A 115,343-nucleotide genomic window follows, 5' to 3' on the forward strand; every position below is an offset into this window, starting at 1 on the left:
TTGCCTTTTTCCACCTCTGATACAAGGGCTAATTTAAAGCCTAAATTATAATCGCGTTGGGTACGTTTTACTCTTTTGGTTTCTTTGTTTTTCATAATAAGTCGATTTTGTGTCAACTTATTTCAGGACGTGACAATAAAATTAAAAAAGCTTTTGAGTCATTTCAAAAGCTTTTTTATTGACTGCTATTATAGACTGTATTTTAAAGAAACAATTAAATTTCGTCCTGGAGCTGCAATTCCAGAAGAATACGTTTTATAACGTTGGTCTGTTATGTTTTCTAAACTTGTAGTTAATAGCATAGCATCGCTAATTTGAACTTGCGTTCTTAAATTTAGTGTGTACCAAGATGGCGAATAGGGATTCCCATTTTTATCTAAAGCGTAAATATAATCTTTGCCTCTTTCTGATTCTGCTAATTGATTGAACGCTAACTCGTTATTGTAATTTGCAAACAAATCGAGTTTAAATGCATTTTTATCCCAAACAAAATGAGTACTTCCAAAATTAGGAGAGACATGCCTTACAGGAACCTCAATATTATTTTTTTCTTCTGTTCCTCCAAGAATATTGTATTGCGATGTGAGTTTAAAATAATTTGATAATTGTAATTCTGCACCAATTTCAAAACCATAAATCCACTCTTTTGATGCATTTTGGATAGACTGCACATTGCTTAACTCTCCAGCATAAAATATTTCGGTTTCGCCATTTATATTTCCATCTTTTCTTACAAGCGCATTGTCTAAATAGGTGTAATAAGTCGCCATATCTAAAGTTAAAGCTTTAGAGACTTTTAACCTTAACCCTAATTCTCCTCCATACGCATACTCTGGTTTTAAATTTTGATTTGGAACAACTACTGATCCTGGTTCCGAATCAAAAACCTTACCTATATCGTCTATATTTGGTGCTCTAAATGCTGAAGAAAGGTTAAGACGCCATTGAATTTTGTTATTTGGTATCCAATTAAAACCTGCAGTTCCTGTTAATGCTCCAGAATTACTTTTTGCAGACTGAAATGGAAGGTTTAAAAACGTATTATTTTCTGTAAAATCTGCCTTATACGATACATTATTATATCGTAAACCCGATTGGAAAACAAATTTAGGATTAGGTTTGTATTTTAAGCTTGCATAAAGTGCTGCAGATTGCCACTGCGAGTTATTTGGATAGCGTGTTACTGTTTTTTCTGTTTGCCCTGTTTCTATATTTTCTATTTTAGCTTTTGAAAACACAGAATTAAACACATATTCTAAGCCATAAAATAATTTAGTTTTAGTATTTAAATCTTTTTCAAAATCGAGATTAAAAGAATAAGCGTTTACTTGTTCTTTTTTAATTGACCTTTCAACATCTTGGAAGTCACGATCAATTCGGCTTTCGTTAAAATTTTGGAAGGCAATATTTGTTTTTATTTTATCGTACAGATTTGAATTACTGCTTAATTTTGTGGCTCCAAAATTAACCATAAACCAACGTTGTGGCCCATAATACCACTCTGCAGAACGTAGTGTATTATCTCTATAGCGCGTTAATCTATCGTACCTTGGATTGTCTGAGGTTGTGGTGTAATATACCCCTAAATTTAAATCTAAATTTTCGGCCGCTTTATAGCTTGCTTTTTGCATTAGATTTAATTGGTTGTATCCTGTGTGCCTTTGTATTTTAGGGTTGTTATTATTTACAACCTGATCTTGTCCATTCACTGTATTCACAAATTCTGGTCTTAAATATGCTTCTGGACCGTGTGTTCCCATCCTTAAATCATCGAACGATGTATAACTAGCTTGTGTTAAGAAAGCCCATTTTTTTAATCCTAAATTTAAAGAAATATGCCCTGTGTTTTCATTACTTGCAGTGGCATATCGTCCTACTAAACTTGTATTAGTTATTAAAGAATCTGTTTTAGAGAACTGCGGTGTTTTGGTGTAAAAACTCATAACGCCTCCAATGGCATCGCTACCATAAATTACAGATCCTGCTCCTAAAATAACTTCTGTTTTACTTACAGAAAATGGGTCTATAGAGATTACATTTTGAAGATTTCCGCCTCTAAATATGGCATTATTCATTCTAACACCATCTATAGTTATTAAAAGTCTATTTGTTGAGAACCCTCTTATCATTGGACTTCCTCCACTTAATTGACTTTTTTGAATAAAGACTTGCCCTGTGTTTTCTAATAAATCTGCACTTGTTTGCGGATTAGAAAATGTGATGTTTTTTGCGTTTAAACTAACTATTTTTCTGGGAATATCATTTTTGTTTTCCTTAAACTTTGATGCAGAGATCACAATTTCTTCTAGTCCTTGTGCTGTGCGTTCTAACTTTAAGACTTTAGCTAATAGTGCTTTCTTTTTAACTTTACGCTTGTAACTAAGATGTTGAAAAATAAGTGTTTCGTTCTCTGAAAACACGTTTAAATTTACTAAACCATCAAAATCTGTAATTTCACTTTTATCTTTATTTTTATTAAAGATTGCAACTCCAGGAATTGGCTCATTTGTAGTGCTATTAATTACTTTTAATTGTTGCGCATGGAGGTTTACAATAACGGATACAAATAAAAAAACTACACAAAACTGCTTCATTTTAAGAATTAAATACTTGATTAAATATTTGTAATGATTTGGGTTTTTTAAAACTTCCCAAATGTAATTCAAAATAAAGCAATATTAAAGTTAACATGGCTTGTCTTTGTTTTGAATTTATTTTTATTTCATTTAAAACCGCAAAATTTGTGCCTAATAACAATTTTAAGAGTGTTAAATTTTCGCCTGAAATAGAATATTTATTTGAAGGTTTAACTTCAAACTTACCCTCTTGTAAATTAAAATACTTAAGGTCTATATTTAAAGTGTCTGGATTAATACCCAAATATTTAGTTAAGTTTATTAAAAATAATAAATGAAAATTGGCATAGTCCTCACTATTATCCAACCATTGTAATGCATTTTCTATATACTCGTATAATAATGTATTAGCCTCCTCTTCTTGTAATGTAGTCGCTAAAATTTCAGATAAAAAAATTACTATTGAACTTTTATATACATTGGTGTGAAGGCTGCTATAAAAGGTGTCTAATTTAACTTCTGTTATGCTATGAAGTGAGCTGTTAGATTTAAAATTATAATCTAATTGTAATTGCGAAAGCAATTGAAAATAAGCAGTTTTACTAGCGCGTTTACGACTTTTTAAAATACCTCTTAAAATAAAACTGACTATGCCTTGTTGCTTAGTGTAACATCTAACAATTAAGTCGCTATCTCTATATTTTAGCTTAGATAATACAATGGCTTTTGTAGAAATAAACATTATCTCACAACCATTACTTTTAACACTTTAGTTTCAAGAGTTTCTAAATCTGAAAGCATCACTAAATACACTCCTGTTGCTACTTCTCTTCCTGATAAATTTTTGCCATTCCAAAGTGCTGTTCCACCATCAATTTCTAAATTATATCCTTTAAATCTTGAATTTGTATTGGTTTCTGCCTCTGCAACTAGATTACCTTCGATGTCTGTTATTTTTATGTTTAGATTTTCAGAAATATCTCGTATTTTAATTTTTTCTTCGGCTATATTAAAATTTGGTCGCACTGGGTTTGGAAATACATAGGCATTATTTAGTGTTTCCTGAGGTTTTGAACCGTCAGATTTATAGGCTAATAATCCCTTATCTGTTGCCATATAAACTAAACCATTAACATTATCTATAGATACATCCAAAACATTGTTAGATGGTAAAGGGGAGTTGTCTTTAGTAAAATGAAGTATGGTTTCTTGTCCATCAGAAGATAAATAATACACACCAGTATCTAAAGTTGCAATCCATTTGTTATTAGAGCCATCTACTTCTATATCTGTTATAAATTGCTGGAAGAGGAGTTCTTTTGGTGTACCATCTTCAACTATTATAATTTCATCAACTTCTTGATTGTCTGTCATAAATGCGTTAGCATTATAAATTATTCTAAGCCCTTTACCAGTTCCAACCCAAATTTGACCAGAATTATCTACAGCAATTGAGCGTACAGAAGGCGATGGTAAATTATTATCTTCACCAACAAGGTTTTTAAAAATAGGATTACCATTATTTTCATTAAAGCCTATTACACCATATTGATGGCTGCCTATAAAGAAATTACCTTGCTCATCTTGTTCTATATCTCCAAACCCTAAATTACTTGTGGGAGAACCTATAATTTCCCCAAGGCTAAACGATTGCCATTGTTCATTCTCGTATTTATTTATTGAGGTATCGACACGAGAATTCATAACCCAAAGTGATCCATTAGAATCATATGTTGAAGCATGCGTAAATAAATTTGGTCCTGTAAATGGGATTATAGTACTATTATCACCATTAAATAAAGTTATTGCTTGATTATCATTGATTTCTACAAGTCCTCTTCTAGATGAGCTAATGAAAGCTTGCGCATTATTAACCGGATTAATCGAAATATATGACAATGACCAAGGATTAGTTGTTGTTAATGTTAAGGAGTCGTAAGGGATGTTATTCCAAGATTCATTAAAATAATGACTAATTCCTGCTTTTCTAAACCCTGTATTTGGATTGAAAGAGATGGAATGCCCTCCATGAGTTAAATAAATATCTGATGAAGTAGCTTCTATTTTAAAAATAAAATTTTTTAATGGTCCTGAAGGGTAAATTTCTTCATAATCTGTAGGATTATCAAAAGTTGATTTTAAAATTCCATAACCAGGTTTTCCAATATTGTCTATTGCATTTGTACCTATAAACAACTCATTGTTTTCATTTATAGTTGCAGATGAAAATCTTGTATTATCGTAAACCTCGTTTTCGGTAGCATAAGCTAATTCTGCAAAAAACTCATCGTAAACAAACACTTCGCTTCTTGTTGTTACAATTAATTTATTATTTACTGCTCTTAGATCTAAAGGAGTGTCTAGGTATATTATTAGTGTAATTAAACTATCGTTAGAAATATCATAAAGTCTTTTATTACTCCTAGTTGCATACAGTACATCGTTTAAAGATTCTATTTGTAGCCAATTACCATTAAATACAGTTTCCCATTCTTGGTAATCTATTAGATTAGTATTACTTAATAGTCCTTTTCGAACACCTGTTGGTGAAGCAGTATATATATAATCTCCAAAAATAGTTGTTTGATTGATTACAATTTGAGTTCCATTTGAACCAATATAATAAGTGTCTCCAAATTCTAAGTTTTGTAAATCATATACAGAAACTCCAAAGTCGGTTGCTATATATGCTAAACCATTATGTATATTAAAATGATTTATTGACTTATTATTAGGTGGAATTATAGTTTTTTCTAGTATATCTACAACAGAGATTATACTCTGGTTAATTTCGTCATAAATTTGAATGAGTCCATTTTCAAAACCTATAAGTACTAGATTTTCGGTTTCTACATATTTTATTGTAGAAATAGTTTCTCCAGAAAGTCCATTAATTGATGATAGTTTATCTATTTCTTTAGTCTCAAAATCATAAACAAAAACAGAGTTTTCGGCAGAAGCATAAAGTTTTGTTGCTCCTTTAGAAACATCAGATATTTCTAAATAAGAAAAATGTCCTATCCAACTTTCTGTGTAATCTTGTGCTTTAGAAACTAGACTTATTCCTAAAAGAATTATAACTATAATTTTAACTTTCATGTTTTCAAATATAAGTTATAACGCAATTTATCACTAATTAATATTTTAAAACTAAAAAGAAATGAAGTTTATTTTAAACCACTCCTTGTGCTAACATAGCATCTGCTACTTTAACAAAGCCTGCAACATTTGCACCTTTCACATAGTCTATAGTTCCATCGTCTTGTTTGCCATATTCTACGCAAGACTCATGGATATCATTCATTATTTGTTTTAATTTTTCATCAACTTCTTCTCTTGTCCAATTATAACGTAACGAATTTTGACTCATTTCTAATCCAGAAGTTGCAACACCTCCTGCATTAGAGGCTTTACCTGGAGCAAATAATACTTTTGCATTTTGCAATACCTCAATAGCTTCTGGTGTTGTTGGCATGTTTGCGCCTTCTGCAACAGCAATAACATTATTATTTACTAACATCTTAGCTTCGGCTTCATTTAATTCGTTTTGTGTGGCACAAGGCATTGCGACATCGCAATTAACACTCCAAGGTCTTTCGCCTTTAAAGTATTTAGCTGAAGAATATGTATCTACATACTCACTAATTCTTCCTCTATTTACGTTTTTAATTTCCATTATGTGTGCTAATTTTTCAGCATCAATTCCATTTTCATCATATATATATCCTGAAGAATCAGACATTGTTACCACTTTTGCTCCTAGTTCGGTAGCTTTTTCGCAAGCATATTGAGCTACATTTCCTGAACCAGATATTACAACTGTTTTGCCTTCAAGTGAATCGTTTTTAGTTGCCAGCATGTTTTTTGCAAAATAAACACAACCATATCCTGTAGCTTCTGGACGTATTAAGGATCCTCCGTAAGACAAGCCTTTTCCTGTTAATACACCTGTAAACTCATTTCGTAACTTTTTATATTGACCAAACATATAGCCTATTTCCCTACCTCCAACACCAATATCTCCTGCAGGAACATCTGTGTTTGCGCCAATATGACGAAACAGTTCACTCATAAAAGCTTGGCAAAATCGCATAACCTCTGTATCACTTTTACCTTTTGGGTTAAAATCACTACCTCCTTTACCTCCTCCCATTGGAAGTGTTGTAAGCGAATTTTTAAATACTTGCTCAAAACCTAAAAACTTAAGAATACTTAAGTTTACCGAAGGATGGAAACGCAAACCTCCTTTATAAGGTCCTATAGCTGAGTTAAACTCTACTCTAAATGCTCTATTTACTTGTGTATTACCATTATCATCTATCCAAGGCACTCTAAAGATAATTGTGCGTTCTGGCTCCACCATACGTTCTAACAACATTTTTCCTTGATACTTAGGATTTTCTTCTATGAAAGGAATTACAGTTTCTGCAACTTCATGCACAGCTTGCAAAAATTCTGGTTCGTGACTATTAGTTTTTTTAACTAGCTCTAAAAAAGATTCTATTTTGTTTTTCATTTACACAAATATTAATAATACTCTTAAAATATAGCTACAAATATACATTTTCTTTAAAAATTACTGCTCTTTTTTTTTAAATTCGCAGTCTATTAAATATAAAAAAAACATCGAACTCTTTTAAACTTTATGCATTTAGTCTGTAATATTTGTTTGTTTATCGAGTTTTTATATATTTGCTAGAATATAAGCCTCTTAAAAATACACCATATCATGCTTAACATGAAGAATTTAGTTGCTGTACTCCTATTTTGCTTAGCCTCAAACACTGCTTTTTCGCAGTTAGGTTTTTCGCATGAAGTAGGTATTATTGCTGGACCTGTATCCTTTAGATCGGATTTTGGTGAGCGTTTTGATTTTGATACTAATATTGGCAATACTGGAATTGGGATTGGGTTAGTGCATTATATAAATTTTGCTTATCGTGCCGATTGTAACTGCTACAGTACAGACAATTATTTTAATGATCATTTTAAATTAAGAACAGAATTATCTTGGAATAAAACAAACTTAAAGCATTATGGTAAATGGGTAGAGGATAGCCGAAACACTCCAAATGCCAATAAATTAAGAGCACACGAAGGTGTTGCAAATAATTTTGATATTGGTATGCAAATTGAATATTTTCCTTTAAGTATTCGTCAATTTCAAGCTTACACAGGAGGTTGGGCTCCTTTTATAAGTGCTGGTGTGCATTATGTGTCTTTTAATCCTAAAGCAAGTACAAATTATTTTGATCCAAATACTGGGCTTATTGATGGAAATATAGAAAATGCTAATAATTTTTATTCGCGTTGGGAGCCAGGATCTATTGATGTTGAAGGCGGAACTACATGGTCTGTAGTTGCTAGTGTTGGTACACGTTATAAAATAAGTCCGCTATCTGATTTGATGGTAGATTTAAGATGGCAAACCTATTTTAACAATAAAATTGATGGTTTAGATCACCAATTATCTTCAAACAAATTTAACGATTGGTTAGTATGGCTAAACTTTGGTTATATTTATTATTTAGATTAAAACTTAAAAATAATATATAGAAAAAGCTCAAGTTAACACTTGAGCTTTTTCAGTTTATAAACACTAAAACTATTATCCAATTGCTTGTTTTAAATCTGCAATTAAATCGTCTATATCTTCAATACCAACGCTTAGTCTAATTAAAGAATCTACAACACCTGTTTTTTCGCGTTCTTCTTTTGGAATGCTGGCGTGCGTCATACTTGCTGGATGTCCTGCGAGCGACTCTACTCCACCTAAAGATTCTGCTAGAGTAAACACTTTCATGTTTTCGACTAGTTTAATAGCTTCACTATAATTATTTCCTTTTGTTGTAAAAGAGACCATACCTCCAAAATCTTTCATTTGTGCTTTTGCAATGTTATGGTTTGGATGGTTTGTAAAACCTGGCCAATATACATTTTCAATTTTTGGGTGTGACGCTAAATATTCAGCGACAGCTTTACCGTTCTCACAATGGCGTTGCATCCTAACGTGTAATGTTTTAATACCTCTTAATGCTAAAAAAGAGTCTTGTGGACCACAAATTGCTCCACTTGCATTTTGTATAAAATACAATCTCTCTGCAAGTTTTTTGTCCCTAACAATAAGTGCTCCCATTACCAAATCGCTATGGCCTCCAATATATTTTGTTGCAGAATGCATTACAATATCTGCACCTAAATCTAGTGGTTGCTGCAAATAAGGCGTTGCAAAGGTATTATCTACAGCTAATAAAACATTGTGTGTTTTTGCAATTGCTGCAGTAGCTTTAAGGTCTATGATATTTAGCATTGGGTTTGTTGGTGTTTCTACCCAAATAAGTTTTGTGTTTTTATTTATGTACGCTTCTATATTTGCAGCATCTTGCATACCAATAAAATGAAATGTTATCCCAAAATCTTCGAAAATCTTAGTAAACAACCTGTAAGTTCCACCATATAAATCGCTTGTAGAAATCACTTCGTCTCCAGATTTTAATAACTTCATTATTGCATCTATAGCTGCTAAACCAGACCCAAATGCCATTCCAAAATTCCCGTTTTCTATACTTGCAAAAGCGTTTTCTAATGCATGTCTGGTGGGATTATGGCTTCTGGAATACTCATATCCTTTGTGTTCTCCAGGTGTGGTTTGTGCATAGGTAGAAGTTTGGTAAATAGGTGGCATTACTGCACCATAGGCTGCGTCATTTTTTTGTCCACCATGTATTGTTTTGGTATTAAATTTCATATTCATTTTGTTTACAACAAAAATAGCTTTTAATTCGTTGTATTAAAATGCAAATCATACCTTTAGTCCATGTGTAACAGTTTTTCCTTTTCTAAATTAGGTCGTTTATTTCTTATTATTTTATTTGTTTCTAACCTGTCTTGTAAGCAAGACGTGGTTTTAAACTTTTCTGAAACTGCTTTTTTAGAAGAGCAGGAAACAGTGGTAGAAATTAACATTCCAAAAGCTGAAAGTAAAACCGAAGCTGCAAAAAACATCAATAATACATTAACTCAATTTGCTTGTAAGGCACTGCATATAGATTCTGCTAAAGAACCAAAAGAAACCTTAGAAGAAAGTATTGCTGCTTTTAATGCTTCTTTTTTAGAATTTAAAGATTTACTCGATCCGGAATTTCCAGAAAATTTCCCAAAATGGGAAGCTTTAATTGATGGTGAATTAACTTTTAAAAATGAAAACATTGTAAGTATTGCCATGAACTCTAGCATAAATACTGGCTCTGCAAATAGCCCGTTAACTCTAAAATTTTTTAATTTTAATCAGAAAACTGGTGTGCAATTAAAAACGGAAGATTTAGTAACAAATCTTAATGATTTTAAGGGTTTAGTAAAAAAATATTATGATAAAGAAGTAGCAACCACAGTAAATGATACCTCTAAATTTAACTATGGAACCAATTTTGAACTTCCTGAAACCATAGGTTTTAGTGAAGATGGCGTAATTATTTTTTACTACAATTTTAATTTAGGACAATCGCAAAACGATGTTATGGAGTTTACAATACCTTACGAAGTTGCAGACAACTACCTTAACTTTTAAAGGGCGTTTTTTAGTGCTAAAATATAACCTAAGTGAATCCCTTCATGAAAGTTATTAAATGCAATAGCTTCATCTACATTTGTTAACGTACTTTTTGTTGTTACTGTGTATTCATGGTACGTTTGGAATACTCTATTGTTGTAATCTTCCTTAGTTTTTTCGATTGTAGAAAATAGTAATTGTCGTATTTGATCTACTTCGGCTTGTGTAACATCGCTTTCGGTTTTAGTCCCTTTTTTGTACTTATCTATTAACTCTTCATCTAAAAGCATAGGCAAACCAGACAACTTATAAACCAATAATTGTTGGGTAACAACTGTATGCGCAACATTCCAAAATATATTGTTTTTAAAACCATCTGGCACTTTATTAAGTTGCTCTAATGAGAAATTATCTAAAAAACTTTCTAATAATTTTCGGTTTTTAATAGTGGTGTCAAAAGCAAAATCCATAGTCTATATTTTTGTTTAAAAATAAGACTTTTAGGGTAAAAAGAATTTACTTTGCATTAATTAATTTGCATTGCAATAAACTGTGAGTTTAACTATGAAAAAAGTTTACTACTTAAAAACATGTACGACATGTATGAGGATTATTAAAGAATTAAATCTGCCTTCAGATTTTATTTTACAAGATATAAAATCCGAACCTATTACTGTTGAGCAGGTTGAGGACATGCAAAAGCGTTCTGGTAGCTACGAAGCCTTATTTAGTAAACGTGCTAGATTGTACAAAGAAAAAGGGTTAAAAGATATTGCTTTAACCGAAACAGATTTTAAAAATTACATTTTAGAACATTATACATTTTTAAGTCGCCCAGTAATTATTAGTGGTAATTCTATTTTTATAGGAAACTCCAAAAAAACAGTTGAAGCCACCAAACAATTTTTGAATGAATAGTAGGAACTTTGCTTTATTTGCATTGTTTTTAGTGCAACTCCTTTATGGTATAAACTACACATTTGCTAAGTTTATTATGAACGAAGGTTATGTAAAACCCTTTGGGCTAGTTATTTTACGAGTTTTAGGTGCTACAATTTTATTCTGGATTTTAGGCACCTTTATGCCTAAAGAAAAAATTGACAGAAAAGACTATAAAACATTTTTTCTTGCAGCTGTTTTTGGTGTAGCAACCAACATGTTGTTGTTTTTAAAAGGTTTGGAGCTTACAACACCAATACACGCTTCTGTTATTGTTACTATAACACCAATTATAATATTAATTTTTTCGTCTTTATTTTTAAAAGAACGTGTTACTGCAATAAAAGCATTGGGTATTTTTTTAGGGTTTTCAGGTGCTGTTTTACTCACTGTTTACGGCAAATCTTCTCGCCCAGGAGACAACATTTTATTGGGTAACTTAATGATTTTAATTAATGCTATTTCTTATAGTGTATATATAATTATTATTAAAAAATTAACCTCAAAATACCATCCTTTTACATTTATAAAATGGTTGTTTTTGTTTGGCTTAATAATGGTAATACCTTTTGGTTATAATGATGTTCAAGAAATTGAGTGGCATACTTTTTCGCCTTACGTTTATTTTTCTGTTGCATTTGTAGTTGTAGGTGCAACTTTTGGAACATACCTGCTTAATCCATTAGCCTTGAGAAAATTAAAAGCTTCAACCGTTGGTACTTTTATTTATTTACAACCAATGATAGCAGGCATTTTTGCCATAGTTGTAGGCGCAGACTCTATAAACATTGTTAAAGTTTTAGCTATGTTGCTAATTTTTTCTGGTGTGTTTTTAGTGACTAAAAAACCAAAGTTAAATTAAAGACTTAAATGTTTTGGAGCTCTTCCATGTGCACGAGTATCTTCTTTTGTTAACACTTTATAGCTTTCAGATTTTGGAAACTTTTCGGCTAAAGCCATTAAAGCTTCAGGCAATGCTGTTAATTTTCTGGTTTCTAAATCTATCCAAGCACCAAAAATCTCACAAAATGCTAAATTTTGACCTTTATGGTTGTAAAAATTATGATCAAATTTAAAAAACATTCCATCCTCACTCAAACCAGAAACTTCTAATCCAACAGTAATAGGTTGTCCTAAAAAAGCTTCTTTAAAATAATGTACATGCTCATAAAAAACAACAGGACCAATACCTGCTTTAGACAATTCCATTAACGAAAAACCGTATTCCTGCAAAAAACCAGTTCGTGTATGGCTCATAAAATTTATATAAGCTGAATTCGCTAAGTGCCTGTTTGCATCAATATCACTCCAACGTATTTCAAATTCTTTTGTGTACATAGTGTTTTTTTAAGTTTTCAAAATTACAATATTATTATAGGCTTGCATAATACACTTTAGAGTTTTCTATGGCTTTTGTTTTGCTTACCTTTGTTTTTCTTATATAAAATGTATGATTTATTCAATGACAGGTTATGGTAAGTCTGTTTTACAGCTACCAACAAAAAAAATTACAATAGAGCTAAAGTCGCTTAATAGCAAAAATTTAGATCTTAATGCTAGAATGCCTTCTATTTACAGAGAAAAGGAGCTGGATTTAAGAAAACTAATTGCTAAACACCTGCAACGTGGTAAAATAGATTTTTCGATTTATGTAGAAACTACAGCAGATGACACCTCAACTCAAATAAACACTCCAGTAGTTAAACAATACATAAAGCAACTTAAAGCTGTTGTGGATGGTGACGATACAGAGCTGTTAAAAATGGCTGTGCGTTTTCCAGATGCATTAAATACAGTGAGAGAAGAGATTGATGACAGCGAGTGGCAACACATCGAAACTACAATTAACGAAACTATAGAACATATTTCTAATTATAGATTAGACGAAGGTAAAGTACTAGAAGCCGATTTTATAAAACGAATTAGTACTATAAGCGAGTTATTAGAGCAAGTTATTGCAATGGATCCTGAGCGTGTAGAAGGTGTAAGAGAACGTTTGCTTAAAGGTGTAGAAGAGCTAAGAGAAAAATACGACGAAAACCGGTTTGAACAAGAACTTGTATATTATATTGAAAAATTTGATATTACTGAAGAAAAAGTGCGTTTAAAAAACCATTTAGACTATTTTCTTACTGCCTTAAAATCTGAAGATTCCAACGGAAAAAAATTGGGGTTTATTGGCCAAGAAATGGGAAGAGAAATAAACACAATAGGCTCTAAAAGTAATTTTGCTCCAATGCAAAAGCTAGTGGTACAAATGAAGGATGAGCTAGAGAAAATAAAGGAACAATTATTGAATGTGCTTTAAAAACTAAAATATTGAGTAAAAACAACACTAAAACAGGAGGAAAACTAATCGTGTTTTCGGCACCTTCAGGATCTGGCAAAACTACTATTGTTAGGCATTTGCTAAGCAAAGAAAGCTTAAACTTAGAGTTTTCTATTTCGGCAACCTCTAGAGAAAAACGAGGTACAGAAGTACATGCAGAGGATTATTACTTTTTATCTCTAAAAGAATTTAAACAACATATTAAAGATGATAATTTTTTAGAATGGGAAGAAGTTTATAGAGATAATTTTTATGGCACTTTAAAAACTGAAATTGAACGCATTTGGGCCTTAGGTAAAAATGTAATTTTTGATATAGATGTATCTGGTGGCTTACGCATAAAACGTAAATTTCCTGAGAAAACGTTAGCCGTGTTTGTAAAGCCTCCAAGTATAGATGAGTTAAAAATTAGACTAAAAAATAGAAAGACTGAAAGTGACGATAAAATAAATATGCGAGTTGCTAAAGCAAGTGCAGAGCTTGCTACTGCTCCTTTATTTGATGTTGTAATTGAAAACGATAATTTAGAAAAAGCCTTAATTGAAGCCGAAACTATAGTAGGTAATTTTATAAATAAAAAATAATTATTATGAACATTGGGTTATATTTTGGCTCCTTTAATCCTATTCATATTGGACATTTAATTATTGCCAACCACATGGTTGAACATAGTGATATGGACCAAATTTGGTTTGTAGTTACTCCTCACAACCCTTTTAAAAAGAAGAGTACTTTACTAGATAATTACCAACGTTTAGAAATGGTATATCTTGCCACAAAAGACTACACAAAATTAAAAGAAAGTGATATTGAGTTTAAATTACCACAACCTAATTATACTATAAATACACTCACTTATTTACAAGAAAAATATCCAAAACACACGTTCTCTTTAATTATGGGAGAAGACAACCTTAAAGGGTTTCATAAATGGAAAAATTACGAACTTATTTTAGAGCATCATACTATTTACACGTACCCTCGTATTTCTGAAGGTGCTGTAGATTCTCAATTTACTAACCATAAAAAAATTCACAAGGTAGATGCTCCAATTATGGAAATCTCTTCCACGTTTATAAGAAAAGGGATTAAAGCAGGAAAAAATATAAAACCATTATTACCAGAACCTGTTTGGCACTATTTAGATACTATGAATTTTTATAAATAATAATAATGGAAGCTATTGAGCAACTATTTGGTTTTTTTGGTGGTAAGCGGTTATTGCTAAATTTAATCTTGCTTATAATTAGCTTTATTATTATAGCTTCTTACTTAAAACCGAAATGGCTTCGCATTTTTCTTTCCTTAACATTTAGTGTGTTTACTACACTACAACTTACCTCATTATATATTGTAAAATCCTTTGTGGATTATAGCTTTATTATTCATTTTAATACACGAGATGTTTCAGCAATGTTAGGTCTCTTTAAAAACAAAATTTTCTTTTTTGTACTTGTTTTAGTGCTTTTATTTCTGTTGTTTTTCTATGCAAAACAGCTTGTTCTAAAAGTGATAAAAATTATCCCTTTTATTAAGTCTAGTAAATCTACTTCAACTTTAAAAATATTAAAAGTTGTTGTTTTACTACTCGCTTTGTTTGTAATGAGCTCAAAGCATGGTGTAATCCAAAAAAGTTATCAGCTAGCATCGAGTTTAAAAGTGGACAATAAACCTTTTAAAGAGCAATTAAAAACTTTAGGGATGGCAGATTATGTGTTGCCAGAACATATTGAGGTTTCAGGAACCGGAAAAAATGTAATTATAATATCTCTAGAATCTTTTGAAAAAGGTTATTTAAGCGATAAATATGCTGAGTTAACCCCTTATTTACGTTCGTTAAAAACTAATGAGAGTTGGCATTATTTTAACATGAATCAAAATGAAGGTAGCCAATGGACAAGCGGCTCCATGTACACCTATTTAACAGGATTCCCTGCTTATTTTGGCACAATGCATAATACTATTTTTCAGTCTAGCTACCACTCTAATATTACTGGTATTACTCATGTTTTAAACAAACAGAATTATAAAACCACTTACATTGGAGATAATGCAGAAGTGTCTGGCACAAAAGACATGTTGTATGCTTTAAAAGTAAATAATATTATAGATAGAAATAGTATAAACCAAGCCACACAGGATAAGGACCTTTTTGAAATCGCAAAAAAAGAAGTGCTAATAAATACTAAAAAAAAACAACCGTTTGCCTTATTCATTTCTACGCTAAGCACACATTTTCCAGATGGCATTTACGATAAACGAATGGAGGAGGTTATTACTCCCAAAAACTCTGATATTGAGTTTATGGCTGCTGCCACAGATTATATGATTAAGGATTTTATTGGTTACTTAAAATCTATTAATGCATTAAAAAATACTGTAGTCTATATTTTTCCAGATCACTTAAAAATGGGAGATGCTAAATTGTTTGAAAACACAGGAGATAGAGGTTTATATGTACTAACCAATGCGAAACAAAACACCATTAGTTACCCAAAAGACCAAACAATTTACCAAATAGACTTGCCAAAATTAATTTTAGAAGGTGCAGAAATTAAACACAATGTGACTTTTTTAACCCATTATATTTCTGGTGATAAAAATGAGTTTATAAAAAACCATATAAGTGAATTAACCGCTTTAAATGTTACTGGATTTTCTAGAAGTGAATTAAAACCTTATATAATACCTAAAATATCTAAGGAGTTTGAAGCTTACAAAACAGATACATTACGCTATATTGCTCATGCTGGCGGAAAAATAGACGACCATATTTACACCAACTCACTTGAGGCTTTAGATTTAAATTACGCTAAAGGGTTTCGCCTCTTCGAATTAGATATTATTAAAACAAGCGATAATAAATTTGTAGCTGCGCACTATTGGGAAGATTGGCAAAAGATGTCTGGTTACACCAAAACTGTTCCTGTTTCCCATCAAGAATTTATGAGTTATAAACTTTACAATACTTACACGCCTTTGGATATGAAAGCTATTAACCAATGGTTTGCAACCCATACAGATGCTATTTTAGTTACAGATAAAATTAATGAACCTAAAGCTTTTGCTCAACATTTTATTGCTCCAAAACGTTTAATTATGGAACTTTTTACTTGGGAAGCTGTTGTAGAAGCCAAAGAAAACAACATAACAGCTATGCCTTCTCAAAGGGTTTTATTTAATATTGAAGACAATAAAATAGAAACTTTAAAAAAACATAATATTAAACATATTGCATTATCCAGAAATATAATTGCTTCTAATATTGATCTTTTAAAAGCTTTAAAACGGAATGACATTAAAGTTTATGCTTACAATGTTAACGAGTATATAGATAGAGACGAAATGTATGTTGTAAAACATGAAATGGATTACATCTATGGTATTTACGCAGATGATTGGGAATTTTAGTGTTCAAAACTAAAAAAAAACGCCAACCTTTTCAGGTTGGCGTTTTTAATCTAATTATTATGTATGTTTAGTCTAAAGCAGGAATACGTAATACTTGACCTGGATAAATTTTATCAGGATGTTCTAACATTGGTTTATTAGCTTCAAAAATTACAGGATATTTCATTGCATTTCCATAGTAAGTTTTAGCAATTTTACCTAACGTGTCTCCACTAGCTACTGTATGAAATTGAGCTTCTGGCTCTTTGTTTTCAACAGTCATTTGATCGTCAACAGTTGCAATACCATTAGAGTTTCCTACTACTAATATTACTTTCTCTCTTGTAGCTTGGTCGTATGCCATACCAGAAATGGTTGCCGCATCGTCGTCTATAAATATGTTTAAGCCTTCAACTTGTAAGTCTAAGTCTCTAACTGTGTTTTCTAATCTACGCGCAACTAATGCTTCTTCTTTTAACTCTTCTGCATTTGCTGCAGCAGCTTTTTCAGCAGCCTCTTCCTCAGTAGTTTTACCTATTCCGAAAATTTTTGCGCCTGCATTTTTAATAAATGAAAATAATCCCATAATTGTTTTTTGTTTTTAAGTGTTATTAATTATTGTAAAGTTAAAAAAATAGTTCCTAACTCCAACTAATGTTAACAACTCTTATGCCAAAATTTTAACAGTTTGTAAAATTAAAAAAAGCTGCTTAAAGAGGTCTCCTTAAGCAGCTTTAAACTAACTAATTAACTAATTCAAAAAAAATTATCTTGTACTTGATCTTGCATTATCCTTCTTCTTGGTATATTGCTTACGTTTTTTTTCTGAAGAGGATTTAGATTTATCTATACTTGTTCCGTTTTTTAAGTATTGGATGTAGCCTCTACCTTTAAATTCGTAAACAGTACCAGAATCTGTATGTAGTAACTCTACCGTTTGATCATTAATCACATTTAATTCAAAAAACTCATTATCAAAATAATCGTAATCTAACGTTAATGTTTTTGTATAAAGGTTACCAGAAACATTACCAATACTATAATCTCCTGTAAAATCCCAAAATATGTTGTTTGGATTTGTACCTTGTAAATCTTGTGAGCTTCTAAAAGTAGAATCATTTCCTCCAGCTAAAAACTGTAAATAGTTTTCGTTATCAAACTCATTTAATGCTCCAAAATTACTAGTGTATGTTTTCTCCCAAGCTTCATATTCTTGCATAAAATAGTGGATGTTATCATAGAAAACATAGTCGTAATCAAAATTTGAACGTTGGTAACCTTCTAAAAAATACGACGTGTCATTAAATGGATTGTATAATTCAATGGTGTTATAATCTACTTGGTACACATCAAAGCTATCAAAGCCATCAATATCGTGGTCAATATCTAAAATCATATCATAAGCATCATAATAACCAATTGGAACACCAAAACCATTCCCTTGGCTACCAATACCTACCAAATTGTTATTTGCATAGAGTACACCATTTTTAAAAGATACTGTAAACGCAATTTGTAAAAAATAGGTTTCGCCATAACCCACAGTTTGGTTAATATCTACATACCATAACTCATGCGAATTAAGTAATTGATGCAATGAAATTGCAGGTGTTGGATCTGCGTAATCATCTACTATAACCTCTGTGTAACACGATGTAAAAAGTGTTGTCGCTAGTGCGAAAATCGAAAGTAATTTAATTGTTTTCATAATCTGTAGTTTTAATTGATGATACTACACCTTTTTCAAAAGCTATGCCAAAATATATAATTAGCTGATAATCAGTAGTTATATAAGATTGAAATTTTACGTATTTTTGATATATAATAAAGTTAGAGCATTATTTTAAATTAAAATTTATACATAATAATATAACATGCTGTATATAAAGTAATTTACAGTTAAAGACTAAACTATTAAAATGAGTAATAAATTAAAATATGCAGTTTTTGGAAGTGGAAGTTGGGCAACTGCAATTGTAAAAATGTTATGCGAAAACTTAGATGAAGTAGGTTGGTATATGCGCAGTATTTATACTAAAGAACATCTTTTAAAGGAGCAACATAATCCTAGTTATTTAAGTTCGGTAGAGTTTCATTTAGAGCAACTAAAACTAAGCAATGATATTAACGAGATGGCAGACTATGCAGACGTGTTAATCTTTGTAATCCCTTCTGCGTTTATCCATTCCGAATTAGAGAAACTCACTACAGATATCACTCAAAAAACAATAGTCTCTGCAGTAAAGGGTATTATTCCAGAAACAGGTTTATTAGTTGGCGAGCATTTTACAGACCATTATAATATTCCTTTTGAAAATATTGGAGTAATTGCTGGTCCTTGCCATGCCGAAGAGGTTGCACTAGAACGTCTATCCTACCTTACTATTTCGTGCGCAGACCCAATTAAAGCGCAATATATTGCAGATGCACTCTCTAGCAATTACATAAAAACTAAAATTAGCGACGATGTAATTGGAACAGAATATGCAGTAATGCTTAAAAATATTTATGCTATTGCAGCAGGAATAGCACATGGATTAGGCTATGGAGACAACTTCCAAAGTGTGCTAATGAGCAATGCAATTAGAGAAATGAAACGTTTTATTAAAAAAATGCATAAAATGAAACGTAATATTAACAACTCTGCCTATTTAGGCGATTTGTTAGTAACAGGCTATTCTGTTTTTTCCAGAAACAGAATGTTTGGAAACATGATTGGTAAAGGCTACACCGTAAAATCTGCACAAATGGAAATGAATATGGTTGCAGAAGGCTATTATGCTACAAAAAGTGCGCATTTATTAAACGAAAAAAACAAAAAGAAGACTAATTTACCTATAATTGAAGCCGTTTACGCTATTTTATACGAAGGCAAAGACCCAAAAAAAACCTTTAATAAATTAACAGATAAGTTGGATTAATTCGGTTTGTAACTATTTTAAATATAGAAATATTAATACAATGAAACATCTATTAATTATAACATTAATTCTATCTAGTATTATTATTTCGCCTGTATTTGCACAACAAAATAGCTTTGTAATAGACTATTTAGAGCGACTGGAAAATTCTAAAAAATACTTAATTGTTGTTGCTGAAGCTATGCCAGAAAAAAAATACGGCTTTAAAGCTACTCCTGAATCACTTTCCTTTGCCGAAAATTTAATGCATATTGGTTATGCTATAGATTGGCATAGTCAATCATTATTAGGTGAACGAGAATCTAGAGATTGGAAAACAGATACTATTTTTAAGGTTAACGACAAATCTAAAAAAGAAATGATTGCAATATTAAATAACACTTTTGATGAAGCCATAAAACTCATTAAAAAATTTGATGTGAAGCAATTAGATGATGAGATAGATTATTTTGGTCTAATCAGATCAAAACGACAAATTTTCTTGTTGCTATCAGACCACATTACACACCACAGAGGACAAATGCTTGTTTATATGCGATTAAATAATCTTATTCCTCCTAGATACGTTTTATATCAATAGTTAAAACAAATTGAATTTATCGTAATTTATAGTGTTATTTTACTTTACCAAAACACCTTTAACATCCATTAAAGGAATAGATTGTAACGCCTTTAAATTAATAGTATTTTTTCTAAACGTATAGGTTTTGTCAAACATGGTATTGCCTTCAAAAAAAGACACTTTAAATTGGTTGGTTAAAGCAAATAACTCTTCTTGGATTAACTCTATTTTAGCATAACTTTTTTTAGGAAGCTTATCTAATTTTTTTCTAAAAATAGAAGTCATTTTATCTTCAGAAAAACCACTAATAACAATAAGTACCATTTCTAAATCAACGTCTTTATCGTTAATTATATAAGCTTTCCAATCTTGTGTTTTATAAATGTCGTTGTACTCGTTTACAACAGCTAGATAAACACCTTCAACTTTAGGGATTTTAATATCTTTTTTCACAAAAATAACTATTTTCTTTTCCACAAACGCGGAAAACTTTTAATCGAACCTTTAGTTTATACAATGAGATTCTTCGCTATACTCTGAATGACATTTTTGAAATTATTTATTAGCTTTTTTATTAAGGAGACACCTTTTTTTTGCAAGAATTACAGCGCACTCTTAAACTGCTCTAAAAAGCGCACATCGTTTTCACTTAATAATCTAATATCGCCAATTTGATGCAATAACATAGCTATACGATCTATACCAACACCAAAAGCAAAACCAGAATAGGTTTTAGAATCTATACCACAATTTTCTAACACATTTGGATCTACCATACCACAGCCTCCAATTTCTAACCAGCCAGTTCCTTTTGTAATTTTATAATCGGTTTCGGTCTCTAAACCCCAAAATACATCAATCTCTGCGCTAGGTTCTGTAAATGGAAAATAAGATGGTCGTAATCTAATTTTAGACTTCCCAAATAATTCTGTTGTAAAATATTGCAAAGTTTGTTTTAAGTCTGCAAAACTTACATCTGTATCTATATACAATCCTTCTACTTGATGGAAAAAGCAATGTGAACGTGCAGATATTGCTTCGTTTCTATACACTCTTCCAGGCGAAATTGTACGTATTGGCGGTTTGTTATTTTCCATATAACGCACTTGTACAGAACTTGTGTGTGTACGTAATAATATATCTGGATTGGTTTGTATAAAAAACGTGTCCTGCATATCGCGAGCAGGATGATATTCTGGTAAATTTAATGCTGTAAAATTATGCCAATCGTCTTCAATTTCTGGTCCTTCACTAACATTAAAACCTATACGCGAAAAAATATCTATAATCTGGTTTTTTACTATAGAGATTGGGTGTCTTGCTCCAATTTGAATGGGTTCTCCAGGTCGTGATAAATCGCCAGCTAGTCCTTGAACATCTTCGTTGTTTTCTAACTCTTCTTTTAGAGCATTTACTTTGTCTTCAGCAGTTTTTTTAAGCGCATTAATTACCTGACCAAATTCTTTTTTCTGGTCGTTTGCCACATTTTTAAACTCTTTAAAGTAATCGTTTAGCAATCCTTTTTTACCTAAATATTTAATTCGGAAGGCTTCAACTTCATCCTTAGATTGTGCCTTAAAGCTTTCTGCTTCTGCTATAAGTTCTTTTATCTTATCGATCATAATATGCTCTAAATTGGTGGCAAATTTAGTAATTTCTATTTTATATATTCTGTTTCAACAAAGTAATTTACAATGGCTTCTTTCATTAAAACGCTTTGTTCGCCTGCTTTTAAGTGCGGCAATTCTTCTTTAATTGTGTAATGCGGCCAGCCATCCTCATCTACAAATTCAAATTCATAATATCCATAAGGTGTAAGTAATTTACAAATAGCAATATGCATTAAATCTAGCTTATGGTCTTTTTTAAATTTACGGTCCAATTGTCCTAATTCCTGTACTCCAATAAGGTAGATTATAGCATCCAAATCTAAGGTGTCTCCATCTGCAAATTGATCGGACAGTTTTTGGACTACTAATTCCCAACGTTGTTTTAATTCTTGGTCTCTAGACATGTATTTGTTAAAAGTATAAAGTTTGAAAGTTGCAAAGTTAGGTTATATTTGTTGAAATTTTAATGTTATGGCTGTTATTGATATTGTTTTAGGTGCTTTACTCCTTTTTGGACTTGTTCGTGGTTTTATGAAAGGTCTTTTTGTAGAAGTTGCCTCTCTTGTTGCTTTAATTGCTGGTGTTTATGGTGCTATCCATTTTAGTTATTTTGTTGCCGACTTATTACAAACCAGAACAGATTGGGATGAAAAAACTATAAATATTACTGCTTTTGCCATTACCTTTATAATTATAATTTTAGTAATTTCTCTTGCAGGAAAGGCATTAACCAAATTAGCAGATTTTGCAGCTTTAGGCATTTTAAATAAGCTTTTAGGTGGTGTTTTTGGCGCATTAAAAATAGGTTTAATACTTAGTGTGTTACTTATAGTATTTAATAAAATGAACACCACTATTACGTTTGTGGACGAGGAGCACATAAAAGATTCTATTTTATATGAGCCTGTAAAATCTCTTGCTCCTATGATTTTTCCTGATATTATTAAGGCTGCAACACCAGAAGATTTTTTAAATGAAGAAAAACAAGAAACTGAAACATAAAAAAAGGCTGTCTCTAAAGACAACCCTTTTTTAAACTATAGTTTTATTGTTTAAAGCATTTCTACTTTTCCTGTGTGTAAATTATACACACCTCCTACAATTTTAATATCGCCAGCGTCTTCCATTTCTTTTAAAATCGGACTTTTCTCGCGAATACGCTCCATGGTTAGCTTTACGTTATTTTCTACTGTTTTAGCTACAAATGCTTTGTTAGAAGAATCTAAATTTCCATCAACCTCATCTGCGCTTTGTTTTACAGCAGGTAATATATTATCTAACATTGCAGTAATATTTCCTAGCTCTACACCATCGCAAGCAGCTTTTACAGCTCCACAAGCTTCATGACCTAACACAAAAATTAATTTACTGCCAGCTACTTTACAAGAGTATTCTAAACTTCCTAAAATATCTACATTCTCAAAATTTCCTGCTACGCGAGATACAAAAACATCTCCTATTGTTTGGTCAAATATTAGCTCTACAGGAACTCTAGAATCTATACATGAAAGCACAACTGCTTTTGGGTGTTGTCCATCTTTAGTTTGCGAAACCAGTGCTTTAGCATCAAATGTATTAAGCTCGTCTTTAACAAAACGATTGTTTCCTTCTATAAAATCTTGTAACACAGATGATGGTGTTAATTTTTCTTGAACATCTTTAGATATTGCTTTATCTCTATGTGGCATAATTTTTATTTTTTTAGTTAATAATTATTTAAATAGTGTCTTTTACATTTTCTTTAATCCATTTTGTACATTCTTTAAAATTGGAAAAAATGTGTTCTTCTGGAATAAAATCTGGAATAATATCAATACGTTCCATCATGTATCGTGGTTGTTTTAAAAGGTTTACAAACAACACATCAATGTTTTTGCTTTTTAAATCTTGTAACATGTCTTCCATGGCATATAAACCAGATTGGTCCATATATTGCATTCTCCCTAAACGCATAATTACGTACTGAGCAGTTTCTGGTATTTGTAGGGTTAAAGCTTGAAAATCACTAGTTGAACCAAAAAATAACGGTCCTTTTAAGTGTTTTATAAAAACTTCTTCTTTAAGATTTGCTGGGAAATCGCCTTCGTCTGCCCAAGCTTCTTCTTTTAAAGACTTAACGTCTGAACGCTCGGCTGTTAAATCGCCTATTTTTTTCATAAACATTAAAGACGCAATAACTAAACCAATTCCAACAGCATAAACTAAGTTCCAGAAAGTAGATAATAATAATACTATAAACATTATTAATACTTCCGAGCTTAATTTTAATGGACCAAGTTTTATATCCTTTGGTAAGCTTGGTATTGCTTTTAATCCTTTATAATCCATAACTCCAATACCAACAGTGATTAAAATACCAGCTAATACTGCAGCTGGAATTTTAGAAGCAATTGGTCCTAATCCTAAAAGAATAATAAACAATAATATACCTGCAATCATACCAGATAGTTTTGTTTTACCACCAGAAGTAATATTAACAACTGTTCTAATTGTTGCTCCTGCTCCAGGAATACCACCAAAAACGGCTGCAATACTATTACCAATTCCTTGTCCTACTAATTCTTTATTAGGCTTATGTTTGGTTTTTGTCATATTATCTGCAACTACACTAGTAAGTAGAGAATCGATAGCTCCCAATAAAGCTAATGTTAAAGCTGTAAAAATATATGGCGTAATTGCGCTTAAGGTAAAACCTGTAAATATTTCTAAGTTAGGAATTGGTAAACCGCTTGGTATTTCTTGGATTGCTCTATAGTCTAACCCAAATCCAACTGCAATACCAGACATTACCAATAAAGCGACTAAAGTACTAGGTACAGCTTTAGTAATGCGTTTAAAACCATAAATTATAAAGATGGTTCCTAACGCTAAAATAAGTTCTAACCAATTTATGTTTTGGAATGCTCTTGGAAATGCCTTTATAGCACCTAAAGCACCAGATGTTTCTTTAGCTGCAAGAGTTTGCGACTCTTTTAAAATATCTGCTTGCGAGATTTTATTAGCTCTAGAAATGGTTTCTTTAAAATCTTCTAAAACTAGAATACCTTCTCCAGCTTCATCTTTTAAAATATTTTCTAGGATTACTTCTTCTGCTACAGGTTTAAACTTATTTACAAATTCCATATCTTCTTTAGGATAATAGCCTAAAGCAGGTAAAACCTGAGTTAATAAGATTATTACACCAATTGCAGTCATAAACCCAGAAACCACAGGATAAGGTATATAACGAATGTACTTTCCTAGTCCTATTGCACCTAAACCAATTTGCATTAATCCTGCTAATAAAAACACGGTTAATATTACTGGTAAGGCTTTATCTACATCACCATCATTAGAGGCAATAATACCTGCAATAATAATCATAGAAACAGCAGTCATTGGAGCGGTTGGTCCAGAAATTTGCGTGTTAGTTCCTCCAAAAAGTGCTGCGAAGAAACTTATAAAAATGGCTCCATAGAGTCCTGCAGTTGGACCTAATCCAGAAGATACTCCAAAGGCTAATGCCAAAGGTAAGGCGACTATACCAGCAGTGATACCACCAAATGCGTCTCCTTTAATATTTGAAAATAAGTTTTTCATACTCTATAACGTTTAGGTTTTGTTTTAATTAGTAATTGTTTTTCTTTTAAAATTTTTATAGCCAATCTACTTTGCCATTATCCATATCGTAAATAGCTCCTTTAATTTTAATTTCTCCATTGTCTTCCATTTCTTTTAAAATTGGACTATTTAATCTAATTTGTGCTAAAGTATTTTTAACATTACTCTCGCATGCCATGTGAACAAATTCTTTGTTTTTTGCATTTCTTTCCCCTTCATATACAACACTTTCTACAGCAGGTCTTATTTTTTGAAGCATTGGCGTAATATTACCTAATTTTACATTATCCACTGCTGCTTTTACTGCTCCACAATGTTCATGGCCTAAAACTAATATTAGTTTAGAACCAGAAACTTTACAAGCAAATTCCATACTGCCAAGTATGTCTTCGTTTACAAAATTACCTGCAACACGAGCAACAAAAAGATCACCAATTCCTCTGTCAAAAACATCCTCTACTGGTACTCTACTATCTACACAAGATAATACAATAGCTTTTGGATATTGAGATAGTGTACTATTTCTTACTTGTTTAGAGTGATCTCTGGCAGTTAAATCATTATTCATAAATCTAGTGTTGCCTTCTTTAAGCGCATTAATTACACTATCTGGTGTTAAGGCATCTTGCTCTTCTTTTGTTAAAACCTCTTCAACTAGTCCTTTTGTAACTACATCTTCTGCAGTGTTTGACTTAGTAGTGGTGTTTGTTTCTGCTGTATTTTTAGCATTTTGATTGCAGGCCATAACGCTTACAATCATAATTACTATTCCTATATTTTTTATTAAGTTATTCATTGTTGTTATTTTTTAAAAATTCACAAATGCTATAATGTTTATTTGATCGCGTCCTGAGTTTTCAAAAAACTGGTTCATATAACCTAATTCTAATTTTAAATTATCCGAAAATTTATAGCCTAGTCCACCATAAACTCTATTTCTGTCAAAGACAGAAGATTCGGTATTTAAAAATATCTCGTTATATGCAGATAAATATAATGGGTTATTACCATCTTCTTTATATTGTAATGGAACATTAAAACTTAAAAAATAACGGAATCGCATTCTAAAGTCATCTTCAACAAAACGTTGTTCAAAACGGTAACGATGACTTAAACCTACTTTACCAATTTTTTGTTTCGATGTAAATTGTTGAAAAATTCTATGTTCGTTTACAGAAAATTTTTGATCTGAGTCTCCTATATAGTTTTCAGATAATATGTAACCATAACCTAACAATACGTTATTTTTTTGGTTATTAAAAGTGTAGCCCAATCCTGTGCGTAACAACAATTGTTCTAAATCTCCAACAGCATCATAATTTCGGTATTGTACTTCGTTATGGATATTCCATTTTTTGTTAAGTTTCTTATTACCTATATATATAAGCCAGTTCCCTAAATTACTATCTTGTGCAATAGTGGATTTTGGCATTAAAAACGCAAAAATTAATATAAAAATTGTTAGGCCTTTAAAAGCGATTTTACTCATTATAAATAATCATTTTCCTTATTGATAAGTCATCAATAATTAATTTTAATACTTTTTAATTTTGGACGCTAATCCTGTGTTTAAAATTAGGAAAGGAATTCTGGAGGTGGAAAGATTATATTTAAATGCGGTTTTGAATATTTTTTATAATAATATTCGAAATGAATTTTGTTTTCGAAAACTAAGATACCATCGCTGTCTTTGGTGTTTTCAAAATACATTAGCTCCACAGATTTATTTTCTTCCTCAGTAATACTATAAAAAACAGAAACATCTACAGTGTCATCTACTGTAAGTATTATTGATGGCGCAATAATGGTAGCCATAAATAATACAGTAAAAAAGATAGAAATGTTTTTTTTAAGCATGCGCTAAGGTTTGTTAGAATTACAAATATAGAACTAATGAAGCATATAATTGTTAAAGATATTTTAAAAATTATTCAACACTTTTATATCTGCACTTTCTATCCAACCTGTTTTGCCATCGGATAATTTAATTTTTCGCCAGTTATTTACGGAGTCTAATACATTAACTTTAGTGCCTTCGTGAAGAATAAAGGCTTCTTCGCTACGATTATTTGGTTCGTTTTTAATTTTTGTTTCTTGCGCAAAAACTATGGCAGGGTTTTTTTTATTAAATAAACTATAGCTTTTAAAAGCAAATGCTAATGTAATACATGCTAAAATTAAAGTCGTTGCACTGCCCACAAAAGCTAAGCGTTTTTTAGAGGTTTTGGACGCAAAATAATAGAGGATTATAAGTGTCACAAAGGCAAACATAAATGCTATAGCAAGCTTTGACCAACTGTCAAAAGTTAAGCGATTTGTGGTTTGATTTAAAAATTTTGATAAGCCAATTTCCGGAACAGTTTCTATTGCATCTACTGTCATGTTTTTAGCAAACACTAGGTTATTTTTAATCTCTTTATCGTTTGGTTTTAATAATAATGCTTTTTCGTAATAATAAATACTTGGCGCAATATTATTGAGTTTATAATGTGCGTTTGCTAAGTTAAAATAAACCTCTGCAGAGTGTTCGTCTGTTTCTAATATAGATTCGTATTTTTTTATGGCTTGGTCGTAATCGCCATTATTATATAAAATATTGCCTTGCTCAAAAAGGGTGTTATTTTGCGCAAAAAGAAATGTACTTATAAGCATAATTGCTAAATATAAAATACACTTAACTATGGTATGTATTACTCCCATAATTTATTTTATTTGTTTATCTATTAAGTTAATAGTTTGCGCAGATTTATCATAATCTTGCTGCATAGTTACATTTGTTATTGGTGTATATCTGGCCAATTCGCAATGTTCCATAATACCATTAAATGTATTAACAACATCTTTATCTACTTCCCTTTCTAGTAATAATACTTCTATTTTATCTTTACTTAAATCGCTAGTTTCTATATTTAGTTTTCCTTTTAAATAATTGTGTAATGCTTTTTCTAAAGCAATATAAAAGGCTTCTTTTTGACCTAAAGCGCGTTTAGCTTCTGTTAAATATTTTTTGGCTAGTTTGTCTGCTTTTCTAATTCTATTTCCTTCAAAATCGGCATCGCGTTCTTCCTTTTTTCTTCTAAAAACAACAGCTAAAGGAATGGCTATTAGAGGTAATATTAAACTGCTCCAAAAGAGTTTAGATTTAAAGAAGTATGATTTCTTTTTAGGAACGAATTTGGTTTGCGTTTTTATAAAGGCGAATTGATCGTTACTTAAAACTACCTTTTGTTTTCCGCTTGTTGAAGCTATATTCTCATCTGAAGTTATAGCGTTTACAGGTCCATTTAAAACTGTAATAGTTTGCTCTTGCGATTGGATTTCTTTATACGTTTCTGTTTTTAAATCGAAGTATGAAAATGAAATATTTGGTATTGGATATTTTCCTTTAAATTGAGGTACAATTGTATAAGTATTGGATACACGACCTTGCATACCTGCTAAATTTACACGTACATTTTCGTTATGTTCTGGTTCATAGACCTCTAATGAGCTAGATAATTTAATTTCTGGCAACTTAAATAATCTTAAGTTTCCTTTACCTGAAACTTCTACTTTTAGTTGAAGCGACTCGTTGGCATCTAATTCGTTTTTTGAAGTTGCAATATTAAAATCAAATTCTCCAACTGCTCCTGTAAAATTTTCTGGCTTACCTTCTTCTGGTAAAGATTTTACTTTAATTTTTCGGCTTCCAGCAGATATTGTTTTGTGAACAGGTTTTAAAATTCGTCCTCCAAAAATATCGCGTCTATTTGTTGGCACATCTACAGTAACATCGAGGCTTAAAGGCTCTAAAGTTAGTGTTCCTGTTTTTTGAGGATATAATACCGTTTTACGCAATACTACATAGCGATAGTCTTCGCCTTTATACTTACCGTTTTCTGTTTTTAATCCTTTAATTTCTATGTTTTGATTCCAAAAATCATTGTACGCAGGTTTGTTTACTTCTTTCCAATTACTTACTCGTGTTCTTGGTCCTACGTAAAGTTTGTAAACTACTGTAATGGCTTCGTTTAAATATGGATTTGTTTTAGAGATTTCTGCTACTAAATGTATTTTTTCTGTAGCAGCATCTTCTAAGCGACTTTGCGCGTCAGATGCTTTTACAGGTTTTGTAACCTGAATTGCGATTGGTTTTGTTGAGTAAGTTTGTCCTTCAATTTCTATAGAGGCAGATTTAATTGTAAATTTCCCTTGTTTTTGTGGTGCTAAAAAATAGCTGTATGTTTTTGAAAATGTGCGTTTTCCATAGGCATAAGAATTGCTTACAGAAGTGTTTGGACCACCAACTACAGTAAAGTTTGAAAAATCTGGAGCTTTAAAATTGTCTCCGTCTTTATTCATTTGAAAATCTATACGCAAACGCTCATTTTGACCTAATACTTGTTTACTTACTTTAGCTTCAAATTCTACTTGCGCAAAGGTTGACGTTACTGTAAACAGCAGTAAAAATAATGATATGTGTTTTACTAATTTCATTATAAATTACCAGTCTTTATCGGTTTGTAATTTTACGCCTTTTGCTTTTTGCGCATTAACTTTTTCTTGTACTTTTTGTTCTTGGTTTTCCATGTCTTCCAGCAAGTTTTTTATTTGTTGAGGCGACATTTGACCTGGTTGCGGTTTTGGTTGCTGTGGTTGTTTTTTTTCGTCTTCGCCTTGCTTACCATCTTCCTTTTTATCGTCTTTAGGCTTGCCTTCTTCATCTTTTTCGTCTTCACCTTCGTTTTTATCGTTTTCGTCTTGCTCGTCTTTGTTATCCTGATCTTCTTTTTGGTCCTCGTTCTTTTGGTCGTCTTTATTTTCTTCCTTTTTCTCTTCTTCGTCGCTATTTTCGTCTTCGTCCTTGTTGTTTTTATTCTCTTCTTCTTGCTTTTTTGCACATTCTTTTGCTATGGCAAAGTTATAGCGAGTTTCTTCGTCTTGCGGATTGTTTCTGAGTGCATTTTTATAAGCTTCTACTGCTTCTTTACACTTTTTATTTTCCATTAATATATTTCCAATATTATGGTATGCTTTGTGTTTTTCTAATTTATCTGTGGCGTTTTTTGCTGCTTGCTCGTGTCTGTATAATGCTTCTTCAAAATTACCTTTTTTAAAATAAGAATGCCCTAAATTGTAAGCTCCTGCTACTGTTGTTGGCTGCTTAGAAATGGCTTTTCTGTACTCTACTTCTGCTAAAGCAAAATCGTCTGAAGAGGCTAAATCATTTGCTTCTGCTATATAATTATTCGCTTTTTTTGTAGCCAATAGCGCTTTCTTTTCTTTATCTTCTTGAGAAAAAGAATGGCTAATGGTAAGTGATAATATTAGTAATAATAGGTATTTCATTTGGGTTTTTTGAACTCATAAATATATTAAACTACTCGTGTTTAATTAGTTAAGAGTTTATTAAAGTTTTAAAGGTTTTCGTTAAATAAATTTAATTTTTTAAGCCATGCTGTTTTTCTGTCTAACAAGAAAATATCTATTATTAAGAAGAAGATAGCAAAGGCTAAAAACCATTGAAATTGATCTTTAAAATCGGCAAATTGTTTGGCCTCAAATTCTTTTTTATCCATTGTATTTAAAATCTCTGAAATGGTCTCTACAACGTCGTTAGTGTTTTTTCCGTTTATATATGCTCCATTGGCTTCATCTGCTATAGCTTTTAAAGTGGTTTCGTCTAAACGCGTAATTACAGTTTCTCCATTTTTATCTTTTTTATGGTTTAAAAACAAACCATTTCTTTTTATTGGGATTGGACCTCCTTTTGTATCTCCAACTCCAATAGTAAAAATCCTTATGCCTTGTTCGCTAGCTTCTTGTGCAACACGAGTGGCTACTTCGCTATGGTCTTCTCCATCGGAAATTATTACGAGTACACGATTGGTTTGCTCATCGTCATCATAATACGTTTTTGCTAATTCTATAGCTTCGTTAATTGCTGTTCCTTGTGAAGACAGCATATCTGTATTCATGTTTTTTAAGAACAGTTTTGCTGCTCCATAGTCTGTGGGAATTGGTAACTGCGGAAAGGCCTTGCCTGCATAAGCAATGATACCAACACGATCGCTACCTAAATTATTAATAATTTGTGTGACTAACTGCTTAGATTTTTCTAATCGGTTTGGCGCAATGTCTTCGGCAAGCATACTTTTAGAAACATCTATTGCAAAAACAATATCTACACCTTCTCGCTTTACCGTTTCTAGTTTTGTACCTACTTTTGGATTAACTAACGCAATTGCCAAACTCCCAAAAGCTAAGCATAACACCACAACTTTTAACAGTGACTTAAAGAGTGAACGGTTAGGACTTAAACGTTTTAAAATACGTTGATTAGCAAATTTATTTTGAGTGTTTCTTTTCCATAATTGAACAATTAGAAAGAACAACAACAACGCTGGTATAACTAGCAATGCCCAAAACCATATTTTTTCTTCTAATTGAAAAAGATTCATTTTTAATTTAATTTTTTAAAAGGTTTCGACTGTGCTCAACCTTAAATTTTGTTTTTAATTATATAAAACTTCTAAAAATTGTATTGCGTAATAAAAATTCTAACAAAAGTAACAAACCTGCTAAAATGGCTAATGGCCTGTACTTTTCTTGGTAAGTTGTGTATTTTATTTCGTCTATTTCTGTTTTTTCTAGCTTGTTAATCTCGTCGTAAATTTCGGCTAACTTCTTATTGTTGGTTGCTCTAAAATACTTTCCTCCTGTAACCTCAGCAATTTCTTTTAAAAGAGTTTCGTCTATTTCTACCTGTACTCTTGCATATTGGAATGAGCCATTGGGTTTTCTGGCAACAGGAGATAATGCCATACCGTTTGTACCTAAACCTATAGTGTAGGTTTTTATACCAAATTCTACAGCCAATTCACTAGCTATACTTGGGTTTATAGACCCAGAATTATTTACTCCATCTGTAAGTAAAATAATGACTTTACTTTTTGCTTTACTGTCTTTTAATCTATTTACAGAATTTGCTAATCCCATTCCAATGGCAGTTCCACCTTCTATAACAGTATTGTATTTTATATCTTCTAAAGCTCGAAGCACAATAGATTTATCGCTTGTTATTGGTGTTTTAGTGTAGCTTTCTCCTGCATATTCTACTAAACCAATACGATCGTTTGGTCGTCCTTTTATAAATTGGGCTGCTACTTTTTTAAGAGCTTCTAGCCTATTAGGACGTAAATCTTTTGCTAACATACTTGCAGAAACATCAATTGCCATAACAATATCAATCCCTTTTGTAGTTTTTGTTTTAGTAGATACGTCTGATGTTCGTGGTCTTGCTAATGCTGTTATTAGTGCTGCTAAAGCCAATAAGCGCAATACAAATAAGCCATGTTTTAATTTTGGCAACCAAGAATTGGTAGTTTTAAATCCTTTTAAACTCGAAATTTTTAATGCTGCTGTCTGTTGCTTATTTTTTAACACATACCAAAGCACAGCCAATGGAAGTAATAATAACAACCAGAAAAACTCTTTATTTAAAAATTCTATGCCTTGAAACATTATTTTATTTATTTTCCTTTATTAGGTTTGGTTACACCTGGTAACTTTTCGACTAACTCTACGCTATCTAAAACTTTGTTTACAATCTCATTGGAATAAGTGTCATCATCGTCCCAAATTATAGTTAGCGTTTGCACTACAGTGCCTCCATAGTTATAGACTAAGCCTTTTTCAAAATCTGTACTAAAAAACAGTGTTGTGTATTGTACTTTTCTATTATTGTTTGGGTCTGACGCTGTTCCATAAATTTTTAATCCTTCGGCTTCATTAGGAGTTACAAATTTTTCTTTTTGTACAATAACGTTTTTAAAGCCTAAACTATCTATTGCACTTAGCGAAAACTCTTCAGGATTTAAATCTTTAAATTTTAAACTTAAAGGTGCTACTTTTTGATCTAATTGAATGGATAAACCTGTTTTTTCTGTATTGTATAAAAAACGAGTGGCATTTAAACTGTCTCCATGCATTTTGGAAAGTGCTTCGAACTTTTTGTCTAGCTTAATTTCTGTTCGCTTTAAAATTTCTGGAGTAGATATAATCATTGGTGGATAACCATAGCTACTCGTGTACCAATCTTTTTCTAAAAGCTGCTTTGTTTGGTGACCAATAAGTGTGTCGTTTACATGTTTAAAACCGTATTTAAGTCCAAAGCCTGAATACGTTGTAAGTAACAATAGTGCAACTGCAGCAATGGTTAACTTTACTTTTCTGCTTTTCTTTTTGCGTTCTTGCTCTTCTTTATAGTTTTTATCTAACAGTTTCTCTTCTTCTGTTGGTTCTGGTAAAGCTTGTTTTACTTGGTCTATTTCTAAATCTATAGTTTTTCTGTCTAATTTAGCTAATTCCACATCTGGAGCAGACTTGGCAAATTTTACTAAATCGGCACGTTTTAGAATGCTTTCTATTTTATTTATGTCGTCTTTGTTAATGTCAATCAGGTTGCCTTCGGACAAAAGATTAAGCCTAGTAATTAGCTCGTCTGTTGTGCTTTCTAAGGCACGATCGTAAACCTTTTCGTCTAGATATTTTCTAATAATAAAGGTTAATTCTGAGTAGTAATCTTTTAAGGCTTCATTTTCTAAGTAGTTGCTTTCGTCTAATTTTTGAAGCGCTAATTTTGCACGATCGTAAGGTGGTAAAAGGGCTATTTGTTGTTCTTCTGTTAGTGGTTTTTTACGCCAAATAAACCAATACAATACAAATGCCATAACGGCTAGTGCAGTGAGCATTCCTAATATTAGCCAAAAACGGTTGCTATAACTTTTGTTAACTTTTATTATTGGTTTTATGTCGTACAAACCTTGCTTAGTAGTGTCCACTACTATATTTTGAACTTCTACGTTTATTGAGTCTGAAGCCAAAACTCTACCTCCAATTATTATTTTTTGTTTTGGAATGGTATAGCTTCCTGAATCAAATTGAGTTAAGCCATATTTTTTTATAAGCTTATATTTTGCATCTTTTTTAGTCGTGTCTATTTTATAAGACTCTATCATTTCTAAAGGCAAAAATGTTTGTCCTTCAGGAAAAATAACAAGATTAGTGGTATCTGTTTCTACCTGAATTTGATAGGTAATTTGGGATCCTATTTTTATTGAAGTAGAATCTACAGTTGTTGATATGTCTTGTGCAAATGAAACCTTAGAAAACAGAATTAAAAACACAAACAATACAAAATGCCTTGTTTGCTTTATTATAAAATTTGTGTTTTTTATTTCTTTGTTTTTCATATTAAAAATTGGTCTCAACTGCGCTCGACCAGACACTGTTTTTTTATTATTATCGTCTTTTAAAATAGCCTAAAAGCTTTTTTACATAACTCTCATCTACTCTACAATCTATGGTTCCTGCACCAGATTTTGTAAAGGTGTTTTTAAAATACTCCACCTTATCGTTATAAAATTTACTGTAGTTGTGACGCACTTTTTTAGACATTGTATTTACTAACATTAACTCTCCTGTTTCTTCGTCTTGCATTTGTACCATACCAATGTTTGGCATGTGTTCTTCGTGCTTATCGTACACTCTAATGCCTGTAATATCGTGCTTGCTTGCTGCTATTTTAAGTGTTTGTTTATAATCGTCTGCAATAAAATCTGAAAGCACAAAAACAATAGCTTTCTTTTTCATTACGTTGGATAGAAACTTAAAAGCTTCAGCTATATTGGTGTTTTTACTTTTGGGTTTAAATTCTATTAATTCTCTAATAATTCTTAAAACATGAGAACGTCCTTTTTTTGGAGGAATGTACAATTCTACTTCATCAGAAAATAAAATTAATCCTATTTTATCGTTATTCTGCGTTGCCGAAAAAGCTAAAGTTGCTGCAATTTCGGTAACAATTTCATTTTTAAATTGCTCTTCGGTTCCAAATAATTCTGAGCCCGAAATATCCACCATCAACATCATTGTGAGTTCGCGTTCTTCTTCAAAAACTTTTATATATGGCTCGTTGTAACGTGCTGTGACGTTCCAATCTATATTACGAACATCGTCGCCATATTGGTATTGCCTAACCTCACTAAAAGTCATACCACGACCTTTAAAGGTCGAGTGGTATTCGCCTCCAAATATATGATCAGACAAACGACGCGTCTTAATCTCTATTTTTCGTACTTTTTTTAGTAATTCTTTGGTATCCATTTTTTGATTTACGATTGTAGATTTTTGATTTACGATATTAATACACAAGAAAATCGTAAATTGTAATTCGTCATTCTAAAATCCTATGGTACTTCAATTTCGTTTACAATCTTGTTAATAATATCTTCTGATGTGATGTTTTCGGCCTCAGCTTCGTAAGTAATTCCAATTCTGTGACGTAAAACATCGTGTACAATTGCTCGTACATCTTCTGGTATTACATAACCTCTTCGCTTTATAAACGCATAGCATTTTGCAGCTGTTGCTAAATTAATACTTCCACGAGGTGACGCTCCAAAAGAGATTAGTGGTTGTAAATCTGCTAGTTTATATTTTTCTGGATAACGTGTTGCGAAAATAATATCGAGTATATATTTTTCGATTTTCTCGTCCATATACACTTCTCTAACTGCGTCTTGTGCTCTTTTTATTTGCTCAACAGAAACAACAGGATTTACTGTATCCCAAGCGCCTTTAAGATTTGCTCTCATTATTAATTGCTCTTCGGCAATTTTTGGATAATCAATAACTGTTTTTAACATAAAACGATCGACTTGAGCTTCTGGTAATGGGTAAGTTCCTTCCTGTTCTACAGGGTTTTGCGTTGCCATTACTAAAAAGGGGTTGTCTAGCCTAAAGGTTTCGTCTCCAATAGTGACTTGCTTTTCCTGCATGGCTTCTAATAAAGCCGACTGCACTTTTGCTGGTGCTCTGTTAATCTCATCTGCCAATACAAAATTTGCGAAAATTGGACCTTTTTTAATTTTAAAGTCGTTTTCCTTCATATTATAAATCAACGTTCCTGTAACATCTGCAGGTAATAAGTCTGGCGTAAATTGGATTCTGCTAAAACTACCAGATACTGCTTGAGATAGCGTGTTAATAGCTAATGTTTTTGCTAATCCAGGAACTCCTTCTAATAAAATATGACCTTGACCCAATAACCCAATAAGTAAGCGCTCTACCATGTGTTTTTGACCAACAATTACCTTATTCATTTCAAAGGTTAGTAAATCTACAAAAGCACTTTCTTTTTCAATTTTCTCGTTAATCGACTTAATATCAATTGTACCAGTATCTTCCATTATATCTTAAATTTTAAATAACTTTTTATGTTATTCTAATTAGGATGTGCAAATTGTTAATTTTTTTAATGTAATCCTGTTAATAATTGGTTAAAAGTTGAAGTAAACAAACCAGTTAAGCTAGTATTACTTTAGTATTTTTAAGTTTTAAAAATATAAAAATGCACAATAGCACTTATTCTAAAATAATATCTGGAGTTATGACTTGGGGAAGTTGGGGAAAGCAACTCTCTAAAAATGAAATGATTACACTCATAAACCATTGCATAAACGAAGGAGTAACCACGTTTGATCATGCAGATATTTATGGCGCTTACACTACAGAGGCTGAGTTTGGTAACGCTTTCGCGGAAAGCAGCCTGAAACGTGAGCAGATAGAACTTATAAGCAAATGCGGAATTCAATACGTATGTGAAAACCGAAACAATAGTATTAAACACTATAATTATAGTAAAGAGTATATTATTTGGTCTGTTGAAGAATCTCTGAAACATCTTAAAACAGACTATTTAGATTTGTTATTGCTACATAGACCAAGCCCTTTAATGCAACCTCATGAAATTGCAGATGCTGTTACTAAACTTCAAACACAAGGTAAAATAAAAGCGTTTGGAGTTTCTAATTTTACAGCGTCGCAGTTGGAGTTAATCTCTAAATTTATTCCTGTTTCAGTAAATCAAATAGAGTTTTCTTTAACACAACACCAAGCAATGCATGATGGCACGTTGGATGCTATGATGACTAATGTTATACAACCAATGGCATGGTCGCCTTTAGGTAGCGTGTTTAAGTTAGATAATGAGCAAACCAGACGCATCCATAAACAACTTGGTGGCTTAATGGATAAGTACAATGCTACAGAAGATCAACTCTTATTAGCGTGGCTGTTAAAACATCCTGCTAAAATTAAACCAGTAATTGGTACCACAAATGCAACAAGAATAGCAAACGCAGTTAAAGCTTTAGATATAACTTTAGATTTAGAAGATTGGTTTAAAATATTAGTGGCTTGCCAAGGTCATAAAGTACCTTAATAGTGAATAGTGAAAAGTGAAAAGTGAAAAGTGAAAAGTGAAAAGTGAAAATAAAATATGCAAAAGCAAATAGCAGTACTTTAAAAATTTATTTTCTCACTTAAAAGATATATTAGATGACAAATAAAACAGCTTTAATTACAGGAGCAACAAGTGGTATTGGAAGAGCAACTGCTAATGAGTTTGCAAAACATGGTATTAAACTCATTCTCTGTGGTAGGCGACAAGAACGTTTAAATACTATTAAAAAAGAATTGAGTAAACACACTCAAGTTGAGACTTTAAATTTTGATGTTAGACAAAAAGAGAATGTATTTAAAGCAATAGCGTCCTTGCCTAAAAATTTTAAAAATATTGATATTTTAATAAATAATGCTGGTAATGCACATGGTTTAGATCCAATACAAACAGGGAACATGGACGATTGGGATGCAATATTAGACATAAATGTTAAGGGATTATTGTATGTAAGTAAAGCTATAATTCCGCAAATGACGGAAAAACAATCTGGACACATCATTAATATAGGGTCTTCGGCTGGGAAAGAAGTGTACCCAAAAGGAAATATATATTGCGCGAGTAAACATGCTGTTTTAGCTTTAACAGAAGGTATGCGTATCGACCTCAACCCTTTTGGTATTAAAGTGAGTGCTGTAAATCCTGGTTTAGTAGAGACCGAATTTTCTCAAGTTCGATTTAAAGGCGATCCTATTGCAGATAAAGCGTATAAAGGCTATAAAGCATTACAGCCAGAGGATGTTGCAGAGGTTATTTACTTTGCCATCTCAAGACCAAAACATGTAAATATTGCAGATGTTTTAATGTTCTGTACTGCACAAGCGAGTAGTACTATTGTTAAAAAGGAAATTTAAACTACACCTAAAATGAATTATGCCTTCGCAGGAATACAACTATGATTAATAAACGTCTTTTAATTAAAAACTTATTAGCTCACAACGATGAGAACAGTTTTTATGACAAAAAACGAAAGATTGATATTAGCCATAAAGAAGGAAAGGCTAAATTTTTAAAGCACGTTTGTGCACTATCCAATAGCAATCCTAAAAATAATTCCTATATAGTAATTGGTGTAGAAGATGAGGACAACAAAATTATTGGTGTCGATTTTTTTGACGATTCTAAAATTCAAAACCTTATAAATGCGTATCTCACCAATCCACCAATTGTGCAATACGAGAACATTCCGTTTCCGCATTTGCAAGACGACAAAGTGGTTGGTTTAGTGACTATACGTGCCATAGACGGTTTAACCTCTCTAAGAAAAAATATTTGGAAATATTATGGAGGTGCAGTGTTTTTTAGAGATGGTAGTATAAGTATGCCTAAAAATTTTAAAAGTGAAATTAAAGATGTGAATTCTAAAATTGTTGAAGCCATTGAGAGTCATTCCCACAATAATATTGAGCACACGCTCGATGGTGTTTTCGATTTCATGAATAATCGCAAAGACTATAACCCACAATACAAAGTATTTAAGGAATATTTTGTGGTATGTTGGTCTGGACAAAAAAAAGTGGTTAAAAACGAGGTGTTTTTTTCGCGTGTGGATATAGAACTTATTAATGAGCAGGTACGCTTATTTTATTCTAATTTAGATGAAGTATCCATTTCATATACTACTGAAGAATTTAAGATTATTGAATATGTTAATTTAGGATTACAAAACAGTTTTAAATATTATCCTTTAGAGGAAACTATTATTTATTTTAATGACAATGCAACGTATATTATAGAAACCAATTTGCTATTTGAGCCTCCTCAATTTGACAAGAAAATATTGCATCATATTTTTAATAATAATAACGTGCTTTTAGAAAAACTAAAAAAAAATATTGCACTCTCTGATACTGAACTTTTAGATTTAAGAAATCTACCTGTAACCTATTTAATTTGTTACCTCAATGGGTTTGAGCATGCACTAAGTAAGTTAGAAAACGCTAAACCGTATTTAAAATCATTGAGTAGTGAAATTTATAAATTATACAAAGACGCTATGCGTATTTTACGAAAAGTTAAATACAGTTAATGTTTTAATTACTAATTATACATTATTTAGTACCAACCATACAATTAGACTATTAAGATTGCTTTTTATTTGTGATATTCGTAATGCTATTAATCAATCCATTGCCTTGTTTCTTCCAATATATTTTGGCACTGAAACAAGGATACATTAAAAAACCGCTTTTTGTAAAAAAAGCGGTTTTTTTATTGTTAGATACATCCTAAAATGTAAAGCTTTAAATAAAATCTAAAGTTTTGAAATTTTTATCTAAAATCTTTTCATCATTTACATTTAGCCATTTCTTTAATACTGTAGCATAAATCGTTCTAAAATCTATTTCATATTTTAAATCTCCATTGTTATCTAAATTATTAAGTGATGGTAAGTTATTATAAAACCCTTGTTTTTTTAATTTATTTCCTACAATAAACACTTGGTTTGCTGTGCCGTGATCAGTACCATTACTATGATTTTGTTTAACACGTCTTCCAAATTCAGAAAATGTTAATATTAAAGTATCATTAAACGTATTGTTACGTTTTAAATCTTGCACAAATGCTTTTATACTGTCGGCATAGTTTGCTAGTAAGCGTTCTTGTGTGTTTAATTGAGAAGCGTGTGTGTCGAAGCCTGATAAAGTGGTATATATTACTTTAGTCTCTAATCTAGAGTTTATAAACTGAGCAGCAGTTCTTAATTGATTTGCTAAGGTGTTTTTAGGATAATTATCTGAAGCTTTTATGGTATTCGATGTTTCATAAATATATTTTGCCGAAGAATTGGCATCAATCATCGTTTGGTACAAATACCCTAAATTATGTTCATTTAAATGTTGACTGGTTTGATAAGACAAAATAGTTTTAAAATCTGACTCTTGAAGTGAACGATATAGCTGTTCTGCATTTTTGGTTGCAATCCCATTTTTTATTTCTCCTCTTAAAGCTAAGGTTAAATTATCATCGATTTGAATTGCAGAATGAGCTTTACTTCCATAGTTATCAATATACCTTCCTATCCAACCAGAATTAACATGTTTATCTAAACTAGCAGTATGCCAAATATCCCTAGATCTAAAATGAGAACGACTTGGATTTGGATAACCTACATTATTAATAATTGCTAATTCTCCACTATCATATAATCCTTTTAGAGGCAATAAGCTTTTATGAAAACCTACTTCATCATTAATTTTTATTAACTTATTTTTTTTTAAAGCTATTTTTGGACGTAAGTTGTAATATATATCATTATTGTATGGAACAATAGTGTTTAACCCATCATTGCCTCCATTAAGATGTATAATAACTAATCGCTTATACCCTAAATTAGAAATTTCAACGTCTTCAAATGCTCGTAAAAAGCTAGGCACAAATGCTAAGCTACTTGCTAAAACTGTATTTTTTACAAATTCTCTTCTTTTCATATTAACACATTTGATATTCTGGTAAAGACATTAATTTAACTAGATTTTTTTTCTTTGGTCGTCTCCCAAAAGTTGAAATATAGCGTTCTATACCTGGATTAATTTCGCATAATATAAGAGTGTCTTTAAGCTCATTTAAAGTCACTTTTTTTACATTTTTTCTGTAGGCTCGCCAGTTAATACTAACATCCAATTTTTCTTGAAATTTGTTTTTTACAGATACTATTCTAACATTTTTAGCTTTTAAACTACCTCTTGTTTGAAAGGTATAGGTTTCTTTCTCCAAAATCATAGAAGGTAATTTAATTCTTATCATTAAACTATTTGTAGTTATCCAGCTTTTTCCACCTTCCCAACCAGCAACATTAGGAGGATCTAATAAAATTTGATCTAATAATGTTTGCACTCTAAATAATTCCTTATCATTTCTAAATCGGATAGGAACTATCTTATTTATTCCTATTAACAAATCTATAGGTGATTTTATTTTAGTACCAATATTGTTGCTCTCGTAAAACCAAGTTGAAGAGAATACATGTCGCATTAAGTTTTCAATATTATAATCTTTAAAAAAAACATTCGTCATTTCTTCTAAATGCTTAGAATTAACATTTTTATTTACAAAATACTCATAAATTTTTCTGCAAATATGATTGGCACATTGCTTTTGACTTAAAATAATATCTATAATTTTATCTCCATCAAAATCTCCTTTTTCTCCTAAAAAAGTTTTCTCGCCAAAATCGTGTGCGCCTTTGTTAAACACAAAACCACCATTATGGTTATGTTTATATCCCGTAAATGATCTCGCACATTCTTTAATATCTTTTTCGGTATAGTTACCTTCTCCTAAAGTGAAAAGCTCTAAAAGTTCTCTACTAAAATTTTCATTTGGACTTTGTTTTTTGTTTTGATTTAAATTTAAATATTTAATCATTGAAGCTTGTTTAGTAACTTCTTTTGTTAAAACCCTAAAATCGCCAAGCGCATATTTTCTTAAAGTATTATTGTAATTGCTTATATATGCTGTTACTTTGTCTCTAACCACAAAATGATTAGCCCAAAATAAAGTCATACGCTCTCTCAAATCAGAATTTGTTGTATTTAATCTTTCAAACCATTTTAAACTATACTTATTAGTGGTTTCTCTATTTAATTTATTGTAAGCAATTCTTCGATCCTTATTATCTTTAAGATAGTTGTAAGTGTAAATATTAAATGGAGATAAGTCTATGGTTAAAGGTTCTATGTTTTTAGAATTCAAAAATAATTCATCAATTATTTGATCTTTACTTTTTAATGAGTGTTGTTTAACCTCCTTTGGGTTTAACCCAAAACCTGCTCTCCAGTATAAATGCTGAATATGTTTTGTCGTCATTTTTTGATTTGTCTGTTTAATTCTAAATTACAAAAATCTTTCCAAAAGTGAATTTAAGCTTATAATATAAAGTTAAAAAACCGTTTCTTTTAAAGGAAACGGTTTTTTATAGAATAAGATTGTAATTTACTTTCCACCATCTAAAGCATCTTGCCAATCTTTTAATTTTTGCCATTCGCCTTCGTAAGCCATTTTAGCTTGTTCTGGCCAAGTGCCTGGTTTATGGATTTTAAATCTTTCGCCTCCAGAGTCTAAAACCTTTTGGCATTTGTCTTGAGAACATTCAGACAGTGCTTTCCAGGTTTTTACATCGTGATTATGAAATAATTCTTGGATTTTTGGACCAATACCTTCTACAATGGTTAAATCGTCTTTTTTAATTTTTTTACCAAAAACAGCTTTGGCTGCCTCTGCATTAAATGCAAGTAATGAAGCTGAAGCACTTGCTGCAACAGGAGCTGCAAAAGAAGACGCTATACCAGAAGCTCCAGCATTACCACTGTTTCCGCTATTTTTAGTTTTACTTGCTTTACAAGCGTCTAAATCTGACTCTAGCTTAGAGATTCTTGTTTTATAAACATCTATACTAGAATTATTGTCGTTACTATTTTCTCCTCCAAGGAGTTTACCTAATAAGTAGCCTAAAATTGCACTTATAAGTCCTACTAATAATGGGATTAATATACACCAATTCATAATTTATTTTTGTTTAGTTAATGGTTATTTCTACTCGTCTATTATTTGCGCGACCTTGCTCTGTATTATTGCTATCTATTGGTTGGTCTGGCCCTTTAGATGTTGATTGTATTTTAGATTCTGGTATAGCATTATTAACTAAATAGCTTTTAACAAAATCTGCTCTACCTTGTCCTAATTTTATGTTAGAAGCTCTATTTCCCGTATTGTCTGTGTGGCCAATAACTTTAATTTTTGCGTTTTCTGCTTTATCTACATACCTCGAAAGATTAGCCACTTTAACACGCTGTTCTGGTGTTAATTTTAAACTTGTTGCCGCTGTGTCGAAATACAATATTATTGGATTGGCTTTAATATCGTCTCGCAAAGCTTTTAGAGCATCTTCATTACTTGTGTCTCCTTCTTTTAGTGCTGAAATTTTATAATTTAAAGGCCCATAAAAAATGGTGTCTGCGTCAGGTACTAAATTATCATTAAGTTCACCAAATGTATTCATTGCTTTAGAGGACATTCCTTTAGAAACAAAATAATTTTTTACCGCATTTGCTCTTGCTAAACCTAAATTTGGATAGGCTGTAGTATTCTCTTCGTTACTCGTATAATATCCTGTGATATCTATTATTTTATTAGGATTATCTTTAAAATAATTGGACAATCGTACTATTTCGCCTTCTAAACCTGAAGATATTGGTTTTAAAATATTAAAATTAGAGGCTTTAAAATTAAAGTGTTCGTTAGCATTAAATGCTAAATTACTGTCTGGATCTATGACAGAAAATTTTGTTGTGGTTGCTGATTTTACTTCAGGTGTTGCAACAACTTCTTCTGTAACTTTGGTATTGCTTTTTACGTCGTTTTTACAATTACAACATAAATAATAATACAAAATAGTGCCTAAGATAATTGTTAGCAAAATACCTAAAAGATAAGCGGTTTTTTTGCTCATTATAAAACTGTTTTAAGTTAGTGACCTTCAAGTTATTAAATTTTTGACAGAATTTTAACACTTATATAATTAATTTAGTAATAATTTTATTTATAATCGATTAAAGTGTTTAAAAACACGTTAAAAGTTTGAAAACAAAAAAAGCCACATCTCTCGATGTGGCTTTTTAGAAATATAATTATTCTTTTCTATAAATCGAACTTAATACCTTGAGCTAAAGGTAATTCGTCTGAGTAGTTTACTGTGTTTGTTTGACGTCTCATATAAATTTTCCAAGCATCAGAGCCAGACTCACGTCCACCACCTGTTTCTTTTTCACCTCCAAATGCGCCACCAATTTCGGCTCCAGAAGTTCCAATATTTACATTGGCAATTCCGCAATCAGATCCTGCAAACGATAGGAATTTTTCTGCTTCTTTCATTTCGTTAGTCATAATTGCAGACGATAAGCCTTGAGCAACTCCGTTTTGATAATCAATAGCGTTTTCAACGTCTCCAGAGTATTTCATTAAGTATAAAATTGGAGCAAATGTTTCTGTTTGTACTATATCAAAACTATTTTTCGCTTCAATTATAGCTGGCTTAACGTAGCATCCAGACTCGTAGCCTTCACCTTCTAAAACACCACCTTCTACTAGAACGTTTCCGCCTTCCGCTTTTGCTTTTTTAATAGCCTCTAAATACGTATTTACAGACTCTTTGTCTATCAATGGTCCTATATGGTTTTTCTCGTCTAAAGGATTTCCAATAGTTAATTGCTTGTAAGCACTAACAATGGCATCTCTTACTTTATCGTAAACCGATTCGTGTATAATAAGTCTTCTAGTAGATGTGCAACGTTGTCCACAAGTTCCAACAGCACCAAATACTGCACCAGGAACTACAACTTTTAAATCTGCAGTTGGTGTAATAATAATCGCGTTATTTCCACCTAATTCTAATAACGATTTTCCAAAACGCTCTGCAACTGTTTTACCAACTATACGTCCCATTCTTGTAGAACCTGTTGCAGATATTAATGGTATTCTATGGTCTGTTGTCATCATTTCTCCTACTTTGTAGTCTCCATTAATGATACAAGAAATGCCTTCTGGCAAATTATTTTCTTTTAAAACCTCAGCAATTATATTCTGGCAAGCAACCGAACAAAGTGGTGCTTTTTCAGAAGCTTTCCAAACACAAGTATCTCCACAAACCCAAGCTAAAGCGGTATTCCAAGCCCAAACAGCCACTGGAAAGTTAAATGCAGAAATAATACCAACTACTCCTAGTGGATGCCATTGTTCTCTCATTACGTGTCCTGGTCGTTCAGAAGGAATTGTTTGCCCATTTAAAGAACGTGATAAACCAACTGCAAAATCACAGATGTCAATCATTTCTTGAACTTCTCCATAACCTTCTTGCAAAGATTTTCCCATTTCGTAAGACACTAATTTTCCTAAAGGCTCTTTTAATTCTCTTAATTTATTACCAAATTGGCGTACAATTTCTCCTCTTTGTGGCGCAGGCATTGCTCTAAAACTTATAAATGCAGAAGTTGCTGCTTCCATAACCTTCTCATAATCTGCTTTTGTAGTTGTTGTAACTTTTCCAATTAAAGATCCATCTGTAGGTGAGTATGAAGAGATTGTTTCTCCACTCCCAAAATTGTTAGATCCTGTAGAAGTACCATCGTTTACTTCTTTTATTCCTAATTTTTTTAAGGCTTCTTTTATCCCGAAATCAGTTGAAACTGCCATAGTATATCTTTATATTTTAAGAATTATTAAATTTTGATGCGAATATACTAATAAATCTACGTTTTAAGTAACCTAACTTGTTAAGTTATACTGTAATTAATATCAAAAGTCAACATCACCAAAAAGAGGTGATGTTGACTTTAAAATAATTGCTATTAATTATATTATTGTTTTATTATCTTTTTAGTAAAATATTGTTTGCCTTCTACAAAAGCTTTCATAAAATAAATACCATTTGGAAGTTCTCGAATATCTATTTTCTCTACATCTCCAATTTCAGTTATTACGAGTTTACCAGTAACATCAAATATATAGGCTTTAGTGACCACTAAAGGGCCTTCAATTGTAATAACATCTGAAGTTGGATTTGGATATACTGAAATTAAGGATTGATTAAGCATTGGAGTGCTTAAAGTAGGACTTGTAGCGTCACTAGTCCAATCGTCAAAAAATACAGTCCCAAGGTCTTTACCCACTAATAATCTTACTTCAACAGATTTTGTTTCTCCTGTAATATCATTATCTGTAATTGTAAAACTATAAGGTTGGTATGCTGTTGTTGTAGTGAAGTTTCCTGAGTTAAAGGTTGAGTTTCCTCCATTTTCATAAAGTACTTTAACTTGTATTCTAAAACGAAATTGAGAGGTTGTTGAAGCAGATTTTTTTGCATGTGTTGTTACTGTTATATCTCCACCATCAAAATCATCGTAATATGCGGTATTATTTACCTTCACTTTACCAAAACCTCCATTGCCTTCTATAGTATTAATAGTAACTTTTATTCCAGTATCTCCATTTCTTGCTTCTGTTTCGGAATCTTCAATAGTTGCAGCATAATTAGGAGAAACATCTAAAAACCAATCCAAATCATACCAACATTCGTGATCTGCATTATAAATAAATTTATTTGTTGTCCCATTTGGTTCTGCACACCCAAAACTAGGTTGGATATTAGAGCCAGTAACAGTATTCATATTTGTATATAAATTAGTATTCTCTTGGATTTGTCCAGAGTTAGTAACTCTATGGTTTATGCCTGCATTACTTCTGTAAGAAAATAATTCGTTTCTTAATTCTAATACTTTAGCAGGATTTGAAGCCGCTAAATCTGTTGTCTCACCAGGATCTGTAACCACGTTATACAATTCAAACACATTATTGTATTTAAATTCTAATAATTTAAAATCTCCTTTTCTAACACCAGCCATACTTACATTGGCTGTTCCTGAACTAGCAAAATTAAAATCCCAAATTAAAGGAGTTGATCTTGTGTAGTTAGCATCTCCTCCATTTGCTGTAGTTAAAAGTAATTCTTCAAAACTTTCTCCATCTAAATGTTGTGTTGGCATTAATGGTGCATTTCCCATTTCTAAAATAGTTGGAAAAAAATCTGTGCCAATTACTGGTGTATCTACAATTAGTGGTGTATTTGCGGCAGGATTATTTCTGTAGTCTGGTCCGTAAACTATTAAAGGCAACCTAACTCCTCCTTCAAATAACCATGTTTTTCCTCCTCTAAATGGTCTATTTGAAGTTGGCAATTCTCTATTGCCTCCAATTTCTGTAGTGGATAATCCTCCATTATCAGACGTTAAAATAATAATAGTATTATCTGCAATACCGCTAGCTGTTAGTTGCGTGCGAATGGCACCTAAACTTTCATCTATACTTTTAATCATAGAGGCATACGTTGCGTTATTTTGATGCAATCTGGTTTTGGCAGTTAAATCGTTTTCAAATTCTGGTCCAGTGTAAGTAATATCATTGTCAATTTTAGATTGAAAATATGCCACATCTGCAGCAGACTCAGTTTCTAATGGTGTATGTACTCCATAATGAGATACCATTGCTAAAAAAGGCATAGTCTGTGTTGGAGTTGCATGTGTACTTATAAAATTATTGGTTAATTCGGTAATTCTATCTGTTAAATAATCTCCGTTAGATCCACCTGCACTAATAGCAGGCATTTCGTTTGCATAAGGATGATAGTAAGTATCTGGAGCACCAATATCACTACCTCCTAAATTAGTATTAAACCCAAAACTATCTGGATAATGTTGCGGATCGTGACCTAAATGCCACTTACCAATAAAAAAAGTTTCGTAACCTTTATCCTTTAAAGCTTGTGCCCAAGTAGTTTCAGCATACCCATTTGGGTTATCTGCTGCAGGTTCATTTCCTAAATAAATACCTCCTGAAACAGATGGTCTAGATTCAAACTTACCTGTCATTATAGACGTTCTAGAGGCTGCACATCTTGGAGCAGCTTCATAAGCATGTGTAAACATTACACCATCACTAGCCATAGCATTTATATTTGGAGTTTCGTATAAACCTTGCGTTCGCTCCTAGTAAATCGTTATAAATTTCTAAATCGTAATAGCCTAAATCATCAACAATAAAAAAAATAATATTAGGATCTGTAGCTGTATTGGCTTGAGACCATACAGAATTAGTAAGTAAAACAGTACTAAGTACAAAAAGTAGTTTTGAGAATTTCATTACAAAAGTTTTATTTCCCTAAATAGAGTAAAAATTGAATTAAAATCAAAATTTATGCAGTAAATACGACGCTAAGCGATATAATTTCGATAATTTTTAAACTATTTCATATTCATAATCCTTCAAAAATTTTATTTATGTAATTTTATTCCAATATAAAAATCCAACTTATGAAGTTTCCGTTTTCAATATTCGTTATAGCTTTTCTATTTTATAATTGTGGAGAACTTGTTCCAAATCCAGATAAACATCCTGATAATATTACAAGAGAAAATCCTAACCCAAAAAATACTTCTAAACAAGTCAATGAATTTGCTATTGTTATTCATGGTGGAGCAGGTACTATTTTGAAGAAAAATATGACTGCGGAAAGAGAAGCCGAATACAAAGCGAAATTAGAAGAAGCAATACGAATTGGCCACACTATTTTAGAAAATGGAGGAAGCAGTCTTGATGCAGTTGAAAAAACGATTAACATTTTAGAAGATTCTCCATTATTTAACGCAGGAAAAGGTTCGGTATTTACAAATGCAGAAACCAATGAGTTAGACGCTTCCATTATGGATGGAAAGACTTTAAATGCAGGAGCTTCTGCAGGTACTAAAACAGTTAAAAACCCAATTAACTTAGCTCGAGCAATTATGGAAAACTCTCCACATGTTATGATGGCAGGAGAAGGTGCTGAAACTTTTGCCAAAGAGCAAAACTTAGAGATTGTTTCTCCAGATTATTTTTATACAGAAAACAGAATGAACACCTTAAAACGCGTTATTAAAAGCGAACAGAAAAAAAACACTAATAGTAAATCCGCAGTTTACAATGCAGATATAAAAGACAGTAAATTTGGAACTGTTGGCTGTGTTGCATTAGACAAAAACGGAAACTTAGCTGCTGGAACCTCAACTGGTGGAATGACCAATAAACGCTATGGTCGTGTTGGAGATGTGCCAATAATTGGTGCAGGAAATTATGCAAACAATGCTACTTGCGCAGTTTCAGGTACAGGTTGGGGAGAATTTTTTATTCGTGCAACCGTTGCTCACGATATTTCTGCTTTAATGGAATATAAAGGATTAACACTACAGGCTGCAGCAAATGAAGTGATACAGAAAAAAGTACCTAACCTTGGTGGAAATGGTGGTATTATTGCTGTCGATAAATATGGGAATATGGTGATGGATTTTAATACTGCAGGAATGTATAGAGCCACTATGAATGCAAATGGCGATCTCTATATTGGTATTTATGGCCAATAAATTAACGAATACTAGACAACCTTCAACGAATACTAAAACAGACATTAAACTATAAAGCTATCTCTTAATTTTACCGAGATAACCAATAAAATCTATATTTATGAAAGCTAAGTCTCTACTCCTTTTAACACTCGTATTTACTCTCGTTTTTTCTTGTAAAAAGAAAGTTACCGAAACCGATAACCTCTTTCAGTTTAGGGATTATATTAGCTACACAACAAGTAGTGTTATTTCTGTTAACGATCCTATTCGTGTTAATTTAGCGCACAATGTCGAAGGTTGGGAAATCGATAAAGAGTTGTCTCAAGATATTATAAAAATTAAACCTCACGTTTCTGGTCGTGTTGTTGCAAGTAACAAACATGCCTTTACATTTATTCCAGACGAACCCTTACAACCAGACACAGAATATGCAGTAACAGTAAAATTAGGTGATTTCTATAAAGATATACCAGCAGGATTCGAAGACTATACCTTTCAGTTTAAAACCATAACTCCTAATTTTAATGTAACTACTAAAAATTTACAATCCTACACTAAGGAATGGCAGTTTTTGTTAGGTGAAATAAAATCTGCAGATAACATAAGCTTAGAACACGCAAAACAATTAATAGAAGCGTCTCAAAATGGAAAAAAATTAGCCATTGAATGGGAAGAAATAAAAACACCTAGACGCTTTTTCGAATTTAAAATAGATAGTATTAATCGTAAAATTGAAGACAGCGAAATCTTAGTAAAATGGAACGGAAAAGCAATAAAAGCAGATAATTCTGGAGAAAATACCATTGCTATTCCTGGTAAAAACAATTTTACAATTGTTAGTGTAGATGTAATTCAAACACCAGAACAATATTTATCTATAAATTTTTCAGATCCACTAAAAAAACAACAAAATTTCGATGGTTTAGTTACTGTACAAAGTGCTAAAAATCCAAAATTTGTAGTCGATGGCAATGTGCTAAAAGCCTATCCTGAATCTAAAATTACAGGTAATATGCTAGTTGATGTGTTTCAAGGGATTCAAAACACAGAAGGTTATAAACTAAAAAAAGCATTTTCCGAAACTATTGCTTTCGAAGATGTTAAACCACAAGTTCGTTTAGTGAGTAGTGGTGTGATTCTTCCAAATTCGCAAGAATTAAAATTTAATTTTGAAGCTGTAAATCTTAAAGCTGTAGATGTTCGTGTTATTAAAATTTTCGAAGATAATATCCTTCAGTTCTTACAAGACAATGAGTTGCAAGGTGGTAATAGAAACCAAATTCGCCAAGTTGGTCGTCGTATTGCAAAAAAGACCATTAATTTAATGGATAGTGAGATTGAAAACACAGGAAAATGGAAGTCTTATGCAATCGATTTATCCAAGTTATTTAAAGCCGATCAAGGCGCTATCTATCGCGTAGAATTAAGCTATAAAAAAGACTATTCGCTTTATAATTGTGAGGTCAATCAAAACGTTACAAACTCGGAGAATAATGATGAGTATTATGAAGATGAGTATTACGAAGACGATTATTACTACGACGATTATAACGAAAGTACAACCGAAGATGAAAACCTTCGTGAAGAAGAATATTGGGATAATTTAACTTATAGCTATCGTAATAATTACTACAATTGGAGAGACCGAAATAACCCTTGTAAAGAGGCTTATTATAACGACGATAAAATTATTTCGCAAAACTTACTAGCTTCAAATCTTGGAGTAATTGCTAAAAAAGGCGCAGGAAATAATTACTATTTCGCAGTTACCAATATTTTAAATACTAATGTAGAAGCCAATGCAAAAATTGTGTTGTATAATTATCAGCAACAAGAAATTTTAAGCACACGAACAGATACAGAAGGCTTAGTGACTTTAAAAGCTAATAAACACGCTTCGTTTGCAATAGTTTCTAAAGGCACTAACAAAACCTACATTAAATTAAGAGATGGTAATTCACTATCACTAAGTAAGTTTGATGTGTCTGGAAACCGATTACAACGTGGTCTCAAAGGTTACATTTATGGCGAACGTGGAGTGTGGAGACCTGGAGATTCTTTATTCTTAACTTTTATGTTAAACGATAAGGGGAATCCGTTACCTAAAGGCCATCCTGTTAAAATGGAAATTACAGATCCTAATGGAAAATTAGCCTATAAAAACGTTACTACAAATCATGTTAATAACGTTTATACATTTACTGTTCCAACATCTCAAGAGAGTAAAACAGGAAATTGGAGTGCCAAAGTAAGCGTAGGTGGAGCAACGTTTTATAAAGGATTAAAAATTGAAACCGTTAAACCCAACCGTTTAAAAATTAAGGTTGATTTTAATGAAGACGTCCTTTCTGGAGCAGAGGCTTTAAATGGGACAATTAACGTAAATTGGTTACATGGAGCACCTGCAAAAAATGTAAAAACTGAAATTAAAGCGAAATTTAGTAACTCCTATTCTAGCTTTAAAAATTACAAAGATTATGTGTTTAGAGATCCATCACGATCATTTTCTGGCGACGAATTAACTGTTTTTGAAGGCAATGTAAATGAAGAAGGCGTTGCTAAATTAACCAATAAATTAAACGTTGGTACAAATGCGCCAGGCATGTTAAACGTACAATTTTTAGTACGTGCATTCGAAAATGGTGGTGATTTTTCAATGGATGCGTTTAGCAAACAATATGCGCCTTACGAGTCTTTTGTAGGTTTAAAATCGCCTAAAGGAAAAGCCTATGGATCGTTTTTTACAGACGAAGATCAGAAATTCGATATCGTAATTGTCGATGCACAAGGAAAGCCAATAAAACGAGAAGGCTTAGAACTTAAAGTATATAAAGTAGAATGGCGTTGGTGGTGGAACTCGTCTTACGACAACCTTTCTAAATACACCTCTGGAACGTTTCATAAGCCTTATAAAAACAGTAAAATAAACACCAATGCCAAAGGCGAAGCAAGTTTTACTCTTAACATTCCTGAAGAAGAAAATGGTCGATATTTAATTAGAGTCTTTGACCCAAAAAGTGGTCATGCCTCTGGTCGCACAGCTTATTTTTACAAAAACTGGTGGAAAATGCAACCTAAAGGCGATAAAGAAGCTGCTAAAATGTTGGTGTTCGCAGCAGATAAAGACAACTATAATGTTGGCGAAACAGCTAAAATATCTTTCCCTTCTGGGACCGAAGGTCGCGCGTTGATAAGCATAGAAAATGGTACAGAAGTACTACAACACAAATGGGTAAAAACACAACAAGGCGAAACAAAAGTAGAAATTCCAATTACTGCAGATATGGCTCCAAATGTGTTTGTTAATATTTCATTATTACAACCTCATGCTTCAACTGCAAACGATTTACCACTGCGATTATATGGCGTTATTCCTATAATGGTTGAAGATCCAAACTCAAAATTAGAACCTGAAATTAAAATGCCTTCAGTTTTAAAACCAGAAGAAACCTTTTCTGTAATTGTTTCAGAAAAAAACAACAAGAAAATGACCTACACCATTGCGATGGTCGAAGAAGGCTTATTGGACTTAACACGTTTTAAAACACCAAATGCTTGGGACGCCTTTTACCAACGCGAAGCTTTAGGTGTAAAAACTTGGGATGTTTTTGACCATGTTATTGGAGCATATTCTGGTAGTATAGACCAAGTTTTTGCCATTGGTGGAGATGGAAGTGCTGCAGATGGTAAAAATAAAAAAGCCAACAGATTTAAACCTGTAGTTCGGTTTTTAGGTCCATTTACTTTAAATCCTGGAGACAATAAAGCACACGAAATTAAAATGCCAAATTACGTTGGTTCAGTAAGAACAATGGTTGTGGCTAGTAATGAAAAAACGGAAGCCTACGGAAGTACAGACAAAACTGTACAGGTTAAAAAACCATTAATGGTATTGGCAACACTACCAAGAAAACTAAGTCCTGGCGAAAAAGTGACGCTTCCTGTTACTGTTTTTGCAATGGAACCTAAAGTGAAAAACGTAAACATTAGCTTAAAACTAAGCAATGGAATTACCGTTGTTGGTGACCAATCTAAAACATTAAGTTTTGCAAAACCAGACGAGCAAATGGCTTATTTTGAGTTAGACGTTAGTAAAGCAAATGGTATTAATACCGTTGAAGTGATTGCGAGTGGAAATGGCGAAAAATCGACTTATAAAGTAGAGTTAGATGTCGTAAATCCAAACCCAATATCTTCGAAATCGTTAGCCGCTTCATTGGAAGCTAATGCAACTAAAAATTTAGATTTTTCAACTTTTGGAGTACCAGGAACAAGTAGTGCTGTTGTAGAGTTTTCTACAATGCCACCAATGGATTTCTCTCGTAGATTACAATATTTGGTTCAATATCCTCATGGTTGTTTGGAGCAAACCACATCTGGAGTGTTTCCGCAGTTGTATTTAGCCGATATTTTTGATTTCAACTTTAAAAAGAAACAAGAGATTGAGTCTAATATTAAAAACGGAATCAAACGTTTAGGTAATTTCCAACGTCCTAATGGAGGTATGAGTTATTGGATGGGAGAACAAGCGGCTAATGATTGGTCAACAAGTTACGCAGGACATTTTATGATAGAAGCAGAGAAAAAAGGCTATGTGTTACCGCTTACTTTTAAAAGCAATTGGTTAAAATACCAAAAACAAGTGGCAAGAGCATGGAGACCAAGTTATAAAACTTATAATAGCGATTTGGCACAAGCTTACAGATTGTACACCTTAGCCTTAGCTGGTAGTCCTGATTTAGCAGCAATGAATAGATTGCGTGAGTTTAGTGAAATCTCTAACGAAGCTAAATGGCGTTTGGCAGCTGCTTACGCACTGGCTGGTCAAAAAGAAGCTAGCGATGCTATTTCTAAATCGGCAAATATTGAGTTTACTCCTCCTCGTTATAATTATTACACGTATGGATCGGTAAATAGAAATAGAGCAATGGCTTTAGAAACTATGGCAATTACTAAAGATAAACGCGCAAGAGAACTTGCTAAACTTATTGCTAAAGATTTATCTGGCAACCGTTGGATGAGCACTCAAACAACAGCATATAGTTTGTTGGCTATGGCAAAAATGGTAGAAGCTAATGGAGGAAAATCTATAAAACTTAGCTATACGTTAAATGGTAAAAAAGAAACTATAGACACTAAAAGTGCAATTGCACAAAGAGATTTGCCTGTTAAAGATGGACTAAATAGTTTAACCTTTAAAAATAACCAAGATAATTTAGTGTATGTACGTGTGCTTAATTCCGGGAAACTGCCTTTAGGCGAAGAGTTAACAGAGCAAAGAGGATTAAGTGTTAGTGTGGTTTACAAGGACTTAAAAGGAAATAAAATTGATGTTTCTAAATTACAACAAGGTCAAGATTTTGTAGCTACTGTTAAAGTAAGCAATCTTAAAAATGAAAACGTAAACGATGTGGCATTAACTCAAATTTTCCCTTCTGGTTGGGAAATAGTCAATACGCGTTTTACCGATTTTGGAAGTATGACTACTAGCCAAGCACGTTACACAGATATTAGAGACGATCGTGTGAATTTCTACTTTGATTTAAACAAAAAAGGAAACACTAAATACGATACCAAAACCTTTAATGTTATGCTAAATGCTGCTTACTTAGGGAAATACTATTTACCAGGAATCCAAGCAGAAGCAATGTATGATAATGAGTTTATGGTAAGAGGAAAAGGCGAATGGATAACCGTTGAAAAGTAACTGTGAAAAACCTGTTAGAGAACAAAATCTAACAGGTTTAAGTTAACAACTTTACTTTAATTATACTATAATGAAAAATTCTTTTAAGCCTTACTATGCCGTAATTTTCACTTCAACTCAAAACAAAAATATCGAAGGCTATGCTGAAATGGCTAACAAGATGGAAGCACTTGCAAAAAAGCAAACAGGTTTTATGAGCATGGATAGTGCAAGAACTAACGTTGGTATTACAGTAAGCTATTGGAAAAGTCTAGAAGCAATTAAAAATTGGAAGCAACAAAGCGAGCATTTACAAGCACAATTAAAAGGAAAAACCGATTGGTACAATTGGTACTCTGTAAGAATTTGCAAGGTAGAACGCGAGTATGAATTTAGAACTTAAATGAAACGAGTAATACGCTATATCAAAAATAATAAAAAGAAATCCATAGTATTTGGAGTGCTTCTTATTTGGTATATTTTCTGCTTACCAAGCAAATTATTTAAAGACCCAACAGCAACAGTAATTACAAGTAAAAGCCAACAACTTTTGGGTGCACAAATAGCTTCGGATGGACAATGGCGTTTTCCTGAAAACGATAGTATTCCAGAGAAATTTAAAACTTGTATTATCGCTTTTGAAGACGAATATTTCTATAAACATCCTGGTTTTAATCCTATTTCAATAGTTAAAGCATTTAAACAAAATATTTCTTCAGGCGAAGTAAAAAGAGGTGGAAGCACGTTAACACAACAAGTGATTAGACTGTCTCGCAAAGGTCAATCGCGAACCTATTTTGAAAAAATTAAAGAAATGATTTTGGCTACGCGTTTAGAAGTTAGAGCCTCTAAAGAAAAAATATTAGCCTATTATAGTAGTCATGCGCCTTTTGGTGGAAATGTTGTAGGAATTGATGCTGCATCTTGGCGCTATTTTAACAGACATCCTAACGATTTGTCTTGGGCAGAAAGTGCAACATTAGCTGTTTTGCCTAATGCACCAAGCCTTATTTATCCTGGGAAAAATCAAGAACGATTACTAAAAAAAAGAAATCGCTTGCTAAAAAAACTATTAACAAATAACACGATAGACTCCTTAACTTATAATTTATCTATTGCTGAAGGTTTACCACAAAAACCATATCCTTTACCACAAATTGCACCTCATTTATTACAAAAAATAACACAAAGCCATAGAGGTGAGCGTGTACACACTACCATTAATAAACGTTACCAAGAACAAGCCAATAGGATTGTAAAAAACCGTTATAACGTGTTAAAACAAAATGAAATTTATAATATTTCAGTACTAGTTTTAGATGTAAAAACACGCGAAGTGGTAGCTTATATTGGAAATTCTCCAACAGATAGAGCACATCAAAAAGATGTAAATGTTATTGATAAACCCAGAAGTACTGGTAGCATTTTAAAACCCTTTTTATATGCTGCCATGTTAGATGCTGGAGATTTGCTACCAAATACTTTAGTTGCAGATGTACCAACAAATTATGGAAGTTACACACCAGAAAATTATAATAAAGAGTTTGATGGTGCTGTGCCTGCAAAACGTGCATTATCGCGTTCTTTAAACGTGCCAGCAGTGCGAATGCTTCAGGAGTTTGGATTAGATCGCTTTCATCATTATTTAAAAGATTTGCATTTAAAAGACATCAAATACAATGCTAACCACTATGGCTTATCTCTTATTTTAGGAGGAGCAGAAAGTAACCTTTGGGACTTGTGTAAAAGCTATGCTGCGTTTTCTTCAACTTTAAATCATTTTAATGAAACCTCTAGTGAGTATTTTTCTAATGAGTTTTGCGAACCTACTTTTTTAGCTTCGGAAACGGTTGACTTTGGGAAAAAATCGACTGAAAAAACGTTATTTGATGCAGCTTCAATCTATTTAACTTACGAAAGTTTAAAAGAAGTTAATAGACCAGAAGGTGACGAAAATTGGGAGTTTTTTGATGGCTCAAAACCTATTGCTTGGAAAACAGGTACAAGTTTTGGTTTTAGAGATGCTTGGGCAATTGGCACTACCAAAGATTACGTAGTTGGAGTTTGGGTTGGTAATGCAGATGGCGAAGGACGTCCTGGTTTAGTTGGTGTGGAAGCTGCTGCTCCAATTCTTTTTGATGTATTTGATATTTTACCTAATAGCGATTGGTTTGCGAAACCTTTTGACGAAATGCAGGAAGTCGAAATCTGTAATAAGAGTGGTTACAGAGCTTCCGAAAATTGTAACGAAACTCAACAGGAATTTATACAGCGTAGTGGTACAAAAACAAAGCCTTGTCCTTATCATAAATTATTGCATTTAGATGCTTTAGAGCAATTTCAAGTTAATGCCTCTTGTGAGGATATTGATGCTATTTCTAATACCTCTTGGTTTGTATTGCCTCCTTTAATGGAATATTTTTACAAGTCTAAAAATCCGTTTTACAAACAGCAACCGCCTTTTAGAAGTGATTGTATTGGAAGTGAAACAATAAGTATGGAATTTATTTACCCTAAAGAAACCACTACTATATTTTTACCAAAAGATTTTGATGGCACTACAAACGATTTAGTATTAAAAATTGCGCATTCTAAACCAGAAACAGAACTCTTTTGGTATGTGGACAATACATTTGTTGGCACCACAAAAGACCTACACGATTTAGCAATTATACCAACCGAAGGCGAGCATATTATTACTGTTGTAGATGCTTTAGGCAATGAAGTTAAGCGTAAAATTACAGTGACTCAGTAATTACTTCCAAGTATTAAATGGCTGTTTGCTCAACTGCGAATTATAATAACGACGATCTCCTGTAACTTCTTTACCAAGCCAATTGGGTTTGGTAAAGGTTTCGGTTTCGGTTTGTAACTCTACCTCAGCAAGCAGTAAGCCTTTGTTGTCGCCAAAAAACTCATCGACTTCAAAGAGGTGTTTGTCTTGTTTTACTTCGTAGCGTATTTTATCGATAACGCCTTTTTTACATAGTTTTAAAAGCGCTTCAGCTTCAGCTTTAGGAAGTTCTCTCTCCCATTCAAAACGTGATAATCCGTTTTTTGAAGACTCGCCTTTAATGGTTAAAAACCCTTGTTCGCCTTTTAATCGTACTCGTACTGTACGTTTTTTATCTGTACTTAAAAACCCTTGAATAATGCGTGTGTGTTTAAATGCTTCCGTTTTAAACGCATTAGATTTTACGAGGAATTTACGTTCTATTTCTATCATGGCTACTTTCCGCGAAAGCGGAGATTTTTTTATTTGTTCTCGATACATTTTCAGTTAAAAAAATGAAAACACTAGAACTGACGTTCATATTAAAAACCTAAATTTACACTATGCAAAACGATTTACCAATTCGAAAAATTATTCATGTAGATATGGATGCCTTTTACGCCTCTGTAGAGCAATTGGATAATCCCGATTTAAGAGGTAAAGCCATTGCTGTTGGTGGTGGAGGAACACGAGGTGTAATTAGTGCTGCAAGCTACGAGGCTCGTAAATTTGGTGTAAAAAGTGCTATGTCTGGTCGTTTGGCTATTAAACTCTGCCCTCATCTTATTTTTGTAAAAACCAATTTTGAGCGTTATAAAGACATCTCACAAAAAATTCGTGCTATTTTCTATGACTACACAGATTTAGTAGAACCTTTATCGTTAGACGAAGCGTATTTAGATGTTACTGAAAATAAAAAAGGAAATCCAAGTGCATCGATGATTGCTGAAGAAATTCGTGAGCGTATTTTTAATGAGGTTGGTTTAACGGCTTCTGCAGGTATTTCTATTAATAAGTTTATTGCTAAAGTTGCTAGTGATTACAATAAACCTAATGGACAAAAAACAGTAAATCCAGAAGATGTTTTACCTTTTTTAGAAGCCTTAGATATTAGAAAATTTTATGGTGTTGGAAAGGTCACAGCCGAAAAAATGTACCAAAAAGGCATTTTTACTGGTAAAGATTTAAAGTCGAAATCCTTAGAGTATTTAAATGAAAATTTCGGGAAATCTGGACGTTATTATTATTACGTAGTTAGAGGCATACATACTAGCGAAGTAAAGCCTAACAGAACTCGAAAAAGCTTAGCTGCAGAGCGTACGTTTAACACCAACCTATCGTCCGAAGTGTTTTTGCTAGAAAAACTAAATCACATAGCAGAAGAAGTCTCTAGGCGTTTAAACACCAGTAAAGTTGCAGGAAAAACAATTACTCTTAAAATTAAGTATAGCGATTTTACACTGCAAACCAGAAGCAAAACACTGCCTTATTTTATTAGTGATAAAAGTATAATTTTAGAAACAGCAAAAGATTTATTATACCAAGAAAAGTTAAGTAATTCTGTACGTTTGCTAGGCATTTCTTTGTCTAATTTAAATACCGAAAAGAAAACGAAAAAGGTGGAAAAGGCTAAGGAGGTTAGTGTGCAATTGCGTTTTGAGTTTTGAGTTTTTGTTATTTTAGAAACAATTATCTAATTTGATTTAGTGAATTATAAGCCTTATAAAAATAAAAGGATATTATGTGCGAGCAAATGTTATTAAATCGTAATACTCACCATTATCAGCTTTTTTAAGTGCTTTAAGGTATTCTGTTCTCGCGTCACTCTCATTAGATAGATTGGAATCTGATTGTCCCCAAGTAAAAATTTTTCGTTTAAAAACTTTTTCAGCAATAAGGTCTCCCATCAACCTACTATGTCTTCCATTTCCATTGGGAAAACAATGAATACTTACAAGACGATGCTTAAAGCGAATAGCTATTTCATCTTCTAAAAAGGACTCATTTTCTATCCAAAATTTTGTGTCGTCTAACAAGATTCTTAGGTCTGTTGGAATGTTCCAACTCTCAACACCAATGTTTTTTTCTGTGTTTCGGAATGTTCCAGCCCACTTCCAAACCTCATTATACATTCTTTTATGTAACGCTTTTATAAAAAATTCAGACAATAAACGGTCTAATTTAATTTTTTTTCCAATAGTCCATTGCACTGCCTGCTCAATATTCCTCTGTTCAAACTCATCCAATTCAGCTTTTGTAGTAATTGTTAATATTTTAAGTCCTTCTTTTTCCTCCTCTTCTAGTGGTGTTTGACCTGGTAAATAATCTAGATTTAATCCCATAATATTTTCGGCATGTCTTCAATTATAGCTTTGGTTCTTTGGTCTATCGCCTTTTTTATTCTTTTAGGTGAGTTCTCTTGATCTTCCAATTTCATAGTTCCAGAAGTACGTAACACAATTTCGGTTGCTAGTTTTTTTGCTTTTTTCTCTATTAGTTTCTCTATACTTCCATCTAAGGGTACAAAGCCATAAACAAGTTTCATATCCATTGCTTTTCCTGCCTCTTCTAATGCTTTTATAGTAATAGACCCTTTTGCTTCTCGCTTCTCTAAACTTTGAGCGCTTTGCCTTGTTATTCCTAGTTTGTCTCCTAACTGCTCTAACGACATGCCTATGGATGTGCGTATTGTTTTTACCCAACCTATAGGTGGACGTGGATATTTACCAGCCATTTTATAAGGTTTTATTTTGTTTATTAATTGTTCTACTTTAAGTTTACTAGTCTTCATTTGTAAGATTATATTATGACTTATTTAATTCAAAAGTAATATTATAATCTTACACAAGCAAATTTTTGTCATACAATAATATTACTTTTTTTATTTTTTGTCAATCTATAATATTACAAAATTGAAATTATTTAACAGAAAAAATACTATTCTATTTCAAGAGAATAACTCCATTACATTAAAATAATATATTTTGAATATTTAAAGAAAAATGTCGATATTGATTGGGTTAATTATTTTTAAAACGAACAAATGAAGCATACAATTATCCTGCTATTTATACTAAGCAATACTTTTCTTTTTTCTCAAAATTATTTTGAAGGGAAACGTTTGTATTGCAAATCGGAAAACCCAGAAGCTATTAGACTTTTTAATATTGGTATTGAAACACTTAAATTAAATACATCTTTAAATAAAAAATACTTAAAAAAAACATCTGAGGTTTTTTTAGCTGCCTATAAAGAAGACACTACATTTTGCGATGCAATGTTTTTTACAGGCTACACGTTACGATTATTAGACGATAAATATGCTTTTGCGTATTATTATGTAGCAGATAGTTTAGCAAATAACAAATCCATTGAGTTTAAAACAAATCTTGCTTCTGAAGGGTTACGATCTGGAATAAAAAAAGGATTAGAAATTGCACGAAGAAAGTATAGTGAAATAGTGGAGTTTTTTCCGGATAGTCCAGAAGGATATTATGGAATAGCACTTACCTCTACAGAAATTGGTGATATTGAAAACGGACTTAAAAATATTAACCTTGCAATAAATAAATACAAAAGCGAAAACAAAGATGCTCTGTTTTTAAAAGCAATTCTTTTAACTCTTAACACAAAACATGAAGAGTCTTTAAGTTATTATGAAAAGGTAAAAAGCGAGTTTAAAAAAATGATGATTTTAACGGAAACTATGCTCTAAGTCTTTACAAAGTCTCTGTGATTAACAATGATGAAAAGATGTTGAAATTGGCTAAAAACAAATACAAGAGAGTTAAAAATAAAAATGAATTGACAGATGAAATAAGAAAAATGTTTGAGAAATGAAGTTTAAAGTTTTTACTTTTCTACTACTTATTGGAGTTATAAATTTATTAGAAGCGCAAGAAACTAAAATTTCTAATAAAAGAAATTCTATCGGCAGCACAATTTCCCCGAATCAATCAAAAACTGAATAGAAAATACGAAAAAAGGTGGAAAAGGCTAAAGAGGTTAGTGTTCAATTGCGTTTTGAGTTTTGAGTTTTGAGTTTTGAGTTTTGAAAACTTGACATTGTAAAATAAATTACCGAACTTAATTTAACGAATTTTATAAAGCATTTTTAAATGTTTGATATTAAGAGTACATTGCCAGTGATTTAGAGAATGTCTGAAAAACGAAAATCAATTTATCTATTAAAGAACTAATAAATGAAACAAGAATTTACACCTCGTATAGACCGAAAAGTATTTAAAGAAATTATATTTCGAATTCAAGATAATGAAGGGAATAATAGTAATGTCGTAAATACTATCGCTGAAAAAATTAAAAATACTCAAGAAATATACTTTTTTGACGTCTTTATAAATATATGTAACCAATACAATGTCAGCTACAGATCTTATAAAGAAACAGAAGCTAAAAATAACATTTATGAAGTCATTATTATTGTAAATAATCGTGACCATTTGTCTATAACTTACGACGATATAAATTATGATGTAAGCAAAGATTTAGCATCTAAGCTATATGATGCTGTTGGAACTCAAATCAGAAATGAAGAATTTATAAATAGCGTAAAAAGATAATAACTACTGCCAACATCATGTATAATCAATTGCTAGGTTCTCGTCTACTTGGAAATTCCTTCGGAATTTCCTCTGGTTCGTTTTTGTTTATTAACTTAGTCCTAGCCAACGCAACTGAACCATACACGAACACGTTAAACTAACTTTCCAGAAATAAGTTTTAATTATACTACAAACAAAAAAACCAGCTATATCGCTATAACTGGTCTAAATTTATTTTTACTATCCTTGGCTTCGCGTTAGCGATTGAACGGTCTGTTTGAGCTCCTCGAAGAGAGCGAGTAGTGAAAGCGCGACCCTTGTGGTAACGCCATAAAAAAAGGAGTCTTCGCTTTACTCTTAATCACATAAGATTTATGCCTTTACGAAAATGATTTTTTTAAAAACTACAACTCGTAATTTCTGTAACTCGTAACGTATTTACCATCCCTTTCTCTTGGATTGGCATTGCTGCTAAGCTTACCAACATGTCTCCTGCTTCTAAATAACCCATTTTACAGGCTATTGCGTTTACATCTTCTATGGTTTCGTCTGTACTTACAAATTTATCGTAAAAGAACGCTTTAACGCCCCAAAGTAAATTAAGTTGTGTTAATATACGCTTGTTAGAGGTAAAAACTAAAATGTGTGCTGCTGGACGCCATGCCGAAATCTGAAACGCTGTATAACCACTATTGGTTAAGGTGGAGATTGCTTTGGCATTAATCTCGTTTGCCATGTGTGCTGCATGGTAACATATAGATTTTGTAATGTAACGTTTGGTGCGTATATGTGGTGGCTCGTGTGGTACTTTTATTAGTGGCGAGTTTTCTACTGTACGCAAAATGTTTTCCATTACATTAATTACTTGTACTGGATATTTACCTACAGAGGTTTCGCCAGAGAGCATTACAGCATCTGCGCCATCCATTACAGAGTTGGCTACATCGTTAACTTCTGCTCGTGTTGGTGTTAAGCTAGAAATCATGGTTTCCATCATTTGCGTTGCAATAATTACTGGAATCCTTGCTTTTTTAGCTCTTAATACTAATTGTTTTTGTATTAATGGGACTTCTTCGGCTGGAATTTCCACTCCTAAATCTCCTCTTGCTACCATTAATCCATCGCAATAGGCTACAATTTTGTCTATATTTTCTACTGCTTCTGGCTTTTCTATTTTAGCAATAATTGGAATTTTATGCTTGCTATGTTTTTTTATTAGTGCTTCTAGCTCCATTAGATCTTCTGCATGGCGTACAAAGGATAATGCCATCCAATCTACATCTAAGCTACATGCAAAAATGGCGTCCTTAATATCTTTTTTTGTTAAAGCTGGTTGCGAAATATTTGTATTTGGAAGGTTTACTCCTTTTTTAGATTTTAAAGGTCCTCCTTGAATTACTTTTGCTTTTACTTCGGTTTTTTTATCTGTAGATACGACTTCGAAAATTAATTTCCCGTCGTCTAATAATATGCGTTCTCCTGGTTTTGCATCTTGTGGAAACTTATCGTATGTCATGTAAACACGTTCTTTTGTGCCTTCAAAACGTTTTCCTGTGGCAAAAATAATTTCGTCTCCAGGATTAACAATAACTTCGCCTTTCATGGTTCCTACTCTTAATTTAGGTCCTTGTAAATCTGCAAGTATTGCTGCATTGTACCCAAACTCCTCATTAAGTTCGCGAATCATTTTAATACGTTCTACAACATCGTCGTAATCTGCATGTGAGAAATTAATTCTGAATACATCTGCGCCTTCATCCAACATGCCTTTTAATACTTCTTTTGTGCTTGTTGCTGGTCCTAGAGTGGCTACTATTTTAGTTTTTTTTCTTAACATTAGTCAAAAATTAAGTGGTCTTTATTTTTTAAAGTATTGGTATCAATACTATATGCTGTTGCTACTTGTGGGATTTTGATAATGGTATCTAAAATCTGTTTTTGTTTACTCACATTGTATTGAGTGCTTATTTTTAACAAATAGCTTACTTTTTTATATTCTGGTAATAGGTAAAATGTTTTAGATGTTGATTGCTCTAATTGAAATAAGGAGGTTTTGTCTTCTAAAACGTCTATATTATCTAGTCTGCAACTATTAGAGACTAAATTCCAAGTTACTAGTTGCTTATTATCTTCCCATTCGAAAATAGAATAGTGTGCTTTATTAAAAAAATCTAAATCGTTGTCTAATCGTTTTAAGTTAACTTCTAGATTTTTATTTAATAAATAAGCTAGTTTATAGTCTTCTATAGTAGTATGGATTCCTACAAGAGTAAATTCTTCTTGTTCAATACAATCCTCTAAAAGCATTCTATGTACAGACATAATATACCATTTACAATTGTAAATATAATATTATTAACGAGTAAACGGACGTGATTTTACCTAATCTTAACACTAAAAAACTACGAAAACGATGTAGTTTTACTTATTCTATGGTGTTTTTTCTAATTGGCTTTATCAATTTGTTTCTGGAATACAAAAAAAGCGCGTTTTGCTGCTTTTTCTTCTGCTTTCTTTTTAGAAGTTGCTCTGGCTTTTGCTACAATTTTGTCGTCTATGGATAGTTTTACCGAAAAATGTCTCATGTTATCGTTACCAGTATCTTCATAAACATTAAAATTAAAGGTCTTTTTTTCTTTTTGACACCATTCTATCAATAAGCTTTTATAGCTAATGACTTTGCCTTCTAGTTTTTCTATATCTACGTATGGAATAATTATTTTCTTATAAATAAATTTTTCGCAATACTTGTAGCCTCTATCTAAATATATGGCTCCAACTAAAGCTTCAAATAAATTGCCATGTATATTATCTCCAAATTGTCCCTTTGGGATTTTACTTTCTACATGTTCTATAAGTTTAAGGTCTTTACCTAAATCATTTAAATGTTCTCTACTTACTATTTTAGAGCGCATTTTAGTGAGATACCCTTCGTCTCCACTTGGGACTTCAATATATAAATGATGTGCAATTACAGCGCCAAGCATAGCATCTCCTAAAAACTCTAAACGCTCGTAGTTAATGGTATTGCCTTCGTCGTCCTTTTTATTCATAGAACGATGTGTAAATGCTGTTTTGTAGTAATTTATGGTCTTTGGTGTAAAGCCTAATATTTGAGTTAACACCATAATAAAATTCCCGCTTTGTTTTGAGCGAGAACCAAATATGTTGCGAATGTTTTTCATCTGAAATGTACTAATATTTATAAAAAGTCAGATGTAATAAATCTAAAGATATAGTATTATGAAGATTTATTTCATTCAAATGGCTTAATCTAATTTTTTGAATAATACACAAGCGTTATGTCCACCAAATCCAAAGGTGTTGCTCATGGCTACTTTAACGTCTCTTTTTTGTGGTTGATTTAACGTTAAATTTAATTCTGAATCAATATTTTCATCAACAGTCGTATGATTAATTGTTGGTGGTACAATACCATGTTCCATTGTTAAAATAGCAGCAATAGACTCAATAGCTCCAGCTGCTCCTAACAAGTGGCCAGTCATAGACTTGGTAGAATTAATATTAATATGCTTTGCATGATCACCAAATACTTCTTTAATAGCTTTAAGTTCTGCTACGTCACCTAATGGTGTTGAAGTTCCGTGTGTGTTAATGTGATCGACATCTTCTGGTTTTAAACCTGCATTTTCCAAACAGTTTTGCATAACTGCAACAACACCAATTCCATCAGGATGTGGAGCTGTCATGTGGTAAGCATCGGAAGATAAACCTCCTCCTAAAACCTCTGCGTAAATTTTTGCACCTCTTGCTTTTGCGTGCTCATATTCTTCTAAAATAATTGCTCCTGCGCCTTCGCCTAATACAAAACCATCTCTAGTACTATCAAAAGGTCTAGAGGCAGTCTCTGGACTGTCGTTTCTAGTGGATAAGGCATGCATGGCGTTAAATCCACCCATTCCTGCAATAGTTACTGCTGCTTCACTTCCTCCTGTAACAATAACATCGCAATAGCCTAAACGTATATAGTTTAAAGCGTCTATCATTGCATTTGCAGAGGATGCGCAAGCAGAAACTGTTGTGTAATTTGGTCCCATAAATCCATGTTTAATAGAAATGTTACCAGGTGCAATATCTGCAATCATTTTTGGGATAAAAAATGGGTTAAAACGTGGTGTTCCGTCGCCTTCTGCAAAGTTTAAAACTTCGTTTTGAAACGTTTCCAAGCCACCTATTCCTGCTCCCCAAATTACACCTACACGTAATTTGTTAATTGTGTCCAGATCTAATTTGGAATTAGCAATGGCCTCATCAGATGCGACCATTGCGTATTGTGTAAATCTGTCCATTTTTCGTGCTTCTTTTCTATCTAGAAAATCTGTAGCTACGAAATTTTTAAGTTCACAAGCGAATTTTGTTTTAAACTTTTCAGTATCAAAATAAGTTATTGGTGCAGCACCACTTTTACCACTAATTAGAGCATTCCAATACTCATCAATTGTGTTTCCAATTGGTGTTAAAGCGCCTAAACCTGTTACTACAACTCGCTTAAGTTCCATAAATTTAATGCTTATTTAGCAGATTCGATATAAGATACAGCTTGACCAACTGTTGCGATATTTTCTGCTTGATCGTCTGGGATTTGAATATCAAATTCTTTTTCAAATTCCATTATTAATTCTACAGTGTCTAATGAATCCGCTCCTAAATCGTTTGTGAAGCTAGCTTCAGTTACAACTTCGTTTTCATCAACTCCTAATTTGTCTACGATAATCGCTTTTACTCTTGATGCAATGTCTGACATAATTTTTTTAATTTTAAGTTTTAATTAGTGAGCAAAAATAAAAAACTTTATTGTAAAATACACTTTTAGTTTAAAAATGTGCTTGTAATTTACTAAAATAAGCTTGAAGTATTTGATTTTTACTCGTTAATTGTTAATTATTATTCTTTTTTTTGTTCGAATAAATTAACATTTTTGTCTGTAAATGAAACGTATTGTAATCTTTGCTTCCGGAAGTGGAACTAATGCTGAAAATTTAATTAAGTTTTTTCACAACAGAGAAAATGCTTCTGTCATTCTAGTACTAAGTAACAATCCTCGTGCCAAAGTGCTAGAACGTTGTAAAAAACTGAATGTTAGCGCATTAACATTCAATAAGATAGCGTTTACTCAAACAGAGCATGTGCTTAATATTTTAAAATCTAGCACGCCAGATTTAATAATTTTGGCTGGTTTTTTATGGAAATTTCCAGAGAATATCCTAAAAACTTTTCCGAATAAAGTCATTAATTTACATCCTGCTTTGCTTCCTAAATTTGGTGGAAAAGGCATGTATGGTATGCATGTTCACCAAGCTGTTGTACAACAAAAAGAAAATGAAACTGGCATCACAATTCACTATGTAAATGAACATTATGATGAAGGAACTATCATTTTTCAAGCAAAATGTAAGGTTTTAGCCTCAGATACTGCTGAAGATGTTGCAAAAAAGATTCATAAATTAGAAATGAAACATTTTCCTGAGGTGGTAGATGAATTATTAAACAAATAGAACTTTGAAATTCAGAAGGAGGCACAACTGATGAATCTCAATATTATATGAAGAAAAAGATTCTTCGCTATCGCTCTGAATGACAGAAAACGAATATATTTGATATTATAATAGTTTATGTCAAAAAAAAAGAAAAAATATTATACAGTTTGGAAAGGTCACCACACAGGAGTTTTTGAAACTTGGGACGATTGTAAAGCTCAAATTAAAGACTATGAAGGCGCGCAATACAAATCGTTTGCCACTTTTGAAGCTGCAAAAACGGCTTTAAAAGGTAATTATTTTGATTATATAGGAAAAAACAAAACGTTTAAAAGCGAACTTACTAAAGAGCAACTTAAAAAAATTGGACAACCCAATTATAATTCCATTTCTGTAGATGCTGCTTCGTCAGGTAATCCTGGCATTATGGAATATCGTGGTGTAGATACAAAATCTAAAAAGCAATTGTTTATTCAAGGTCCTTTTGAGGAAGGCACTAATAATATTGGTGAATTTTTAGCTTTGGTACATGGATTAAGTTTTTTAAAAAAACACAATAGCAATCGTATTATATACACGGATTCTAAAACTGCTATGAGTTGGGTTCGTAAAAAAACATGCAATAGTAAATTAGAGCGCAACGCAAAAAACAAACCTGTTTACGATTTGGTAGATCGTGCAGTAAAGTGGTTGAAAGAGAATGATTACAACACTACTATTGTTAAATGGGAAACTAAAGCTTGGGGAGAAATACCAGCAGATTTTGGGAGGAAGTAGATTAATATAAGCCCTTATCATGAAGCACTCTTTGTACATAAATAATATCTTTTTCTACAAAGAAATGAATAGTAAAAGGGAATTTTTGTACTTGAATAATTCTAATATTTAAGTATCTAGTTTGGTAAGCAATTGGGTTTTCTTTTAATTTTTCGACAGAAATCCAAAATTCATTAAAAAACTTTTCAGATAAATCCTCTGAAACTATTTTATAATAAGCAATACCTTTATTAAAATCGTGTAAACTATTTTCTAGAAATCGAATAGTATATTTCATTATATTATAGTTCTTTTCCGAAATTCTGATTCACTCAAATAATTGGTTTCACCTTTATTATGATTTTCTATCATTTTATCCATCATAACTTTATATTCTTCAGAGGGTTCAAAAGCAAAGGCATCTTGATTAAGTACAAATTCCATATAATTTTTAAGTGACCTGCCTGCTTTTTGAGCCTTAAACTCTAATAAACGCAATGCTTCATCACTTAAAAGTACTTCTTTTCTCTTTGTAGTAGTTTTCATAATTCGTAATATTTACGTTAAATATACGTATAAATTACGAAAATATTTTTCTAATCATTGATTAAAAGGTTTTAGCGGTTTTCTCTCCGTATATAATTTTTAAAATAATTAGACTAATAGTGAAAATGTTAATTTAATTAGCGAATTGTAATAAATAACAAAATTAAATACTTTGATATTTTTCCAAAAGTAAAATGAAAAAATAGTGACTAAAAAACCTATATTTGCACTAAATTTTAAAGTACTTTATGAGTAAATTAGTAATTGTAGGAACTGTAGCTTTTGATGCTATTGAAACACCTTTTGGGAAAACCGATAAAATTCTTGGTGGAGCAGCTACGTATATAGGTTTTTCTGCAGCCAATTTTGATAATGTGGATGCCGCAGCTGTATCAGTTGTAGGTGGAGATTTCCCTCAGGAATATCTAGATCTTTTAACCGAAAGAAAAGTAAGTATAGAAGGTATAGAAATTGTAAAAGATGGAAAAACTTTCTTTTGGAGTGGAAAGTACCACAACGACATGAATTCTCGTGATACTTTAGCAACAGAGTTAAATGTACTTGAAACCTTTACTCCTGTTGTGCCAGAAAGTTATAAAGATGCAGATGTTGTGATGTTAGGCAACTTACATCCTTTAACACAACAAAGTGTGCTAGATCAAATGTCTAAAAAACCGAAATTGGCTATTTTAGATACTATGAATTTCTGGATGGATATTGCTATGGACGATTTAAAAGCAGTATTAAAAAATGTAGATGTTATTACCATAAACGATGAAGAAGCAAGACAGTTATCTGGAGAATATTCTTTAGTAAATGCTGCTAAAAAAATTCATACAATGGGTCCAAAATATGTAGTGATTAAAAAAGGAGAGCATGGTGCTTTATTATTTAGTGAAGGCAATATGTTCTATGCTCCAGCTTTGCCACTAGCAGAGGTTTTTGATCCAACAGGAGCAGGAGATACTTTTGCAGGTGGTTTTGCGGGTTACATTGCAAAAACAGGAAACATTTCTTTTGAAAACATGAAAAAGGCTGTTATATATGGTTCTGTACTCGCTTCGTTTTGTGTCGAAAAATTTGGAACAGAACGTATGCTAACGTTAACCGATGATGAAATATTTGAGCGCTTGCAGCAGTTTAAAAACTTAACACAATTTGAAATTGAAATAAAATAATAAAAAACGCGCTCAAATATTTGAGCGCGTTTTTTTTCTGAATTAATTTCAGAATCCTTAAGAATATATATTTTTGTTATTATTCAACAACTCACAACACAACAACAATGAGTGATGCTTTAAAACATGAGTGCGGAATTGCACTTATTAGATTAAAAAAACCTTTATCATTTTACAAAAAAAAATATGGTACAGCATTTTATGGTGTAAATAAAATGTACCTCTTAATGGAAAAACAGCATAATCGCGGACAAGATGGAGCTGGTTTTGCAAGTATTAAGTTAGATGTCAATCCTGGTGAACGCTATATTAGTAGAGTACGCTCTATTGCACAGCAACCTATTCAGGATATTTTTGCGCAAATAAACGACAGGATAAATAAAGAACTCACAGAGCATCCGGAATACAAAGATAATGTGGAGCTTCAAAAACAAAACATTCCATATATAGGCGAAGTACTTTTAGGCCATGTACGTTATGGCACCTTTGGTAAAAATAGCGTAGAAAGTGTACATCCTTTTTTAAGACAAAACAATTGGATGCACAGAAACCTGATTCTTGCAGGAAACTTTAATATGACTAATGTAAAAGAGTTATTTAAAAACTTAGTAGATCTTGGTCAACATCCAAAAGAATATACAGACACCATTACTATAATGGAAAAAATTGGTCATTTTTTAGATGACTCTGTTAGTAAAATTTATAAAAAGCTAAAAAAGGAAGGATACAATAAAAACGAATGTTCTCCATTAATTGCAGAACGTTTAAATGTTGCAAAAATATTAAAAAAAGCTGCAAAAAATTGGGATGGTGGTTATGCAATGGCTGGTCTTTTAGGCCATGGAGATTCTTTTGTTTTACGTGATCCTGCAGGAATAAGGCCAACTTTTTATTATCAGGATGATGAGGTAGTTGTTGTCGCATCAGAAAGACCAGTAATACAAACCGTGTTTAATGTAGCTTTTGACGCTGTTAAAGAATTAGAGCCTGGTCATGCAATTATCACAAAAAAATCTGGTGAAGTAGCCATCCATAAAATACTAGAACCTTTAGAACGTAAATCGTGTTCTTTTGAGCGCATTTACTTTTCTAGAGGAAGTGATGCCGAAATTTATCAAGAACGTAAGGAACTCGGAAAATTATTAATGCCAAAAGTTTTAGAGGCTATTGATAATGATACTAAAAATTCGGTTTTCTCCTATATTCCTAATACTGCCGAAACGTCATTTTTTGGAATGATAGAGTCTGTAGAAGACCACCTTAACCAAGAAAAAACAAAAGCCATTTTAAGTGGTGGCGGAAAACTATCTAAAGAACGTGTTATAGATATTTTATCTGAAAGACCAAGAATTGAAAAAATTGCTATTAAAGATGTCAAGTTAAGAACTTTTATCACAGAAGATAGCAGTAGAGATGATTTAGTGGCACACGTTTACGATGTTACTTATGGTGTTATTAAGCCAACAGACAACCTTGTTATTATTGACGATAGTATTGTACGAGGAACTACTCTAAAAAAGAGTATTATAAAAATGATGGATAGATTACACCCAAAAAAGATTGTGGTGGTTTCTTCTGCTCCACAAATTCGCTATCCAGATTGTTATGGCATTGATATGGCTAGACTGGAAGGTTTGGTAGCTTTTAGAGCAATGCTTGCTTTATTAAAAGACAACAACAAATACCACATGGTTGAAGAAGTCTATAAAAAGTGTAAAGAACAAATAAATCTTAAAGATAAAAACGTAAAGAATTTTGTAAAAGAATTATATGATCCTTTTACAGATGAAGAGATTTCAGATAAAATTTCTGAATTATTAAGTGATGATGCTGTAAATGCTGAAGTGAAAATAATATTTCAACCTGTAGAAAACTTACATAAAGCTTGTCCGAATCATTTAGGAGATTGGTATTTTACAGGAAATTACCCAACAGCTGGAGGAAATAGAGTAGTAAACAGGGCATTTATAAATTTCTATGAAGGAAATAATGAGCGTGCTTATTAATATACAGTTAAACTTATTTTATAACTGTTAATCTAATAAAATATATAAGTATAATAATTAAACATAATTTGGTCTCACCATAAACATAAGTAGGTTAAGTTCATGGTAGATTTGGGGCAAAAAAAGCTGAACTTAGGTTCGGCTTTTTTTATACATACTAATTATAAAAACATAAAAACTCCTTAAAACCACTCATTTAAGCGACTTTTTTAAGCACTTTAACTAAATTTTACAATAATTAAAGAAAATCTTAGTTATATTTGAGCTTACCATAACATAAGTAGGTTAAGTTCATGGTAGATTTGGGGCAAAAAAGGTGAACATCTGTTCACCTTTTTTATTTAATATAATTTCCTAAAAAAAAAGAGCCTATTAGACATGTCTAACAGGCTCTTTTTATATCATAGTAAGTTGTTTTTATTTTGCTTCGGCATAACGACGCTCAACTTCATTCCAGTTAATTACATTAAAAAATGCTTCAATATAATCTGGTCTTCTGTTTTGGTAATTTAAATAATAAGCATGTTCCCAAACGTCTAATCCTAAAATTGGTGTGCCTCCACAGCCTACTCCTGGCATTAATGGATTATCTTGGTTTGGCGAAGAGCAAACTTCTACTTTACCACCTTTATGTACACAAAGCCAAGCCCAACCAGATCCAAATTGTGTAGCTGCAGCTTTACTAAAAGCATCTTTAAAAGCATCGAATGAACCATAAGCAGATTCAATTGCATCTTTTAAATCTCCAGACAAACGTCCTTTTCCTTCTGGATTCATTACTTCCCAAAATAAAGAGTGGTTATAAAAACCTCCTCCATTATTTCTTACCGCTTTATTGTCCATATCTAAGTTTGTTAAGATATTTTCAATAGTTTTTCCTTCTGCATCTGTGCCTTCAATAGCAGCATTTAATTTATTTGTATATCCTTGGTGATGTTTAGTATGATGAATCTCCATTGTGCGCGCATCGATATTTGGTTCTAAAGCATCATATTCATATTTTAATTTTGGTAATTCAAAAGCCATAATTAGTGTGTTTTTTTGGTTAATATTTTCTTTGTTATCAAATTTACAATATTCCTTACCAAATTTTCTTAATAAACTATTAAGATTCCTTATTTTGGTATGAAAATTTTCTTGTTTGGTAACTTCTTATTTTAAAATATATAATGCTTCAGCAGGAAGCGGAAAAACCTTTACATTAGTTAAAGAGTATTTGAAAATACTTTTTAATTCCAGTAAAGACGATTATTACAAACATATCCTAGCTATAACGTTTACCAATAAAGCGGTTGGTGAAATGAAAGAGCGTATAATTGAGACACTCAAAGAGTTTTCAAACCCTTCTATTTTAAAAACGCCAAACTCTATGTTTGCTGCTATTAGTGAGGAATTAGAATTGGAGTCTGAAATACTTCATCTTAAATCCAAGAAAATTTTAAACAGCATAATATACAATTATGCGGCTTTCGATGTTTCTACAATCGATGGCTTTACACATAAAATTATTAGAACTTTTGCTTACGACTTAAAACTGCCTTTAAATTTTGAAGTGGAGCTAGACCAAGACTCTTTATTAAATGAAGCTGTAGATAGTTTAATTGCAAAAGCTGGCACAAATAAAGAATTAACTCAGGTTTTGGTAGATTTTGCTATTGAAAAAGCCGATGATGATAAAAGTTGGGACATTACCTTTGACCTTAATATAATTGCCAAATTATTGGTAAATGAAAACGACATTCCTTATTTACAGGCCATAAAGGACAAAACACTAGATGATTTTAAAACTTTAAAAACATTAGTGATTAAAAAAATTAATACAAATGAAGCTGCTATAGTTAAAACAGCAGAAGCTACACTAACGTTAATTGAGGAGTGTGGCTTGCAGTATAATGATTTTTCTAGTAGTTATTTACCAAAGCATTTCCAGAAATTAGCCTCTAAAGATTTTAATTTAAATTTTGAAAACAAATGGCAATTAGCTTTACTTGCTAGCGAAACGTTATATCCAAAAAGGGTTACTCCAGATATTTCCTCGATAATTAATAACATACAACCACAATTAATAGATGCTTTTATTACCAGCAAAACGCTTGTTTTTAACCTTAAGTTTTTAAAAGCTATTTATAAAAATATAACACCTTTATCGGTTTTAAACGCTATTAATACCGAATTGGACTTTATAAAACAAGACCAAAACAAAATGCTTATTTCGGAGTTTAATGCGATTATAAGTAAAGAAATAAAAGACCAACCAACGCCTTTTATTTACGAGCGTTTAGGCGAAAAATTTAAGCACTATTTTATAGATGAGTTTCAGGATACCTCTACTTTACAATGGGAAAATTTAATTCCATTAATAGACAATGCCTTAGCTAGCGAAAGTTTAAAGCACGAGCAAGGCACAGCAATGCTTGTTGGAGATGCCAAACAAGCTATTTATAGATGGAGAGGCGGAAAAGCAGAGCAGTTTATAGATTTGTTTACTACTAAATCGCAACCTTTTTATATTAAACAAGATGTTGAAAATTTACCAACTAATTACAGAAGCTTTAAAGAAATAGTAAATTTTAATAATGCCTTATTTCAATATTTAGCAACTACAGCACTTAATAATGAGGAGTATAGTAAATTATACTTACAAACAGCATCGCAAAACCCCTTTTTAGAACACGAAGGTTATGTAAATATTAATTTTTTAGACATCACTAAAGAAGATAATAGAGAAGAAATGTACGTCGAGGAAGCATTTAACACCATACAAACTTGTTTAAAAAACGGCTATGCTTTAAAAGATATTTGTGTTTTAGTTAGAAAAAAGAAAGAAGGTATAGCAATTGCTCAATATTTAAGCGAAAAGGAGATTAAAATAACCTCTTCCGAAACGATGTTAATTAATAACTCCGAAGAGGTTCGGTTTATAACCAATTTTTTAAGGCTACTATTGCATCCTAAAGATGACGAAAACAAAATAAAAGTTTTAAATTATATAGCAAATAAGTATGCTATTGAAGATAAACACCAATTCTTTGCCAACACCATTAATCTAACACTTAGTAAATTACTTAAACAATTTGAAGCTTTTGAGGTTTACTTAACCACAAGTGTCTTGCTACAGCTTCCTATATATGAATTGGCAGAAACTATTGTGCGACATTTTAATTTAGTAACCACTTCCAATGCATATATTCAATTTTATTTAGATTTTATATTAGAATATTCTCAAAAACAAGACGCAGATCTTTCTGGTTTTATTAGCTATTTTGAAAGCAAAAAAGAGAGTTTAAGCATTGTAACACCAAAAGGGTTAGACGCTGTGCAAATAATGACTATTCATAAATCTAAAGGGTTAGAATTTCCAGTAGTTATTTTTCCGTTTGCAGATTTAGATATTTATAGGGAACGAGAGCCAAAAGAGTGGTTTCCGCTTATTAAAGAAGACTTTAATCAATTTCCACACACCTTATTAAATTATAATAAAGATTTTGAACATTTTGGAACTCTTGGAGAGGAGATTTATAACAAACACCAATCCGAGTTGGAGTTAGATAACATAAATCTACTCTATGTTACTTTAACAAGAGCAGTAGAACAACTACATATTATCTCTAAATTAGATATTTCGGCTAAAGGAGAAGTTAACAAAAAAACGTATGCTGGTTTATTTATTGGATACCTTCAACAAACCCAACATTATAATGATTCGCAAACTATCTATTCCTTTGGAAACCCAAAAAAAATAACGCTAAGCGAACCTAACGAAAAGGAAACGTTAGTCCATAATGAATTTATTTCTACTCCAAAAGAAGCGCATAATATTAATATACTAACTACATCTGGATATCTTTGGGACACATTACAAGAAGACGCTTTAGAAAAAGGAAACTTAATACACGATATAATGACGCTTATTGAAACTGAAAATGATGTTGAATCTGCTCTGCTTCAATTTTTAACTACAGGGATTATAAATGAAGCACAAAAACTACAGTTAAATCAAACAATTAATAGTATTATAAAACATCCAGAGCTTCATTCATTTTACACAACTAACTATACCATATATAATGAGCGTGATATTATTAGTAAAAACGGAAAAATTGTTCGTCCAGACAGATTAGCTATCAATAATACAAACCAAGCCACTATTATTGATTATAAAACAGGATTAAGTAATCCAAAATATAAAGAACAACTACAAGATTACCAAGATGCTTTGGAGAGCATGAATTATAAAGTTGAAAATAAAATTTTAGTCTATATTAATAAAGATATAAAAGTGCAATTTCTTTAATAAAAATTTTGCGCGATGTTATAACTTTGAAAAAAAACAATATGTACAGTACAATCAAACAACATTTAAAAAAAGAGTTACAAGAAATTAAAGATAACGGTCTTTTTAAAGAAGAACGCATAATCACTTCGCCACAAGGTGCAGAGATTACACTTAATACAGGCGAAACTGTTTTAAACTTTTGTGCAAATAATTATTTAGGCCTATCGTCTCACCCAGAAGTTGTGCAAGCAGCAAAGGATACGATGGATACGCATGGTTTTGGTATGTCTTCGGTTCGTTTTATTTGTGGCACACAAGACATTCACAAAACACTAGAGCATAAAATAGCAGATTTTTATGGTACAGAAGACACAATCCTTTATGCTGCAGCTTTTGATGCCAATGGAGGTGTATTTGAACCCTTACTAGGTAAAGAAGATGCGATTATCTCAGATTCATTAAATCATGCCTCTATTATAGATGGTGTACGATTATGTAAAGCAGCACGCTATCGATATGCTAATAATGATATGGCAGATTTAGAAAAACAACTAATTGATGCCAATAAAAATGGAGCACGTTTTAAAATTATAGTAACAGATGGTGTGTTTTCTATGGATGGATTACTAGCTCCATTAGATAAAATTTGTGATTTAGCAGATAAATATGATGCTATGGTAATGATTGATGAGTGCCATGCTACAGGTTTTATTGGTGAAACAGGTATTGGAACTTTAGAAGAAAAAGGCGTTTTAGGAAGAATAGATATTATAACAGGAACACTTGGTAAGGCCTTAGGAGGTGCAATGGGAGGATATACTACAGGCAAAAAAGAAATTATAGCGATGCTGCGTCAGCGTTCTAGACCTTATTTGTTTTCAAATTCTTTAGCTCCAGCAATAGTTGGTGCTTCTATAAAAGTATTCGAAATGCTTAAAGGAGATACTTCGCTTAGAGATACATTAGAAGAAAACACAAATTATTTTAAAAAAGGACTAAAAAACGCAGGATTTGATATCATTGATGGCGATTCTGCAATCGTTCCTGTCATGTTATACGATGCAAAACTCTCTCAAACTATGGCAAATATGCTTTTAAATGAAGGAATTTACGTTATTGGGTTCTTTTTTCCTGTAGTACCAAAAGAAAAAGCTAGAATACGAGTACAACTCTCGGCAGCGCATACAAAACAGCACTTAGACAAAGCTATAGAAGCATTTATAAAGGTTGGAAAACAGCTAGATATTATCTAAAACCTTTCTAAACTTGCATAAAATATTTAAAATAATCAATATTTTTATATATTTGTCTTTGTTAATAATATATAACAACTTATTTTTGCTTCTTAATTAACACTTAAAAATTAAACTTTTGAATATGAAAAATCTTAGCAGATTATTGTTCACAATGTTGCTAGCACTTAGTTTTAGTAACGTAAATGCACAAGACGAAAACAACCCTTGGGCAGTTAGCTTTGGTGTAAACGCAGTTGACGTTTATCCAGTTGGAGAAGATGCTCCACAAGGAGACTATTTTGATGAATTCTTTAATGCAAAGGATCATTGGAATATTTTACCATCATTATCTACAGTTTCTGTTTCTAAATATGTAGGTGACGGATTTTCTGTACAACTTGGTGGTTCTATCAACAAATTAACAAAATGGGGGCAAAGAGCTACTCCAACTGGTGATGTTGATCTAGGAGTTAATGATTTAGCATACTATGCAATTGACGGTAACGTAAGATATAGTTTTGCTAAATTAATAAATAGTAACAAACTTGAGCCAATGCTAGGTGTTGGTGGTGGTTATACTTGGATTGGTGAGGGAGCTTACAATAACAACAACTCTGGTGGATTGAATGATGTTGGAGCTGGAACTTTAAACGGTTCTTTAGGTTTAACATATTGGTTTACTGATAATGTAGGTTTATTTGTTGAATCTAAATATAAGCATGCATTTGCTGATTATGGAACAAAACATTTCCAACATTCTGCTGGTGTTTCAGTTAAATTTGGTGGAAAAGATACTGATGGTGACGGAATATACGACAAAGATGACGCATGTCCTGATACTCCTGGTTTAGAAATGTTTAACGGTTGTCCTGATGCTGATGGTGATGGGATTGAAGATTCAAAAGATTCTTGTCCTAACGAAGCTGGTTTAGCTGAGTTTAATGGATGTCCTGATTCTGATGGTGATGGTGTTCCAGATAACCAAGATGATTGTCCAACTGTAAAAGGTCTTAAATCTTTAAAAGGTTGTCCTGATGCTGATGGTGATGGTGTTGCAGATAGCAAAGATAACTGTCCTAACGAAGCAGGTCCTGCTGCAAACAATGGTTGCCCTTGGCCAGATACTGATGGTGATGGTGTTTTAGATAAAGACGATCAATGTGTTGACGTTAAAGGAACTGTTGCAAACAACGGATGTCCAGAAGCTGCTCCAGAACCAACTAAAGAGGTTATGGATAAGTTAAATAGCTATGCTAGAACTATCTTATTTGATACAGGTAAATCAAGTTTCAAAAACACTACTTACGTTGTATTAGGTCAAATTAGAGATATCTTAAAAGAATACCCAGAATCTAAATTCACAATCGAAGGTCATACTGATAGTGTAGGTTCTAAATCTTCTAACCAGTTATTATCTGAAAGAAGAGCGAACGCTGTTAGAGATTACTTAATTGCTAATGGAATTAGTGATGATAGATTAGTAGCTGCAGGTTTTGGAGAAGATTACCCAATCGATTCAAACGCAACTAGATCTGGTAGAAAAAACAACAGACGTACAGAAGTTAAACTTAGAAAATAAGTTTCAATTTTAAATTCGTTTAAATAAATAAAAAAAACGCTCCGAATATCGGAGCGTTTTTTATTTTTATAGTATGACAAGTTTTATACATGATGTGCTTTCCAAATTATTTAAAGAACATCACTCTCTTTCTCAATTTACATTTATACTTCCTAGTAGGCGTGCAGGACTGTTTTTAAAACACACTATTTCTGAGATAATAGCCACAACCGAATTCGCACCAAAAATTATAAGTATTGAGGAGTTTGTGGAAGATTTATCCAACCTAAAAGCAATTACTAATAATGAGCTATTGTTTAAATTTTATTCTGTTTATTTAAATTTAACTCCAAAAAACAGTCAGGAACCTTTTGAAGTGTTCTCTAAATGGGCACAAATAGTGTTGCAAGATTTTAACGAAATTGATCGTTACCTAATTCCTCAAAATCAAATTTTTGATTATTTAAAAGCCATACAAGAAATTAACCATTGGTCACTAAGCGATTCGAAATTAATAACGAGCTACTTAACGTTTTGGAATAACATTAAACTTTACTATAATGCTTTTAAAGAAGCATTACTTAAAGAGCACGTTGGTTATCAAGGGTTAATATATAGAGAAGCAGTTGTAAACCTAGACACTTATGTTAATTCAAATAGAGGTAAGAAACACCTATTTATTGGTTTTAATGCGCTTAACTCTGCCGAAGACACAATTATTCAAAATTTATTAAAGGAAGAGTTAGCAGAGGTATTTTGGGATATAGATGAGGTGTTTTTACAAAACCCATATCACGATGCTGGACTATTTATAAGAAATCACAAAAAAAAGTGGAGTTATTACGCAAATCACGAATTTAAATATATTAGCAAACAGTACTCAGAAAAAAAATCGATTTCTATTTATGGAATCCCGAAAAACATAGGGCAAGCAAAATATATTGGCACTTTACTAAAACAAATTAAAAAAAACAATACTACACTAACCAACACAGCAGTAATACTAAGTGACGAAAACCTATTAATTCCTGTTTTAAATGCTATCCCAGAATCCATAAATGCTATAAATGTGACAATGGGTTTCCCCTTAAAATCAATACCTTTAGCATCTTTATTTGAAAAATTGTTTAATAGCTATAAAAAAAACAGCACTAATTATTATTACAAAGATGTCATTGGTATATTGTCTCATGAGTATATTAAACCACTATTAGAAAATGGAGACATTAACTATGCTTCAAAAATAATAGAAACTATTACAAGAAATAATTTAGTATATATAACCATAGAGCAGCTATTAAATTTAGGAAACAATCATCCTGTATTAACTATACTATTTTCAGAAATAGAAAACAATATAAATAAGGTATTAAAAAAATGCTTCGATTTAATATTTAAAATTAAAGATTTTTTTAACCAGGACAAAACCAATTATCGCTTAGAACTTGAGTATTTATTCAGATTTAATAGTTTATTTAATGAGTTAGACAGACTAAACAAAGTTTACAAACATATAAATACAATCAATGCGTTTTACTCAATTTATAAAGAACTTTTAAGCTCAGAAACTTTAGATTTTAAAGGAGAACCGCTTAAAGGGTTACAAATTATGGGTATGTTGGAGTCTCGTGTTATAGATTTTGAAACTGTAATTATATCTTCTGTAAATGAAGGTATTTTACCTGCAGGAAAGAGCAACAATTCTTTTATTCCCTTTGATGTTAAAGTAGAAAACGATTTACCCACTTTTAAAGAAAAAGATGCCGTTTATACCTATCATTTTTATAGATTATTACAACGAGCAAAAACAGTAATTGTGCTTTACAATACAGAAATTGATGTGCTAACAGGTGGAGAAAAAAGTCGTTTTATAAATCAATTAGAGTTAGAAAATATTCATAAAATTGAACATAAAACACTAATTCCTGAAGCAAAATATAACACAAAAAAATATACAACAATATCCAAAACCGAAGGTGTTTTAGAGCGTCTTAAAGCGGTAAGCGCAAGAGGGTTTTCGCCATCAACTTTAACAAATTATATAAGAAATCCAATAGATTATTATTACCAAAGTATTTTAGAAATTGAAGATTATAATAGTGTAGAAGAAACTGTAGCTGCAAATACTCTTGGAAATGTAATCCATAACACTCTAGAAGCACTTTACACTCCATTTATAAAAGAATTTTTAACGCTTAAAACCATAGAATCCATGGTTTTAAAAGTGGATACAACTGTAGAACTCTATTTTAAAAAAGAATACAAAGAAGGAGACATAGCAAAAGGAAAAAACTTAATCATTTTTGAAATTGCCAAACGCTACGTAAAAAACTTTTTAAGGTTAGAAAAAAACGATTTAAAAAAAGGAAATACTATAAAAATTGAAGCGTTAGAACAAAGAGAAATAATCCCAATTCAATTAGAAGCATTAGATTTTCCAGTATATTTAAAAGGAACTGTAGATAGAATTGACACATATAATGGTACAACCAGAATAATAGATTATAAAACAGGAAAAGTAGAACAAAGAAACTTGGAAATTACTCATTGGGATGCTATTGCAGATGACTATAAGAAATACAGTAAATCCTTTCAAGTATTAGCTTATGCGTATATTTTAAATAAGAAAACTCCTTTTGAAGCTCCTGTTGAAGCTGGTGTGATTTCATTTAAAAATTTAAATTCTGGATTTATAAAGTTTGCTAAAAAAGAGGAAACAAATCCCAGAAACAAAAGCACTTTAATAACCAATGATATACTTAACGCTTTTGAAATTGAACTGAAAAAACTCATTTTAGAAATCTGTAATCCTGAAATTGATTTTATAGAAAAAGATATAGAATGATCTTAAAAAACCAAGTTTTAAACCGAAAAAATAACAAGCCAATAGTCTATGATTATTTTTTTAACGACAGCAAGGCGCTAAAACCATTAGTTATATTTTGCCATGGTTACAAAGGGTTTAAAGATTGGGGAAGTTGGAATATTGTGGCAAACGCGTTTTTAAAAGCCAATATCTTTTTTGTAAAGTTTAATTTCTCTCACAATGGAGGTACAGCTATACAGCCTATAGATTTCCCAGACTTAAAAGCTTTTGCCGAAAATAATTACAGTAAAGAATTAGAAGATTTAGAAGCTGTTATTAATCACGTAACTTCTTCAGAAAACTCATATTTAGAGCAAATAGACACTAACAACATTACACTTATTGGTCATTCTCGTGGTGGCGGAATTTGCGCTATAAAAGCAAGTGAAGATCGTAGAATAAAACAATTAATTACTTGGGCTAGTGTTGCCGATTTTGAAAAAAGAACTGCAACTACTGGAGATTTAGAAGCTTGGCAAAAAAATGGTGTGAAATACGTTTTTAACTCTAGAACGAAACAACAGATGCCTCATAACTTTCAGTTTTATAAAGATTTTAAAGCAAATGCAAATCGATTAAATATAAAACGCGCAGTTAAAGACTTAAAAATCCCTTTTTTAATTATTCATGCCATTGATGATCCTTCTGTTACATACAAAGAAGCTTTACTTTTAAATTCCTGGTGTTTAAATAGTACATTATTGCCTATAACAAACAGTAATCATGTTTTTGGAGCAAAGCATCCTTGGGATAAAAAACGTTTACCAAAAGCCTTACAAACAGTTGTATTAGAAAGTATTGTATTCATTCCAACTACTTAAGCAATTTTGAGAACAGAGTTAAGTTTACAAGAGTTTATTTTTTTAAATAAAAGCTCTTTTTTTATTGGCTTAGTCATATAATCATTCATTCCTAAATCCAAAACTTTTTGTTTAGTTTCTTGCATAGCATCTGCTGTTACTGCAATAATTGGTATGGATTCTAAAGCATCTCCTAATTTGCCACTACGTATTATTCTAGTTGCTTCGTATCCATCCATAACAGGCATTTGTAAATCCATTAAAACAATGTCGTAAATATTACGTTTTAATTCGTCTATAGCTTCTTTTCCATTATTTACTACCGAAAAACTTATAGCATTATTACTTCCTAAAAGCTTACGCATAACCATTTGGTTTAACATATTGTCTTCTACTACTAAAACGTGTGATTCTTCATTTTTAGACTTTGAGCTTTGTGTGTTATAAGTCTCAATTTTAGATGTTTCAACTACTTTTAAAGGTAAGTCTATAAAAACATCTGTTCCTTTGTTCTCTTCACTTTCAATAGTTAAACTCCCTTCAAATAAAGCCACTAAATGCTTAACAATAGTTAATCCTAAGCCTATGCCTCCAAATTTTCTTTTGTGGTTATTTTGCATTTGATTAAAGCTATCAAATACATTTTTTTTGATGTCTTCGTTCATTCCTATTCCAGTATCTGAAATATGAAACGAAAATCGCGAAATGTTGTTAGGTTGTGTTAAACATTTCACTTTAAAATGTACTGCGCCTTCATTTGTAAACTTAACCGCATTACTTAAAACGTTATTTATTATTTGTACAAAACGTTCATTATCGCCACTTAATTTTACTGGAATATCATAATCCATTTCAAACGTGTAGCTTAATCCTTTTTTATGAGCTTCGACTTTCCAATTATTACTAATTTCGTTTAAAGCAATAGATGGATTAAAGTCTTCTTTTTGGAGTTTTAACTCGTTTTTTTCTATTTGTTCAAAATCTAAAATATCGTTTACATTACTTAATAAACTTAAGGATGCATTTTTTATAATTTCGTATTGTTGTCGTTCTTCTTTTGTAGATTGTTTACTTAATTCTGTTTCTGCAATTCCCATTATCGCATTTATAGGTGTCCTAAGTTCGTGACTCATATTGGACATAAAATAGGTTTTTAATTTACTTATTTCTTGTGATCTTGTTAATGCTAATTCTTGAGAGGTTTCCTTTTCTTCTCTTAAATTTCTAATGAGGTTAGTCATTGATAAAGACAAGAAAATAACTTCGAATCCAATCCCAAATTTTGCACTATTTAAAGTGTAAAAATTATTAGGTAACAAGCTTAAATTATTCATTACAAAACCTGCTAATCCAATGACTAAAAATAAAATTCCAAATGAAAAATAACCGTCTATGGAAATCCGTTTGTAGCGCATTGTAAATACAGTAACTAAAATTAATACAAGGCTTAAAAGTCCATTTAAATTACTAATAGGATAGACGTATTGCATAGTTTGTGGCGAAACAAACACCATAGTAAATAAAACTGCAATAGCTATATATATGGCATTATATGCTTTTTTAAAACTAGACAACTGTATAGGGACTTTTAAAAAATACTCACAATATTTTAATAGGAAAAAATTAGAAAACAAGGCTGTAATTAATACTGCTCTACTATTTAAATAGCCAGATTCTGGAAGTATATATTGAAAAATTAAACCATCTAAAGCCGCTTGCATTAATGCTATTGAAAACACATAACAGCTGTAATATAAAAATGTTTTTTCTTTAAGACTACTATAGAAAAACAAATAAATTAGTGCTGCTAAAAATAGAAGACCATAAAATAATCCTAAAAATAATTGTTGTTTATAATTCATCATCCAAAAGGCAGATTCATTATATAATTTTAGAGGTATGTTTATAGTTTCGCCATCACTGCTTAAGTTTAAATACACTTGTTGAGTGGTGTTCTCTGCAATTTCTAATTTAAAAATAGAAGATCGATGCTGTACTTGGCGTGTATTAAAAGCAACCTGATCGCCACTTTCAAACTTTTGAATATCGATTTTACTTATTTGATATAAGTTCACTATATCTGTTACTGGCCTTGCTGTTTCCAAATAATAGGTTTTCGCTTTATTAGAAGAATTTTCTAGTTTAAACCGAAGCCAAAACTGGTTTGATGTAAAACCTAAACTTTGATTGTCGCTCTCTAAAGCAGTATAGCTAACATTTGCACTAATGAGTTCTGATATTGTGTATAAAGAGTCGTTTACATCTGTAATTTCAGCGTACTCGTATAATTCTCCTTTACTGTTTTCAGGATTATAGGCTTGGTCTTGCGCATATATAGATAAGCCAATTAGGTAGGTTAGTAGTAAGATTTGTTTCATGTTTGGGACATTGAACTTTCTAAACTTACGAAAAAAAGTAAATCATGGTTTTAAATATTTTAAAAAAATTTAAAATTTATAGTTATTTCACACTTTTTCATAATTATATAAAAATCAATCTCTTTACAATTTATCCACATTATTTTTGTGTAAATTGTAATTAAAATCTGCTACAAATTGTAAGTAATTTTTTTTTTTTTGAAAAATCCAATACGTCCTTAAATAATCTTACTAATAAAAAATTTAAGACTAAATTTACAGCTTTACAAATACTAAATTAAAAGCCTTACAAACTCTTTTTTTTAATTTTTAAGCATATACATGTAAATGAGTATTACTCTAAAACAAATAAACAAACTAGCCATTCCTGCTTTAATTGCTGGCGTTTCTGAGCCTATATTATCTATAACAGACACTGCTATTATTGGTAATATAGATGTTAATGCTACAGAATCTCTTGCTGCTGTTGGAATAGTTGGTACGTTTATTTCTATGCTTATTTGGGTGTTGGGTCAAACACGAAGCGCTATTTCATCTATTGTTTCCCAATATGTTGGAGCCAATAATATAGAAGCTGTAAAACACCTTCCTGCGCAAGCAATTTTTATTATTACCTCGCTAAGTGTGTTAATTATAGCAACTACATTCCCTTTTGCCGAACCTATTTTTATGCTCTACAATGCTTCAGATTTAATTTTAGACTATAGTGTAGAGTACTATAAAATTCGCGTTTTTGGGTTCCCTTTCACTTTATTTACAATTGCTGTTTTTGGTACGTTTAGAGGTTTGCAAAACACGTTTTACCCAATGATTATTGCTATTGTTGGCGCCTTAATTAATATTGTTTTAGATTTTGTTTTAGTGTATGGTATTGAAGGTATTGTATCTGCGATGCATATTAAAGGAGCTGCTTATGCCAGTGTAGCTGCACAATTTACAATGGCTTTACTTTCGGCGTATTATTTATTATCAAAAACGCAAATCCCATTGCGTTTAAAGTTTCCTCTAAACAAAGAAATTGGTCGTTTTATTATTATGATTCTAAATCTATTTGTGAGAACATTAGCATTAAATGCAGCCTTGTATTTTTCTACTCGTTTTGCAACAGGTTATGGCAAAGAGTATATTGCAGCATACACTATTGCCATAAATTTATGGTTTTTAGGCGCCTTTATTATTGATGGTTACGCTAGTGCTGGAAATATTTTATCAGGAAAATTATTTGGTGCAAAAGCCTATAAGGAACTTATTGGATTGAGTAATAAATTAATAAAATACGGAATTGTCGTTGGTGTAATTTTAGCAGTATTAGGCTTTATTTTTTATTATTCTATAGGAAGAGTTTTTACTAACGACGATGGTGTTTTAAGTGTTTTTTACAGTGTTTTTTGGATCGTTTTAGCAATGCAACCCTTATGTGCTCTTGCGTTTATCTTTGATGGCATGTTTAAAGGTTTAGGTAAAATGAAGGTGTTGCGAAACGTATTACTATTATCTACAGGATTAGTGTTTATACCAGTATTATTTGGCTTAGATGCTTTAGACTATAAATTACATGCTATTTTTATTGCCTTTACGCTTTGGATAATAGCCAGAGGATTACCATTAATTATAAAATTTAGACAAGAATTTTTACCACTTGCGCAAAAGACGTAACTTTAGCCACTAATTAAAACACATTATTATGAACAAACTGTTTTTAATTTTAGCAGTAGTGCTTATAATTGTATATTTCTATAATCGAAGACGACGTTAATGAGTACAATAAGAATTACCAAACAATTTTCATTCGAAACTGGTCATGCACTTTATGGCTACGATGGAAAATGTAAAAACGTACATGGTCACAGTTACAGATTAGAAGTTACTGTTATTGGCAAACCTATTTCGGACTCTACTAACGTAAAATTCGGGATGGTTATTGATTTTAGCGACCTTAAAAAAATTGTGAAAGAAGATATTGTAGATGTTTTTGATCATGCTACAGTATTTAATAAAAATACACCACACGTAGAGTTGGCTAAAGAATTATCAGAAAGAGATCACAACGTGCTTTTAGTAGATTACCAACCAACTAGTGAAATGATGGTTGTTGATTTTGCTTCCAAAATAAAAAAACGATTGCCAGAAAACATAAAGCTTCATTCTCTAAAATTACAAGAAACAGCAACCTCTTACGCGCAGTGGTTTGCTAGTGATAATGATTAGTGATTTTAACATATCAATCCCTTCTGGAAAGAAAATTTATTTTGCTTCCGATAATCATCTTGGTGCTCCAACAACTGAAGCTTCTCGCCCTCGCGAAAAAGAGTTTGTTGCTTGGTTAGACGACATTAAACACGATGCTGCTGCCATTTTTTTATTAGGCGATTTGTTTGATTTCTGGTTTGAGTACAAAACAGTTGTACCAAAAGGATTTACAAGAACTTTAGGAAAACTTGCAGAAATAAGTGATTCAGGCATTCCTATTCATTATTTTGTAGGTAATCATGATTTATGGATGAATGGCTATTTTGAAACCGAACTAAACATTCCTGTTTACCACAAACCACAAGAATTTATAGTTAATAACAGCACTTTTTTTATTGGTCATGGAGACGGTTTAGGTCCTGGAGACAAAGGCTATAAACGCATGAAAAAAGTATTTACAAACCCTGTTTTTAAATGGCTTTTTAAGTGGTTGCATCCAGATATTGGTGTAAAAGTGGCACAATACCTCTCTGTAAAAAATAAACTGATTTCTGGCGACGACGATGCTACGTTTTTGGGAGAAGACAACGAGTGGTTAGTACAATATTGCAAACGCAAATTAGAAGACAAACACAGGGATTATTTTGTTTTTGGCCACAGACATTTGCCAATGGAAATAGCGCTTAACGACACTTCTAATTACATTAATCTTGGCGATTGGATCCAATATTACACCTATGGTGTTTTTGATGGCTCTACGTTTACATTAGAAAAAAGAACTGTTAATAACGACTAATCAAGAAGCGCTTCTAAAGTCAATCTGTCTATAATACCATCTGCAAATAAATTATTTTTAGTTTCAAAATCTTTTATAGCTTCAGAGGTAATGTTTTTATACACACCATCTACAGGTATATTGTATCCTTTTTTAACTAACAATTTTTGCATTTCGTACACAAAAGCATTGGTTTGACCAGAAAACAAATTGTTTTTTGGTAAATTTTCAAACATAAAAGCTTTAAACGCCAAAGCTTTATGTTGCATTTTATACTCTTTAGAGCTTAGGTTTTTTTCTTCAAAAAGCTTAATATCTTTATTGGCTAACCCTTCTTTTTTTAGTGTGTGAGATTGCGTTAGCTTACCTTCATAAAACTTAACTCTTGCTAGTTTTTTAGCATATTGCTTACTGGCATATTCTGTTTCAACATCATCGTTTTCTGGATTGCGCACATCTATTCTATTCACTGTCCATTGTGATATTATATAATGGTTTAACTCTTCAATAGCTTCATAATAATTATAAACTACGTCTTGATTATGGTAGTTTAAATCTACAGTTTCAGTAGTTGTATAATTAACTTGTTTTGGATGAAAACGTTGGTAGTCTTGGTATTGATTGTAGGCAAAAATCAATAGTATAACAACTAAAATAGCGATAAGTATTTTTTTCATATTGAGGTTAATTTAATAGCAAATATACTAGAAATTGGTTGTATTTAGGTTTATTCATTTTCATGAGCGTGCAAATCCTTAGTCAAATCTAATTTTCTAAATGTAGGCGAAACTATTCCTGTGGTAATCACTGTAATTAGAGTCATTGTACCACCAAACACAACAGCAGTAACGGTTCCCATAAGTTTTGCTGTTACACCACTTTCGAAAGCGCCAAGCTCGTTAGACGAACCAACAAACATAGAATTTACTGAAGAGACGCGTCCTCGCATGTGATCTGGTGTTTTTATTTGTAAAATAGTTTGTCTAATAACCATGGACACACCATCTGTAACACCACTAAAAAACAGCGCAACAACACTAATCCAAAACACAGAAGACAATCCAAAAACAATAATGCAAACACCAAACCCGAAGATAGAAGCAAGCAGTTTCATACCAGCATTTTTACTTATTGGTAAATACGCTGTAGCAAGCATAGTTAAAAATGCACCTACTGCAGGAGCAGCACGTAACACACCAAAACCTTCTGGGCCTACTTTTAAAATGTCTTGTGCAAAAATGGGTAATAAAGCTACTGCTCCACCAAAGAGTACTGCAACCATATCTAAGGTTAAAGCACCAAGAATCGCTTTGGTTTTAAACACAAAATGTAAACCTTCTTTTAAACTTTGTAATATAGGCTCTCCAATTTTAGGGTTAAGTATTGGTTTTCTTTTAATTCGAAATAATACAATTAAAGAGAACATTACTAGTCCAAAAACAAAGCATAAAGACCAATGTACACCAACTGTACTTATTAAAAGTCCTGCAGTTGCTGGTCCTAAAACCGAAGCCATTTGCCAAGTAGAACTACTCCACGTTGCAGCATTAGGATAGATTTTTTTAGGTACTATTAATGCAATAAGTGAGAATATAGTTGGTCCAAAAAACGAACGTAATAAACCACCAAAAAAGACCAAAGCGTAAATAGAATATAAAATAGATTTTGTGGACCAATCGCTTACTATTTTTGGCCAAGTCAATAAAAACAAGCCTAAACTTATTAAAGAAAATAAGGCAATACAAATGGCAAGTAGATTTCGTTTTTCTTTTTGATCGACAATATGTCCTGCAAATAATGCCATTACAAATGCAGGAATAAACTCGAAAGCGCCAATTAATGCTAAATTCCAAGGATCTTTGGTGATGCTATACACTTGCCACTCCAAAACAATAAATTGCATAGACCAAGCGAAAACTAATGCAAATCGTAATACTAAAAAAATATTGAATTCTTTAATACGTAAAGCTGCGTATGGATCTTTTTTAGTCATATAGGCTATTATCAGATTGTATTTTAAACAAAAATTATTTTTTATAGGTTAACGAAATAAAGTTTTTTTAACATGTTTTGTAAATGTGTTAAGAAAAACGTCATTTATTAACAAGTTTAGTTATTATGTTAATAAAAGAAAGAAATTATAACTTGTAATCGTACTCTGAAAAAAGTCTCAGCAAGCTATTGTTTACAAAATAATTATCCCTACCAATAATAACTTTTGTTAAAATACCGCCTTCACTTTCTGCTAATTGATTTAAATATTTAGAGGCGGTCTGTCTACTTACTTTTAAATCTGATTGTAAGAATTCTATTTTTGTATATGGATGCTTAAACAAGTTGTTTATTAAATCTTGACTATAAAACTTAAAATTATCTCTAATAAAAAATTTATAATGTTGCATTTCTCTTTTAATATCTGTTATAAGTTTGATTGCTTGTTTAGAAACAGATTCAACTGCATCTAAAATAAAACATATCCAACTCTCCCAATCATTTTCATCTCTTACAGTTTGAAGCAAAAAATAATATTCTAGTTTGTTTTGAATGATATACCTACTTAAATACAAAGAAGGGAATTCTAGTAAATTTTTCTCAACAAGGTACAGTATGTTTAAAATCCTACCTAACCTACCATTACCGTCATAAAATGGGTGAATACTCTCAAATTGATGATGAATAATAGCCATTTTTATCAAAGGGTCTAAGTCGTCTATTTGGTCATCATTGATATAATCTACAAGATTATTCATTAAAGACGTTATTTCTAATTTCGATTGAGGAGGAGTATAAACTGTTTCTTTTGTTTTATCGTTTTTTAAATCTGTTCCAGGAAGCGCTCGATATCCAGCATTATTTTGTTCTAATTCCTTATGAATCTCCAATACAATCCTGTTAGTAATTAATTTGTTTTTATATACATATTCATATCCAATTTTTAAAGCTTTAGCGTAATTCTGAACCTCTTTTGCAGCTATATTTTTCACTAAATTCATGTTTAGCTCTGCTCTAAAAAGCTCATCGTGAGTAGTTATAATATTTTCTACAGCAGAACTATCTTTTGCCTCTTGTAAAGAAAGTGTGCTAATTAAAATTGATGGATTTGGCATTGTAGCAACAACTCCTTTTAGTTCTGCCAAAGCAGCTCTTGCATTTGGTAATTTTTTTAAAACCTTTTTTGTTTCAACTTCTTTTTTTAATGGTAAATTTTCTAAAATATACATAAACAAAAAAATTTATTATCTCTTAATTTAAATAAGATGAGTTTTATCAATATTACAAAAACAATTGAAATGTTTAAGAAAATTATTCTTTTATATCTCTAAGCTTCAGCTGTAAACTCACATTACCTTGCCAATGATTTTCGTCTATAGAATACACTGCTTTAAAGGGTTTTTTATTAGATATAATATCGAGCTTGTTTCCTAAGCCAAAACCTATACACACTAATTTTTCTTTTCCTGTTTGCGTTACTGTAATCCGTAAATGTTTGTCGTCTTCGCCAACACATTTTCCATAACCAGTATCTTTTAAGTAGTCTGTCATAAAAATTGGTGTCATATTTCCTGGTCCAAAAGGTGCAAACTGACTTATAATACGCCAAAACTTATTGTCTATTTGGTGCAAATCAATTTCTGTGTCTATTTTTATTTCTGGCTTAAGCAGTGATTTGTCTATAGTTTTTGTGACCTCATCTTCAAAAGCTTGCTTAAAAGCCTCGTAGTTTTCTTCTTTTAGCGTTAAACCTGCTGCATATTTATGTCCTCCAAACTGCTCAATATGTTCTGAGCAAGCTTCCAAAGCATTATACACATCGAATCCTGAAACCGAACGTGCAGAAGCTGCAAGTTTATCTCCACTTTTTGTAAATACTAAAGTTGGTCTATAATAAGTTTCTATTAATCTAGAAGCTACAATACCAATAACACCTTTGTGCCAAGTATCATGATATACTACTGTAGTGTAGCCTTTCTGTTCATTATTATCTTCCAGTTGTTGTAACGCTTCTTTGGTTATGCGTTTATCTGCTTCTCTTCGGTCTGTGTTAAACGCTTCAATTTCTGCAGCATAGTCTTCTGCTAAAGCATAATTCATTTCGGTTAATAGTGTGACTGCATAGTTACCATGTTTCATTCGACCTGCTGCATTTATTCGTGGTGCAACAATAAACACAACATCTGTAATGGTAAGTTCTTCTTTTTTTACCTGATTGATAATCGCTTGGATTCCTGGACGTGGATTAGCGTTTATAACTTGCATTCCAAAATAGGCAAGTACTCTATTTTCGCCAGTAATAGGAACAATATCTGCACCAATTGCTGTAGCCACTAAATCTAAATATTGGGTTAAATCCTCTACTGTTTTATTTTCTTTTAAAGCTAAAGCCTGGATGAGTTTAAAACCAACACCACAGCCACAAAGCTCTTTATATGGATAATCGCAATCCTCGCGTTTTGGGTCTAAAATAGCAACTGCATCTGGTAAGTGTTTTCCTGGTCTGTGGTGATCACAGATTATAAAATCGATTCCTTTTTTTGTCGCATATGCAACTTTATCTATGGCTTTTACACCACAATCTAAAGCTATAATTAGTGTAAAATCATTATCGTGCGCAAAGTCAATTCCTTTATAAGACACACCATAACCTTCGTCATAACGATCTGGAATATACGTTGCTACATTTTCCGTTATCGTTTTTAAATAAGAAGATAATAACGCGACAGAAGTCGTACCATCCACATCGTAATCGCCAAATACTAATATGTTTTCGTTTTTAGACAACGCAGTTTCAATTCTTGTAACCGCTTTATCCATATCCTTCATTAGATAAGGATCATGTAAGTCTTTTAAGCTTGGTCTAAAAAATGTTTTGGCATCATCATAAGTCTCAATACCACGTTGTAGAAGCATAGTGGCAACAATACGATCTACTTGAAGCGCTTTTTGTAAAGCTTCAATTTTTTTTGGTTCTGGTTTTGGCTTTAGTGTCCAGCGCATTTATCTACTTATTATGATAATGAATAGAGGTGTTTACTTTGGCAAACTTGCGAAACATTTCCATAACTCCACAGTATTTTTCGATAGATAAATCGACTGCTTTCTTAATTTTTGATTCGTCTAAATTTTCGCCATAAAAATGATATTCTATAGCAACAGTATGATAGTATTTAGGGTGTTCTTCTGTAAGTTCTCCAGTGGTATCCATTCTAAAATCAGAGAGTGTCACCTTCATTTTGTCTAAAATAGAAATTACATCTAAACCAGAGCAACCAGCTAAACTAGAAAGCATCATGGCTTTTGGAGATAAACCAGAACTGTGTCCTCCATTTTCGGGAGAGGTATCCATTAAAACGGTTTTTCCGTTAGGATTATCGGATTCAAATTGTAAATTTCCTTTCCAGTGTGTGGTTACTTTATTTGACATTTTATTACGATTTTATTTTAATTAAAATGATGTTTTATTTTGATTGTTATTTATTTCATCTAAAAAAAAGAAATATACAACAAGTAAGTTAGGTGCTTAAACCTTTAGGTACTATATTTAGTCAAAAATACTACTAAAAACCAAAATGTCTATGCCTTTAGTCACTCCATTAACTCCTGAACATGATTTAGAAACCAAAAAACTTGCTGAGTTTTTTAACGAAACTCTTGGTTTTTGTCCAAATTCTGTTCTAACAATGCAACGTCGTCCTGCAATTAGCAAGGCATTTATACATTTAAATAAAGCTGTAATGGCTAATGAAGGCAGAGTAACGTCGGCATTAAAGCGTATGATAGCTTGGGTAAGTAGTAATGCGACAGGTTGTAGGTATTGCCAAGCACATGCTATTAGAGCTGCCGAACGTTATGGCGCAGAACAGGAACAATTAGATAATATTTGGGACTACAGAACACATGCTGCTTTTTCTGAAGCGGAACGTGCTGCATTGGATTTTAGTTTGGCAGCAAGTCAGGTTCCAAATGCTGTAGATAATACTATAAAAAAACGTTTACACGAACATTGGACCGAAGGTGAAATTGTAGAAATGCTTGGTGTAATTTCTCTTTTTGGATATTTAAACCGTTGGAACGATAGTATGGGAACAACACTTGAAGGTGATGCTATAGATAGCGGAAAGCACTATTTAGGAAAACATGGTTTTGAAGTTGGAAAGCATGTGTAATTAGTTTGCAGTAAAACAGTAATAGCAGGCAGTTGCCTGCTGTTGTAAACTATAGAATAAACCTTGCTAGAAATAGTGAGGTTTTTTTGTGCCTATTTTTAAATTACTATGAACTTACGAGATAAAAATCACTCTGCCAACATGCTTTTTAAATCACTACTATAAGAAGGATATGTAAAAATTAAAGATTTAAAGGCTTTAGTAGTCATTTTATTCTCAATAGCAATTGCAAAACTATTAATAGTTTCGTGTGCTTGGTCACTTAACAGGTGTGCTCCAACAATTTCTGATGTTCTTTTATTTACTATAATTTTATAAGCATAAACAGAAGTATTAGATTTTTTAGCATTAAACCAATTTGAGGCATCACCTTTAAATACTTTAACAGCTTTATATCTGCTTTTTGCTTCTGCTTCACTATAACCAACACTTGCTATTTTAGGGTTTGTAAATACTACTGAAGGCACCAATGGATGTTTAAAAACCTTAGATTTACTCTTTAATATATTTCGCGCAACACTATAACCTTGCAAACCAGAAAGTGGTGTTAATGGAACAGATTTATTGGAAACATCACCACAAGCAAAAACGTTTTTATGACTTAGGCTTTGTAAATAATCGTTAACATGGACGCCTTGCGAATCGTGCAAAATATTAGCTTTATCTAAGTCTAGCAATTGTGTTGCTGGCACTCTTCCTGCTGTATTATAAATTACTCTTGCTTTTATAGTTTTAGTGTTTCCTTTGTGTTTGTAGGTTAATTTAATGTTTTTCTTTAATTTTTCTGCTGAAATTGTTTCGGCTTCAAAAATAAATTCTACACCATTTTCTTCTAGATGTTTGACTAGTTTTTCGACTAAAAACGTATCGAAATTAGTAAGTGCTTTTTTGTCTTTTTGAAGAATTGTAACCTTACAACCTAAAGTTGATAACATATAAGCGAACTCCATTGCAATATATCCTGCTCCAATAAACAAAGCAGATTTAGGTATAGATTTTAAATTAAGGATATCATCACTATTTTGTAACAGTGCACTGCCTTTAAATGTTAAGGGTCTTGGCACTAAGCCTGTAGCAATAACAAAATACTCTGCAGTAATCAATTTGCCTTCTACTACAACCTCGTTATTACTCTTAAATTTTGGTGATTGATGGTAGAGCGTTATATTTTTACTTGTTAGATTGTCTTCAGTTGCTTTCGGGATAACCTCTGTAAAAGAACGTTTAAATTTCTGGACGTCTTTCCATTTTATTTTTGGTGCTTTAGCAATGCCCTTGTCTTTAAGTTTATTGCTTGTGTTTACTAAATCGGCAAATTGTAATAGTACTTTTTTAGGGTCGCAACCTCTGTTTGCACAAGTGCCTCCAAACTCTCTCTTATCTGCAATGGCAACTGTTAGGTTTTGATCTGCACAGGCTTTTGCAACTGTTTGTCCTGCAATTCCGCTTCCTATTACAAAAACATTATAATGTATTGATTCCATAATTTAATTATTAGAATATGAATGTAGATAAACGCAAGTAAATTTAATGCTACAAATACTATAAAGATTAGTCTATTTGATTTTTTGTGGTTAATAGAATTGTTCTTTTTTAAACTCAATAACTACTAAAAAATTTTGGAAGTGGTATTTTTAGATAATGTCTTGTATAATATTTTGCAACTCTGGTACAATTTCGGTTTCAAACCAAGGGTTTTTACTTTTCCAAAATCTATTGGTTGGCGAAGGATGTGGCATGGGAAAATACTTTGGCAAATACTCTTTATAACTCGCAACAGTTTCGGTTAAAGTGCGTTTCGCTCGTTTTTTTAAGTAATATTTCTGTGCGTATGCACCTATTAAAAGCACTAATTCCACATTGTGTAGTTTACTCATAATCGCTTCGTGCCATTGTGGAGCACATTCTGGTCTTGGTGGCAAATCACCTGTTTTACCTTTTCCTGGATAACAAAATCCCATTGGTATGATTGCAAATTTGGTCTCGTCGTAAAAGGTTTCATCTGTAACATTTAACCATTTACGTAGTTGTTTTCCACTAGCATCGTCCCAAGGAATACCTGATGCATGTACTCTAGCTCCTGGAGCTTGACCAATAATTACAATTTTTGATTCGGATTTGGCTGTAACAATTGGTTTTGGACCAAGTGGTAAATGCTCTTCGCAAATTTTGCATTGTCTAATATTTTGAAGTAATTTATCCATAAATAGAAGTTTAGACAACACTTAAAAAGTGGTTTTATTTTTTGCCACCAACCACAATTACAATTTCGCCTTTTGGAGGCTTATTGGTATAGTGTTCTAACACTTGTTTTGCGGTTCCACGTATAGTTTCTTCGTATAATTTGGTGAGTTCTCTAGACACAGAAACTTGCCTCTCTTCTCCAAAATACTCACAAAAATGAGTGAGTGTTTTTATAAGCTTGTGTGGACTCTCATAAAAAATTATAGTTCTGGTTTCTTCAGCAAGCAATAATAAACGTGTTTGACGTCCTTTTTTTACTGGTAAAAATCCTTCAAATATAAACTTATCGTTTGGCAAACCACTATTTACTAATGCTGGCACAAAAGCAGTTGCTCCTGGTAAACAATCTACTTCTATATAATGTTCAATACATGCTCTGGTAAGTAAAAATCCAGGATCTGAAATTGCTGGAGTTCCTGCATCGCTTATTAATGCAATGGTAACTCCAGATTTTAATTTTTGTATTACTGCTTCAACCATTCTATGCTCATTATGCATGTGGTGGCTTTGCATTGGTGTACCAATTTCAAAATGTTTTAATAGTTTTCCAGAAGTTCGAGTGTCTTCGGCTAAAATTAAATCGACGTCTTTTAAAACCTCAACAGCTCTAAAAGTGATGTCTTTTAAATTTCCTATTGGAGTTGGTACTATAAATAGTTTGCTCATAATGTTTTACGCGAAAATGGAAACCTAATTAAAACGTGCTTCAACAATTTCCATAAAACGTTCTTGGTATTCTTCTTTACCAACCCAATTATTATAATCTGGTTTTACAATATCTTGTATTAACGTATTTGCTTCTTGGTAAGTGGATGAGGTGTTTAATTGTGATAATACACGCTCGTAATCCTCTTGTTTTCCATCAAATAAATGTTTTACAAAGGCTAATTTATCGTTTAAACCTATATTTAAACCTCCTGATTTAATTCTATCGTTTAGAGATTTTTTTTCGTTGGTAACTTTACTAACAGGCTCAAATTCTGGGATGGTTTCAAAACCAGCAGTAATGTTTTCAAAATCATTTTTATTGTAGTCTGTTTTTGGATTTACTGCTGCAAGCAAATCGTCAACCTGTTGCGTTTCTTGTGGCATTTGCGCAACCATGTCTTTTATTTTTTCCATTACAGGTTCCATAATCCCATCGTCTTCTCTTTCATCAACATTAATATATGTTTTGTCTTCAACTTCTATATTATCACTATATTTATTGTTAAACGCCTCGTCTAACATATCAAAAAATGAAGAGTCGTTTCCAATGGTTGGAATATCTTCTTCAAAATTTTCATTTGCAAATTTTAAAACAGTAAGTTTTTCATACAATGCAGCAACTTCTTTGTGGAGTTTATCTACATCTTCTTTCCCTTTTAGCTTTAGAATCCTATGCGCTATACTTACTAATTCTGATTCTAATTTCTTTCTCATCACTTTTATTTTTAATGTTTTTTTAATAATTGTATTTAAGCCTTTTGATTTTTAATAAATTTGCATCACCTTTATGAAAACGAAATTTGCTTTCATTTTAGTGTTAAAATTACAAAATGTTTCTCGAAAATACAGTAAATCCTAAAGAACAATTTGGTTGGATAGAAGTTATTTGCGGTTCTATGTTTTCTGGCAAGACCGAAGAGCTTATCCGAAGGCTTAAACGTGCGCAATTTGCAAAACAAAAAGTAGAAATTTTTAAACCTGCTGTCGATGTACGTTATGACGAAGAGATGGTTGTCTCGCACGATGCTAACGAAATTCGCTCAACTCCTGTGCCTGCTGCTGCTAATATTCCTATTTTGGCAGACGGTTGCGATGTGGTAGGTATTGACGAGGCTCAGTTTTTTGACGATGAGATTGTACGCGTCTGTAACGACCTTGCCAATAAAGGTATTCGCGTAATTGTTGCTGGCTTAGATATGGATTTTAAAGGCAACCCTTTTGGACCAATGCCAAATTTAATGGCAACTGCAGAGTATGTAACCAAAGTACATGCTGTGTGTACACGCACAGGAAACTTAGCACAATATAGCTACAGAAAAGCAAATAGCGATGCTCTTGTTTTACTTGGCGAAGTCGAAGAGTACGAACCCTTAAGTCGTGCTGCTTACTATAAAGTGATGCTTAGAGATAAGTTAAAGCAGATGAAAGTGAATGATCCACAAGAAATAGAAAACAAATCCAAATCGTCCAATGCCTAAAGCGCAACAAACCGTTCTAGAAATAGACTTAAAAGCGCTAGAGCATAATTTTAGGTTTATAACATCGAAATTAAAACCAGAAACTAAAATTTTAGCTGTAGTAAAAGCATTTGCTTATGGTAGTGATGCCCAAGAAATTGCACTCACCTTACAAAATTTAGAGGTCGATTATTTTGCAGTTGCGTACACCAACGAAGGAGTTGCGCTACGAGATGCAGGCATAACAACACCCATTTTAGTACTCCATCCTCAACCTGTAAATTTCGATACACTTATAGAACGTTGTTTAGAACCCAATTTATACTCCACACGTGTTCTAAAAGCTTTTATTAATACTGCGGAAAAACAGAAACAAACGAACTATCCTATTCATATAAAATTTAATTCTGGTTTAAATAGATTAGGTTTTTTAGAAAAAGATTCTTCTGAAATTATTGAACTTGTAAAACAACATTCTTCTGTTAAAGTAAAATCGCTCTTATCGCATTTAGCAGCTAGTGAAGATGAAAATGAACGCGAATTTACTTTGCAGCAAATAAACACATTCCAGAACATAGCAAAAACAATTAGTAATGGTTTAGGATACCAACCTATACTACACCAATCCAATACTTCTGGGATTATGAATTATCCAAACGCTCACTTAGATATGGTGAGAACAGGTATTGGTTTATATGGTTTTGGAAACAACCCTAAAATAAATAAAGAATTAAAACCTATAGCCACTTTAAAAACAGTAATCTCACAAATACATACTTTAAAAGCTGGAGAAAGTTTAGGTTATAATCGTGCCTTTAAAGCCATAAAAACCATTATAACAGCAACACTTCCAATAGGTCATGCAGATGGTATTGGCAGACACTATGGAAACGGAAAGGGTTTTGTTTATATTAATAATCAAAAAGCTTTAATTTTAGGAAACGTATGTATGGACATGATTATGGTAGATATTACCACAATTAATTGCCAAGAAGGAGACGAAGTTATTGTTTTTGGCACACAAAATACTGCCGAAAATTTAGCAGAAAATATCAATTCTATTTCCTATGAAGTTCTCACTTCTGTATCTCAGCGTATAAAACGCGTATTTAATCGATAAGCGTTTCATTTAAACTAAAATACTATAAGGTATATGTTAAAATTTTAACTAAATTGAATCTTAATTAATATCAACTAACTTAAAAATTAAAATTATGCTTAAAGAATTTAAGGATTTTATTATGACAGGAAACGTGGTGGAATTCGCGGTTGCTGTAATCATGGCAGGAGCAATTGGAGCTGTTGTTACAGGATTTGTAAATAATATTATTATGCCTGTTGTAGGTCACTTCTCTGGAGGAGTTGATTTTGCAGATAAAAAATATGTATTAGACGAGGCTGTCGTTGATGCTGCTGGCAAAGTAGTAACGCCAGAAAATGCAATTACTTGGGGAATCTGGGTTAATGCAATTATTAGTTTAATTATTGTTGGTTTAGTAATGTTTATAATTGTAAAAGCATATAACAAAATGAAAAAACCAGCTGAAGAGCCTGCTCCAGCAGGACCAACTGATAACGAATTGTTAATGGAAATTAGAGATGCTTTAAAAAAGTAAATCTAAATTTTAAAACAACTTTAAAAATCGGTTTTGCAATGCAAAACCGATTTTTTTATACGCTTATTTTTAAAAAAATTAATCTGTTTTTATACACTAGCAATTAGAAATATAATAGCTTTGTACTCATAACGTTTATAATAAAACTGGTAGCTATAAAATAAACATGTTACAAGCTTTTATTAAGTAAAAAAAATAGCCTAATTAACATCTAACAATTAGAAAACAATACATACAATAACATGAAATTAGCAATAGTTGGTGCCACAGGCATGGTTGGAGAGGTAATGTTAAAAGTTCTGGAAGAACGTAATTTTCCTATAACGCAATTAATTCCTGTAGCCTCAAGTAAATCTGTAGGAAAAGAAATTACATTTAAAAACAAGGCTTATACAATTGTTAGTCTCTCTAATGCGTTAGCTATGCATCCAAATATTGCTTTATTTTCTGCAGGAGGAAATACCTCTTTAGAGTGGGCTCCAAAATTTGCTGAAATAGGGACAACTGTAATCGATAACTCTTCTGCTTGGCGAATGGATCACAGTAAAAAACTAATTGTGCCAGAAATTAATGCAAGTTCGCTTACTAAAACCGATAAAATTATTGCAAATCCAAACTGCTCGACCATTCAAATGGTTATGGCCTTGGCTCCATTACATAACAAATACAAAATTAAACGTATTGTAGTTTCAACTTATCAATCCATTTCAGGCACAGGAGTAAAAGCTGTAAAACAATTAGAAAATGAAATGGCTGGTGTAAAAGGGGAAATGGCCTACCCTTATCCTATACATAAAAATGCTATTCCGCATTGCGATGTTTTTGAAGAAAATGGCTATACAAAAGAAGAAATGAAGCTCGTTAGGGAAACTCAAAAAATTCTCAACGATAAAACCATTGCAGTTACTGCAACTGCTGTTAGAATACCTACCTCTGGAGGACATAGTGAAGCTGTAAATGTAGAGTTTGAAAACGATTTTGATTTATTAGAGATAATACAAATACTAAATACAACTCCAGGAGTAGTAGTACAAGACAATATAGATGCAAATACGTATCCAATGCCTCTTTACGCAAATGGAAAAGACGATGTTTTTGTTGGCCGTATTCGTAGAGATGGTTCGCAACCAAACACACTAAATTTATGGATTGTAAGCGATAATTTACGTAAAGGTGCTGCTACAAATACTGTGCAAATTGCAGAGTATTTACTTAACAACGACTTAGTGTAATTAAGGGTTTTCTAATAAATTTGCATTTTAACTATTTATTCAACGTATTTATAACGCATTATGACTTAATTATTTAAGCAAACTTACTTTAATTTTATATATTCGTAAACTATTGTTTTTGAACATATGATAAAAAAGTACTTTTTTTTACTCTTACTATCTATAATTATTTTGAATTTGAACTCTTGTTCATCTAGTGATAATTATGTTCCAACTCCAAATCCTGTTCAGGTATCTCCAGTTGTTTTTAACTTGGAAGATATGCCTTACGACAATTTATCCGACTATAATTTTTTTGAAGGAGATATAAAACAATTAAACCCAGTTTATGGAGTGCTTCCTTATGATTTAAATTCTACTTTATTTTCTGATTACGCCAAAAAAAAACGTTTTGTTTGGATGCCTGAAAATGTGAAGGCAAGCTACGTAAACGATTATACTACACTAGATTTTCCAACAGGAGCAGTATTAATAAAAAACTTCTATTACGATAATGTACAACCAAATAATTCATCAAAAATTATTGAAACTCGTTTAATGTATAAAAAAGAAGACGGTTGGGATTTTGCCAATTATTTATGGAACGAAGATCAAACAGAAGCAACCTTCACAAATCAAGGTCACTCTGTAGATTTAGAGTGGATTAGACAAGGTGAAACAAAATCAACAACTTATAGAGTACCTTCTCGTGGAGAATGTTTTACATGCCATAATAAATTTGATGTTCCTGGACCAATTGGTCCAAAACCTCAAAATTTAAATAGAGACCTAACTTATGAAGATGGTAGTGCCAACCAGCTATCAAAATGGGTAGATTTTGGTTATTTAGAAGTTGACTACCCAAATAATATTGTATCTACTGTAAACTACAACGATACTTCCAAATCTTTAGAATTAAGAGCACGTTCTTATGTAGATATTAATTGTGCACATTGCCATTTTCCACAAGGATATTGTAATTATAGACCTATGCTTTTTGAGTTTCATTTAACTGAAGATTTAACAAATATGGGAGTGTGTGTTGAACCTGAAATAGAAATAGAAAATAGCGGATTAACAAACATTGTTACACCAACTAATTTTACAAGATCAGCAATACATTTTAGGATGAGTTCTACAGAAGAAGCCTACAGAATGCCTTTTATTGGCAGAACAATTGTTCATGAAGAAGGTGTAGCACTTATGGAACAATGGATAAACTCTTTAACACAAACATGCAATTAAATAAATAATAATAATTATGAAAAAACTATTACTAATAATGTTGTCGCTTTCATTGTCTGTGACACTAAATGCCCAAGTTAGTTCCGACACTTGTGCAGATGCTGCAAATGCAACTCCAATTAACGGAATTGGAACATTTACTGTTAATGCTGTAGATGGCTCGGAAATCCCAAATCCAATCTGTGCCGCAAATGGAACTGGAGCATCAAACGGAGAGTGGTATGCTTATACTATAGATCTTACAGAAGAAACAGGAGTTACTATTTCAACAGATTTATCACAAAACTCTGGAGGAGATACCAGAATACATGTATATTCAGGGACTTGTGGTTCTTTAGTATGTGTTGGAGGAGATGATGATGATGGAACCATTGGAAATGGTTATTTATCTATAGCAACTTTTAGCGCAATGCCTGGAACAACCTATTACATTGCATTTGATGATAGATGGAATGACTCTGGCTTTGATTTCGAAATTAGTTATGGAGACCCAATAGATGTTCCGGATCCAGAAGGTCCAGCTCCTATAAATTTTACGGAGTCGTCGTTATCTACATCTGGTTCTAATCGTGCAGTTGTAGATATGAATGGCGATTTCTTGGATGATATTGTTTCAATATCTTCAACAAACGTAAATATTCAGTTTCAAGATCCAACACAACCTAATGGATTTAGGTTAGTAAATATTACAACACCTTCAGCAGATTATACGCCTTCATGGAGTTTAGCTGCTGCAGATTATAATGCAGATGGATATACAGATTTACTTTATGGTTCTGGTAATGGCGTTACTTTTATGAAAGCCATTGTAGATAATAACAATGTAAATAACGGCAATGCTTTTGACGATGTTTCTGGTTTCGAAGAGGCTTCTGGTTCAGACTATGTATTTTCTCAACGTTCTAACTTTGTAGATATAAATAACGATGGAAACTTAGACGCTTTTGTGTGTCATGATGTACAACCAAATGTTTATTATATAAATGATGGTACTGGCAACCTTGTATATTATCAAACAGCAACTGCTGGAGCTCCATATAATTTAGGAGATTATGCTTCTGGAGGTAATTATGGGTCTATTTGGATAGATTACGATAATGATGGTGATCAAGACATGTTTATTGCTAAATGTGGAGGAGCTACAGCAAGAAGAACAAACCAAATGCATACCAATAACAATGGAGTGTTTGTAGAAAATGCTGCTGCTTTAAACTTAGCAGACCCAATGCAAACATGGTCTTCAACTTGGGGCGATTTTGATAATGATGGTGATTTAGATGTGTTTATTGGTAGTAGTGATCCTTCAGATCCTCATAAATTAATGCGTAATGATCTTGATGATTCTGATCCAGAAAATATAACTGTAACATTTACAGATGTAACTGCAGGCTCTGGAGTGGTTGGCGTAACTTCTTTTAATCACGAGAATGTTCGTTATGATTTTGATAACGATGGCAATTTAGATATCGCTTCAAATGGAGATATTTTATTCGGAAATGGAGATATGACTTTCTCTGTAAATTCAGATATGGTACCTAGCGATGGTTCTTTTGGAGATTTAAATAACGATGGATTTATTGATGCTTTTGGAGGTTCTATTTATATGAATAATGGAAACTCAAATAACTGGCTTACAATTAATACTATTGGAACTACAAGTAATATTAACGGAATTGGTGCTCGTGTAACTATCGAAACACCTTCAGGAACTCAAATAAGAGAGGTGAGAAGTGGAGATGGCTTTAGATACATGAATACTATAAATACCCATTTTGGTATAGGCACAGACGCTTCAATTACAAGCATTACTGTAGAGTGGCCTTCTGGTATAGTAGATATGATATCTAATCCAACCATTAACAGTACGCTTCAAATTACCGAAGGTGAAAACACATTAAGCTTAGAAGAATTTACAGTAAATAACCTAATTACATATCCTAACCCAACTAGTGAGTTTTTAAACCTAAGTACAGATTTAAATTTAAATAAAACACCATATATGATTTTTGATGTAAGTGGTCGTTTAGTTAAAAAAGGAAAGATTAATAATAATCAATTAAACGTTTCAACTTTAGCAGCAGGAAACTATATGCTTAGAATTTCTAATCAAGGAGCAGTTAAAGTTCAAAAATTTATTAAATTATAAAATATTAAAAGTAAAACTAATTAAAAGCGTTCACATGCATTATGTGAGCGCTTTTTTGTTTAAATTTAAGCCTATTAAAAATCTATAAAAATGAAAAAAATAGCACTTTGCTTATTAACACTTTCCGTTATTATGTCTTGTAAAGAAGAGCAAAAAATAAGAAAAGAAATTACAGTTAATTATCCGCAAACAAATACAGTAGATACTGTTACAAATTATTTTGGTACAGAAATTAAAGACCCTTACCGTTGGCTAGAGGATGATAGAAGTAAAGAAACCGAAGCTTGGGTAAAAGCACAAAACAAAGCAACTTTTGGGTATTTAGATAACATTCCTTACAGGCAAGAACTAAAAGAACGTTTAGAAAAACTTTGGAATTACGAAAAAATTGGAGCACCTTTTAATGAAGGCGACTATACCTATTTTTATAAAAATAACGGACTACAAAACCAATATGTTATCTATAGGTATAAAAAAGGAAGCAATCCTGATACAGCAGAAGTCTTTTTAGATCCAAACACCTTCTCTAAAGATGGAACAACATCCTTAGGTGGAACCAGTTTCTCTAAAGACGGAAAAACTTTAGCATATTCAATATCAGAAGGTGGTAGCGATTGGCGTAAAATTATAGTAATGAATGCCGAAACAAAAGAAATTATAGAAGACACGCTAATAGATATTAAATTTAGTGGCATGTCTTGGTATAAAAACGAAGGATTCTATTACTCTAGTTACGATAAGCCAAAAGGAAGCGAATTATCTGCTAAAACAGATCAACACAAAGTATATTATCATAAATTAGGCACATCTCAAAAAGACGATAAAGTCATTTTTGGTGCTAAAGCTTCCGAAAAACACAGATACGTTGGTGGATCTGTAACCGAAGATAATAACTACTTACTTATTAGAGCAAGTGTATCAACCTCTGGTAACAAGTTATTCATAAAAGATTTATCTAAACAAAATAGTCCTTTACAAACCATTTTAAATCATACAGATAGTGATACTTATGTTATCGATAACGTAGGCAGTAAACTATATTTAGTGACTAATCTCGATGCACCAAATCAAAAAATTGTGACTGTAGATGCTGCAAACCCTTCACCAGAAAACTGGAAAGATTTTATACCAGAAACAGAATATGTTTTAAGTCCATCCACAGGAGGAGGTTACTTCTTTACAGAGTATATGGTCGATGCCATATCACAAGTAAAACAATACGATTACACAGGCAAACTGGTTAGAGAAGTAAAACTACCAGGAGTAGGAAATGCAGGTGGTTTTGGAGGTAAAAAAGAAGAAAAAATAGATTACTACTCGTTTACAAATTACAACACACCTTCTAGTATTTATAAATACAATGTAGAAACTGGTGAATCTGAATTATACTGGAAGCCAAACATCGACTTTAATGCTGATGATTTTACAAGTAAACAGGTGTTTTACAACTCTAAAGATGGTACAAAAATACCAATGATAATTACGTATAAAAAAGGCATGGAACTTAATGGGAAAAATCCAACAATACTTTATGGTTATGGAGGATTTAATATTAGTTTAAATCCAAGTTTTAGTTTACCAAATGCCGTTTGGATGGAACAAGGAGGTGTTTATGCAGTTCCTAATTTAAGAGGTGGTGGAGAATATGGTAAAAAATGGCATAAAGCAGGAACGCAAATGCAAAAACAAAATGTATTTGACGATTTTATTGCTGCTGCAGAGTATTTAATAGAAAACAACTACACCTCATCAAATTATTTAGCTATTTCTGGTCGCTCTAATGGAGGTTTATTAGTAGGAGCAACAATGACGCAAAGACCAGATTTAATGAAAGTAGCACTTCCTGGTGTTGGTGTTTTAGACATGTTACGTTATCACACATTTACAGCTGGAGCAGGTTGGGCTTACGACTATGGAACAGCAGAAGACAGCAAAGAAATGTTTGAATATTTAAAAAATTACTCTCCTGTGCATAATGTGAAAAAAGGGGTAGAATATCCTGCAACAATGGTTACAACAGGAGATCATGACGATCGTGTTGTGCCTGCTCACAGTTTTAAATTTGCTGCAGAGTTACAAGCAAAACAAGCAGGAACTAACCCAACACTTATTCGTATAGAAACAGATGCAGGACATGGTGCAGGAACTCCTGTTAGTAAAACCATAGAGCAATATGCAGATATTTTTGGCTTTACACTTTACAATATGGGTTACGATGTATTACCAAGTAAAATGAAAGAAGAATTTAAAGATTAAAAAAATCATAAACTATATTTAGACCTCACAGGTTTTTAAAACTTGTGAGGTCTTGTTATATTTACTCTATGCTAACAGTAAAAAACCTATCTTTTTCTTACACAAAAACTCCTGTTTTAAAACACCTATCCTTTACAGTAAACCAAGGCGAAAACATAGCGATTATTGGCGAAAGTGGTTCGGGAAAAAGCACTTTACTTAAAGTCTTATATGGCGAATACGATTTAAATGATGGCCAAATTTTTTGGAAAGACACACAAATTTTAGGTCCAGAATATAATCTTGTAGTTGGCTACGATTTTATGAAATACGTAGCACAAGAATTTGATTTAATGCCTTTTATTACTGTCGAAGAAAATATAGGTAAACACCTCTCCAATTTCTTCCCAGAAGAAAAACAAAAACGGACAACAGAATTATTACAAGTTGTTGAGCTTACTAACTTTGCAAAAACTAAAGTAAAAACACTATCTGGTGGACAAAAACAGCGTGTTGCATTAGCACGTGCTTTAGCAAAACAACCCGAAATTATTTTATTAGATGAGCCATTTAGCCATATCGATAATCATCAAAAAAGAAGTTTAAGACGAAGCGTTTACAATTACCTAAAAGAAAAACAGATAACATGTATAGTCGCTACACACGATAAAGATGATGTTTTAGGTTTTGCAAACAGAATGATTGTTTTAAACAACCAGAAAATTGCAGTAAATGATAATCCAGAAAACTTATATAAAACCCCAAAAACACCTTTAGTAGCTTCATTTTTTGGAGAATTTAATACCATAAATGAAAAAATTATTTATGCACATCAATTAAAAGTGGTTGAAAAATCTCATTTAAAAGCAACTGTAAAACAATCTTATTTTAAAGGAAATTATTATTTAATTGAAGCCTACTTAAATAAACAAATTATCTTTTTTGAGCATAGCGAAAGGCTTGAAATTAATGCGGAAGTTTATTTAGAAATATCTTGATAATTATCAACCGAAGTTTTTAATTTTTTTAATATTCGGTTTCTTAATTTTCTTGGTTTAAGCACTTCAATATTCTCTCCAAACCCTAAAATTAAACGTTCCAGTTCAAAATTAATTTGGACAAAAATATTAAATACAACACCATCATCTCGTTGTTCGATAATTCGTTGCGTTTTATGAAATGGCTTAGTAATTACATAAGGTGCATTTTTTCTATCTACCCAAAACTGAATACGCTCGGCTCGTGTGTTAGAAACCGAAACACCAACAACTTCTTTATAGTATTCATCACCATTAATTTGTAAATCTTTATACTCAGTGCCTTTAAAAATTTCAATAGATAACATTCTATCTAAAGCTAAAGTTATAAATTTTTCATTTTTATATGCCAATAAAAACCAACGGTTATTAAATTCTTTTAGCAACTGTGGATGCACTATCATTTTACTCGAATTCCTTGCCGTAAACGATTGATAGGCAATTTCAATAACTTTTTTATTCTGAATAGATTCGTAAAGCACATCAATAAATTCCAAGCCTTTAAGCTGTTCGTTTTTGTCTAAATGAATAATTGCTCGCTTATCTTTTTGAGAAGAATAAACCGAATCTTCTAAACGTTGTAAAACACCATCCATTTCTTTAAATAAAGAAAAATCCTTAAACTGTCGTAAAACCTGAATAGCATCATTCATTATTTTTACATCTTTATCAGTAACTGGTATATTTACAATGCTAAAACCCTCTATCTCATACTTATAAAACTTCCTGTCATAAACCACAATAGGCGCGTTATAACCCAATTTATCGCTACGCATCATCTGTAAATCTAACTGTACTGTACGTTTACTAACATCTATGTCTTTGCCTTCATACTCATAAAGCGCATCAGAAACCGCTTCAATTAAATCGTTAAGCGTCCATTGTCTAAACTTGTTTTGCAAACATTTATCTATGGTTTTATACCTAATAAGTGCGTTTTTATTTACTGCCATTTTATACTGAGTTTTAACCTGAAATAAAAATACAAAATGACTACGCAACTTAAATGCGTAAATGTATAAAATGATAGAATTTTTTCGGATTTTAAATTCTTCCTTGCTTTTTTCAAAAAAATATAATACTTCGTATTATGACCTCAAATTTTCAGGACTTTGAAAATTAAATTTGGAAAAGTCAAAAATTAATTTAGATATTTGCAGCGCAGTTTTCATGCTGAGCGTTGTCAAAGTACAGCCAAAACAAGTTGAATTAAAAATTAGAAACTATGAGTTTATTTATAACATATCAAAACAATCCAAAAGGAAAACTGCCTTTTGTGATGCTTCGTGAGTTTTGTTAGATAAACTTTTATAAAATTTATAAAATGAAAAACCCGAAGCTTTTAAAATACTGTTTCGGGTTTTTTGTTTTTAGTCGTTAGCACTTCTGCTAAAACATTCCCAATACAGTAATTACCAAACGTCTTGTCATTCAGAAAGAATGAAGTGATTGAAGAATCTCTTCTTATTTAGTTGTGAGATTCTTCGGCTCTGCCTCTGAATGACAACAGAAAAATATAAAACAATCGCATTGTCACGTTGAGCGCAGTCGAAACGTTTCATTGCTAAAAAACACAAATCAATGGACACGAATTTGTTAAACAATTACGTGCTTAAAGCCATAGATGCTTATCCATACGCATTAGAAGAAACTGTTGAAAATTTAAATTACGCCTTATCCTACGAAGCCAACAACGCTTATGCTTTGTATTTAATGGGTCGTTTGCAAGCCGAACAATTTGGCGATTACGAAAAAGCCAAGCAATATTATGCTGAAGCTTTAGCAAACAAAATGGATTTTAAAAAAGTGTATTCGCACTACATTTTAGTGTTACTATGGAACGAAGATTACAACGAAGCTCAAAAATTAATTGATTTTGCCTTAACCGTTAAAGGCGTTTATAAAAGCGAAATCTACCTATTACAAGGTTTTATTTTCGAGTGTCTTCAAGACTATAAAAAAGCATTAAAAGCTTTAAAACAAGCAAAAACACTTGGATATAATAATAGCTATTTAGATTTTATAGATTCTGAAATGAAAAGGATTAAAAATAAAATGAAACCTAAAAAGAAGTCAAAATCCAAGAGTAAAAAGAAAAAGAAGAAGAAGAAATAACCAACCTGCAAGGTTTTTAAAACCTTGTAGGTTTAAAACAAGAAATAATTATGAAACGCCATGAATTAATGAAAAAATTCCTCATGGAAACAGACAAAACAGGACGATTTATTGTACAATCTAAAGTAACAGGTATCACCTATTTTGTCAAACCAATAGATAACGGAAAACCAGATAAACTTTGGGGAGACGTAGATCCAGCAACCAATAAATTAACAGGAGATTATGGTAATAAAACGATTGGTGCTGTAAAACAAAAAGACTCTTTAATTACTAAAGACAATGGGTTTGTAAACATTTTAACCTTTAAAGGAAGTCCCTTAGGCGAAATAGATAGAAGAGATAAAATGTATGCATCTCAATAAAATTTTAAAAAAATTATTTACTACGCAAAAACATTGCGCAATAGTGTAAAATATTTGCAGAGTAATTAATAAGAAGTCTTTTTGGAATCAGGCTTTTTAAAGTAGCACTCTGCCAGACGCTGGAGCTGGCAGAGTTTAATTAAAATGTAATTCAGAGCATAGCGAAGAATCTCATTGAAAAAAGAAATAAAAGGAACACAAAAATAACAGGAAACCACTTATTAGAATTAGGGTTCAAACAAGGAAAATGGATGAAAAATGCCATTACACATATAAACGAAAATAAATTAAACAACGACGAGATGCTTGCTTATTTAGAGCAATTTAAATCGCCAGATCCTATTGCATTGCATAAAACACCAGTTGCTTTTTCAATTAATATTAAAGCAGAAAATGAAGAAGAAAAAGGTAATGTAGAAAAAGTAATTAACTCTATGCAAACCTTAATGAAAACACCAACCTTAGTTTCTGGTGCTATTATGCCAGACGCCTGTCCTACTGGACCAGACGGAACCATTCCTGTTGGAGGCGTTGCAGTTGCAAAAAATGCGATTCATCCAGGTATGCACAGTGCAGATATTTGCTGCTCTGTAATGCTAACCGATTTTGGCAAAGCAGATCCAAAAGACATTTTAGATGCTGCACACGCCATTACACATTTTGGTCCTGGTGGAAGAGATAGAAATTCGCAGTTTAAATTCCCAGAACAATTATTAGCCGCTTTTGAGGCTAACTACTTTTTAGGAGATAAGGACATGATTAAAATGGCAAGAGCGCATTTAGGCACGCAAGGTGATGGTAACCATTTTTTGTTTGTAGGTACCTCTAAAAAAACAGGAAATACAATGATGGTAACACATCATGGATCTAGAGGTCCAGGAGCACGATTATACTCAAAAGGTATGAAAATAGCAGAGCGCTTTAGAAAAGAATTATCGCCAGACACCATGAAACAAAATGCATGGATTCCTTTCGAAACAGAAGAAGGTCAGGCGTATTGGGAAGCCTTACAAACCATAAGGAATTGGACAAAAACTAATCATGAAGTATTGCACAATGCAGTAGCTCAAAGTTTAGAGATTGATATCGAGAACAGATATTGGAATGAACATAATTTTGTGTTTAAAGATGGTGATTTGTTTTACCACGCCAAAGGTGCAACTCCTTTAGACGCTAAGTTTATGCCAGATATTACAGGACCTAGATTAATCCCTTTAAACATGAGCGAACCCGTTTTAATTGTTGAAGGCGATACTACAAACACCAATTTAGGCTTTGCACCTCATGGAGCTGGTAGAAATGTGAGTAGAACCCAACACAGAAAAAGCAAAACAGGAACCACTATGCAAATCTTTAAAGAAGAAACTAGAGGTTTAGATGTTAGATTTTTCTCTAAAGAAATTGATATTACCGAGTTACCAAGTGCTTACAAAAATGCAAAAGCAGTAAGAGCACAAATGGAAGACTATAACCTTGGTAAAGTTATTGACGAGGTTATGCCTTACGGTTGCATTATGGCTGGAGATTGGCAAAAAAACGCACCTTGGAGAATTAGACGAGAGAAGAAAATGAAGGCTAATAGAAAGAGTTGATTTCTAAAAGACCTCACAGGCTTTAAAAATCTATGTGGTCTAAACACATAACTTTTACAAAAGCAAAAAGCAGGCTAACTTCGTTTAGTCTGCTTTTTTAATATAAAACAATCCATTTTAACTCCAAATTACCGATTTTTGAATCCTATTTAACTCTATAATGTTTGCAAGACGATACCTAAACGACAAAGAATTAGCATTTGTTGCCAGCCAAATCCGAAGCGCCAAAAAACTGATTTTTGGATTGTTTGTAGTTCTAGTGCTCATTATTGCCATAGCTGCAATAGCAATTTATAGTGAAAAAGACTCTAATGTATTTAGAATTAATATCCTTTTCGGAATTCTAATTGCACTCCTTTATATCTTGAATTGGTTTTTAAAAGGCTATAAGCAACACCAAATTAACCCAGAAATTTTTAAAGAAACCGGAAACTATAAACGCATTTACGAAAGTCATGGTAAAAGTGGTGCTTATTACGATACTATTAATGGACATAAGGTAAAAACACCATGGCATTGGCGCAAGTATTTAAAGTCTCAAAAACAACCTATTACTTACGAGTATATTTTAAGAGATGGCGCAGTTGCAGTAAACGAAGGAGCTGCCAGATATATGGTGTCGGTTAACAAAACCTTATCCTTTGATTATGAAATTGAAAATGGCCTAACTAAAACCAAACGCATTTCGTTACTAAATTATGCAAGTTTATTATTGATCATTCCAACGTTATTAGTGCTGTTTATGCAAAGTAATATAGAATTTGGTTTACAATTTCCAGAATTATTTAAAACTGAAAAACATGCAATCACAATGACTTCTACGGAAGAATTAAATACTATAACAACTTCAAATTATATCAAAATTAAGAAGGCTTGGGTGTTTCAATTTAAAAAACTATCAGACTATTTAGGTGAAAATTACTTGATTTCAAAAGCGGAAAGAGATCGTATTTACAACCATCCTGCTTCAAATACAAATATTGCTTATTTTTTACCATCAAGAGCTTTTAAAGCGCCAAATGAAGAACAATTTAAAACCAATTTTAAAAAACAATTAAAAGATAATCCGCTTTTTAATAAATACCTTTCTAGCATACAAAACGATTCAATTTTAGATAACACAATAGATAAAGAATATAAAAGACGTTTAAACGAACATCAAATTCGAATAGCCAAAGCCAAAAAAACGGAATCTATTTTAGCGGAATTACAGCCTAAAACCTATATTTTTAAACTAAATGACGACACCTTCAGTACATCAAAAGAAAGCACACATTCTATTAAAAATAGTTTAGAACATCAAGTAGAAGTTACTGGCTTTTACAATCCAAAAACTAAAACATTAATAAGTGTTGAAGACCAGAGTTTTAAAAGAAAACGCATTAAAAACGCGTTTATATTATTATGTTTTTGCTTAATAATAACAGGTGCTGCTATACTAGCAATTATAAAAATTAGTTATAATTCTTACATTAAAGTACAGTTAGTTAGAGCACAATTACAAAACTACAATGGTCCTACACGATTAGAACGCTAATCCGCAATACAAACCATGATGCGTTAGAGAAAAAGACAGATTTAACGCCTTACCTCCTTTGTATAATTGAGGAATATTTAGATGGTTCTTCTTAATTTCTAAAGTCACAGTTTCCTCTGGAAACACGCTTAAAAAATGCGCTTTTAACATAGCGCTTTGCGATTGATACTCTGATGTTTTTATTTTAAACCATTCACTTGTATAGTTTTTATCATTAGATAATGTTGCGACAGAGTACGCTATATTTTCGTTAAGTATAGAGTGTGTAAAATAGGATTCAGAACCAATTCTAACACTTCCTTTTTGATTAGAAATTAGTTTGCACTCAATGCGTTTCGGGTTAAAAAACCGCTTCCCAAACTGCTGTACATTTACTTTATAAGCAGCTTCTTTCATGCTCCAAAGTAACCAAACCATTTGGTGTTGGTTTTCAGAATTAAAAATGAGTTGTTGTTCTTTTTTAGTGAATACTTTGTCTAAAAAACGTGGTCGTTTCCAATTACTATCTTTAGCTGCTTGTTTTAAATCGACAATGTCATTGCCTATCATTTTGCTGCTAGCTTTTCGTTTACAATATCCATTGCTGCTTTTACAGAGGTCATTTTTTCCATGTCGTCGTTTTCAATTCTAATATCAAATTCGTCTTCCACATCTAAAATAACATCTACTAAATTAGCTGAGTTTATTTTTAAATCGTTAATAAAATCGGTCTTTTCAGATAGATTTTTAAACGCCTCCTCATCTTGAATATAAGGTTGAACGATGGTTTTTAGTTTGGCTATTAATTGGTCTTTATTCATATTTTGTTTTTCTTTTTAAATATCCATATTTTTTTGCACTTCGACAAGCTCAGTGTGACATTGAATTTTCATAGTTGGATTCATGCTGAGTTCAACCCA

102 protein-coding genes are annotated in these 115,343 nt (G+C 32.0%); 46 read left to right on the forward strand and 56 right to left on the reverse strand.

The features are described 5' to 3' along the window. Positions 1 to 188: 188 nt before the first annotated feature. The 4 genes from ACVC5O_RS03410 to gdhA form a co-directional block, all read right to left on the reverse strand. A complete protein-coding gene (locus ACVC5O_RS03410) occupies positions 189 to 2,594 on the reverse strand; it encodes a TonB-dependent receptor (RefSeq protein ID WP_452220059.1) in 2,406 nt (801 codons plus the stop codon). Between the two features lies 1 nt (position 2,595). After that, complete coding sequence (gene recO, locus ACVC5O_RS03415; protein WP_452220060.1) at positions 2,596 to 3,318, reverse strand: DNA repair protein RecO; 723 nt, start codon at positions 3,316 to 3,318, stop codon at positions 2,596 to 2,598. Then, a complete protein-coding gene (gene porZ, locus ACVC5O_RS03420) occupies positions 3,318 to 5,675 on the reverse strand; it encodes a type IX secretion system anionic LPS delivery protein PorZ (RefSeq protein ID WP_452220061.1) in 2,358 nt (785 codons plus the stop codon). The genes recO and porZ overlap by 1 nt, the downstream gene beginning before the upstream one ends. A 73-nt stretch (positions 5,676 to 5,748) precedes the next feature. Continuing rightward, the gene (gdhA, locus tag ACVC5O_RS03425) at positions 5,749 to 7,092 is read right to left on the reverse strand and encodes an NADP-specific glutamate dehydrogenase (protein WP_452220062.1); all 1,344 of its coding nucleotides are present in this window, start codon (positions 7,090 to 7,092) and stop codon (positions 5,749 to 5,751) included. A 222-nt stretch (positions 7,093 to 7,314) separates the two neighbouring features. Between gdhA and ACVC5O_RS03430 the strand changes: the two genes are divergently transcribed. Continuing rightward, positions 7,315 to 8,112, forward strand: a complete 798-nt coding sequence (locus ACVC5O_RS03430) for a THC0290_0291 family protein (protein WP_452220063.1) — start codon at positions 7,315 to 7,317, stop codon at positions 8,110 to 8,112. A 72-nt stretch (positions 8,113 to 8,184) separates the two neighbouring features. Here the strand turns inward: ACVC5O_RS03430 and ACVC5O_RS03435 are convergent, their stop codons facing one another. Continuing rightward, entirely contained in the window at positions 8,185 to 9,324 is a 1,140-nt protein-coding gene (locus ACVC5O_RS03435; RefSeq protein WP_452220064.1) for a cystathionine gamma-synthase, read from the reverse strand. 69 nt (positions 9,325 to 9,393) lie between these two features. Here ACVC5O_RS03435 and ACVC5O_RS03440 point away from each other — a divergent pair, with 69 nt between their 5' ends. Then, complete coding sequence (locus tag ACVC5O_RS03440) at positions 9,394 to 10,143, forward strand: PdaC/SigV domain-containing protein (protein WP_452220065.1); 750 nt, start codon at positions 9,394 to 9,396, stop codon at positions 10,141 to 10,143. On the opposite strand, the gene ACVC5O_RS03445 is transcribed toward ACVC5O_RS03440, so the two are convergent. Beyond that, on the reverse strand, positions 10,140 to 10,595 hold the full coding sequence (locus ACVC5O_RS03445) for a DinB family protein (protein ID WP_452220066.1): 456 nt from the start codon (positions 10,593 to 10,595) through the stop codon (positions 10,140 to 10,142). The two genes, ACVC5O_RS03440 and ACVC5O_RS03445, sit on opposite strands and share 4 nt — an antisense overlap. Before the next feature lie 94 nt (positions 10,596 to 10,689). Between ACVC5O_RS03445 and ACVC5O_RS03450 the strand changes: the two genes are divergently transcribed. Beyond that, the gene (locus ACVC5O_RS03450) at positions 10,690 to 11,043 is read left to right on the forward strand and encodes an arsenate reductase family protein (RefSeq protein ID WP_452220067.1); all 354 of its coding nucleotides are present in this window, start codon (positions 10,690 to 10,692) and stop codon (positions 11,041 to 11,043) included. Further along, complete coding sequence (locus ACVC5O_RS03455; protein WP_452220068.1) at positions 11,036 to 11,926, forward strand: DMT family transporter; 891 nt, start codon at positions 11,036 to 11,038, stop codon at positions 11,924 to 11,926. The genes ACVC5O_RS03450 and ACVC5O_RS03455 overlap by 8 nt, the downstream gene beginning before the upstream one ends. Here the strand turns inward: ACVC5O_RS03455 and ACVC5O_RS03460 are convergent. Then, a complete protein-coding gene (locus tag ACVC5O_RS03460; protein WP_452220069.1) occupies positions 11,923 to 12,402 on the reverse strand; it encodes an acyl-CoA thioesterase in 480 nt (159 codons plus the stop codon). The two genes, ACVC5O_RS03455 and ACVC5O_RS03460, sit on opposite strands and share 4 nt — an antisense overlap. Positions 12,403 to 12,514: 112 nt before the next feature. Between ACVC5O_RS03460 and ACVC5O_RS03465 the strand changes: the two genes are divergently transcribed. From ACVC5O_RS03465 to ACVC5O_RS03480, 4 genes are all read left to right on the forward strand, one after another. After that, positions 12,515 to 13,372 (forward strand): YicC/YloC family endoribonuclease, encoded by an 858-nt coding sequence (locus tag ACVC5O_RS03465; RefSeq protein ID WP_452220070.1) that lies wholly within the window; start codon positions 12,515 to 12,517, stop codon positions 13,370 to 13,372. A gap of 11 nt (positions 13,373 to 13,383) precedes the next feature. Further along, positions 13,384 to 13,977, forward strand: a complete 594-nt coding sequence (gmk, locus tag ACVC5O_RS03470; protein ID WP_452220071.1) for a guanylate kinase — start codon at positions 13,384 to 13,386, stop codon at positions 13,975 to 13,977. 5 nt (positions 13,978 to 13,982) lie between these two features. Further along, complete coding sequence (nadD, locus tag ACVC5O_RS03475) at positions 13,983 to 14,561, forward strand: nicotinate (nicotinamide) nucleotide adenylyltransferase (RefSeq protein WP_452220072.1); 579 nt, start codon at positions 13,983 to 13,985, stop codon at positions 14,559 to 14,561. Positions 14,562 to 14,710: 149 nt separating this feature from the next. After that, a complete protein-coding gene (locus tag ACVC5O_RS03480; protein ID WP_452220073.1) occupies positions 14,711 to 16,804 on the forward strand; it encodes a sulfatase-like hydrolase/transferase in 2,094 nt (697 codons plus the stop codon). Between the two features lie 67 nt (positions 16,805 to 16,871). On the opposite strand, the gene lysM is transcribed toward ACVC5O_RS03480, so the two are convergent. Together lysM and ACVC5O_RS03490 are read right to left on the reverse strand one after the other, a co-directional pair. Then, the gene (gene lysM, locus ACVC5O_RS03485; RefSeq protein ID WP_452220074.1) at positions 16,872 to 17,369 is read right to left on the reverse strand and encodes a peptidoglycan-binding protein LysM; all 498 of its coding nucleotides are present in this window, start codon (positions 17,367 to 17,369) and stop codon (positions 16,872 to 16,874) included. Positions 17,370 to 17,549: 180 nt separating this feature from the next. After that, positions 17,550 to 18,491, reverse strand: coding sequence for a nicotinic acid mononucleotide adenyltransferase (locus tag ACVC5O_RS03490; RefSeq protein WP_452220075.1), 942 nt, complete (start codon positions 18,489 to 18,491; stop codon positions 17,550 to 17,552). 211 nt (positions 18,492 to 18,702) lie between these two features. Here ACVC5O_RS03490 and ACVC5O_RS03495 point away from each other — a divergent pair, with 211 nt between their 5' ends. Both ACVC5O_RS03495 and ACVC5O_RS03500 read left to right on the forward strand, forming a co-directional pair. Then, positions 18,703 to 19,704 (forward strand): NAD(P)H-dependent glycerol-3-phosphate dehydrogenase, encoded by a 1,002-nt coding sequence (locus ACVC5O_RS03495; protein ID WP_452220076.1) that lies wholly within the window; start codon positions 18,703 to 18,705, stop codon positions 19,702 to 19,704. A 40-nt stretch (positions 19,705 to 19,744) separates the two neighbouring features. After that, positions 19,745 to 20,284, forward strand: a complete 540-nt coding sequence (locus ACVC5O_RS03500) for a DinB family protein (protein WP_452220077.1) — start codon at positions 19,745 to 19,747, stop codon at positions 20,282 to 20,284. Between the two features lie 39 nt (positions 20,285 to 20,323). Here ACVC5O_RS03500 and ACVC5O_RS03505 read toward each other — a convergent pair whose 3' ends face one another. From ACVC5O_RS03505 to ACVC5O_RS03515, 3 genes are all read right to left on the reverse strand, one after another. Continuing rightward, on the reverse strand, positions 20,324 to 20,719 hold the full coding sequence (locus ACVC5O_RS03505) for a hypothetical protein (RefSeq protein ID WP_452220078.1): 396 nt from the start codon (positions 20,717 to 20,719) through the stop codon (positions 20,324 to 20,326). A 149-nt stretch (positions 20,720 to 20,868) separates the two neighbouring features. Continuing rightward, positions 20,869 to 21,888, reverse strand: a complete 1,020-nt coding sequence (gene pheS, locus ACVC5O_RS03510; RefSeq protein WP_452220079.1) for a phenylalanine--tRNA ligase subunit alpha — start codon at positions 21,886 to 21,888, stop codon at positions 20,869 to 20,871. A 35-nt stretch (positions 21,889 to 21,923) separates the two neighbouring features. Continuing rightward, entirely contained in the window at positions 21,924 to 22,280 is a 357-nt protein-coding gene (locus ACVC5O_RS03515; RefSeq protein ID WP_452220080.1) for a hypothetical protein, read from the reverse strand. 67 nt (positions 22,281 to 22,347) lie between these two features. On the opposite strand from ACVC5O_RS03515, the gene ACVC5O_RS03520 reads away from it, so the two are divergent. Then, complete coding sequence (locus tag ACVC5O_RS03520) at positions 22,348 to 22,878, forward strand: CvpA family protein (protein ID WP_452220081.1); 531 nt, start codon at positions 22,348 to 22,350, stop codon at positions 22,876 to 22,878. A gap of 50 nt (positions 22,879 to 22,928) precedes the next feature. Here the strand turns inward: ACVC5O_RS03520 and ACVC5O_RS03525 are convergent, their stop codons facing one another. The 13 genes from ACVC5O_RS03525 to ACVC5O_RS03585 form a co-directional block, all read right to left on the reverse strand. Beyond that, a complete protein-coding gene (locus ACVC5O_RS03525; RefSeq protein WP_452220082.1) occupies positions 22,929 to 23,564 on the reverse strand; it encodes a carbonic anhydrase family protein in 636 nt (211 codons plus the stop codon). 28 nt (positions 23,565 to 23,592) lie between these two features. After that, positions 23,593 to 25,455 carry a SulP family inorganic anion transporter gene (locus tag ACVC5O_RS03530; RefSeq protein WP_452220083.1) on the reverse strand — a complete coding sequence of 621 codons (1,863 nt, stop codon included), beginning with the start codon at positions 25,453 to 25,455 and terminating at the stop codon, positions 23,593 to 23,595. Between the two features lie 55 nt (positions 25,456 to 25,510). Next, a complete protein-coding gene (locus ACVC5O_RS03535; protein ID WP_452220084.1) occupies positions 25,511 to 26,272 on the reverse strand; it encodes a carbonic anhydrase family protein in 762 nt (253 codons plus the stop codon). Positions 26,273 to 26,284: 12 nt separating this feature from the next. After that, positions 26,285 to 26,965, reverse strand: a complete 681-nt coding sequence (locus tag ACVC5O_RS03540) for a DUF2490 domain-containing protein (RefSeq protein ID WP_452220085.1) — start codon at positions 26,963 to 26,965, stop codon at positions 26,285 to 26,287. A gap of 86 nt (positions 26,966 to 27,051) precedes the next feature. Beyond that, the gene (locus ACVC5O_RS03545) at positions 27,052 to 27,333 is read right to left on the reverse strand and encodes a hypothetical protein (RefSeq protein WP_452220086.1); all 282 of its coding nucleotides are present in this window, start codon (positions 27,331 to 27,333) and stop codon (positions 27,052 to 27,054) included. A gap of 63 nt (positions 27,334 to 27,396) precedes the next feature. Next, on the reverse strand, positions 27,397 to 28,176 hold the full coding sequence (locus tag ACVC5O_RS03550) for a tetratricopeptide repeat protein (protein WP_452220087.1): 780 nt from the start codon (positions 28,174 to 28,176) through the stop codon (positions 27,397 to 27,399). A gap of 3 nt (positions 28,177 to 28,179) precedes the next feature. Continuing rightward, positions 28,180 to 29,952 carry a BatD family protein gene (locus ACVC5O_RS03555; protein ID WP_452220088.1) on the reverse strand — a complete coding sequence of 591 codons (1,773 nt, stop codon included), beginning with the start codon at positions 29,950 to 29,952 and terminating at the stop codon, positions 28,180 to 28,182. 6 nt (positions 29,953 to 29,958) lie between these two features. Continuing rightward, positions 29,959 to 30,804, reverse strand: coding sequence for a tetratricopeptide repeat protein (locus tag ACVC5O_RS03560; RefSeq protein ID WP_452220089.1), 846 nt, complete (start codon positions 30,802 to 30,804; stop codon positions 29,959 to 29,961). 68 nt (positions 30,805 to 30,872) lie between these two features. Beyond that, positions 30,873 to 31,916 carry a vWA domain-containing protein gene (locus ACVC5O_RS03565; protein WP_452220090.1) on the reverse strand — a complete coding sequence of 348 codons (1,044 nt, stop codon included), beginning with the start codon at positions 31,914 to 31,916 and terminating at the stop codon, positions 30,873 to 30,875. Between the two features lie 58 nt (positions 31,917 to 31,974). Then, positions 31,975 to 32,979, reverse strand: a complete 1,005-nt coding sequence (locus ACVC5O_RS03570) for a vWA domain-containing protein (protein ID WP_452220091.1) — start codon at positions 32,977 to 32,979, stop codon at positions 31,975 to 31,977. A gap of 8 nt (positions 32,980 to 32,987) precedes the next feature. Beyond that, positions 32,988 to 34,709, reverse strand: a complete 1,722-nt coding sequence (locus ACVC5O_RS03575) for a BatD family protein (RefSeq protein ID WP_452220092.1) — start codon at positions 34,707 to 34,709, stop codon at positions 32,988 to 32,990. Between the two features lie 49 nt (positions 34,710 to 34,758). Continuing rightward, complete coding sequence (locus tag ACVC5O_RS03580) at positions 34,759 to 35,622, reverse strand: DUF58 domain-containing protein (RefSeq protein WP_452220093.1); 864 nt, start codon at positions 35,620 to 35,622, stop codon at positions 34,759 to 34,761. A gap of 83 nt (positions 35,623 to 35,705) precedes the next feature. Further along, positions 35,706 to 36,707 carry an AAA family ATPase gene (locus tag ACVC5O_RS03585; protein WP_452220094.1) on the reverse strand — a complete coding sequence of 334 codons (1,002 nt, stop codon included), beginning with the start codon at positions 36,705 to 36,707 and terminating at the stop codon, positions 35,706 to 35,708. 161 nt (positions 36,708 to 36,868) lie between these two features. On the opposite strand from ACVC5O_RS03585, the gene ACVC5O_RS03590 reads away from it, so the two are divergent. From ACVC5O_RS03590 to ACVC5O_RS03600, 3 genes are all read left to right on the forward strand, one after another. Beyond that, positions 36,869 to 37,741, forward strand: a complete 873-nt coding sequence (locus ACVC5O_RS03590; protein WP_452220095.1) for an aldo/keto reductase — start codon at positions 36,869 to 36,871, stop codon at positions 37,739 to 37,741. 116 nt (positions 37,742 to 37,857) lie between these two features. Next, the gene (locus ACVC5O_RS03595; protein WP_452220096.1) at positions 37,858 to 38,613 is read left to right on the forward strand and encodes an SDR family NAD(P)-dependent oxidoreductase; all 756 of its coding nucleotides are present in this window, start codon (positions 37,858 to 37,860) and stop codon (positions 38,611 to 38,613) included. A gap of 41 nt (positions 38,614 to 38,654) precedes the next feature. After that, complete coding sequence (locus tag ACVC5O_RS03600; protein ID WP_452220097.1) at positions 38,655 to 39,788, forward strand: DUF5929 domain-containing protein; 1,134 nt, start codon at positions 38,655 to 38,657, stop codon at positions 39,786 to 39,788. 214 nt (positions 39,789 to 40,002) lie between these two features. On the opposite strand, the gene ACVC5O_RS03605 is transcribed toward ACVC5O_RS03600, so the two are convergent. The 7 genes from ACVC5O_RS03605 to ACVC5O_RS03635 all read right to left on the reverse strand — a co-directional run bounded on the left by ACVC5O_RS03605 (position 40,003) and on the right by ACVC5O_RS03635 (position 48,451). Beyond that, positions 40,003 to 41,190, reverse strand: a complete 1,188-nt coding sequence (locus ACVC5O_RS03605; RefSeq protein WP_452220098.1) for a DUF1501 domain-containing protein — start codon at positions 41,188 to 41,190, stop codon at positions 40,003 to 40,005. Between the two features lies 1 nt (position 41,191). Beyond that, a complete protein-coding gene (locus ACVC5O_RS03610; protein ID WP_452220099.1) occupies positions 41,192 to 42,568 on the reverse strand; it encodes a DUF1800 domain-containing protein in 1,377 nt (458 codons plus the stop codon). Between the two features lie 126 nt (positions 42,569 to 42,694). After that, the gene (locus tag ACVC5O_RS03615) at positions 42,695 to 43,264 is read right to left on the reverse strand and encodes a hypothetical protein (RefSeq protein WP_452220100.1); all 570 of its coding nucleotides are present in this window, start codon (positions 43,262 to 43,264) and stop codon (positions 42,695 to 42,697) included. Between the two features lie 13 nt (positions 43,265 to 43,277). After that, a complete protein-coding gene (locus tag ACVC5O_RS03620) occupies positions 43,278 to 44,210 on the reverse strand; it encodes an OmpA family protein (RefSeq protein ID WP_452220101.1) in 933 nt (310 codons plus the stop codon). Between the two features lie 188 nt (positions 44,211 to 44,398). Further along, entirely contained in the window at positions 44,399 to 45,949 is a 1,551-nt protein-coding gene (gene amaB / locus ACVC5O_RS03625; protein WP_452220102.1) for an L-piperidine-6-carboxylate dehydrogenase, read from the reverse strand. Between the two features lie 164 nt (positions 45,950 to 46,113). Then, the gene (locus tag ACVC5O_RS03630; protein WP_452220103.1) at positions 46,114 to 48,255 is read right to left on the reverse strand and encodes a sulfatase-like hydrolase/transferase; all 2,142 of its coding nucleotides are present in this window, start codon (positions 48,253 to 48,255) and stop codon (positions 46,114 to 46,116) included. Then, positions 48,248 to 48,451 (reverse strand): hypothetical protein, encoded by a 204-nt coding sequence (locus ACVC5O_RS03635; protein WP_452220104.1) that lies wholly within the window; start codon positions 48,449 to 48,451, stop codon positions 48,248 to 48,250. The genes ACVC5O_RS03630 and ACVC5O_RS03635 overlap by 8 nt, the downstream gene beginning before the upstream one ends. A gap of 170 nt (positions 48,452 to 48,621) precedes the next feature. Here ACVC5O_RS03635 and ACVC5O_RS03640 point away from each other — a divergent pair, with 170 nt between their 5' ends. The 4 genes from ACVC5O_RS03640 (at position 48,622) to pbpC (ending at position 58,130) form a co-directional block, all read left to right on the forward strand. Next, positions 48,622 to 49,707, forward strand: coding sequence for an isoaspartyl peptidase/L-asparaginase family protein (locus ACVC5O_RS03640; protein WP_452220105.1), 1,086 nt, complete (start codon positions 48,622 to 48,624; stop codon positions 49,705 to 49,707). Positions 49,708 to 49,807: 100 nt separating this feature from the next. Further along, on the forward strand, positions 49,808 to 55,396 hold the full coding sequence (locus ACVC5O_RS03645; RefSeq protein ID WP_452220106.1) for an alpha-2-macroglobulin family protein: 5,589 nt from the start codon (positions 49,808 to 49,810) through the stop codon (positions 55,394 to 55,396). A 70-nt stretch (positions 55,397 to 55,466) separates the two neighbouring features. Then, positions 55,467 to 55,778, forward strand: a complete 312-nt coding sequence (locus tag ACVC5O_RS03650; protein WP_452220107.1) for an antibiotic biosynthesis monooxygenase family protein — start codon at positions 55,467 to 55,469, stop codon at positions 55,776 to 55,778. Continuing rightward, entirely contained in the window at positions 55,779 to 58,130 is a 2,352-nt protein-coding gene (pbpC, locus tag ACVC5O_RS03655) for a penicillin-binding protein 1C (RefSeq protein WP_452220108.1), read from the forward strand. On the opposite strand, the gene ACVC5O_RS03660 is transcribed toward pbpC, so the two are convergent. Next, complete coding sequence (locus tag ACVC5O_RS03660) at positions 58,131 to 58,601, reverse strand: CYTH domain-containing protein (protein WP_452220109.1); 471 nt, start codon at positions 58,599 to 58,601, stop codon at positions 58,131 to 58,133. Positions 58,602 to 58,711: 110 nt separating this feature from the next. On the opposite strand from ACVC5O_RS03660, the gene dinB reads away from it, so the two are divergent. Beyond that, positions 58,712 to 59,815, forward strand: a complete 1,104-nt coding sequence (gene dinB / locus ACVC5O_RS03665) for a DNA polymerase IV (protein ID WP_452220110.1) — start codon at positions 58,712 to 58,714, stop codon at positions 59,813 to 59,815. 72 nt (positions 59,816 to 59,887) lie between these two features. Here dinB and ACVC5O_RS03670 read toward each other — a convergent pair whose 3' ends face one another. Both ACVC5O_RS03670 and ACVC5O_RS03675 read right to left on the reverse strand, forming a co-directional pair. Further along, positions 59,888 to 60,490: a mobile mystery protein B gene (locus tag ACVC5O_RS03670; protein ID WP_452220111.1), complete on the reverse strand. Its 603-nt coding sequence runs from the start codon at positions 60,488 to 60,490 to the stop codon at positions 59,888 to 59,890. After that, the gene (locus ACVC5O_RS03675; protein WP_452220112.1) at positions 60,481 to 60,939 is read right to left on the reverse strand and encodes a mobile mystery protein A; all 459 of its coding nucleotides are present in this window, start codon (positions 60,937 to 60,939) and stop codon (positions 60,481 to 60,483) included. Before ACVC5O_RS03675 ends, ACVC5O_RS03670 begins: the two co-directional genes overlap by 10 nt. A 252-nt stretch (positions 60,940 to 61,191) precedes the next feature. Here ACVC5O_RS03675 and ACVC5O_RS03680 point away from each other — a divergent pair, with 252 nt between their 5' ends. Both ACVC5O_RS03680 and ACVC5O_RS03685 read left to right on the forward strand, forming a co-directional pair. Continuing rightward, entirely contained in the window at positions 61,192 to 61,863 is a 672-nt protein-coding gene (locus tag ACVC5O_RS03680; RefSeq protein ID WP_452220113.1) for a tetratricopeptide repeat protein, read from the forward strand. Positions 61,864 to 62,350: 487 nt separating this feature from the next. Continuing rightward, positions 62,351 to 62,728 carry a hypothetical protein gene (locus tag ACVC5O_RS03685; RefSeq protein WP_452220114.1) on the forward strand — a complete coding sequence of 126 codons (378 nt, stop codon included), beginning with the start codon at positions 62,351 to 62,353 and terminating at the stop codon, positions 62,726 to 62,728. A 379-nt stretch (positions 62,729 to 63,107) separates the two neighbouring features. Here the strand turns inward: ACVC5O_RS03685 and pyk are convergent, their stop codons facing one another. From pyk to ACVC5O_RS03710, 5 genes are all read right to left on the reverse strand, one after another. After that, positions 63,108 to 64,547 (reverse strand): pyruvate kinase, encoded by a 1,440-nt coding sequence (gene pyk / locus ACVC5O_RS03690; protein ID WP_452220115.1) that lies wholly within the window; start codon positions 64,545 to 64,547, stop codon positions 63,108 to 63,110. Then, positions 64,547 to 65,032 carry an IPExxxVDY family protein gene (locus tag ACVC5O_RS03695; protein ID WP_452220116.1) on the reverse strand — a complete coding sequence of 162 codons (486 nt, stop codon included), beginning with the start codon at positions 65,030 to 65,032 and terminating at the stop codon, positions 64,547 to 64,549. The genes pyk and ACVC5O_RS03695 overlap by 1 nt, the downstream gene beginning before the upstream one ends. A gap of 122 nt (positions 65,033 to 65,154) precedes the next feature. Then, a complete protein-coding gene (rnc, locus tag ACVC5O_RS03700) occupies positions 65,155 to 65,895 on the reverse strand; it encodes a ribonuclease III (RefSeq protein ID WP_452220117.1) in 741 nt (246 codons plus the stop codon). An 84-nt stretch (positions 65,896 to 65,979) separates the two neighbouring features. Then, on the reverse strand, positions 65,980 to 67,230 hold the full coding sequence (gene fabF, locus ACVC5O_RS03705; protein ID WP_452220118.1) for a beta-ketoacyl-ACP synthase II: 1,251 nt from the start codon (positions 67,228 to 67,230) through the stop codon (positions 65,980 to 65,982). Between the two features lie 11 nt (positions 67,231 to 67,241). Further along, complete coding sequence (locus tag ACVC5O_RS03710; protein WP_452220119.1) at positions 67,242 to 67,475, reverse strand: acyl carrier protein; 234 nt, start codon at positions 67,473 to 67,475, stop codon at positions 67,242 to 67,244. A gap of 184 nt (positions 67,476 to 67,659) precedes the next feature. Between ACVC5O_RS03710 and purN the strand changes: the two genes are divergently transcribed. Continuing rightward, positions 67,660 to 68,226, forward strand: a complete 567-nt coding sequence (purN, locus tag ACVC5O_RS03715; RefSeq protein ID WP_452220120.1) for a phosphoribosylglycinamide formyltransferase — start codon at positions 67,660 to 67,662, stop codon at positions 68,224 to 68,226. 117 nt (positions 68,227 to 68,343) lie between these two features. Beyond that, positions 68,344 to 68,985: a ribonuclease H1 domain-containing protein gene (locus tag ACVC5O_RS03720; protein WP_452220121.1), complete on the forward strand. Its 642-nt coding sequence runs from the start codon at positions 68,344 to 68,346 to the stop codon at positions 68,983 to 68,985. A 1-nt stretch (position 68,986) separates the two neighbouring features. On the opposite strand, the gene ACVC5O_RS03725 is transcribed toward ACVC5O_RS03720, so the two are convergent. Both ACVC5O_RS03725 and ACVC5O_RS03730 read right to left on the reverse strand, forming a co-directional pair. Then, positions 68,987 to 69,262 carry a hypothetical protein gene (locus ACVC5O_RS03725; protein ID WP_452220122.1) on the reverse strand — a complete coding sequence of 92 codons (276 nt, stop codon included), beginning with the start codon at positions 69,260 to 69,262 and terminating at the stop codon, positions 68,987 to 68,989. After that, complete coding sequence (locus tag ACVC5O_RS03730; RefSeq protein ID WP_452220123.1) at positions 69,262 to 69,510, reverse strand: hypothetical protein; 249 nt, start codon at positions 69,508 to 69,510, stop codon at positions 69,262 to 69,264. The genes ACVC5O_RS03725 and ACVC5O_RS03730 overlap by 1 nt, the downstream gene beginning before the upstream one ends. A gap of 248 nt (positions 69,511 to 69,758) precedes the next feature. Here ACVC5O_RS03730 and ACVC5O_RS03735 point away from each other — a divergent pair, with 248 nt between their 5' ends. Together ACVC5O_RS03735 and ACVC5O_RS03740 are read left to right on the forward strand one after the other, a co-directional pair. Beyond that, a complete protein-coding gene (locus ACVC5O_RS03735) occupies positions 69,759 to 70,688 on the forward strand; it encodes a PfkB family carbohydrate kinase (RefSeq protein ID WP_452220124.1) in 930 nt (309 codons plus the stop codon). Between the two features lie 107 nt (positions 70,689 to 70,795). Further along, complete coding sequence (locus ACVC5O_RS03740; protein WP_452220125.1) at positions 70,796 to 72,694, forward strand: amidophosphoribosyltransferase; 1,899 nt, start codon at positions 70,796 to 70,798, stop codon at positions 72,692 to 72,694. 417 nt (positions 72,695 to 73,111) lie between these two features. Here the strand turns inward: ACVC5O_RS03740 and ACVC5O_RS03745 are convergent, their stop codons facing one another. Next, the gene (locus tag ACVC5O_RS03745; RefSeq protein ID WP_452220126.1) at positions 73,112 to 73,720 is read right to left on the reverse strand and encodes a superoxide dismutase; all 609 of its coding nucleotides are present in this window, start codon (positions 73,718 to 73,720) and stop codon (positions 73,112 to 73,114) included. A 115-nt stretch (positions 73,721 to 73,835) separates the two neighbouring features. Between ACVC5O_RS03745 and ACVC5O_RS03750 the strand changes: the two genes are divergently transcribed. The 5 genes from ACVC5O_RS03750 (at position 73,836) to ACVC5O_RS03770 (ending at position 83,450) form a co-directional block, all read left to right on the forward strand. After that, on the forward strand, positions 73,836 to 76,988 hold the full coding sequence (locus ACVC5O_RS03750; RefSeq protein WP_452220127.1) for a UvrD-helicase domain-containing protein: 3,153 nt from the start codon (positions 73,836 to 73,838) through the stop codon (positions 76,986 to 76,988). Between the two features lie 41 nt (positions 76,989 to 77,029). After that, positions 77,030 to 78,223, forward strand: coding sequence for a glycine C-acetyltransferase (kbl, locus tag ACVC5O_RS03755; protein ID WP_452220128.1), 1,194 nt, complete (start codon positions 77,030 to 77,032; stop codon positions 78,221 to 78,223). A 124-nt stretch (positions 78,224 to 78,347) separates the two neighbouring features. Next, positions 78,348 to 79,784, forward strand: coding sequence for an OmpA family protein (locus ACVC5O_RS03760; protein ID WP_452220129.1), 1,437 nt, complete (start codon positions 78,348 to 78,350; stop codon positions 79,782 to 79,784). 73 nt (positions 79,785 to 79,857) lie between these two features. Continuing rightward, positions 79,858 to 82,608 carry a PD-(D/E)XK nuclease family protein gene (locus tag ACVC5O_RS03765; protein WP_452220130.1) on the forward strand — a complete coding sequence of 917 codons (2,751 nt, stop codon included), beginning with the start codon at positions 79,858 to 79,860 and terminating at the stop codon, positions 82,606 to 82,608. After that, positions 82,605 to 83,450 carry an alpha/beta hydrolase family protein gene (locus ACVC5O_RS03770; protein ID WP_452220131.1) on the forward strand — a complete coding sequence of 282 codons (846 nt, stop codon included), beginning with the start codon at positions 82,605 to 82,607 and terminating at the stop codon, positions 83,448 to 83,450. The genes ACVC5O_RS03765 and ACVC5O_RS03770 overlap by 4 nt, the downstream gene beginning before the upstream one ends. Here ACVC5O_RS03770 and ACVC5O_RS03775 read toward each other — a convergent pair. Then, the gene (locus ACVC5O_RS03775; protein ID WP_452220132.1) at positions 83,447 to 85,807 is read right to left on the reverse strand and encodes a 7TM diverse intracellular signaling domain-containing protein; all 2,361 of its coding nucleotides are present in this window, start codon (positions 85,805 to 85,807) and stop codon (positions 83,447 to 83,449) included. The genes ACVC5O_RS03770 and ACVC5O_RS03775 overlap by 4 nt on opposite strands. A gap of 327 nt (positions 85,808 to 86,134) precedes the next feature. Between ACVC5O_RS03775 and ACVC5O_RS03780 the strand changes: the two genes are divergently transcribed. From ACVC5O_RS03780 to ACVC5O_RS03790, 3 genes are all read left to right on the forward strand, one after another. Then, positions 86,135 to 87,463 carry an MATE family efflux transporter gene (locus ACVC5O_RS03780; RefSeq protein WP_452220133.1) on the forward strand — a complete coding sequence of 443 codons (1,329 nt, stop codon included), beginning with the start codon at positions 86,135 to 86,137 and terminating at the stop codon, positions 87,461 to 87,463. A 99-nt stretch (positions 87,464 to 87,562) separates the two neighbouring features. Beyond that, positions 87,563 to 88,015 (forward strand): 6-pyruvoyl trahydropterin synthase family protein, encoded by a 453-nt coding sequence (locus tag ACVC5O_RS03785; protein WP_452220134.1) that lies wholly within the window; start codon positions 87,563 to 87,565, stop codon positions 88,013 to 88,015. 10 nt (positions 88,016 to 88,025) lie between these two features. Then, positions 88,026 to 88,793, forward strand: coding sequence for a UDP-2,3-diacylglucosamine diphosphatase (locus ACVC5O_RS03790; protein WP_452220171.1), 768 nt, complete (start codon positions 88,026 to 88,028; stop codon positions 88,791 to 88,793). On the opposite strand, the gene ACVC5O_RS03795 is transcribed toward ACVC5O_RS03790, so the two are convergent. The 5 genes from ACVC5O_RS03795 to ACVC5O_RS03815 all read right to left on the reverse strand — a co-directional run bounded on the left by ACVC5O_RS03795 (position 88,790) and on the right by ACVC5O_RS03815 (position 94,194). Next, positions 88,790 to 89,449: a peptidoglycan-binding domain-containing protein gene (locus ACVC5O_RS03795; RefSeq protein WP_452220135.1), complete on the reverse strand. Its 660-nt coding sequence runs from the start codon at positions 89,447 to 89,449 to the stop codon at positions 88,790 to 88,792. The two genes, ACVC5O_RS03790 and ACVC5O_RS03795, sit on opposite strands and share 4 nt — an antisense overlap. A 50-nt stretch (positions 89,450 to 89,499) precedes the next feature. Continuing rightward, entirely contained in the window at positions 89,500 to 90,765 is a 1,266-nt protein-coding gene (locus ACVC5O_RS03800; protein WP_452220136.1) for an MFS transporter, read from the reverse strand. 145 nt (positions 90,766 to 90,910) lie between these two features. Beyond that, positions 90,911 to 91,993, reverse strand: a complete 1,083-nt coding sequence (locus tag ACVC5O_RS03805) for a Fic family protein (protein WP_452220137.1) — start codon at positions 91,991 to 91,993, stop codon at positions 90,911 to 90,913. An 82-nt stretch (positions 91,994 to 92,075) separates the two neighbouring features. Next, on the reverse strand, positions 92,076 to 93,767 hold the full coding sequence (recJ, locus tag ACVC5O_RS03810; RefSeq protein ID WP_452220138.1) for a single-stranded-DNA-specific exonuclease RecJ: 1,692 nt from the start codon (positions 93,765 to 93,767) through the stop codon (positions 92,076 to 92,078). 4 nt (positions 93,768 to 93,771) lie between these two features. Then, the gene (locus tag ACVC5O_RS03815; protein WP_452220139.1) at positions 93,772 to 94,194 is read right to left on the reverse strand and encodes an OsmC family protein; all 423 of its coding nucleotides are present in this window, start codon (positions 94,192 to 94,194) and stop codon (positions 93,772 to 93,774) included. Positions 94,195 to 94,345: 151 nt separating this feature from the next. Here ACVC5O_RS03815 and ACVC5O_RS03820 point away from each other — a divergent pair, with 151 nt between their 5' ends. Next, positions 94,346 to 94,936, forward strand: coding sequence for a carboxymuconolactone decarboxylase family protein (locus ACVC5O_RS03820; protein ID WP_452220140.1), 591 nt, complete (start codon positions 94,346 to 94,348; stop codon positions 94,934 to 94,936). Between the two features lie 128 nt (positions 94,937 to 95,064). Here ACVC5O_RS03820 and ACVC5O_RS03825 read toward each other — a convergent pair whose 3' ends face one another. From ACVC5O_RS03825 to ACVC5O_RS03840, 4 genes are all read right to left on the reverse strand, one after another. Beyond that, entirely contained in the window at positions 95,065 to 96,420 is a 1,356-nt protein-coding gene (locus ACVC5O_RS03825; protein WP_452220141.1) for a dihydrolipoyl dehydrogenase family protein, read from the reverse strand. Positions 96,421 to 96,570: 150 nt separating this feature from the next. Continuing rightward, complete coding sequence (locus ACVC5O_RS03830) at positions 96,571 to 97,140, reverse strand: uracil-DNA glycosylase family protein (protein ID WP_452220142.1); 570 nt, start codon at positions 97,138 to 97,140, stop codon at positions 96,571 to 96,573. 34 nt (positions 97,141 to 97,174) lie between these two features. Next, entirely contained in the window at positions 97,175 to 97,846 is a 672-nt protein-coding gene (rsmI, locus tag ACVC5O_RS03835) for a 16S rRNA (cytidine(1402)-2'-O)-methyltransferase (protein ID WP_452220143.1), read from the reverse strand. 24 nt (positions 97,847 to 97,870) lie between these two features. Then, a complete protein-coding gene (locus ACVC5O_RS03840; RefSeq protein WP_452220144.1) occupies positions 97,871 to 98,602 on the reverse strand; it encodes a hypothetical protein in 732 nt (243 codons plus the stop codon). A 116-nt stretch (positions 98,603 to 98,718) separates the two neighbouring features. On the opposite strand from ACVC5O_RS03840, the gene ACVC5O_RS03845 reads away from it, so the two are divergent. From ACVC5O_RS03845 to ACVC5O_RS03880, 8 genes are all read left to right on the forward strand, one after another. Then, positions 98,719 to 99,366, forward strand: coding sequence for a thymidine kinase (locus ACVC5O_RS03845; RefSeq protein WP_452220145.1), 648 nt, complete (start codon positions 98,719 to 98,721; stop codon positions 99,364 to 99,366). Then, positions 99,359 to 100,465 (forward strand): alanine racemase, encoded by a 1,107-nt coding sequence (alr, locus tag ACVC5O_RS03850; protein ID WP_452220146.1) that lies wholly within the window; start codon positions 99,359 to 99,361, stop codon positions 100,463 to 100,465. The genes ACVC5O_RS03845 and alr overlap by 8 nt, the downstream gene beginning before the upstream one ends. Before the next feature lie 94 nt (positions 100,466 to 100,559). After that, positions 100,560 to 100,961: a large conductance mechanosensitive channel protein MscL gene (mscL, locus tag ACVC5O_RS03855; protein WP_452220147.1), complete on the forward strand. Its 402-nt coding sequence runs from the start codon at positions 100,560 to 100,562 to the stop codon at positions 100,959 to 100,961. A gap of 242 nt (positions 100,962 to 101,203) precedes the next feature. Then, positions 101,204 to 102,193 (forward strand): aspartate-semialdehyde dehydrogenase, encoded by a 990-nt coding sequence (locus ACVC5O_RS03860; RefSeq protein ID WP_452220148.1) that lies wholly within the window; start codon positions 101,204 to 101,206, stop codon positions 102,191 to 102,193. Between the two features lie 177 nt (positions 102,194 to 102,370). Beyond that, positions 102,371 to 103,417, forward strand: coding sequence for a hypothetical protein (locus ACVC5O_RS03865; protein WP_452220149.1), 1,047 nt, complete (start codon positions 102,371 to 102,373; stop codon positions 103,415 to 103,417). Positions 103,418 to 103,433: 16 nt separating this feature from the next. Beyond that, on the forward strand, positions 103,434 to 105,563 hold the full coding sequence (locus tag ACVC5O_RS03870) for an FG-GAP-like repeat-containing protein (RefSeq protein ID WP_452220150.1): 2,130 nt from the start codon (positions 103,434 to 103,436) through the stop codon (positions 105,561 to 105,563). 90 nt (positions 105,564 to 105,653) lie between these two features. Next, complete coding sequence (locus ACVC5O_RS03875) at positions 105,654 to 107,819, forward strand: prolyl oligopeptidase family serine peptidase (RefSeq protein ID WP_452220151.1); 2,166 nt, start codon at positions 105,654 to 105,656, stop codon at positions 107,817 to 107,819. Positions 107,820 to 107,887: 68 nt separating this feature from the next. Beyond that, the gene (locus ACVC5O_RS03880; RefSeq protein ID WP_452220152.1) at positions 107,888 to 108,796 is read left to right on the forward strand and encodes an ABC transporter ATP-binding protein; all 909 of its coding nucleotides are present in this window, start codon (positions 107,888 to 107,890) and stop codon (positions 108,794 to 108,796) included. Here the strand turns inward: ACVC5O_RS03880 and ACVC5O_RS03885 are convergent. Further along, entirely contained in the window at positions 108,778 to 109,788 is a 1,011-nt protein-coding gene (locus ACVC5O_RS03885) for a helix-turn-helix transcriptional regulator (protein ID WP_452220153.1), read from the reverse strand. The two genes, ACVC5O_RS03880 and ACVC5O_RS03885, sit on opposite strands and share 19 nt — an antisense overlap. 628 nt (positions 109,789 to 110,416) lie before the next feature. Between ACVC5O_RS03885 and ACVC5O_RS03890 the strand changes: the two genes are divergently transcribed. From ACVC5O_RS03890 to ACVC5O_RS03905, 4 genes are all read left to right on the forward strand, one after another. Further along, positions 110,417 to 110,950, forward strand: a complete 534-nt coding sequence (locus ACVC5O_RS03890; RefSeq protein WP_452220154.1) for a hypothetical protein — start codon at positions 110,417 to 110,419, stop codon at positions 110,948 to 110,950. Between the two features lie 68 nt (positions 110,951 to 111,018). Further along, a complete protein-coding gene (locus ACVC5O_RS03895; RefSeq protein WP_452220155.1) occupies positions 111,019 to 111,315 on the forward strand; it encodes a hypothetical protein in 297 nt (98 codons plus the stop codon). Between the two features lie 251 nt (positions 111,316 to 111,566). Further along, complete coding sequence (locus ACVC5O_RS03900; protein WP_452220156.1) at positions 111,567 to 112,907, forward strand: RtcB family protein; 1,341 nt, start codon at positions 111,567 to 111,569, stop codon at positions 112,905 to 112,907. 160 nt (positions 112,908 to 113,067) lie between these two features. Beyond that, a complete protein-coding gene (locus ACVC5O_RS03905; RefSeq protein ID WP_452220157.1) occupies positions 113,068 to 114,444 on the forward strand; it encodes a hypothetical protein in 1,377 nt (458 codons plus the stop codon). Here ACVC5O_RS03905 and ACVC5O_RS03910 read toward each other — a convergent pair. Both ACVC5O_RS03910 and ACVC5O_RS03915 read right to left on the reverse strand, forming a co-directional pair. Continuing rightward, positions 114,433 to 114,993, reverse strand: coding sequence for a 4'-phosphopantetheinyl transferase family protein (locus ACVC5O_RS03910; RefSeq protein WP_452220158.1), 561 nt, complete (start codon positions 114,991 to 114,993; stop codon positions 114,433 to 114,435). The genes ACVC5O_RS03905 and ACVC5O_RS03910 overlap by 12 nt on opposite strands. Continuing rightward, entirely contained in the window at positions 114,990 to 115,244 is a 255-nt protein-coding gene (locus ACVC5O_RS03915; RefSeq protein ID WP_452220159.1) for an acyl carrier protein, read from the reverse strand. Before ACVC5O_RS03915 ends, ACVC5O_RS03910 begins: the two co-directional genes overlap by 4 nt. Between the last annotated feature and the right edge of the window lie 99 nt (positions 115,245 to 115,343).

The organism is Lacinutrix salivirga, from assembly GCF_053604675.1.

Bases quoted from the DNA above. Each gene is read 5' to 3' on its own strand.
- ACVC5O_RS03410 (WP_452220059.1), bottom strand. From the start codon at position 2,594: ATGAAGCAGTTTTGTGTAGTTTTTTTATTTGTATCCGTTATTGTAAAC.
- recO (WP_452220060.1), bottom strand. From the start codon at position 3,318: ATGTTTATTTCTACAAAAGCCATTGTATTATCTAAGCTAAAATATAGA.
- porZ (WP_452220061.1), bottom strand. From the start codon at position 5,675: ATGAAAGTTAAAATTATAGTTATAATTCTTTTAGGAATAAGTCTAGTT.
- gdhA (WP_452220062.1), bottom strand. From the start codon at position 7,092: ATGAAAAACAAAATAGAATCTTTTTTAGAGCTAGTTAAAAAAACTAAT.
- ACVC5O_RS03430 (WP_452220063.1), top strand. From the start codon at position 7,315: ATGAAGAATTTAGTTGCTGTACTCCTATTTTGCTTAGCCTCAAACACT.
- ACVC5O_RS03435 (WP_452220064.1), bottom strand. From the start codon at position 9,324: ATGAAATTTAATACCAAAACAATACATGGTGGACAAAAAAATGACGCA.
- ACVC5O_RS03440 (WP_452220065.1), top strand. From the start codon at position 9,394: ATGTGTAACAGTTTTTCCTTTTCTAAATTAGGTCGTTTATTTCTTATT.
- ACVC5O_RS03445 (WP_452220066.1), bottom strand. From the start codon at position 10,595: ATGGATTTTGCTTTTGACACCACTATTAAAAACCGAAAATTATTAGAA.
- ACVC5O_RS03450 (WP_452220067.1), top strand. From the start codon at position 10,690: ATGAAAAAAGTTTACTACTTAAAAACATGTACGACATGTATGAGGATT.
- ACVC5O_RS03455 (WP_452220068.1), top strand. From the start codon at position 11,036: ATGAATAGTAGGAACTTTGCTTTATTTGCATTGTTTTTAGTGCAACTC.
- ACVC5O_RS03460 (WP_452220069.1), bottom strand. From the start codon at position 12,402: ATGTACACAAAAGAATTTGAAATACGTTGGAGTGATATTGATGCAAAC.
- ACVC5O_RS03465 (WP_452220070.1), top strand. From the start codon at position 12,515: ATGATTTATTCAATGACAGGTTATGGTAAGTCTGTTTTACAGCTACCA.
- nadD (WP_452220072.1), top strand. From the start codon at position 13,983: ATGAACATTGGGTTATATTTTGGCTCCTTTAATCCTATTCATATTGGA.
- lysM (WP_452220074.1), bottom strand. From the start codon at position 17,369: ATGGGATTATTTTCATTTATTAAAAATGCAGGCGCAAAAATTTTCGGA.
- ACVC5O_RS03490 (WP_452220075.1), bottom strand. From the start codon at position 18,491: ATGAAAACAATTAAATTACTTTCGATTTTCGCACTAGCGACAACACTT.
- ACVC5O_RS03495 (WP_452220076.1), top strand. From the start codon at position 18,703: ATGAGTAATAAATTAAAATATGCAGTTTTTGGAAGTGGAAGTTGGGCA.
- ACVC5O_RS03500 (WP_452220077.1), top strand. From the start codon at position 19,745: ATGAAACATCTATTAATTATAACATTAATTCTATCTAGTATTATTATT.
- pheS (WP_452220079.1), bottom strand. From the start codon at position 21,888: ATGATCGATAAGATAAAAGAACTTATAGCAGAAGCAGAAAGCTTTAAG.
- ACVC5O_RS03515 (WP_452220080.1), bottom strand. From the start codon at position 22,280: ATGTCTAGAGACCAAGAATTAAAACAACGTTGGGAATTAGTAGTCCAA.
- ACVC5O_RS03520 (WP_452220081.1), top strand. From the start codon at position 22,348: ATGGCTGTTATTGATATTGTTTTAGGTGCTTTACTCCTTTTTGGACTT.
- ACVC5O_RS03525 (WP_452220082.1), bottom strand. From the start codon at position 23,564: ATGCCACATAGAGATAAAGCAATATCTAAAGATGTTCAAGAAAAATTA.
- ACVC5O_RS03530 (WP_452220083.1), bottom strand. From the start codon at position 25,455: ATGAAAAACTTATTTTCAAATATTAAAGGAGACGCATTTGGTGGTATC.
- ACVC5O_RS03535 (WP_452220084.1), bottom strand. From the start codon at position 26,272: ATGAATAACTTAATAAAAAATATAGGAATAGTAATTATGATTGTAAGC.
- ACVC5O_RS03540 (WP_452220085.1), bottom strand. From the start codon at position 26,965: ATGAGTAAAATCGCTTTTAAAGGCCTAACAATTTTTATATTAATTTTT.
- ACVC5O_RS03545 (WP_452220086.1), bottom strand. From the start codon at position 27,333: ATGCTTAAAAAAAACATTTCTATCTTTTTTACTGTATTATTTATGGCT.
- ACVC5O_RS03550 (WP_452220087.1), bottom strand. From the start codon at position 28,176: ATGGGAGTAATACATACCATAGTTAAGTGTATTTTATATTTAGCAATT.
- ACVC5O_RS03555 (WP_452220088.1), bottom strand. From the start codon at position 29,952: ATGAAATTAGTAAAACACATATCATTATTTTTACTGCTGTTTACAGTA.
- ACVC5O_RS03560 (WP_452220089.1), bottom strand. From the start codon at position 30,804: ATGAAATACCTATTATTACTAATATTATCACTTACCATTAGCCATTCT.
- ACVC5O_RS03565 (WP_452220090.1), bottom strand. From the start codon at position 31,916: ATGAATCTTTTTCAATTAGAAGAAAAAATATGGTTTTGGGCATTGCTA.
- ACVC5O_RS03570 (WP_452220091.1), bottom strand. From the start codon at position 32,979: ATGTTTCAAGGCATAGAATTTTTAAATAAAGAGTTTTTCTGGTTGTTA.
- ACVC5O_RS03575 (WP_452220092.1), bottom strand. From the start codon at position 34,709: ATGAAAAACAAAGAAATAAAAAACACAAATTTTATAATAAAGCAAACA.
- ACVC5O_RS03580 (WP_452220093.1), bottom strand. From the start codon at position 35,622: ATGGATACCAAAGAATTACTAAAAAAAGTACGAAAAATAGAGATTAAG.
- ACVC5O_RS03585 (WP_452220094.1), bottom strand. From the start codon at position 36,707: ATGGAAGATACTGGTACAATTGATATTAAGTCGATTAACGAGAAAATT.
- ACVC5O_RS03590 (WP_452220095.1), top strand. From the start codon at position 36,869: ATGCACAATAGCACTTATTCTAAAATAATATCTGGAGTTATGACTTGG.
- ACVC5O_RS03595 (WP_452220096.1), top strand. From the start codon at position 37,858: ATGACAAATAAAACAGCTTTAATTACAGGAGCAACAAGTGGTATTGGA.
- ACVC5O_RS03600 (WP_452220097.1), top strand. From the start codon at position 38,655: ATGATTAATAAACGTCTTTTAATTAAAAACTTATTAGCTCACAACGAT.
- ACVC5O_RS03605 (WP_452220098.1), bottom strand. From the start codon at position 41,190: ATGAAAAGAAGAGAATTTGTAAAAAATACAGTTTTAGCAAGTAGCTTA.
- ACVC5O_RS03610 (WP_452220099.1), bottom strand. From the start codon at position 42,568: ATGACGACAAAACATATTCAGCATTTATACTGGAGAGCAGGTTTTGGG.
- ACVC5O_RS03615 (WP_452220100.1), bottom strand. From the start codon at position 43,264: ATGAATTGGTGTATATTAATCCCATTATTAGTAGGACTTATAAGTGCA.
- ACVC5O_RS03620 (WP_452220101.1), bottom strand. From the start codon at position 44,210: ATGAGCAAAAAAACCGCTTATCTTTTAGGTATTTTGCTAACAATTATC.
- amaB (WP_452220102.1), bottom strand. From the start codon at position 45,949: ATGGCAGTTTCAACTGATTTCGGGATAAAAGAAGCCTTAAAAAAATTA.
- ACVC5O_RS03630 (WP_452220103.1), bottom strand. From the start codon at position 48,255: ATGGCTAGTGATGGTGTAATGTTTACACATGCTTATGAAGCTGCTCCA.
- ACVC5O_RS03635 (WP_452220104.1), bottom strand. From the start codon at position 48,451: ATGAAATTCTCAAAACTACTTTTTGTACTTAGTACTGTTTTACTTACT.
- ACVC5O_RS03640 (WP_452220105.1), top strand. From the start codon at position 48,622: ATGAAGTTTCCGTTTTCAATATTCGTTATAGCTTTTCTATTTTATAAT.
- ACVC5O_RS03645 (WP_452220106.1), top strand. From the start codon at position 49,808: ATGAAAGCTAAGTCTCTACTCCTTTTAACACTCGTATTTACTCTCGTT.
- ACVC5O_RS03650 (WP_452220107.1), top strand. From the start codon at position 55,467: ATGAAAAATTCTTTTAAGCCTTACTATGCCGTAATTTTCACTTCAACT.
- pbpC (WP_452220108.1), top strand. From the start codon at position 55,779: ATGAAACGAGTAATACGCTATATCAAAAATAATAAAAAGAAATCCATA.
- ACVC5O_RS03660 (WP_452220109.1), bottom strand. From the start codon at position 58,601: ATGATAGAAATAGAACGTAAATTCCTCGTAAAATCTAATGCGTTTAAA.
- dinB (WP_452220110.1), top strand. From the start codon at position 58,712: ATGCAAAACGATTTACCAATTCGAAAAATTATTCATGTAGATATGGAT.
- ACVC5O_RS03670 (WP_452220111.1), bottom strand. From the start codon at position 60,490: ATGGGATTAAATCTAGATTATTTACCAGGTCAAACACCACTAGAAGAG.
- ACVC5O_RS03675 (WP_452220112.1), bottom strand. From the start codon at position 60,939: ATGAAGACTAGTAAACTTAAAGTAGAACAATTAATAAACAAAATAAAA.
- ACVC5O_RS03680 (WP_452220113.1), top strand. From the start codon at position 61,192: ATGAAGCATACAATTATCCTGCTATTTATACTAAGCAATACTTTTCTT.
- ACVC5O_RS03685 (WP_452220114.1), top strand. From the start codon at position 62,351: ATGAAACAAGAATTTACACCTCGTATAGACCGAAAAGTATTTAAAGAA.
- pyk (WP_452220115.1), bottom strand. From the start codon at position 64,547: ATGTTAAGAAAAAAAACTAAAATAGTAGCCACTCTAGGACCAGCAACA.
- ACVC5O_RS03695 (WP_452220116.1), bottom strand. From the start codon at position 65,032: ATGTCTGTACATAGAATGCTTTTAGAGGATTGTATTGAACAAGAAGAA.
- rnc (WP_452220117.1), bottom strand. From the start codon at position 65,895: ATGAAAAACATTCGCAACATATTTGGTTCTCGCTCAAAACAAAGCGGG.
- fabF (WP_452220118.1), bottom strand. From the start codon at position 67,230: ATGGAACTTAAGCGAGTTGTAGTAACAGGTTTAGGCGCTTTAACACCA.
- ACVC5O_RS03710 (WP_452220119.1), bottom strand. From the start codon at position 67,475: ATGTCAGACATTGCATCAAGAGTAAAAGCGATTATCGTAGACAAATTA.
- purN (WP_452220120.1), top strand. From the start codon at position 67,660: ATGAAACGTATTGTAATCTTTGCTTCCGGAAGTGGAACTAATGCTGAA.
- ACVC5O_RS03720 (WP_452220121.1), top strand. From the start codon at position 68,344: ATGTCAAAAAAAAAGAAAAAATATTATACAGTTTGGAAAGGTCACCAC.
- ACVC5O_RS03725 (WP_452220122.1), bottom strand. From the start codon at position 69,262: ATGAAATATACTATTCGATTTCTAGAAAATAGTTTACACGATTTTAAT.
- ACVC5O_RS03730 (WP_452220123.1), bottom strand. From the start codon at position 69,510: ATGAAAACTACTACAAAGAGAAAAGAAGTACTTTTAAGTGATGAAGCA.
- ACVC5O_RS03735 (WP_452220124.1), top strand. From the start codon at position 69,759: ATGAGTAAATTAGTAATTGTAGGAACTGTAGCTTTTGATGCTATTGAA.
- ACVC5O_RS03740 (WP_452220125.1), top strand. From the start codon at position 70,796: ATGAGTGATGCTTTAAAACATGAGTGCGGAATTGCACTTATTAGATTA.
- ACVC5O_RS03745 (WP_452220126.1), bottom strand. From the start codon at position 73,720: ATGGCTTTTGAATTACCAAAATTAAAATATGAATATGATGCTTTAGAA.
- kbl (WP_452220128.1), top strand. From the start codon at position 77,030: ATGTACAGTACAATCAAACAACATTTAAAAAAAGAGTTACAAGAAATT.
- ACVC5O_RS03760 (WP_452220129.1), top strand. From the start codon at position 78,348: ATGAAAAATCTTAGCAGATTATTGTTCACAATGTTGCTAGCACTTAGT.
- ACVC5O_RS03765 (WP_452220130.1), top strand. From the start codon at position 79,858: ATGACAAGTTTTATACATGATGTGCTTTCCAAATTATTTAAAGAACAT.
- ACVC5O_RS03770 (WP_452220131.1), top strand. From the start codon at position 82,605: ATGATCTTAAAAAACCAAGTTTTAAACCGAAAAAATAACAAGCCAATA.
- ACVC5O_RS03775 (WP_452220132.1), bottom strand. From the start codon at position 85,807: ATGAAACAAATCTTACTACTAACCTACCTAATTGGCTTATCTATATAT.
- ACVC5O_RS03780 (WP_452220133.1), top strand. From the start codon at position 86,135: ATGAGTATTACTCTAAAACAAATAAACAAACTAGCCATTCCTGCTTTA.
- ACVC5O_RS03785 (WP_452220134.1), top strand. From the start codon at position 87,563: ATGAGTACAATAAGAATTACCAAACAATTTTCATTCGAAACTGGTCAT.
- ACVC5O_RS03795 (WP_452220135.1), bottom strand. From the start codon at position 89,449: ATGAAAAAAATACTTATCGCTATTTTAGTTGTTATACTATTGATTTTT.
- ACVC5O_RS03800 (WP_452220136.1), bottom strand. From the start codon at position 90,765: ATGACTAAAAAAGATCCATACGCAGCTTTACGTATTAAAGAATTCAAT.
- ACVC5O_RS03805 (WP_452220137.1), bottom strand. From the start codon at position 91,993: ATGTATATTTTAGAAAATTTACCATTAAAAAAAGAAGTTGAAACAAAA.
- recJ (WP_452220138.1), bottom strand. From the start codon at position 93,767: ATGCGCTGGACACTAAAGCCAAAACCAGAACCAAAAAAAATTGAAGCT.
- ACVC5O_RS03815 (WP_452220139.1), bottom strand. From the start codon at position 94,194: ATGTCAAATAAAGTAACCACACACTGGAAAGGAAATTTACAATTTGAA.
- ACVC5O_RS03820 (WP_452220140.1), top strand. From the start codon at position 94,346: ATGCCTTTAGTCACTCCATTAACTCCTGAACATGATTTAGAAACCAAA.
- ACVC5O_RS03825 (WP_452220141.1), bottom strand. From the start codon at position 96,420: ATGGAATCAATACATTATAATGTTTTTGTAATAGGAAGCGGAATTGCA.
- ACVC5O_RS03830 (WP_452220142.1), bottom strand. From the start codon at position 97,140: ATGGATAAATTACTTCAAAATATTAGACAATGCAAAATTTGCGAAGAG.
- rsmI (WP_452220143.1), bottom strand. From the start codon at position 97,846: ATGAGCAAACTATTTATAGTACCAACTCCAATAGGAAATTTAAAAGAC.
- ACVC5O_RS03840 (WP_452220144.1), bottom strand. From the start codon at position 98,602: ATGAGAAAGAAATTAGAATCAGAATTAGTAAGTATAGCGCATAGGATT.
- ACVC5O_RS03845 (WP_452220145.1), top strand. From the start codon at position 98,719: ATGTTTCTCGAAAATACAGTAAATCCTAAAGAACAATTTGGTTGGATA.
- alr (WP_452220146.1), top strand. From the start codon at position 99,359: ATGCCTAAAGCGCAACAAACCGTTCTAGAAATAGACTTAAAAGCGCTA.
- mscL (WP_452220147.1), top strand. From the start codon at position 100,560: ATGCTTAAAGAATTTAAGGATTTTATTATGACAGGAAACGTGGTGGAA.
- ACVC5O_RS03860 (WP_452220148.1), top strand. From the start codon at position 101,204: ATGAAATTAGCAATAGTTGGTGCCACAGGCATGGTTGGAGAGGTAATG.
- ACVC5O_RS03870 (WP_452220150.1), top strand. From the start codon at position 103,434: ATGAAAAAACTATTACTAATAATGTTGTCGCTTTCATTGTCTGTGACA.
- ACVC5O_RS03875 (WP_452220151.1), top strand. From the start codon at position 105,654: ATGAAAAAAATAGCACTTTGCTTATTAACACTTTCCGTTATTATGTCT.
- ACVC5O_RS03880 (WP_452220152.1), top strand. From the start codon at position 107,888: ATGCTAACAGTAAAAAACCTATCTTTTTCTTACACAAAAACTCCTGTT.
- ACVC5O_RS03885 (WP_452220153.1), bottom strand. From the start codon at position 109,788: ATGGCAGTAAATAAAAACGCACTTATTAGGTATAAAACCATAGATAAA.
- ACVC5O_RS03890 (WP_452220154.1), top strand. From the start codon at position 110,417: ATGGACACGAATTTGTTAAACAATTACGTGCTTAAAGCCATAGATGCT.
- ACVC5O_RS03895 (WP_452220155.1), top strand. From the start codon at position 111,019: ATGAAAAAATTCCTCATGGAAACAGACAAAACAGGACGATTTATTGTA.
- ACVC5O_RS03900 (WP_452220156.1), top strand. From the start codon at position 111,567: ATGAAAAATGCCATTACACATATAAACGAAAATAAATTAAACAACGAC.
- ACVC5O_RS03905 (WP_452220157.1), top strand. From the start codon at position 113,068: ATGTTTGCAAGACGATACCTAAACGACAAAGAATTAGCATTTGTTGCC.
- ACVC5O_RS03910 (WP_452220158.1), bottom strand. From the start codon at position 114,993: ATGATAGGCAATGACATTGTCGATTTAAAACAAGCAGCTAAAGATAGT.
- ACVC5O_RS03915 (WP_452220159.1), bottom strand. From the start codon at position 115,244: ATGAATAAAGACCAATTAATAGCCAAACTAAAAACCATCGTTCAACCT.